At 49.1% G+C, this 115,343-nt stretch carries 98 protein-coding genes, 1 tRNA gene and 1 pseudogene (1 of these 100 running past the window's edge); 60 read left to right on the top strand and 40 right to left on the bottom strand.

The genetic code is table 11. The features are described from left to right. The 5 genes from KQY15_RS14475 to KQY15_RS19260 form a co-directional block, all read left to right on the top strand. Nucleotides 1–824 (top strand): TnsA endonuclease N-terminal domain-containing protein (locus KQY15_RS14475; protein ID WP_217670394.1); only part of this gene is annotated, 824 nt, incomplete at its 5' end. Next, complete coding sequence (locus tag KQY15_RS14480; RefSeq protein ID WP_063099980.1) at nt 808–2,895, top strand: TnsB C-terminal domain-containing protein; 2,088 nt, start codon at nt 808–810, stop codon at nt 2,893–2,895. The genes KQY15_RS14475 and KQY15_RS14480, both read left to right, overlap by 17 nt. Before the next feature lie 2 nt (nt 2,896–2,897). Next, on the top strand, nt 2,898–4,562 hold the full coding sequence (locus tag KQY15_RS14485; protein WP_063099981.1) for an AAA family ATPase: 1,665 nt from the start codon (nt 2,898–2,900) through the stop codon (nt 4,560–4,562). Between the two features lie 4 nt (nt 4,563–4,566). Further along, entirely contained in the window at nt 4,567–6,084 is a 1,518-nt protein-coding gene (locus KQY15_RS14490) for a TnsD family Tn7-like transposition protein (protein WP_063099982.1), read from the top strand. A gap of 8 nt (nt 6,085–6,092) precedes the next feature. Then, complete coding sequence (locus KQY15_RS19260; RefSeq protein ID WP_063099983.1) at nt 6,093–7,700, top strand: Tn7-like element transposition protein TnsE; 1,608 nt, start codon at nt 6,093–6,095, stop codon at nt 7,698–7,700. 574 nt (nt 7,701–8,274) lie between these two features. On the opposite strand, the gene KQY15_RS14500 is transcribed toward KQY15_RS19260, so the two are convergent. Further along, on the bottom strand, nt 8,275–8,628 hold the full coding sequence (locus KQY15_RS14500; protein WP_217670397.1) for a DUF3147 family protein: 354 nt from the start codon (nt 8,626–8,628) through the stop codon (nt 8,275–8,277). A 92-nt stretch (nt 8,629–8,720) separates the two neighbouring features. Between KQY15_RS14500 and KQY15_RS14505 the strand changes: the two genes are divergently transcribed. The 8 genes from KQY15_RS14505 to KQY15_RS14540 are packed head-to-tail and all read left to right on the top strand — an operon-like array spanning nt 8,721 to nt 17,399. Next, on the top strand, nt 8,721–9,101 hold the full coding sequence (locus KQY15_RS14505) for a BlaI/MecI/CopY family transcriptional regulator (RefSeq protein WP_217670399.1): 381 nt from the start codon (nt 8,721–8,723) through the stop codon (nt 9,099–9,101). Between the two features lie 6 nt (nt 9,102–9,107). After that, entirely contained in the window at nt 9,108–10,103 is a 996-nt protein-coding gene (locus tag KQY15_RS14510) for a M56 family metallopeptidase (protein ID WP_217670401.1), read from the top strand. Between the two features lie 13 nt (nt 10,104–10,116). Further along, a complete protein-coding gene (locus KQY15_RS14515) occupies nt 10,117–11,400 on the top strand; it encodes a TolC family protein (protein WP_217670403.1) in 1,284 nt (427 codons plus the stop codon). 8 nt (nt 11,401–11,408) lie between these two features. Beyond that, on the top strand, nt 11,409–12,656 hold the full coding sequence (locus KQY15_RS14520; RefSeq protein ID WP_217670405.1) for an efflux RND transporter periplasmic adaptor subunit: 1,248 nt from the start codon (nt 11,409–11,411) through the stop codon (nt 12,654–12,656). Between the two features lie 11 nt (nt 12,657–12,667). Continuing rightward, nucleotides 12,668–15,811, top strand: a complete 3,144-nt coding sequence (locus KQY15_RS14525) for an efflux RND transporter permease subunit (RefSeq protein ID WP_217670407.1) — start codon at nt 12,668–12,670, stop codon at nt 15,809–15,811. Continuing rightward, entirely contained in the window at nt 15,801–16,496 is a 696-nt protein-coding gene (locus tag KQY15_RS14530; RefSeq protein WP_217670409.1) for a HupE/UreJ family protein, read from the top strand. Before KQY15_RS14525 ends, KQY15_RS14530 begins: the two co-directional genes overlap by 11 nt. Nucleotides 16,497–16,521: 25 nt before the next feature. After that, nucleotides 16,522–17,049, top strand: a complete 528-nt coding sequence (locus KQY15_RS14535; protein WP_217670411.1) for a hypothetical protein — start codon at nt 16,522–16,524, stop codon at nt 17,047–17,049. A gap of 23 nt (nt 17,050–17,072) precedes the next feature. Next, nucleotides 17,073–17,399, top strand: a complete 327-nt coding sequence (locus tag KQY15_RS14540; protein WP_217670413.1) for a DUF6488 family protein — start codon at nt 17,073–17,075, stop codon at nt 17,397–17,399. A 155-nt stretch (nt 17,400–17,554) separates the two neighbouring features. Here the strand turns inward: KQY15_RS14540 and KQY15_RS19340 are convergent. Further along, nucleotides 17,555–17,692: pseudogene (locus tag KQY15_RS19340) on the bottom strand (BrxR family transcriptional regulator); the annotation flags it as partial. Between the two features lie 17 nt (nt 17,693–17,709). Here KQY15_RS19340 and KQY15_RS19305 point away from each other — a divergent pair. From KQY15_RS19305 to KQY15_RS14555, 3 genes are all read left to right on the top strand, one after another. Next, nucleotides 17,710–17,805 carry a hypothetical protein gene (locus KQY15_RS19305; RefSeq protein WP_368934217.1) on the top strand — a complete coding sequence of 32 codons (96 nt, stop codon included), beginning with the start codon at nt 17,710–17,712 and terminating at the stop codon, nt 17,803–17,805. A 442-nt stretch (nt 17,806–18,247) separates the two neighbouring features. Further along, nucleotides 18,248–20,884, top strand: a complete 2,637-nt coding sequence (locus tag KQY15_RS14550) for a glycoside hydrolase family 16 protein (protein ID WP_254795739.1) — start codon at nt 18,248–18,250, stop codon at nt 20,882–20,884. 25 nt (nt 20,885–20,909) lie between these two features. Beyond that, complete coding sequence (locus tag KQY15_RS14555; protein WP_254795740.1) at nt 20,910–23,915, top strand: TonB-dependent receptor; 3,006 nt, start codon at nt 20,910–20,912, stop codon at nt 23,913–23,915. Nucleotides 23,916–24,276: 361 nt separating this feature from the next. Here KQY15_RS14555 and KQY15_RS14560 read toward each other — a convergent pair whose 3' ends face one another. Together KQY15_RS14560 and KQY15_RS14565 are read right to left on the bottom strand one after the other, a co-directional pair. Beyond that, nucleotides 24,277–26,850: a glycoside hydrolase family 3 N-terminal domain-containing protein gene (locus tag KQY15_RS14560; protein WP_217670421.1), complete on the bottom strand. Its 2,574-nt coding sequence runs from the start codon at nt 26,848–26,850 to the stop codon at nt 24,277–24,279. Continuing rightward, nucleotides 26,847–28,136 (bottom strand): sugar MFS transporter, encoded by a 1,290-nt coding sequence (locus KQY15_RS14565; RefSeq protein ID WP_217670423.1) that lies wholly within the window; start codon nt 28,134–28,136, stop codon nt 26,847–26,849. The genes KQY15_RS14560 and KQY15_RS14565 overlap by 4 nt, the downstream gene beginning before the upstream one ends. Nucleotides 28,137–28,293: 157 nt before the next feature. On the opposite strand from KQY15_RS14565, the gene KQY15_RS14570 reads away from it, so the two are divergent. The 4 genes from KQY15_RS14570 (at nt 28,294) to KQY15_RS14585 (ending at nt 33,888) form a co-directional block, all read left to right on the top strand. Further along, nucleotides 28,294–29,652 carry a GH1 family beta-glucosidase gene (locus KQY15_RS14570; protein ID WP_217670425.1) on the top strand — a complete coding sequence of 453 codons (1,359 nt, stop codon included), beginning with the start codon at nt 28,294–28,296 and terminating at the stop codon, nt 29,650–29,652. 36 nt (nt 29,653–29,688) lie between these two features. Beyond that, a complete protein-coding gene (locus KQY15_RS14575) occupies nt 29,689–31,050 on the top strand; it encodes a glycoside-pentoside-hexuronide (GPH):cation symporter (protein WP_217670427.1) in 1,362 nt (453 codons plus the stop codon). Nucleotides 31,051–31,070: 20 nt separating this feature from the next. Continuing rightward, entirely contained in the window at nt 31,071–32,078 is a 1,008-nt protein-coding gene (locus KQY15_RS14580; RefSeq protein WP_217670429.1) for a LacI family DNA-binding transcriptional regulator, read from the top strand. A gap of 160 nt (nt 32,079–32,238) precedes the next feature. Then, the gene (locus tag KQY15_RS14585) at nt 32,239–33,888 is read left to right on the top strand and encodes a methyl-accepting chemotaxis protein (protein WP_217670430.1); all 1,650 of its coding nucleotides are present in this window, start codon (nt 32,239–32,241) and stop codon (nt 33,886–33,888) included. A gap of 1 nt (nt 33,889) precedes the next feature. Here the strand turns inward: KQY15_RS14585 and KQY15_RS14590 are convergent, their stop codons facing one another. The 3 genes from KQY15_RS14590 to KQY15_RS14600 all read right to left on the bottom strand — a co-directional run bounded on the left by KQY15_RS14590 (nt 33,890) and on the right by KQY15_RS14600 (nt 37,652). Beyond that, a complete protein-coding gene (locus KQY15_RS14590; protein ID WP_217670432.1) occupies nt 33,890–34,882 on the bottom strand; it encodes an aldo/keto reductase in 993 nt (330 codons plus the stop codon). Nucleotides 34,883–34,906: 24 nt separating this feature from the next. Then, entirely contained in the window at nt 34,907–35,458 is a 552-nt protein-coding gene (locus KQY15_RS14595; protein ID WP_217670434.1) for a DUF3617 domain-containing protein, read from the bottom strand. A gap of 85 nt (nt 35,459–35,543) precedes the next feature. Next, nucleotides 35,544–37,652, bottom strand: coding sequence for a winged helix-turn-helix domain-containing protein (locus tag KQY15_RS14600; protein WP_217670435.1), 2,109 nt, complete (start codon nt 37,650–37,652; stop codon nt 35,544–35,546). A 138-nt stretch (nt 37,653–37,790) separates the two neighbouring features. Here KQY15_RS14600 and KQY15_RS14605 point away from each other — a divergent pair, with 138 nt between their 5' ends. Continuing rightward, nucleotides 37,791–39,581: an alpha/beta hydrolase gene (locus tag KQY15_RS14605; RefSeq protein ID WP_217670437.1), complete on the top strand. Its 1,791-nt coding sequence runs from the start codon at nt 37,791–37,793 to the stop codon at nt 39,579–39,581. A gap of 23 nt (nt 39,582–39,604) precedes the next feature. Here the strand turns inward: KQY15_RS14605 and dgt are convergent, their stop codons facing one another. The 3 genes from dgt to KQY15_RS14620 all read right to left on the bottom strand — a co-directional run bounded on the left by dgt (nt 39,605) and on the right by KQY15_RS14620 (nt 43,040). Continuing rightward, a complete protein-coding gene (gene dgt / locus KQY15_RS14610) occupies nt 39,605–41,074 on the bottom strand; it encodes a dGTPase (RefSeq protein WP_217670439.1) in 1,470 nt (489 codons plus the stop codon). Nucleotides 41,075–41,355: 281 nt separating this feature from the next. Continuing rightward, nucleotides 41,356–41,952 (bottom strand): response regulator transcription factor, encoded by a 597-nt coding sequence (locus KQY15_RS14615; RefSeq protein WP_217670441.1) that lies wholly within the window; start codon nt 41,950–41,952, stop codon nt 41,356–41,358. Continuing rightward, nucleotides 41,949–43,040, bottom strand: a complete 1,092-nt coding sequence (locus KQY15_RS14620) for a sensor histidine kinase (RefSeq protein ID WP_217670443.1) — start codon at nt 43,038–43,040, stop codon at nt 41,949–41,951. Before KQY15_RS14620 ends, KQY15_RS14615 begins: the two co-directional genes overlap by 4 nt. A gap of 202 nt (nt 43,041–43,242) precedes the next feature. Between KQY15_RS14620 and KQY15_RS19190 the strand changes: the two genes are divergently transcribed. The 4 genes from KQY15_RS19190 to KQY15_RS14635 are packed head-to-tail and all read left to right on the top strand — an operon-like array spanning nt 43,243 to nt 46,834. Beyond that, nucleotides 43,243–43,374 (top strand): hypothetical protein, encoded by a 132-nt coding sequence (locus KQY15_RS19190; RefSeq protein WP_302850352.1) that lies wholly within the window; start codon nt 43,243–43,245, stop codon nt 43,372–43,374. A 3-nt stretch (nt 43,375–43,377) separates the two neighbouring features. After that, on the top strand, nt 43,378–44,313 hold the full coding sequence (locus KQY15_RS14625; protein WP_217670445.1) for an ABC transporter ATP-binding protein: 936 nt from the start codon (nt 43,378–43,380) through the stop codon (nt 44,311–44,313). Next, a complete protein-coding gene (locus tag KQY15_RS14630) occupies nt 44,310–45,053 on the top strand; it encodes an ABC transporter permease (RefSeq protein WP_217670447.1) in 744 nt (247 codons plus the stop codon). Before KQY15_RS14625 ends, KQY15_RS14630 begins: the two co-directional genes overlap by 4 nt. Next, a complete protein-coding gene (locus KQY15_RS14635; RefSeq protein WP_217670449.1) occupies nt 45,053–46,834 on the top strand; it encodes an amidohydrolase family protein in 1,782 nt (593 codons plus the stop codon). The genes KQY15_RS14630 and KQY15_RS14635 overlap by 1 nt, the downstream gene beginning before the upstream one ends. On the opposite strand, the gene KQY15_RS14640 is transcribed toward KQY15_RS14635, so the two are convergent. From KQY15_RS14640 to KQY15_RS14655, 4 genes are all read right to left on the bottom strand, one after another. Further along, nucleotides 46,826–47,389, bottom strand: coding sequence for a LemA family protein (locus KQY15_RS14640; protein ID WP_217670451.1), 564 nt, complete (start codon nt 47,387–47,389; stop codon nt 46,826–46,828). The two genes, KQY15_RS14635 and KQY15_RS14640, sit on opposite strands and share 9 nt — an antisense overlap. Before the next feature lie 40 nt (nt 47,390–47,429). After that, nucleotides 47,430–48,443 (bottom strand): DUF3137 domain-containing protein, encoded by a 1,014-nt coding sequence (locus tag KQY15_RS14645; RefSeq protein ID WP_217670453.1) that lies wholly within the window; start codon nt 48,441–48,443, stop codon nt 47,430–47,432. 87 nt (nt 48,444–48,530) lie between these two features. Continuing rightward, nucleotides 48,531–49,874, bottom strand: coding sequence for a sigma-54-dependent transcriptional regulator (locus KQY15_RS14650; protein ID WP_217670455.1), 1,344 nt, complete (start codon nt 49,872–49,874; stop codon nt 48,531–48,533). Continuing rightward, nucleotides 49,871–51,253, bottom strand: a complete 1,383-nt coding sequence (locus KQY15_RS14655; protein ID WP_217670457.1) for a sensor histidine kinase — start codon at nt 51,251–51,253, stop codon at nt 49,871–49,873. The genes KQY15_RS14650 and KQY15_RS14655 overlap by 4 nt, the downstream gene beginning before the upstream one ends. A gap of 274 nt (nt 51,254–51,527) precedes the next feature. Here KQY15_RS14655 and KQY15_RS14660 point away from each other — a divergent pair, with 274 nt between their 5' ends. Continuing rightward, nucleotides 51,528–52,058 (top strand): hypothetical protein, encoded by a 531-nt coding sequence (locus KQY15_RS14660; RefSeq protein WP_217670459.1) that lies wholly within the window; start codon nt 51,528–51,530, stop codon nt 52,056–52,058. Between the two features lie 95 nt (nt 52,059–52,153). Here the strand turns inward: KQY15_RS14660 and KQY15_RS14665 are convergent, their stop codons facing one another. The 5 genes from KQY15_RS14665 to pdxR all read right to left on the bottom strand — a co-directional run bounded on the left by KQY15_RS14665 (nt 52,154) and on the right by pdxR (nt 58,164). Beyond that, a complete protein-coding gene (locus KQY15_RS14665) occupies nt 52,154–52,816 on the bottom strand; it encodes an SDR family oxidoreductase (protein WP_217670461.1) in 663 nt (220 codons plus the stop codon). A gap of 88 nt (nt 52,817–52,904) precedes the next feature. Further along, on the bottom strand, nt 52,905–53,375 hold the full coding sequence (locus KQY15_RS14670; RefSeq protein ID WP_217670463.1) for a PA2404 family protein: 471 nt from the start codon (nt 53,373–53,375) through the stop codon (nt 52,905–52,907). Further along, nucleotides 53,362–54,513, bottom strand: a complete 1,152-nt coding sequence (locus KQY15_RS14675; protein ID WP_217670465.1) for a PepSY-associated TM helix domain-containing protein — start codon at nt 54,511–54,513, stop codon at nt 53,362–53,364. The genes KQY15_RS14670 and KQY15_RS14675 overlap by 14 nt, the downstream gene beginning before the upstream one ends. 1 nt (nt 54,514) lies before the next feature. Further along, complete coding sequence (locus tag KQY15_RS14680) at nt 54,515–56,650, bottom strand: TonB-dependent siderophore receptor (RefSeq protein WP_217670467.1); 2,136 nt, start codon at nt 56,648–56,650, stop codon at nt 54,515–54,517. An 83-nt stretch (nt 56,651–56,733) separates the two neighbouring features. Then, nucleotides 56,734–58,164 carry a MocR-like pyridoxine biosynthesis transcription factor PdxR gene (gene pdxR / locus KQY15_RS14685; RefSeq protein ID WP_217670469.1) on the bottom strand — a complete coding sequence of 477 codons (1,431 nt, stop codon included), beginning with the start codon at nt 58,162–58,164 and terminating at the stop codon, nt 56,734–56,736. Nucleotides 58,165–58,285: 121 nt separating this feature from the next. Between pdxR and KQY15_RS14690 the strand changes: the two genes are divergently transcribed. From KQY15_RS14690 to KQY15_RS14710, 5 genes are all read left to right on the top strand, one after another. Beyond that, entirely contained in the window at nt 58,286–58,684 is a 399-nt protein-coding gene (locus KQY15_RS14690) for a GNAT family N-acetyltransferase (protein ID WP_217670471.1), read from the top strand. 3 nt (nt 58,685–58,687) lie between these two features. Further along, the gene (locus KQY15_RS14695; RefSeq protein WP_217670473.1) at nt 58,688–59,302 is read left to right on the top strand and encodes an FMN-binding negative transcriptional regulator; all 615 of its coding nucleotides are present in this window, start codon (nt 58,688–58,690) and stop codon (nt 59,300–59,302) included. A 131-nt stretch (nt 59,303–59,433) separates the two neighbouring features. Continuing rightward, nucleotides 59,434–60,180 carry a hypothetical protein gene (locus KQY15_RS14700; RefSeq protein ID WP_217670475.1) on the top strand — a complete coding sequence of 249 codons (747 nt, stop codon included), beginning with the start codon at nt 59,434–59,436 and terminating at the stop codon, nt 60,178–60,180. Between the two features lie 75 nt (nt 60,181–60,255). Beyond that, a complete protein-coding gene (locus KQY15_RS14705; protein ID WP_217670477.1) occupies nt 60,256–61,293 on the top strand; it encodes a sensor histidine kinase in 1,038 nt (345 codons plus the stop codon). Next, nucleotides 61,286–62,059, top strand: coding sequence for a LytR/AlgR family response regulator transcription factor (locus tag KQY15_RS14710; protein WP_217670479.1), 774 nt, complete (start codon nt 61,286–61,288; stop codon nt 62,057–62,059). Before KQY15_RS14705 ends, KQY15_RS14710 begins: the two co-directional genes overlap by 8 nt. 8 nt (nt 62,060–62,067) lie before the next feature. Here the strand turns inward: KQY15_RS14710 and KQY15_RS14715 are convergent, their stop codons facing one another. Further along, entirely contained in the window at nt 62,068–63,375 is a 1,308-nt protein-coding gene (locus KQY15_RS14715; RefSeq protein WP_217670481.1) for a short-chain fatty acid transporter, read from the bottom strand. Nucleotides 63,376–63,414: 39 nt separating this feature from the next. On the opposite strand from KQY15_RS14715, the gene KQY15_RS14720 reads away from it, so the two are divergent. Next, the gene (locus KQY15_RS14720) at nt 63,415–64,248 is read left to right on the top strand and encodes a kinase (protein WP_217670483.1); all 834 of its coding nucleotides are present in this window, start codon (nt 63,415–63,417) and stop codon (nt 64,246–64,248) included. Here the strand turns inward: KQY15_RS14720 and KQY15_RS14725 are convergent. Continuing rightward, on the bottom strand, nt 64,213–64,626 hold the full coding sequence (locus KQY15_RS14725) for a hypothetical protein (protein WP_217670485.1): 414 nt from the start codon (nt 64,624–64,626) through the stop codon (nt 64,213–64,215). The genes KQY15_RS14720 and KQY15_RS14725 overlap by 36 nt on opposite strands. A 163-nt stretch (nt 64,627–64,789) precedes the next feature. Here KQY15_RS14725 and KQY15_RS14730 point away from each other — a divergent pair, with 163 nt between their 5' ends. Next, a complete protein-coding gene (locus KQY15_RS14730) occupies nt 64,790–65,908 on the top strand; it encodes an SLC13 family permease (RefSeq protein ID WP_254795741.1) in 1,119 nt (372 codons plus the stop codon). Between the two features lie 130 nt (nt 65,909–66,038). Here the strand turns inward: KQY15_RS14730 and KQY15_RS14735 are convergent, their stop codons facing one another. Continuing rightward, a complete protein-coding gene (locus KQY15_RS14735) occupies nt 66,039–66,632 on the bottom strand; it encodes a hypothetical protein (RefSeq protein WP_217670487.1) in 594 nt (197 codons plus the stop codon). Then, nucleotides 66,622–67,146, bottom strand: a complete 525-nt coding sequence (locus KQY15_RS14740) for an RNA polymerase sigma factor (protein ID WP_217670489.1) — start codon at nt 67,144–67,146, stop codon at nt 66,622–66,624. Before KQY15_RS14740 ends, KQY15_RS14735 begins: the two co-directional genes overlap by 11 nt. A 170-nt stretch (nt 67,147–67,316) precedes the next feature. On the opposite strand from KQY15_RS14740, the gene KQY15_RS14745 reads away from it, so the two are divergent. Together KQY15_RS14745 and KQY15_RS14750 are read left to right on the top strand one after the other, a co-directional pair. Next, on the top strand, nt 67,317–68,774 hold the full coding sequence (locus tag KQY15_RS14745; protein ID WP_217670491.1) for an amidohydrolase family protein: 1,458 nt from the start codon (nt 67,317–67,319) through the stop codon (nt 68,772–68,774). A 44-nt stretch (nt 68,775–68,818) separates the two neighbouring features. Next, a complete protein-coding gene (locus KQY15_RS14750; protein WP_217670493.1) occupies nt 68,819–69,100 on the top strand; it encodes a superinfection immunity protein in 282 nt (93 codons plus the stop codon). An 8-nt stretch (nt 69,101–69,108) separates the two neighbouring features. Here KQY15_RS14750 and KQY15_RS14755 read toward each other — a convergent pair whose 3' ends face one another. Both KQY15_RS14755 and KQY15_RS14760 read right to left on the bottom strand, forming a co-directional pair. Beyond that, nucleotides 69,109–70,179 carry an MBL fold metallo-hydrolase gene (locus tag KQY15_RS14755; RefSeq protein WP_217670495.1) on the bottom strand — a complete coding sequence of 357 codons (1,071 nt, stop codon included), beginning with the start codon at nt 70,177–70,179 and terminating at the stop codon, nt 69,109–69,111. 24 nt (nt 70,180–70,203) lie between these two features. Beyond that, nucleotides 70,204–72,060, bottom strand: coding sequence for a DNA-binding protein (locus KQY15_RS14760; protein ID WP_217670497.1), 1,857 nt, complete (start codon nt 72,058–72,060; stop codon nt 70,204–70,206). Between the two features lie 169 nt (nt 72,061–72,229). Here KQY15_RS14760 and KQY15_RS14765 point away from each other — a divergent pair, with 169 nt between their 5' ends. The 4 genes from KQY15_RS14765 (at nt 72,230) to KQY15_RS14780 (ending at nt 76,339) form a co-directional block, all read left to right on the top strand. Continuing rightward, nucleotides 72,230–74,281 (top strand): DNA topoisomerase III, encoded by a 2,052-nt coding sequence (locus KQY15_RS14765; protein ID WP_217670499.1) that lies wholly within the window; start codon nt 72,230–72,232, stop codon nt 74,279–74,281. 91 nt (nt 74,282–74,372) lie between these two features. Beyond that, complete coding sequence (locus tag KQY15_RS14770) at nt 74,373–75,137, top strand: peptidylprolyl isomerase (protein WP_217670501.1); 765 nt, start codon at nt 74,373–74,375, stop codon at nt 75,135–75,137. A 205-nt stretch (nt 75,138–75,342) separates the two neighbouring features. After that, a complete protein-coding gene (locus KQY15_RS14775; RefSeq protein ID WP_217670503.1) occupies nt 75,343–76,041 on the top strand; it encodes a nucleotide-binding protein in 699 nt (232 codons plus the stop codon). After that, nucleotides 76,028–76,339, top strand: a complete 312-nt coding sequence (locus tag KQY15_RS14780) for a globin family protein (RefSeq protein ID WP_254795742.1) — start codon at nt 76,028–76,030, stop codon at nt 76,337–76,339. The genes KQY15_RS14775 and KQY15_RS14780 overlap by 14 nt, the downstream gene beginning before the upstream one ends. 30 nt (nt 76,340–76,369) lie before the next feature. Here the strand turns inward: KQY15_RS14780 and KQY15_RS14785 are convergent, their stop codons facing one another. Together KQY15_RS14785 and KQY15_RS14790 are read right to left on the bottom strand one after the other, a co-directional pair. Continuing rightward, nucleotides 76,370–76,792: a DUF3010 family protein gene (locus KQY15_RS14785; RefSeq protein WP_217670506.1), complete on the bottom strand. Its 423-nt coding sequence runs from the start codon at nt 76,790–76,792 to the stop codon at nt 76,370–76,372. A gap of 28 nt (nt 76,793–76,820) precedes the next feature. Beyond that, nucleotides 76,821–77,186: a hypothetical protein gene (locus KQY15_RS14790; protein WP_254795743.1), complete on the bottom strand. Its 366-nt coding sequence runs from the start codon at nt 77,184–77,186 to the stop codon at nt 76,821–76,823. 148 nt (nt 77,187–77,334) lie between these two features. Between KQY15_RS14790 and ccoG the strand changes: the two genes are divergently transcribed. Genes ccoG through KQY15_RS14805 form a run of 3 tightly spaced genes read left to right on the top strand, consistent with a single transcriptional unit; the run spans nt 77,335 to nt 80,461 of the window. Further along, nucleotides 77,335–78,762 carry a cytochrome c oxidase accessory protein CcoG gene (gene ccoG / locus KQY15_RS14795; RefSeq protein WP_217670508.1) on the top strand — a complete coding sequence of 476 codons (1,428 nt, stop codon included), beginning with the start codon at nt 77,335–77,337 and terminating at the stop codon, nt 78,760–78,762. After that, nucleotides 78,749–79,768: a serine/threonine protein kinase gene (locus tag KQY15_RS14800; protein ID WP_254795744.1), complete on the top strand. Its 1,020-nt coding sequence runs from the start codon at nt 78,749–78,751 to the stop codon at nt 79,766–79,768. The genes ccoG and KQY15_RS14800 overlap by 14 nt, the downstream gene beginning before the upstream one ends. A gap of 51 nt (nt 79,769–79,819) precedes the next feature. After that, on the top strand, nt 79,820–80,461 hold the full coding sequence (locus KQY15_RS14805) for a thiol:disulfide interchange protein DsbA/DsbL (RefSeq protein WP_217670509.1): 642 nt from the start codon (nt 79,820–79,822) through the stop codon (nt 80,459–80,461). Nucleotides 80,462–80,518: 57 nt separating this feature from the next. Here KQY15_RS14805 and KQY15_RS14810 read toward each other — a convergent pair whose 3' ends face one another. Next, a complete protein-coding gene (locus tag KQY15_RS14810) occupies nt 80,519–81,382 on the bottom strand; it encodes a DUF817 domain-containing protein (RefSeq protein ID WP_217670510.1) in 864 nt (287 codons plus the stop codon). 100 nt (nt 81,383–81,482) lie between these two features. On the opposite strand from KQY15_RS14810, the gene KQY15_RS14815 reads away from it, so the two are divergent. Continuing rightward, entirely contained in the window at nt 81,483–82,022 is a 540-nt protein-coding gene (locus tag KQY15_RS14815; protein ID WP_217670511.1) for a DUF6942 family protein, read from the top strand. Beyond that, nucleotides 82,015–82,485 (top strand): DUF4269 domain-containing protein, encoded by a 471-nt coding sequence (locus KQY15_RS14820; protein ID WP_217670513.1) that lies wholly within the window; start codon nt 82,015–82,017, stop codon nt 82,483–82,485. Before KQY15_RS14815 ends, KQY15_RS14820 begins: the two co-directional genes overlap by 8 nt. On the opposite strand, the gene KQY15_RS14825 is transcribed toward KQY15_RS14820, so the two are convergent. Then, entirely contained in the window at nt 82,482–82,868 is a 387-nt protein-coding gene (locus tag KQY15_RS14825; protein WP_217670515.1) for a DUF4920 domain-containing protein, read from the bottom strand. The genes KQY15_RS14820 and KQY15_RS14825 overlap by 4 nt on opposite strands. A gap of 243 nt (nt 82,869–83,111) precedes the next feature. Here KQY15_RS14825 and KQY15_RS14830 point away from each other — a divergent pair, with 243 nt between their 5' ends. Beyond that, on the top strand, nt 83,112–83,900 hold the full coding sequence (locus KQY15_RS14830; RefSeq protein ID WP_217670517.1) for a putative porin: 789 nt from the start codon (nt 83,112–83,114) through the stop codon (nt 83,898–83,900). Between the two features lie 50 nt (nt 83,901–83,950). Here the strand turns inward: KQY15_RS14830 and KQY15_RS14835 are convergent, their stop codons facing one another. Continuing rightward, on the bottom strand, nt 83,951–84,367 hold the full coding sequence (locus tag KQY15_RS14835) for a hypothetical protein (RefSeq protein ID WP_217670519.1): 417 nt from the start codon (nt 84,365–84,367) through the stop codon (nt 83,951–83,953). A gap of 196 nt (nt 84,368–84,563) precedes the next feature. On the opposite strand from KQY15_RS14835, the gene KQY15_RS14840 reads away from it, so the two are divergent. Next, nucleotides 84,564–84,785, top strand: a complete 222-nt coding sequence (locus KQY15_RS14840; RefSeq protein ID WP_217670521.1) for a hypothetical protein — start codon at nt 84,564–84,566, stop codon at nt 84,783–84,785. 128 nt (nt 84,786–84,913) lie between these two features. After that, nucleotides 84,914–86,296 (top strand): DNA (cytosine-5-)-methyltransferase, encoded by a 1,383-nt coding sequence (dcm, locus tag KQY15_RS14845; RefSeq protein WP_217670523.1) that lies wholly within the window; start codon nt 84,914–84,916, stop codon nt 86,294–86,296. Between the two features lie 158 nt (nt 86,297–86,454). Here dcm and KQY15_RS14850 read toward each other — a convergent pair whose 3' ends face one another. Then, a complete protein-coding gene (locus KQY15_RS14850) occupies nt 86,455–87,678 on the bottom strand; it encodes a type II restriction endonuclease (RefSeq protein WP_217670525.1) in 1,224 nt (407 codons plus the stop codon). 138 nt (nt 87,679–87,816) lie between these two features. Here KQY15_RS14850 and KQY15_RS14855 point away from each other — a divergent pair, with 138 nt between their 5' ends. The 3 genes from KQY15_RS14855 to KQY15_RS14865 all read left to right on the top strand — a co-directional run bounded on the left by KQY15_RS14855 (nt 87,817) and on the right by KQY15_RS14865 (nt 90,224). Then, on the top strand, nt 87,817–88,269 hold the full coding sequence (locus tag KQY15_RS14855; protein ID WP_217670527.1) for a very short patch repair endonuclease: 453 nt from the start codon (nt 87,817–87,819) through the stop codon (nt 88,267–88,269). Between the two features lie 150 nt (nt 88,270–88,419). Next, nucleotides 88,420–89,742 carry an ATP-binding protein gene (locus KQY15_RS14860; RefSeq protein ID WP_217670529.1) on the top strand — a complete coding sequence of 441 codons (1,323 nt, stop codon included), beginning with the start codon at nt 88,420–88,422 and terminating at the stop codon, nt 89,740–89,742. Nucleotides 89,743–89,762: 20 nt separating this feature from the next. Then, a complete protein-coding gene (locus tag KQY15_RS14865; RefSeq protein ID WP_217670531.1) occupies nt 89,763–90,224 on the top strand; it encodes a methyltransferase family protein in 462 nt (153 codons plus the stop codon). A gap of 57 nt (nt 90,225–90,281) precedes the next feature. Here KQY15_RS14865 and uvrA read toward each other — a convergent pair whose 3' ends face one another. Beyond that, nucleotides 90,282–93,104 (bottom strand): excinuclease ABC subunit UvrA, encoded by a 2,823-nt coding sequence (uvrA, locus tag KQY15_RS14870; RefSeq protein ID WP_217670533.1) that lies wholly within the window; start codon nt 93,102–93,104, stop codon nt 90,282–90,284. Nucleotides 93,105–93,609: 505 nt separating this feature from the next. Here uvrA and KQY15_RS14875 point away from each other — a divergent pair. From KQY15_RS14875 to sbcC, 5 genes are all read left to right on the top strand, one after another. After that, a complete protein-coding gene (locus KQY15_RS14875) occupies nt 93,610–94,641 on the top strand; it encodes a LacI family DNA-binding transcriptional regulator (RefSeq protein WP_217670535.1) in 1,032 nt (343 codons plus the stop codon). A 249-nt stretch (nt 94,642–94,890) separates the two neighbouring features. Beyond that, the gene (locus KQY15_RS14880; RefSeq protein ID WP_217670537.1) at nt 94,891–96,255 is read left to right on the top strand and encodes an MFS transporter; all 1,365 of its coding nucleotides are present in this window, start codon (nt 94,891–94,893) and stop codon (nt 96,253–96,255) included. 19 nt (nt 96,256–96,274) lie between these two features. Then, nucleotides 96,275–96,853, top strand: coding sequence for a single-stranded DNA-binding protein (gene ssb, locus KQY15_RS14885; protein ID WP_217670539.1), 579 nt, complete (start codon nt 96,275–96,277; stop codon nt 96,851–96,853). A 70-nt stretch (nt 96,854–96,923) separates the two neighbouring features. Continuing rightward, nucleotides 96,924–98,174 carry an exonuclease subunit SbcD gene (gene sbcD / locus KQY15_RS14890; protein WP_217670541.1) on the top strand — a complete coding sequence of 417 codons (1,251 nt, stop codon included), beginning with the start codon at nt 96,924–96,926 and terminating at the stop codon, nt 98,172–98,174. After that, a complete protein-coding gene (gene sbcC / locus KQY15_RS14895; RefSeq protein WP_217670543.1) occupies nt 98,171–101,197 on the top strand; it encodes an exonuclease subunit SbcC in 3,027 nt (1,008 codons plus the stop codon). Before sbcD ends, sbcC begins: the two co-directional genes overlap by 4 nt. Before the next feature lie 4 nt (nt 101,198–101,201). Here sbcC and KQY15_RS14900 read toward each other — a convergent pair whose 3' ends face one another. The 3 genes from KQY15_RS14900 to KQY15_RS14910 form a co-directional block, all read right to left on the bottom strand. Then, nucleotides 101,202–103,508, bottom strand: a complete 2,307-nt coding sequence (locus KQY15_RS14900; protein ID WP_217670545.1) for a sensor domain-containing protein — start codon at nt 103,506–103,508, stop codon at nt 101,202–101,204. Nucleotides 103,509–103,661: 153 nt separating this feature from the next. Continuing rightward, nucleotides 103,662–104,414 carry a DUF481 domain-containing protein gene (locus KQY15_RS14905; RefSeq protein WP_217670547.1) on the bottom strand — a complete coding sequence of 251 codons (753 nt, stop codon included), beginning with the start codon at nt 104,412–104,414 and terminating at the stop codon, nt 103,662–103,664. A 2-nt stretch (nt 104,415–104,416) separates the two neighbouring features. Further along, complete coding sequence (locus tag KQY15_RS14910; RefSeq protein WP_217670549.1) at nt 104,417–105,250, bottom strand: mechanosensitive ion channel family protein; 834 nt, start codon at nt 105,248–105,250, stop codon at nt 104,417–104,419. 137 nt (nt 105,251–105,387) lie between these two features. Here KQY15_RS14910 and KQY15_RS14915 point away from each other — a divergent pair. The 3 genes from KQY15_RS14915 to KQY15_RS14925 all read left to right on the top strand — a co-directional run bounded on the left by KQY15_RS14915 (nt 105,388) and on the right by KQY15_RS14925 (nt 107,507). Further along, nucleotides 105,388–105,463 (top strand) — tRNA-His (locus KQY15_RS14915). A gap of 120 nt (nt 105,464–105,583) precedes the next feature. Continuing rightward, the gene (locus KQY15_RS14920; protein ID WP_217670551.1) at nt 105,584–106,123 is read left to right on the top strand and encodes a DUF1285 domain-containing protein; all 540 of its coding nucleotides are present in this window, start codon (nt 105,584–105,586) and stop codon (nt 106,121–106,123) included. A 100-nt stretch (nt 106,124–106,223) separates the two neighbouring features. Continuing rightward, the gene (locus KQY15_RS14925; RefSeq protein ID WP_217670553.1) at nt 106,224–107,507 is read left to right on the top strand and encodes a metal-dependent hydrolase family protein; all 1,284 of its coding nucleotides are present in this window, start codon (nt 106,224–106,226) and stop codon (nt 107,505–107,507) included. 52 nt (nt 107,508–107,559) lie between these two features. Here KQY15_RS14925 and KQY15_RS14930 read toward each other — a convergent pair whose 3' ends face one another. The 4 genes from KQY15_RS14930 to KQY15_RS14945 form a co-directional block, all read right to left on the bottom strand. After that, entirely contained in the window at nt 107,560–108,051 is a 492-nt protein-coding gene (locus KQY15_RS14930; protein ID WP_217670555.1) for a DUF2489 domain-containing protein, read from the bottom strand. Next, complete coding sequence (gene yihI / locus KQY15_RS14935) at nt 108,051–108,608, bottom strand: Der GTPase-activating protein YihI (RefSeq protein ID WP_217670557.1); 558 nt, start codon at nt 108,606–108,608, stop codon at nt 108,051–108,053. The genes KQY15_RS14930 and yihI overlap by 1 nt, the downstream gene beginning before the upstream one ends. A 31-nt stretch (nt 108,609–108,639) precedes the next feature. Continuing rightward, a complete protein-coding gene (locus tag KQY15_RS14940) occupies nt 108,640–109,302 on the bottom strand; it encodes a class I SAM-dependent methyltransferase (protein ID WP_217670559.1) in 663 nt (220 codons plus the stop codon). A 605-nt stretch (nt 109,303–109,907) separates the two neighbouring features. Then, nucleotides 109,908–110,534, bottom strand: coding sequence for a c-type cytochrome (locus tag KQY15_RS14945; RefSeq protein ID WP_217670561.1), 627 nt, complete (start codon nt 110,532–110,534; stop codon nt 109,908–109,910). Nucleotides 110,535–110,716: 182 nt separating this feature from the next. Here KQY15_RS14945 and yihA point away from each other — a divergent pair, with 182 nt between their 5' ends. Next, nucleotides 110,717–111,340: a ribosome biogenesis GTP-binding protein YihA/YsxC gene (gene yihA / locus KQY15_RS14950; protein ID WP_217670563.1), complete on the top strand. Its 624-nt coding sequence runs from the start codon at nt 110,717–110,719 to the stop codon at nt 111,338–111,340. Nucleotides 111,341–111,790: 450 nt separating this feature from the next. On the opposite strand, the gene polA is transcribed toward yihA, so the two are convergent. Further along, complete coding sequence (polA, locus tag KQY15_RS14955; protein WP_217670565.1) at nt 111,791–114,586, bottom strand: DNA polymerase I; 2,796 nt, start codon at nt 114,584–114,586, stop codon at nt 111,791–111,793. 605 nt (nt 114,587–115,191) lie between these two features. Here polA and KQY15_RS14960 point away from each other — a divergent pair. Then, a protein-coding gene (locus KQY15_RS14960) for a c-type cytochrome (RefSeq protein WP_217670567.1) crosses the window boundary here: on the top strand, nt 115,192–115,343 show its beginning. The gene runs 241 nt beyond the window's last position; only the first 152 of its 393 coding nucleotides appear in the window; the start codon lies at nt 115,192–115,194; its stop codon lies beyond the right edge, outside the window.

Below are 115,343 nucleotides of genomic sequence, written 5' to 3' on the forward strand. Positions count from 1 at the left end.
GCAGATCTCAGCAATCTCTCTCTGAACTTCAAATTGCGCGTCGAATTAAAGACGGTCGTGGCCAAGGAGTTGGTAAAAAGTACACGCCTTGGCTTTATGTACAAGATGTTCCCTCCGAAGGCCGCTCGCACCGAGTGTATTCACATAAAACCGGCAGAATTCATCATTTATTGTCAGATCTAGAACTGGCAGCGTTTTTAGTGTTTGAGTGGGCATCTCATATCGTTGATATTAGAGAGCAATTCCCGTTACGAAGAGATGAAACTCAAGCAATAGCTAAAGACAATTGTCTGAGGCATCCCAGCATACGCGCTGTAGATCAGGTGATGTCATCCGATTTCCTCGTTGATTCTCGTATTGGCCCTCACCGGCAGTTTGCTGTACAGGTGAAATCATCTGAGTCGTTCAATGATACGAATATTATTGAAAAACTTGAAATCGAGCGTCGTTATTGGCTATCGAAGCAAATCCCATGGTTTTTAGTGACGGAGCATGAAATTGACCCAGTCATCAAACAAAATATCAGTTGGTTGTACCCGACGAAATCAGATGGCTTTATTGATGTGGAGCTGATTCAACAGTTGCCTATCCTTCAAAGTGCCTTTAGTAAATCGCCCCAGTCAAAAATGATTGATGTATGTAAGCAAATGGATACCGCTTATGATTTGGAACTTGGACAAACACTTCGAGATGTAAGAACGTTAATCGCGAACGGCTATTTAAAATTTAACATGTATCAAGCTTACAGAGTGCTCACAGCCTCAGATCTAGTTTTTTGTCCATTCAGTGATATAGAGGATTTGCTGCATGTGGCAAACCAATGAGGTCGTGAAGTTTGACGGCAAACTTTACCGCATTTTACTGGTGTTACCTGGTGAAGTTGTTTGGATCTGTCTTGAATCAGAGACTGCACAGCCTGAATACGTTCATGAATTGACTTTAAACAGTTTCATCGATGATTCGCGTTTATTTCGGCATGACGATCCCTTTGAAGCAAATTATTTGGATGAGCCTGCATTCGGCTCCGTTGCTTACAAAAAACGGGAACTGGGGTTGAGTGCGATTAAACCGATTATTGTGGATACAAAATGCTTTGACCCTAAAGTTCGTGCTCAGCGAGTTGAGGTAGTTCGTCAGTCAGGGATCGCTTCAATCGCTACAATTTATAAGTTGTTACGTCGCTACTGGCAGCGCGGGCAGAATCCGAATTCATTGCTGCCAGACTACAAGAAAAGTGGAGCGCCAGGAAAAAGTAGAGCGGCGAGTGGCCAGAGAAAAATTGGGCGTGTTCGTCAATATGGTGACGGCGAGGGGATGAAAGTAACCCCCGATATTGAACGTTTATTCAGAATCGCCATTGAGAAACATTTGCTGAATAAAAATGCAGAAAAAACGACCGTTGCCTATCGTCGTTTTGCGGATTTGTTTGAGCAGTACTTTCCCAATATTTCAGTCTCGGATAGGCCAACGATTAGACAGTTTCGCTACTTTTACAATCGGGAATATAAACAGTCTGAACGCCTAATCGCCAGAACAGCCCCAGGAATTTATAAAAAAGATATCCGCCCGCTTTCAAGCACCGCAACAGCACATGCACTTGGTCCTGGCAGTCGTTATGAAATTGATGCCACCATTGCAGATATCTATCTGGTTGATGATCAAGACCGTAGCAAGATTATTGGACGTCCAACGGTTTATATTGTGATCGATGTATTTAGCCGAATGATTGCAGGCTTTTATCTTGGTTTTGACAATCCGTCTTATGTCGTTGCCATGCAGGCGATTGTGAATGCGTGCATCGACAAAACTAAGGCCTGTAGTGAACTTGGTATTGAGATCAACTTTGAAGAGTGGCCATGCGTCGGTTTGCCAGATGTCATCTTGGCAGACCGTGGGGAGATGATGAGTCATCAGGTTAATGCTTTGATTGCTGGATTTAACGTTCGTATCGAAAGTGCTCCACCGCGCCGCGGCGATGCTAAAGGCATCGTTGAAAGCTGTTTCAGGACTTTACAAGCAGAATTTAAACCTTATGCGCCTGGAGCCGTCGAAGGCAATCGGATAAAAAAGCATGGTGAACGAGATTATCGCCTTGATGCAGTGATGTCGATTACCGATTTTGCTCAAATTATCCTGCGGACCATCCTATTTCGGAACAACTACCATGTTCTTGATAAATATGACCGTGATGAAGATCTACCGGCTGACATTCCGTCAATACCCATAGAGCTATGGAAATGGGGAATGCAACATCGAATGGGCAGCTTGCGCCAGATTGAAGCTAAGCCTCTTCAAATCGCCTTATTACCGCGTGCAAAGGTTACGATTTCGCCGTTTGGTGTGAGATTGTTTGAAATGTTTTATTCCAGTTCTGAGTTACTCAAAGAAGGCTGGTTACACCGTAGCACGGAAATTTACCGGCCAGACTCACTGGAAGCGGCTTATGAACCAGGTTGCGCAGATAGGATTTATCTTTTTCCACAATCCGGCAGCCGAGTTTATTGGGAATGTTTGTTAACGGATAAAAGTCGTCAATTTCGTGGGCTGAGTTTCTGGCAAGTTTGGGAAATACAGGCGGCTGAAAAGCACCACAAAGCAAATGCAAAATTTGTTGCAGATGTGAAGCGTCGAGAATTAGACGCTTTTATCCAGGAAAAAATCTCAACAGCAACCAAGCAATCGCCAGTCACTTCTGCAAGTAATCGCGAGCGTATTCAACAGATCAGACCCAATAAAAAAGCGGCAAGGGATGCAGAGCGGCTGCAACGAGTTCGGCCTGTGATTGCAGAAAACGAAAAGCCGCTTGCCGATGTGGTGGCACTAAAACCTGTTGAAGAAGATTATAGCTTGCCAACCTTTGTACCTGGGCTATTTGAAGATAACGAAGAGAGCTAGGAATGACTGCCTCAAAAATATCCGCAATATATCGTGATACTGGTGTTGCCGCTTATGCCGGCAATCCGTTTATCGAAGCATTGCCACCGCTACAAGAATCGTTCGATAGTGCCGCGGCACTGCGCTCAAGCATGCGCTTTCAGTCAGACGATTTACAAAAAACCAGAGTTACGCGCGCCCACAATATTTGTCGGATTTCCGATGAGTTCTTTCAACCACTTGGCGGACATATGCTGTTAAGCGAAAGGGTTTCATTGATGATCCGAGGCGGTTATGTTGGCCGAAATCCAAAAACTGGCGATTTGCAGCGACATTTACAAAACGGGTATGAAAGAGTTCAGACTGGTGATTTGACAACCTTCAGATTTGAAGAGGCAAAATCTACTGCACAAAGTATGTTGTTAATTGGTTGCTCTGGCAGTGGTAAAACTACGTCATTGGAACGGATTTTACAGACCTACCCTCAGGTTATTTATCACTCGCAGCTCAACCTTGAGCAAGTGGTTTACCTGAAAGTTGACTGTTCACATAATGGCTCACTCAAAGAGATTTGCCTGAATTTTTTCCGGGCACTCGATAAGGCGCTGGGGGCAAATTACGAGAAAAGATATGGCCTTAAGCGACATGGTATCGAAACTATGTTGGCGTTAATGGCCCAAATTGCCAACACGCATGCGCTGGGATTGTTGGTGATTGATGAAATTCAGCATCTTAGCCGGTCAAAGTCAGGTGGCTCGCAAGAAATGTTGAATTTCTTTGTCACCATGGTCAATACCATAGGTGTGCCGGTCATGTTGATTGGTACGCCAAAAGCGAGAGACATTTTTGAAGCAGATTTGCGTTCTGCTCGCAGAGGTGCTGGCCTTGGTGCCATTTTTTGGGAACCAATGGCTCAAGGGCGAGCCGAGCAACTCAATCAAGAGTGGGTTGCCTTTACCAACAACCTCTGGAAGCTGCAGCTACTGCAAAATCGAGATGTGCTACTGACCGAAAACATTCGCGCGGTATGGTACGACTTGAGCCAAGGCGTGATGGATATCGTGGTAAAGCTGTTTGTATTGGCGCAACTGCGCGCACTTGCAATTGGCAAAGAACGCATCACGGAGGGATTGTTGCGTCAGGTATATGAAGATGAGCTCATACCGGTACACCCTATGCTTGCGGCGCTTCGTTCAGGCATACCGGAGAAAATCGCACAATACTCAGATTTAATGGTTCCTGAGATGGATAAGCGGCTTATCCAATTACAGCAAGATATTGCTGCTATTAAAGAGAAAACGACCGAAGAAAAGGCTCTTCAGCAGCTTGCAACTGAGGATGAAAGACGGTTGTATTTGTTGCTTAAAGATGTTTATGACTCCAACCTGTTAGTGCCCACAGTACGAAAAGCTTTTGCAGAAAATCCGCAGCTGACCATGGTTCAACTATTACCAATTGTCTCGAATTGGATGTCATCAGGCGCTAACAGCAATACTTCAATGAAGGGAAAAAGCTCAAAAAACAAAGAAAAGTCAACGGTTATCAAACCCAATAGCTGGGATGAGTTGCCATCAGACGACCTTCGTTTTATCAAGTCGCAGTGCAAGAACTCAACCGACGTCCACACAGCACTCAACAAACAGGGGATGCTGTTAGATTTAACGACCGTGCTGAATTTGGCTGGGTAATACCATGCATAATTTCCCTGTGCCATATCCGAATGAGCTGATATATAGCACAGTGGCGCGTGCCAGCATTTATCATGGTATTACAAGCCCCAAGCAGCTACTGGACGAGATTTTTAACAACCGCAAAGTGATTGCCACGTTAGATTTACCCTGCCATTTACAGTCATTATCGGAACAGTTAAAAAACACTGGACGCTTCTCGTTAGAGGAGTTGATTTATAGGCACACAATGTTTCCACTTTATGCGCCATTTGTAACAGAGCTTCACAGAGTACGCGCTATGCAATTGATGGCTGGACGTTCACAAGGCGCAGTGCACTTGTTACTTGGGGTTGCCGCATCAAGGGTTAAGACCGATAACCGTTTGCGTTACTGCTCAGAATGTTTAAAAGTTCAGTCCCAACAGTATGGCGAGACTTTCTGGCAGCGTAATTGGTTTTTCCCAGGTTTGAATCTTTGTCCTGAGCATGGAGCTCTTCATCTATTTGCAGTTGGCACAACTGAACAGCGTCATCAATTTCATGCGTTAAATGTTAAAATTCCAAATTTGATGAATGATGTGCCTATCAATTCGGATTTAATGCACTTAGCGAAATACGCCAGACAACTCATAGCGATGGAGCCAGAATATTCGCCAAGCTTTTCACAATGGACAACTTTCTACCATGATCTAGCTTTAGACCTTCGCTTGTGCAGGGGCAAGCACATTAAGCACGATGACGTTTATTCAAGAATCAGTGATGCATTCCATCATAAAACCTTTGAGCAACTGCGTCTGCAAATCAATCCCTCGAGAGATTCTTGCTGGCTAAAAAGTATTTTCCGCAAACATCGAAAGGCCTTTAGTTACTTAGAGCATGCATTAGTTTGGAGGGCATTAATTCCCGATTTATCCACAAAAGAAATTGTGGCACTGGTTTGCAAAATTAAGCCAAACAATAAATTTTTTTGCAGTACAACCGAGCAACAGAAGGTAAATAATCAGGATTTACTGCGCAAACGCCAGCTTTGGCAGCAAGCCGTACTAGAGGTGGGGGTAACCGCAGCGCGTAAATTCGGCAAAGGTAAGGCGTTATATGCTTGGCTTTATCGAAATGATAGAACTTGGCTGCTTCAATTTAATGCAGAATACCATCAGAGAAAACCCAACCCCCAGCTGAAATCTGATTGGCATAAACGTGATCTAATACTTGTGAGGCGTTTGCTTCGTTGGTTTCGGGCAAGTGAAATAGACTATTCTGTACCACGCTTGTCAGCAAACTACCTTTTATCGCAGCTGAAGAATAAAAGCACTGTTGAAAAAAACTTGAACAAACTGCCATTGGTTCATACGTTTTTGCAGCGATATTCCGAAACCATTACCGAATATCAGTTGAGGCGATTAAGTAATGCCTGTATCCAGGCTTACCGAGAAACTAGCCAACTAAAAAGTTGGGTTATTTTGCGTCAAGCAGGGCTAAGTAAGGAACGGTTAACCGCTGACAGCAAACGTGTTTTGGCTGAATTACGTTTATTTTCCTAGGAGATTGAGTGACGAGCATCAAAGGATTTGGCAAGGACGCTACTATAGTTCATATCGGGGATTTCTTTCGGTACAACAATGTGCCTGAATGGTCAATTGCCGTTTGGTGCTGGCCTACGCAAGATAAAAAACATGCCAGATTATCGAATTTACCCCTACTTAGCCGAGGGAAGCTGCCGAATAGTCAGAAAAAACAATCGCGCCGTATAGACAGAGTAATCACATTTGAACCTGGCTATAAGCTTATCGAAGCAAAATTGGCTGATTTCCCAGAGATCAGCAGCTTTAAGTCAATCCGAGATAAAGATGGAATTCAGAATGCTTTCTGCTGTTGGGGTAACAAAGACGATTGGATTGTTATACCACAGCTTGAACTTGCCAGGGCTATTTTCTTGGTCAATTCCTATCTCTGTCGGGCATGTTTGAGCAGTGCCACCTTACCCTTAGAATTTGATGTTCAACCCGTACCTGAACAAAATCATGTCAATATTCATGTGCTACAAACCAGTACTTTTCCAAAATCTGCGTTTGATCAAAGTGGCACTAAGCAACTTTTGGCATGGCTACTGACAGATCCTCAGGCATTGGCCTCTTACCAAAGCATCTTCCAACGCTATCAAGAAACGCGTGAGTTCAGAGATCGTTTGGAGAGCTGGCGTTTTAGCTTTACGCCACCTACGATGACAAACTGGAAATTACATGTTCGCGGTAGGTACAACACCGGTAAAAGCCATTATTTAGTGGAAGAAATTGTCGGGATTGATTTTGACGTCAATTTGCCAGAGAGCGTTGCGTTCATTCATCCGGATTTTGTCAACAACAAGCAAACTGACAGCAAAGCTCGCAGTGGCTCTGGCGGTACCGCCTGGCAACAAACTGACGAAGAGTTTGAAATTGATGACGAACAATCCGCTTCTGATGAAAATGAAACATTGATGCTAGAAGGAGACTTAACCTGGTGCCGCTTTACAAAGCCCAGCAGGGTTTACAAACAGGAAGTGGTTAAAGAACGCCCAAATCTGATTTTTGATGAACTTGCCGAAAAAGAGGCAGGCAGGGACGTGAGCACAGGAGAACCTCATCAAGGCGGCAGCTTGCCTGCGGCAGATGTTGGTGGCAAAGAGGACGTTACGGACCGAGAGCGACAATTTGCAAGTCGTTTCAAGAGTTTCGATCGAATGCTGCAGGTTTTAAAGTTCAAACATAAATGCCGAATTCTTCATGAAGAAACACTACCATTGCCTAAGGTCGGTCGCAGCAAACAACACCTTCTGGAGAATGGCACACAAAGGGCGATTAAGGCCGTTCGGCTTCGTTACATGCAGACTGATGTAGTGCTGTTAGAAGTTGATACCTCAGATGGTATCAAAATGCTCTCAACCAAAGTGATTTTTGGCTCAGATGCACGGGATTGGATCGAGCATTTCACTCTTATCCGCAAAGGTGTGGTCGCAAAATCAATATCTTGGCCTAACGAGTTATTGGATGGGTTGTTTGGTGAAAACTGTCACATCGGCATTAATCACCCCAAGCACCAAGGGGCAGAGGCTGGAAACATTCCGGTTGAGTCGATTGAGAGTTGGGCGCAACGCTTTACACAGTGTTTATCGCATTAATTTGATGGTTTTTTATAAGTGCATCAAATTGGCGCTCGCTTTACGAGATAAAAGGAAAATTATCTATCCAGTGGTTAACCCGGCACTCAATGGCTTCGCCAATTTCACTCGAGAACACCGGCAATGCTCCCACGTTAAATTATACCTACATTATTTTTTTTGCATCAAAAGCGATGAAACAACTTTAGCTTGACATTTAATCACACAAGTAGTGTTTTTTTAGCAGATTAATTAAATGCCCTTTTCGCAATGAGGGGCATCACATTACACCTAATCAGAAATCAAATTTGACTAAAAGTTGATCTTTCATGACTGTGAATTTTTATTCAGACTAGCTTTGTGACCTGTAGCCGGGCGCGATAGCCAGATTTTCTACACCATAGAGGGTGGGTGGTTAATTCCATTTAATACACCACCTATTTGCAAGTCGGTTGCACCACTCGTTGCAAACTGACAGCACCACCTAATTCACTAAAAGTACCACTGTATCGAATAGTGGCTTTGTGCCATAAGCGGACATTGGTAAAGAACAAAAATTGCACACAACGGTTATACAGTATGGTTAAATTAATACTCAGGGGATTAGATTGATCCCAAATGCTCTGACTATTACTGCAAATATCCCAAAACAAATGATTGTTATACAGGCGCTAATCAGCAATGCAGGCCAGAAACCAAACCGGTGTAATAACGTTGGAAATATCAGGAACATCGGCAAGGTTGGCATCACATACCAGAAAGTATACCAAGCGTGATTAGCAATTTTTTCAATTGGTTGCTTTTCGATATACAGCCAGACCATCGCCATAATAGTAACCAGCGGTAACGCGACAATTAATGCTCCGAGTTTGTCACTGCGTTTTGCTAATTCAGACGCTGCGACGATAACTGCTGCTGTGAGTAAATACTTGGTAATTAGCCAGCCCATAAAAGGTCCCCCTTAAAAACTCAATAAAAACCGATTGCGCATCGGTTTTTATTCTGCCACAATGATCTTCGGTGTGAAAAGAGAAATGTTTTATGCAATTAGGTGAATTAGAGAAACAAGTGCTGCAGTATCTGTGGAATACTCAAGAGGCTGATGTGAAACAAGTGCATGCTGTACTTGGTCTGACTCGTGGTATTTCACTAAATACGATTCAAAGCACTTTAGACCGTTTATTTAAAAAGGATTTACTTAACAGGACCAAACAAGGCCACGCGTATTTTTATTTCGCTAAAGTGGACAGAGATGCGTTGGTTGCCAAGTTAATAAGTAATGTCACCAGTGATTTTGTAGATGAGGGTGAACACAGTTTGATTGCTGCTTTTAGTTCAGCATCATCTAATCTTGATGACTCTCAGCTTGATAAGCTAGAGCAGTTGATCGAGCAGCAGCGTCAGCTTAGAAAAGGGATCTAGCACAGAATGTTATTTGGCGATGTCGCTGTAGTCCTGAACTTATTAAGCATCGGTGTTCTAACGTTCGCAGTTAGTGTTGTTTTTATCACTATTGTAACGAGTTTTATTCTTGATCGTTCTGAGCAATTTAGCTTCAAGTTACGCAAATTAGTTTTATGGGTACAGGTTAGTGCGCCTTGGTGGATTGCCTTTGGCTGCCTTACCTTATTTGTACCTGGGCAAGAGGAGAATAGCAGTACTACTTGGTTGCTTGATTTTGCCCATTGGCATCACATTGATGTGTTTAATTTTACCAGCTGGCACTCATTCACATTGTTCGCGGCTTTTGTTTATTTATTTTATCGGTTTGGGAGCACAGTTAAAGATGGTCTACAACAGTCTGTTGCTATGTCCAACTTGATTGATTTTACGAACGCGACTCCAACTGTAACGGAGAGCCTGGTGGTATATTACTCACTGCCTTTCAAAGCGCCTGCTGCTTTCACTGCGGGGTTGCTATCGCCGAAAATTTATTTAACTACGGCGTTGCTAGACCACATAAATCAACAGGAACTGGATATTATTGTCCGGCATGAATTGGCTCATGTTGAAAGCCGCGATCCTTTATATAAAGCGATATTTTCAGCCTTGGCATGCTTTTTTCCTGTTGTTACTAAGCGGAAACTAATAGAGCATTTCACTTTACTCACTGAACAGATGGCTGATTATTCAGTGACGGCAACTTACGATAATCTCGACGTTGCTCAAACTCTTGTTAATGTTGCACGCATGCAGCGAGTTGAAAGTGAGCAGATAAACAGAGTTGGCTGTCACGGCATACAAACTAGCCATTTTGGTAACGATCAAACTAGTGTACGAGTTCATCGCTTGCTTAATCCCATGTTACCGTCTTCTTGGCTTGCGTTGGGGATCTCATTCCTGATGTTGGCTTCAGTAGCATTGTTGACTTCGTCTGTCGTAGACAGTTTGCACCACATTATTGAAACCTTTTTAACCCATTAATTAAGGAGTGGGAATGAAAGAATTGCCATATAAACACACAACAAAAAAACCGATTGGCTGTCGGTTTTTAGCCCTGTTGCTGGGGCTTAGTTTTAGCCTGTCGGTATCGGCGACCAGCAGTCGACCCGCTCCGGTTATCAGCTTATCTGACGCTGTTAGCCTGACATTACAGCAGCACCCTGACTTGCAGGCGTTAATGTCGCAACAGGCAGTATGGCAGGGACGTATTCAGCAGGCAGGTATTGCTGAGCGGCCGCAAGTTGGCTTGACATTGGAAGATGCTATGGGCACGGGGCAGCAAAGCGGCCTTAAAAGTATGCAATCCACGCTGACGTTTTCTTGGGTTTTGCAACATGAGCTCTTGGGTAGCCGTGTCAGCGCTGCAAAAACTGAAGCCAGTAATTTGGCATTGGAACAGCAGATTAAGGCTTTGGATTTATCTGCTGCTGTAGCCAGGCAATTTATTAGCATTTTGGTTAAACAACAGCGACTAAAGTTAAATCAACAAGCTGCATTGCAAGCTCGTGATATGGTGGAAGCGATTACCAAACGCACTAATGCCGGCAAGAGCTCGGTTATTGAATTGCAGCTAGCCAAAGCTGAACTGACACGGCGCGAGCTGGCGGTAGAAGACATCGAACATGAGCTGACAGCCAGTCAGTATCAGCTGGCCGCGTTGTGGGGTAAACCCGGCACGGCTTATCAGTTAAGCGGCGACTTACTGCAAACCCCGGCAGTACCTTCCGTTGAGCAGCAACTTGCACTGTTAAAACAAAATCCGCTACTGCAGCAGTTTGCCAATGCCCAGCGTATTGCCCAATCGCAAATGGAGCTCGCCCGCATTGAAGCGAAACCGCAATGGCAATTTAGCACTGGTATTCGCCGTTATGAGGCCTCTGACGATTTCGGCTTAGTTGCCGGTGTGACCATTCCCTGGGGCGGTGAAAATCGCAACGCCGGTACTATTGCGGCACTGCAGGCACAGCAAAACGTACTGGCTAATCAGCAAGCCGCGCTGATGCAGGCGATGGATGCGCAGCTGTATGTGTTACTGCAGGAGATGGCGCACTCGCAGCATGTAATCGAAACAGTGCGTAATGACATTGTACCCACATTGGAGATGGCAATGATCGAAGCGTTCTCGGCTTTTGAAAAAGGCCAACTTAGTTATATCCAATACAGTAGTGTGCGTGCAGAGTTACTCAGCGCACAAAGCCAGTTATTGGAGGCATTTGAAAGCCTACATTTACAACATATTGAAATTCAGCGCCTGACCGGCACCGCTATTTCTCAGTGAGACATATTATGAAATATAACAACACTTTATTGTCATTTAGTTTGGCCATAGCGCTAAACCTTAGTTTGGTCGCTGCGGTCGTAGCACCTTTGTCAGCACATGCTGAATCGGCAGCTGCTGCGCAAGAAGAAGTAGAAAAAGGCCCACATCGTGGCCGCATGTTACGCGATGGCAATTTTGCACTGGAGCTGGCCATTTTCGAAACCGGCGTACCGCCGGAGTTTCGCGTTTGGCTAACGCAGGATGGCAAGGCACTTGACCCGAAAACCGTGGATTTGAATGTTAAGCTGACCCGTTTAGGTGATGTGGTAGATGATATTAACTTCAAGGCACAAAGCGATTTTCTGCGTGGTGATATGGAAATTTACGAGCCGCATTCCTTTGTGGTCACTATTACCGCCAAACATCAGGGCAAAAGCTATCGCTGGCAATATGACAACTTTGAGGGGCGCACCAGCATTGAACAAGCTGTCGCTGATGCGATGGACATTCAAACTGAGACCGCTGGCCCGGCTGCGCTGCATCAAACCATTCCCGCTTATGGCAGCCTTTCGCTACCCGCTGGGGCTGAACGCCATATTGCCGCCCGTTTTGACGGTGAAATTACTCGATTGCATGTGGCACTGGGCGACAAGGTAAGCAAAGGCCAGACACTGTTCACTATTGAGAGCAATGAGAGCTTAAGGTCTTATCAGATTAAAGCACCAATCGATGGCGTCGTGACAGCGCAGCTAGCCAATGGCGGTGAACAAACATCAGGCCGCACCTTACTTACCCTAACCGATTCAACTCATTATCTGGCGAAGCTCGCAGTGTATCCAGGCGACTTTGCCAAAGTGAAACTCGGTGCGCCGGTTACCTTTCAGCTGGAAGGCCATAGCCACGCATACAGTGGCAACATTGAGTTCATCGAGCCTAAGGTGCGCGATGATCAGGCCCGTATTGCCTGGGTGAACGTGAGCAACGAAAACGGCGATTTAACCGCAGGTAGTTTTGTTAATGCGCAAATTGAAATCGCCAGCTTTGAGGTGCCATTAGCCGTTAAGCGTGTTGGCTTACAAGGTTTTCGTGACTTTACCGTAGTGTTTGCCAAAGTTGGTGAGCAATATGAAGTGCGTATGCTGGAGCTGGGTCGTGAAGACAGTGAATGGGTTGAGGTGTTAGGTGGTTTGTTGCCTGGCACCGAGTACGTCACTGAAAACAGCTTCATTTTAAAAGCCGATGTTGAAAAATCTGGCGCATCACACGATCACTAGGAGCCCAAAGCATGTTGGAGTCGATTTTACACTTTTCCATAAAGCGCAAAATGCTGGTACTGCTGATGGTACTAGCGGTTGCTGCGCTGGGTGTATGGAATTTTACCAAGTTACCGATTGATGCGGTGCCTGATATTACTAATGTTCAGGTAATAATTAATACCGAAGCGGCCGGTTACACCCCGCTTGAAGTAGAACAACGGGTGACTTTTCCACTAGAAACTGCGCTGGCCGGATTACCGGGGCTGACGTATACCCGCTCGGTGTCACGTTATGGCTTATCGCAGGTGGTGGCTATTTTTAATGACGATACCGATATCTACTTTGCCCGTCAGCTGGTAAACGAACGTCTGTCAGCGGCGCGCGCCGAGCTGCCTGCCGGGCTGGAGCCTCAGCTTGGGCCAATAGCAACGGGTTTAGGTGAGATTTTTATGTTCACCGTCGATGCGCTGCCCGGTGCGACCCATGCCGATGGTACACCGATTACACCAATGGATTTACGTACCGTACACGACTGGACTATCCGGCCGCAGCTGATGCGGGTGCCAGGGGTGGTGGAAGTTAACCCGATTGGCGGCTTTGAGCGCGAAATACTGGTAGCGTTTAAGCCGGAGAAACTGCTGGCCTATGGCATTACCCAGGCCGATGTGGTGGATGCGATTGCCAATAACAATCAAAACCAGGGCGCGGGCTTTATTGAGCAAAGTGGCGCACAGTGGCTGCTGCGTATGCCAGGGCAGGCTGAAGATTTAGCTGCGATCGGCGCTATACCGCTTAAAGCCACTGACGGCTCAGCCATAACCATCAAAGATGTCGCTGACATTGAAAATGGCCATGGCCTGCGCACCGGTGCTGCCACACAGAATGGCCGTGAAGTGGTAATGAGCACGGTGTTTATGTTGATTGGTGAAAACAGCCGTACCGTCGCTTATGCCGTCGGTGAAAAACTGAAAGAAATTAATGCTACTTTACCGCAAGGAATTATTGCCACAGCAGTTTATGATCGAACCAAGCTAGTGGATAAAACGTTACAAACGGTCCAAACCAACCTGCTGGAAGGGGCGCTCCTCGTTATTGTGGTGCTGTTTGTGTTGCTGGGCAATTTTCGAGCTGCCTTTCTTACCGCACTGGTGATCCCATTTGCCATGCTGATGACGGTGACCGGTATGGTGCAAACCCGTGTCAGCGCCAACCTGATGAGCCTGGGTGCACTGGATTTTGGCTTGCTGGTTGATGGTGCCATTATTATTGTCGAAAACTGCTTACGCCGCTTAAGTCAGGCTGGCACTAATCCGCTGCCACTTAAAACACGGATGGAATTAGTATTTGAAGCCACGCGAGAAGTGATCCGGCCTGCGCTATTTGGGGTGTTTATTATCACTGCAGTTTACCTGCCGATATTTGCGCTCGAAGGCGTCGAGGGCAAAATGTTCCACCCTATGGCCATCACTGTCGTTATCGCCTTATTAAGTGCAATGTTGCTGTCGGTCACCTTTGTGCCGGCTATGGTGGCACTACTGTTTAAAAAGCCGGTGCAGGAAAAACACAACGCTATTATGCGTGGTGCATCGGCACTATATCGCCCGGCGTTAGACTGGGTGCTAAAAGGTCGCTATCTGGTGGTGTTCGCCGCGACAGTATTGGTTGTGTTGTTTGGCTATCAGGCGACCAAATTAGGCAGTGAATTCGCACCAAATCTGGATGAAGGCGATATCGCTATGCACGCACTGCGTATCCCTGGCACCTCGTTAACTCAAGCAATCGCGCTACAGGAAATGCTGGAGAATAAAATTAAACAGATGCCCGAGGTTGAACGGGTATTTGCGAAGATTGGCACCGCCGATGTCGCGACAGATGCAGTACCACCCAGTGTGGCCGATAACTTTATTATCTTAAAACCGCGTGAGCAGTGGCCTGATCCGGACAAAACTAAAGAGCAAGTCGTACAAGAGCTTGCGGCGTTGGTCGAACCTATTCCTGGCAACCGCTATGAGTTTTTGCAACCCATTCAGATGCGCTTTAACGAACTGTTAGCCGGTGTACGAGCAGAGCTGGCAATAAAAGTGTTTGGTGATGATTTCGACAGCCTCGCTGCGCTTGGCAAAGAAATAGAAGCGGCTATTACTCAGGTAGAAGGTATTGCTGATGTGCAAGTCGAGCAAACTACCGGTTTGCCGCTGTTGAACATTATTCCTAACCGGCAAAAACTGATGCAGCACGGTATCAGTCTGGTGCAGGTGCAAGCGCAGGTCGCAACTGCGATGGGTGGGACGGTGGCCGGTAAGTTTTATTCCGGCGATATACGCTCAGACATCGTGGTGCGTTTAGGCGAAGCCAGGCGGCAGGATGTGGACGCGCTGAGTTATCTGCCGATCAGCTTGCCTGATGGTCACAGTGTGCCGCTAAAAGAGTTGGTGTCACTGGAGCGGGTATCAGGAGCAAACCAGATCAACCGTGAAAATGGTAAACGCCGGGTAGTAGTTACCGCCAACGTGCGCGGCCGTGACTTAGGCAGCTTTGTCGCGGATATTCAGCAAGCCGTAAACGATAAAGTCGAGCTGCCATCTGGTTACTGGCTGGAATACGGTGGTACTTATCAGAAACTGCAATCTGCCTCGCAGCGCCTTAGCATTGTCGTGCCGGTGACACTGTTGATGATTATAGGGCTGTTGATCCTGGCACTGAGCTCATTTAAAGATGCGATGATCATCTTCACCGGTGTACCGCTGGCGTTAACCGGTGGTATCGCTGCGCTGCTGCTAAGGGACATTCCGTTTTCTATCTCGGCAGCGGTCGGCTTTATTGCGTTGTCGGGCATCGCTATCTTAAACGGTCTGGTGATGGTGTCCTTTATCCGTGAACTGCGTAAAGAAGGGATTAAGCTTAATCAAGCGATTTTCGATGGTGCGCTTACCCGTTTACGGCCAGTATTAACCACCGCGCTTGTAGCATCACTGGGCTTTATCCCAATGGCACTGAATACCGGCATCGGCTCTGAAGTACAGCGGCCACTGGCAACCGTGGTTATTGGCGGCATTATCTCATCCACCTTACTGACGCTGTTTGTTATCCCAGCGTTGTATCGCATTTTACATAAAGAAAAGGAGTCAATTTTGACCGACGTAGAAGTTCTGGAGTCAGCTGATGGCAAATAAAATTATTAGCGTCAGCCTATATCTGCTGCTTGCTGTATTAGCACTTATCAGCGTTGAGGCGATTGCCCATGGCGTAGATGACAGCACCCGCGCTTTCCTAGAGCAAAATCAGGGTGTGCAGTTTGTGCCGTTTCTATATATCGGTGCCAAGCATATGATCACCGGTTACGACCATTTGTTGTTTCTAGTTGGTGTGATTTTCTTCCTGTACCGCAGCCGTGACGTACTTTTGTACGTCACCATGTTTACTATTGGCCACAGCACTACACTGCTATTAGGTGTGCTAAGCGATATTCAGGTTAATGCCTATCTGATTGATGCCATTATCGGTTTATCGGTGATTTATAAGGGCTTTGATAACTTAGGCGGGTTTAAACGCTGTTTTAAGTGGCAGCCTAATACGCAATGGGCGGTGCTGATCTTTGGTTTGTTTCATGGCTTTGGTCTGGCGACCAAATTACAGGAGTTTCAGTTACCGGCAGAGGGGTTATTTACCAATCTAGTGGCTTTTAACATCGGCGTGGAACTGGGCCAGTTTGCAGCGTTAGCGCTGATTCTGATTGTGATAAACGCCTGGCGTAAATGGCCTTCTTTCCAACGTTTCTCCACTTTAACCAACACGGCATTAATGAGTGCCGGCGTGATGCTGATGGGCTATCAGCTGACAGGTTATTTTATTAATTAACGATATAAGTAAGAACGAGAGAATTATGCAACATACAGTAAGCACTAAAACCTTAATTAAAGCTGGCTTTGCCGCCATTGGCGTGGCAATTGTAGCATTAGTAACATTCATTCTACCTGCAGAATATAATGTAGACCCAACGGGTATTGGACAAGCGCTTGGATTAACAAGCATTGCTCAAGCGTCCCAGTCAAACGGCTCTGCGACAACTGCAGCAGGAACTGGTAGCGATGCATTTGAAACAATAACCATTCTTGTTCCAGCAGGTAAGGGGGTTGAGTATAAGTTTGCAATGACTAAACAATCCAAAATGACCTATGAATGGATGACGGATGGTGGGGAGTTATTTTATGACTTACATGGAGAACCTGAAGGCGATACCACCGGCTATTTTGAAAGCTATACCATTGCAACGAATGCTGATGTTAAGGGCAGCTTCACAGCACCCTTTAATGGCTCACATGGCTGGTACTGGAAAAATAAGACAGCCAAACCAGTAAGTATACAGTTGCTGGTTAAGGGGGAATATGAAGTGATTGGTTTGAAACAATAATAGGTGAAAAATTGGAGACTAAGATGAAAAAACTATTATCTGCGCTGATACTGTGTAGTGTGTTACTGAGCGTGAATGTTAAAGCGCACAGTGACCATGATGAAATCAGCGGCCAACAAGCAGTTAGCGTTGCGTTAAAATCGGTTAAGCAGATGACGTTTAAAGATATGGGGTTTGAAGCAGGCAAGCTTGATGAATCATGGAAAGCAGTTTCAGCCGAGCAATTTTCAGTGGTCAGTATTGAAGATGGCTACTATGTTGTCAGTGGTAAAAACGGTGATAAAACTTTGTTCTTTAAAATATCAAACAGCGGTCGAATGTTAGATGTAAAGACAAGTAACGCATTTTAATATCACTAAGGGTAAGCACTTCACTACCCGTCGTGGTGCTTACTCTTTATCAAAATAACGTTTTTTTGAATGTCCGCTTTTCGCTCATAGCAGGCAATCAAGTAACTGGATGATTGCTGAACATGGTGGTTCCGTGAAAACACAACGGGTGGTGATCAACCAGTGGTCGTGGTGGTAAATTCGGGTGCCGTTATGCAGGTGGGAGTGTTTTTAAGCCACAAATGAAACTCTGCTCCCTGTAACTCATGCTCAGGTGAGCAATCAATGTTCCAATCCCTTAAGACGTACCCGCGAGCTGATTCTCTTCAGAATGCTACGTAATGGTACTTTCGGCTGTACTCGTTTAGAGCAAGAGCGTTTACCTATCGATTTTGTTTATGAGAAACTTCGGTTGTGGGTCGGTTAAATAGTTAAACAAATAAAAGTTGATTTAAAACAGATGTTTAACCATGTCCTGATATCATTTTAGATCTATTTTGTCACTTATTGGGTGCGAGATTATGGCAAGCTTAAAATTTATTTTAGATCTATTTTGTCATTTATTTTTAAAGTAGAGCCAAAAAATATGGCTTGTAGCGTAGTTTATTTTAGGACTATTTTGTCATCCCACAAAGGGCCTTAGAGCCCTTTTTTATTGGTGCACTCTTAATATTTGAAATTTAATGAAAAAGTCATGTTGCTGTAATAATTTGCACCGCTTTGGTCCGGCTTTTTATCGCAGCGCTATTGACGGCTGAAATTTAATCATCTACCTTTTGTAAGCGCTTACATTTTTATGTTGCAGATACCTTTATTGGTGTTGGCGTTTCAGTCAGCAGGTAGCAAAGACCCAGGGGATGATTATTAAAATGAAACAGATTTCAATGTTAACCGCCGTATTGATGGCGGCAGGCCTGGCCGGTTGTGGTGGCGATACCGCTACTAATACCGACTTAACGGCTGTTAACCCAACCGAACCGGTAAGTGACTGGCAACTGGTATGGAGTGACGAGTTTGATGGTAGCCGGATTGACGAAAACAAATGGACGCATGAGATAAATTGCGCCGGCGGCGGTAATAACGAAAAGCAATGTTATACCGACAGCCCGGAAAACTCTTTTGTGTCAGACGGCACCCTGAAAATTGTTGCATTACCGGCAGAAGAAGGTGCGCCACTACCTTATACATCAGCCAGGCTGAATACCAAGTATCAGGGCGACTTTAAATATGGTCGTTTTGAAATGCGGGCGAAATTGCCTTCTGGTCAGGGGAGCTGGCCGGCATTCTGGATGCTGCCAACTGATAACGTTTACGGTGAATGGCCGAAGTCAGGTGAAATTGACATTATGGAGGCGGTTAACCTGAAAGTTGCCGGGGAAGATGGTGTGGCCGAAGCCAATGTTCACGGCACCCTGCATTACGGCCGGGCCTGGCCTAATAACGCCAGTTCAGGCAAAGCGTACTTGCTGCCAGAAGGGATGAACCCTGCAGATGATTTCCATACTTACGCCATTGAATGGAACGAAGGTGAAATTCGCTGGTATGTTGACGGTTATCTGTATCAAACGCAGATGGCGTCAAAAGTTCGCTTTAACAGTCGTGGTGAGGCTGTTGGTCTGAGCCATCGTGGCTGGTTCTCTGAGAATTTTGACATCGTTACCGGCGAGCTTAAAACCCAATGGAACAGTGCACCCTTTGATCAGCGTTTTCACTTGTTGTTGAATTTAGCGGTGGGCGGTAACTGGCCGGAAAACGTTAATAATCTGGGTATTGATGCCGAAGCCTTTGCCGATGGCCAGACTTACGAAATAGATTACGTCCGGGTATATCAGTGTGGTCAGGATTTAGACAGCGGCAGAGGTTGTGAGACGGTACGTGCTGGCTATAAAGACGAAGAAACCCTGGTTATCGGTGAAGCGCCAATTCCTTCCCCCCCTTCTACCGGCGTGGCGCAAAACCTGACTATTTTTGCTGATACACCTAACCCGAACTGGCCAGCATGGGATTGCTGTGGCGGTTCAACCCCGGCTTTAGTTGAAGTGGCTGACCGTGGCAATGTGTATGAGTTTGTTGTTAATGCTCAGCCTACCGTAAATGGCTTTATTACCCGCTCGGCTTTTATTACTGATCCGGCAGGTGTGCCCAGCCCGTTTGACGCTTCACCATTAATTGAAAACGGTAGTATCAGCTTTGATATGCAAGTGGTGTCTGCACCGTCAAACCCGGATTCAACCTGGATTTTTAAGGTTGAAAGTAACGAAAACTCCAGCTTTGCTGAATTACCGATTACTGCCAGCAGTGAAGGCAATACGCCGGTAACCGGCGAATGGCAAAGTTACACCTTCCCGCTGCAAATGCTGGCTGATGCCGGTCTGGATTTGTCGGCGATCGACGCCATTATGATTTTTCCGGCCTGGGGAACAGGTGAAGGTGCCGTATACCGGGTTGATAACGTCAAAATTGCCCAGCCGGATGCGGCGTCACCAGAGCTGGTTATTTTTACCGACAGTGAAAACCCGGCCTGGCCCATGTGGGACTGCTGTGGTGGTAGCACACCGGTTGAGGCAATGGATGATGCAGAGCACGGTCTGACAGCAGAGTTCAGCATTGGCGCGACACCTACAGTTATGGGCTTTATTAACCGTGCCCCGGATGGGTCAGGTGAACCTTTTGATGCGACAGCGCTGTTAAGTGAAGGCGTGGTGCAGTTCGAAATGAAGGTGGTTACTGCTCCGTCGAATCCTGACTCCACCTGGTTATTTAAAATTGAAGCTGACAACGCAACTTCTGCGGTAGAAGTGCCGCTAAGTAATGGCAGTGCTGGTATTGAGCCGGTCACCGGTCAGTGGGCAACTTATACGTTCAGTATTCAGAGCCTGTCAGATGCCGGCCTGGATATCAGTGCAATTGATGTGCTGATGATCTTCCCGGCATGGGGTACTGGTGAAGGTGCGGTGTACCGGGTGGATAATGTCCGGATCTATAACCCTAATGCCCAGAGTAGTGGCATGTTAACGCTGTTCCGTGACGCAGTGAATCCGGATTGGAGCTTGTGGGATTGCTGTGCTGGTTCAACTCCGCAGGTAGTCGATGCCGGTGCTCCTTATGGCAACGTGGCGCAATTTTCAGTGTTGGGTTCACCAGAAACCGTCCAGGGTATTTTAGCTAACGAAGGCGTGTCTTTTGATGCCACGGCATTACTGGCCAGTGGCAGTGTCAGTTTTGATATGCGGGTCGTGGATGCGCCGGCCAACCCGGATTCCACCTGGTTATTTAAAATTGAGTCGACCGGTGCTGCCAGTGCGGTTGAACTGCCATTGGCTGCAGGCAATAGCGACCAGGCCCCGGTTACCGGTGAATGGCAACGTTACAGCTTCCCGTTACAAAGCTTGTTTGACGCTGGCTTAGATATCAGCGACATCAACGTGATAATGGTATTCCCGGCCTGGGGTACTGGTACCGGTGCGGTTTATCAGATTGATAACGTTGAAATTTCTAATAACTAATCAGTGCGACGAGAGTAAAACGATTATGAAACCAATATTATTTAATAAAAGCAGGGTTGCCATTGCCGTATCTGTTGTACTGACAGCTGGTTTGCTAATGCCGGTACAGGCGCAGGAAGCGGAGCAAGAGCAGGCGCAGGACGTCAATGTTGAGATTATTCAGGTTAAGGGTATTCGCGGTAGTTTAGCGCGTTCAATGGACGTGAAACGCGAAGCGTCGGGTGTAGTGGATGCCATTTCAGCAGAGGAAATGGGTAAATTCCCCGACACCAACCTGGCGGAATCGTTGCAGCGGATTACCGGGGTATCGGTAAGCCGGGCAAATGGTGAAGGCAGCCAGATCACCGTAAGGGGCTTTGGTCCTGAATTCAACCTGGTTACGCTGAATGGTCGTCAGATGGCCGGAACAGGTTTTACCCGGTCTTTTAACTTCGAAAATTTATCTTCCGAAGGCGTCAGTGCGTTAGAGGTATACAAAACTGCCCGGGCAGAAGTGCCAACAGGCGGTCTTGGCGCAACGGTTAATATTGTTACCGCTAAACCTTTCCAGAACCCGGGCGAGCGTTACTCGATTATGGCAAAGGGCCTGCATGACTCCTCGAATAAAGCCGGTGACGACGTAACGCCTGAATTAGCGGGTATTTACAGCAACACCTTTATGGATGACCGTTTCGGTGTCACCGCGAACTTCTCTTTCCATCGCAGAGACTTCCAGCGGCAGTCGGCCAATGTTCGCTCCTGGCAGTTAAACCCTTCCTTGTCGGTGGATGCGTCGGATATTGTGGATGGCCGGCCGGTTGATGCCAACGGCGAGGTTATTCCCCGGTTCTGGGCACCTGATGCCAATGGCGATTTACAACCTGTTACGGCAGCCTTCTTTCCGCAGGAAATCAGTTTCGCCCGCGATGATATTCAGCGTGAGCGAACCAATGGCCAGGTGACCTTTCAGTTTGCAGCAACGGACGATGTGATCCTGACGCTGGACCACACCATCTCTAATGCTGTTACGGGTAACAACTCGCTGTCCTGGGGGGTGTGGAACGGTTCCTTTGGTGGCAACGCTAATGCTTATGAATTAGATGAAAACGGTACAGCTATTTATTACAACTCATCTGGCGATGACGGCTCTTTTACCGGGTTCAGGGAAACCACCGAGGTAGATTCAAAAGCTACTGGTTTTAATGTGGCCTGGGAGTTTTCTGATGCATTAAATTTCAGCTTTGATGCTCATACGTCTAAAACCACCACCGACAATGGCAAGGACAAGGGCTTAGGAGCGCAGGCGCGGGTTATTCTGGGCTCTGCTGCGCTGTCATCCAAGGAATATTTCTTCCGCGAGGGAGAGATCCCTGGTTACAACATCAGGTGGCTAAATGGCAGCAATGAACTCAGCCCGAGTGAAATCGGTTCGAACTTCAGTATCTTCACCCGTACTCCGGGTGAATCAGAAGTTACCCAATATCAGTTTGACGGCAATTGGCTACCTGAACTCGGTTACGGCCTGAGGGGGGTTTCTTTCGGTGCGGCCTATACTGAGCAATCTTTAAGTGGGTCTGGCGGCTCTAACAACGCCAATGCGCCGGGATTCAACAACGGCACCTTTGCCGAAATCTTCCCGGACAGCATGTTTACCCGGGTTGATCTGAGTAACTTCCTGGATGAATTTTCATTCGGACCAGAAGGTGTATCGCCCGGGTACGCCTATACCTATGATATTGATGAAGCCATCATCCGCCAAATGGCTTTCCTGACTGAAGATGTGCTGGGCGCTGATGCATATGTGATTGGCTCATTCGGGCCGGACATGTTCCCGGTGAATCGCATAGAGGAAGAAACGATTAGCCTCTATGTTTCAACGGAATGGGAATTTGAAGTAAAAGGTTACTATGTCGATGTAAATCTCGGTTTGCGCTATGAAGAAACCGATATTGTCAGCCCGGCCAAGAGCCGTGTACCAGAATATGTCTACTGGGCCGGCGGATCAGAGTGGCTGACGCAGTTCGCCGGTGGCGGTGATTTGGTGGAGGTGGAATTCACCGGTAACTATGACTTGCTGTTGCCGATGTTTGACGTCAAAGTGGATATTACCGATGACTGGGTTGGCCGCTTCTCTGCAGGCAAAACCATTACCCGGCCTACCTTAGGGCAGATGCTTGGCAACCTTAGCCTTACGCCTTCACCCAAGATAGGCGCCAGAAGTGGCAGCCGGGGCAACCCCAACCTGAAGCCATTTGAGTCAACTAACCTGGATCTGTCGCTGGAATATTATTATGGCGATGCGAGCTATGCGGCCATAGGCCTGTTCTGGAAAGACGTTGACGATTGGATTGATAACTCGCAAGTTACTACCACCTTCGAAGGCTTACATGACGTTTATCAGGGCCAGCGTTGGAATAATGCGGTTGCTGCCATCCAGGCTCGTGGCGAGCAGGCCACTGATGCTGCCATTTATAATGAGATTGTTGCCAACGGTGTGGGTATAGGTGAAAACAACCGTGTGTTACCTGACCCGGCTACCGATCCGCTGATTGAGTGGACCATCAACTCGCCTGAAAACGTCGGTGCCAGGAAGGTAAACGGCCTGGAGTTCGCGGTACAGCACGTGTTTGGCGACAGTGGCTTCGGTACGGGAATAAACGGCACACTGGTTGACGGTGATGTTGAGTACGATAATTTCGTGCTGGCGGCACAGGCGATTCTGCCGGGTCTGAGTAACTCTGCCAACTGGCAGGTGTTCTACGAGAAAGAAGGCTTGTCGGTCCGGTTAACGGCCGCATGGCGGGATGAGTATCTGGCGGGACAGGGCCAGCCAGATACAACCGATGCGCCGCCTAATTATGTTGAAGAATACTTACAGTGGGATTTAAGCGTTAACTACGATATTAATGAAAACCTGACGGTATTCTTTGAAGGCATTAACCTGACCAATGAAACCGAACGAAGCTATGGCCGGTTCGAAAGGCAGTTCTTAAGTGCTGCGCAATATGGCCCGCGGTATGCCATTGGGGTCAGATACACCATGGGCAATTGATTATACTTTAGTACCCTCCCTGTTGTAACTCCGGTTTAGTGCCCGCTTGCGGGCACTTTTTTTATGTTTATTTTAACCTAGACACCTATCTGGAAGGGCTGGGTGGCTGGAGTGCTTACGTAACAGCGGCATGGATGCCGCGGAGCCTGAAAGGGCACAGGGATGTGATCCTTGAAGGCGGTGAAGTAGGTATCTCCAGCCACCCTGCCTCTGCTCAAATATTAGTGGCTACACCAGCCACTGTGCCTCTCTACGTTAGTATCAGTCTTAGTAGCTCAGTACAGAGGATATAATGATAGTTGAGAGGATTTAAAAAAGGGCGCCCGCGAGCGCCCTTAAGTTTTACTTTAACAGCTGGTCATTATTTGCAAGCCACCACTGTGTGTTGTTGGTTGGCTACAGGGCTTATTCTGGCATCAGCCAGGTTCAGGGTTAACTTGCCGCTGCTTTGCACTGACAACACCTGAAACACCTGGCCCAGATTCATGCCCTGCTGTTGCAGGCAGCTTAAATTTACCGCCAGCGGTTGCCATTGGTCATCCGGCATGGCAGCCAGTGCTTCGCTGATATTAACCCTGCCGCCGCAATCCTCACCACAGGCCATGCCCAGCATAACCGTTGCTGGCACTTCACCCTGGCGCTTTACCAGCACTGTTAACTGACTGTCTGCTTCAGCATAGGCTCTTAAATCGCGCGGAAAGGGGCTGATGAAGCTAAAAGCAGCGCTGGCACTGCCATCAAACTCAAAGCGGCGGGCGTCTTCCTGAACTTCTTTGTCAAAGGTGCGGCTGTTAACAGCCCCCAATTGCTGAATACTGCTGCCAACCATTTCGCTCTGGTTACCACTTTGCAGCTGTAATTGCCACGGCGAGCGGGGTGAGCGCTCAAAAATAGCCATTTCAGTTAACTGGGTGTTCTGCTCTATCTGCTCTGACAGCTCGCCGGTCAATACGTCTTTATCGCCATAACGCAGACCAAAACCATAAGGCAGCAACGGCTGATAATCCGCATCGCCATAATTTACCGCAGTTTGCTGCGGGCTGGCTGGCCAGGAGAACGATAGTTTGCCGTGAAAATCGTACTGCACAGTGCCATCGGCATTGGCCAGAATTACATCGGCAACACCCTCGCCTTCACTGCCCGGCAACCATACAGCGACAAAGGCATCAGATGCATTAAGCTCAGGGTTAACCCACAATGGCCGGCCGCTGATAAACAGCGATACCACGGGGATGCCTTCTGCTTTTAACTTTTTAAGTAAAGCTAAATCTGTCTTGTTACCGCGCTGATATTCCAGATTATCCAGATCGCCATTGCCCTCAGCGTAAGGCTCTTCACCAAATACCACAATAGCCACATCAGGTTTCTGCTGATAGCTGCCATCGGCTGAAAGCTCAACGCTGCCGCCTGCTGCCTTTACCTGGCGCGCTATACCGTCATAAATGGAACTGCCACCCGGAAAATCTGCGTTAGTGTTACCGGTACCCTGCCAGCTAATGGTCCAGCCACCGGCTTGCTGGCCAATATTGTCTGCACCACCACCGGTAACCAGCAGCCGCTGTGTTGGATTTAACGGTAATAACTGGTTGTGGTTTTTCAGCAATACCAACGATTGGCGCACCGCGTCGCGGGCAATGGCACGGTGTTGTTCGGCGCCAATTAATTCGGTTTTACCAGCAAGTGGCCGCTTGGCCGGGCTGGCTTTATCGAACAAACCGGCGCGCATTTTAACCCGCAAAATACGCCGTACTGCGTCGTCTACCCGTTGCATACTGATGTCACCGGCTTCAACCTGTGCAATCAGATTATGGTAAAGCGGCTTCCAGGCAGCGGTGGGTACCATGTAGATATCAAGGCCGGCATTGGCTGCCTGCGGACAATTCTCGTTGCTACAGCCAGGGATCTGGCCATGGCCATTCCAGTCGCCAACAACAAAGCCATCAAAACCCATCCGGTCTTTCAGCACGTCAGTGAGTAAGTACTTGTCACCATGAATTTTGCTGCCATTCCAGCTGTTAAATGAGGCCATTACTGACTGAGCACCAGCCTGCAGCCCACCTACGTAGCCCTGGGCGTGAATATCAAATAATTGCTGCTCGGTAACTTCGGTATTACCCTGATCAATACCGCCGGTGGTGCCACCATCGCCCACAAAGTGTTTAACGGTGCTGATCACTTTATCATCACCCAGAAAGTCGCCGTCTGCGGCACCCTGCAGCCCTTTAACAATAGCTGCAGCGTAGTCATGGACAATTTGCGGATGCTCTGAATAACCCTCATAAGTGCGGCCCCAGCGATCATCACGTACTACCGCTACGGTGGGCGCAAAAACCCAGTCAATACCGGTTACCATTACTTCGCGAGCCGTGACTTTGGCTATTTGTTCTATTAATGCCGGGTTGTTAGCTGCGCCCAGGCCAATATTATGTGGAAATATCGTTGCGCCAATAACATTGTTATGGCCGTGCACCGCATCGGTGCCCCACATTGTTGGAATACTGCTGCCATCCAGGCTGCTATCAACCGAGGCCTGATACATGGCTTCTGCCAGTGCTATCCAGTCGGCCGGGGTGGCATATTTGTCGTCATTCGGAAAAGCGCCACCGCCATTTAAGTAGGAGCCAAAACCATATTGGCGCATATCGTCGACGGTAATATCGCGAATTTCCGGCTGGATCATCTGCGCGACTTTCTGTGGCAGGGTCATGCCAGCCATTAAGTCAGTGATGGCTTGTTCAATGGCAGGATCCTTCACCACCGGCAAGTTAAGCTGCGGCCAGAGGTTTACATTTGTCGCCGGCTGCTGGCTGTCAACGGTTAGGGGTTCGTCTGCCACGACAGGCGGTGCCGGCTTGCTGCAGGCTGCCAGCAGCAAGCTGCTGCTTAGCGCTACAAGTACCGGTTTAAAATTAAATGAGCGTTTTTGTAAAATCATAACGGTTCCTTAACTGCGAAATCAGGCGATACCACGGTACGAGGTTTGCAGCCGTTTAAGCCGTAAAAGGCAATGTAGATATAACAAAGCAACGGTAGAATAAAGGCCAGCTGCACTCCCATACTGTCAGCAAGTAAGCCTTGCACTAGCGGCAAAATGGCACCGCCAACAATGGCCAGACATAAAATGCCAGAACCCTGACTGGTGTATTGTTTTAGCCCGGCAATGGCTAAACTGAAAATGGTCGGGAACATAATAGAATTACACAGGCCGACCAGCAGTAACGACCACATGGCCAGTTTGCCGGACGATAAAATAGTTAATGCCAGCAATAGCACTGCACAAATAGCATTAAACGCCAGTACTTTACCTGCGTTCACTTTCTGCATTACCACAGCGCCGATAAAGCGACCTACCATAGCACCGCCAAAATACCAGGCAATATAGTGTGAGGCGGCACCTTTTGACATGCCGCCAATTTCCGGCATCGATAAATAACTGACCAGAAAGCTGCCTATGCCAACTTCTGCGCCGACGTACACAAAGATACCCAGCGCACCTAGCATTAAATGGCGTTGTTTCCAGGCTTCACCGCCCAACGGCAACGCTTCGGCAGGATCTTTTTTACCCATTGCCGGCAGTTTTAACCAGGCAAATATGATGGCCAGCAGCACCAGGCTGGCGGCAAGTATCAGGTATGGAAGCTGCACGGTCGATTCAGTAACAGTACCGGGAACTGGTTCTGGCGCGTCCAGACCACCAAAAATTAACCAGGCACCAAAAAACGGCGCTACTGTTGTACCCAGCGAGTTAAATGCCTGGGTCATGGTTAACCGGCTGGAAGCTGTTTCCGGTTGACCCAGCACGCTGACATAGGGGTTGGCCGCCACCTGCAAAATAGTGATACCCGAGGCCAGCACAAACAGCGCCAGCAAAAACATGGCATACACGTGCATTGCTGCAGCCGGCACAAACAGTAAACAACCGGCACCAGCGATCAGCAAACCAGTAACGATCCCGGATTTATAACCAATTTTACTGACCAGCATACCGGCCGGCACCGAGACAATAAAATAGGCGCCAAAAAAGCAGAACTGGATCAGCATAGCCTGGGTGTAACTTAAGTCGAACAGCATTTTTAAGTAGGGGATCAAAATATCGTTCAGACAGGTAATAAAGCCCCACATAAAAAATAGCGAGGTCAGGGCGGTAAGCGCAAAGCGGTAATTGCCTTGGCTACCACCGGCGCTAAGCCCGGCCGCTACTGGAATTGGTGTTGTTGCCATCTTGTCCCCCTCGGGTGCATAGTGTTTTTTATTGACGTGCTGGCGAGAGCCGTCTAGTATGATGTAAGCGCTTTCATTTATAGCATATATCACGCTGTTGGCAAATTTTTTGTCGTCCAGCTGCCAGTAACTTTACGTTCGGAAGATAGCCAAATTGATGAAAATCTCCTTAGCTGCCAATTCAGCCTTACTTAAGCCCGACTTTACCTTTGGTGTGGCGACGGCCTCGTTTCAGATTGAAGGCGCTGCCGACAGTCGCTTGCCCTGTATCTGGGATACATTTTGTGCTGAGGCGGGCCGGATTAAAGACGGCTCTGATGGCCTGACTGCCTGTGATCATGTCAATCGCTGGCGTGAAGATGTTGAGCTTATTGCTTCACTAGGCGTTGATGCTTACCGTTTTTCTATTGCCTGGGGCCGGGTAATAAACACCGACGGTAGTGTTAACACAGAAGGGTTGGCGTTCTATCAGCAATTGCTGGACGCATTGAATGAGCGCAACATCAAGCCGTTTGTCACGCTGTATCACTGGGATTTACCGCAGTACCTGCAAGACGAAGGTGGTTGGTTAAACCGGGCAACCGCTTATAAATTTGCAGAATACGCTGACGTAATCAGCAAGGCTTTTGCTGAAAAAGTGTATTCCTATGCCACCTTAAATGAGCCATTTTGCAGTGCCTATTTAAGTTATGAGGCGGGTATTCATGCGCCGGGTGTGCAAAACCGCAAGCAGGGCCGGCAGGTCGCCCATCATCTATTACTGGCACATGGACTGGCAATACAGGTGTTACGCCGTAACGCCCCGCAGGCACTGAATGGCATTGTGCTGAATTTCAGCCCCTGCCATCCTGCCAGCAGCAGCGAAACCGATATCCGGGCAGCCCGGATGGCCGATCAGTATCATAATCAGTGGTACATTCAGCCATTAATAGAGGGGCGTTACCCGGAATTACTCAGCCAGCTGCCGGTAACAGAGCAACCGGAAATTGCGGCTGGCGATATGGCAATTATTGCCCAGCCACTCGACTTTCTGGGAGTTAATTACTATACCCGCACGGTATATCGCGACAATGGTAAAGGTTGGTTCAGCGACGTACCGCCGACTGCGCCACCACTTACTGATATGGGTTGGGAAATTTATCCGGCGGGGCTGACAGAGATATTGCTGGATATTAATAAACGTTATACGTTGCCGCCGGTGTATATCACCGAAAATGGCGCGGCTATGCCCGATACCCTGCAGCATGGCCAGATACAGGACACTGAGCGGGTTGCCTATTTTCAGCAGCATCTGCAGGCAGTAGATAATGCAATAACTGCCGGCATGCGCATCGATGGTTACTTTGCCTGGAGCCTGATGGATAATTTTGAATGGGCCGAAGGCTATGCCAAACGGTTTGGTATAGTCTATGTTGATTATGCGACTCAGCAGCGCACCTTAAAAGCCAGTGCGTTGGCGTTGCGCGACTGTTTTGCCAGCCGCATGGCTACCGACAATAAGATTGCTAACAAATAACAATAAATAAAATTAACGCGCCATCATGGGGTTAGCATGCTGACAAAAAAAGAAAAAGTGGCCTATGGCCTTGGCGATACCGCCAGCAATATCGTGTTTCAGACGGTCATGTTGTTTTTAACTTTTTTTTATACCGATATATTTGGTATTTCTCCGGCAGTGGTTGGCAGTATGTTTCTGCTGGTTCGGATTATTGATGCGGTGACCGATCCGCTGATGGGTGCGTTGGCTGATAAAACCAAAAGCAGGCATGGCAAATACCGGCCCTATTTGTTGTGGCTGGCATTGCCGTTTGCGTTATGCAGTGTGTTAGCGTTTACCACGCCTGATTTATCTGCCAATGGTAAAGTGATATATGCCTTTACCACCTATACTCTGCTAATGCTGGCGTATACCGCCATTAATATTCCTTACTCGGCACTGGGTGGCGTGCTAACTGCTGATCCATCTGAGCGGGTGTCAGTGCAATCATATCGTTTTGTGTTCGGCATGCTGGGCGGCCTGCTGGTCACAGCCTGTACCTTGCCGCTGGTAAACTACTTTGGCAATGGTGATAATGCCAGGGGCTATCAGCTAACCATCGCCGCTATGAGTGTGCTGGGTTTAATCTTGTTTTTGCTGTGTTTTTACGGTACCCGCGAGCGGGTGCATGCCCCGGCTAATCAGCAGTTAACCCTGCGTAACAGCTTCAGTTCTTTGTGGCAGAACGATCAGTGGCGCATTTTATCTGTGGCCGCATTTTTTCTGCTTACCGGCATGGTGCTGCGTACCACCCTGGCTATTTACTATGTGAAATATTTTCTCGGCCGGGAAGATTTAATTACCGCCTTTATTACCCTTGGCATGCTTGGCAATATTGCTGGCTGCGCTGTAGCCCAGTGGCTTAGCCGTTATATTGATAAAGTAAAAGCTTACATTGGCTTACAGTTTATCTCGGCTGCTATTTGTGTTGTCAGCTTTTTTATTGGCCCGCAACAACTGGTTCTGGCCTTCGCGTTGTATTTTTTATGGGGCTTCTTTTTACAAATGGCCACGCCGCTACTATGGGCTAAAATGGCCGATACCGTTGATTACGGCCATTATAAAACCGGGGTTCGGATCACTGGTCTGGTATATTCTTCAATCGTGTTTTTTATCAAGCTGGGGTTGGCTTTAGGTGGCGCCCTGGCTGGCTGGCTGCTGGCCGGCTTTGGCTATCAGGCTGATACTGTGCAAAGTACTGAGGCACAGCAGGGTATTTTGCTCAGTTTTACCCTGTTACCAGCCATTGGCTCGATACTGGTGGCACTGGTGATGACCCGGTACCGGCTTAGTAGCGGGCGGGTATTGGATATTCACCGGCAACTGGCACAGCAATCTGGTGATAGCGCGCCAGAGCATGTTAAAGTAAATGCCTAATTTAAGAGTACAGGCAAACCATGGCGACCATTTACCAAGTCTCTGAATTAGCTGGTGTATCGCTGGCTACTGTTTCCCGGGTCATGAACAACAACGTGCGGGTAAGTGAAGCTACCCGCAATAAAGTGTTGCAGGCCATGGAACAATTGGGTTACCGGCCTAATTCTATCGCGCAGTCGCTGGCCTCTAGCCGTTCTAACAGCATTGGTATTCTGGTTTCTGAATTACACGGTCCTTTTTATGGCGAAATGCTGACAGGTATAGAAGCGGAATTCCGGGCGGCAGGCAAGCATGTAATTATTGCTGCCGGGCACAGTGAGCGGGCTACTGAAGAGGACGGTATCGATTTTTTGCGTAGCCGTAATTGTGATGCGCTTATTTTGCATGTTGAGGCAGTAAGCGACCAGTTTTTAATCGATTTAAGTAAAAAAGAAACGCCTTTTGTATTGCTAAACCGCCAGGTGCCGGCGCTGGCCGACCGTTGTATCAGTCTGGACAATGAGCTGGGTGGTTATCTGGCGGCCCGCCATTTGCTGCAACAAGGTCACCGTCATATTGGTTATATTGCCGGGCCAATGTGGAAAGCCGACGCCCGCGATCGCTTTCATGGCCACCAACGGGCACTGGCTGAATATCAGTTAACCGCTGACGAGGCGTTGTTTTTTGAAGGTGACTTCCGGGAAACCGGCGGTAGTAAAGGATTACAGGCGCTACTGGCAAGTGGCCGGCCATTCAGTGCAATAGTGTGCGCTAATGATGAAATGGCATCAGGTGCGCTGACCGCGGCCCGTGAGTTGGGTTACGAAGTGCCGGCTGATTTCTCAGTAATGGGTTTCGATAACGTTAATTTTGCTTATTACACCTATCCGAAACTATCCACTATCGACTATCCGGTCAGCGCCATGGGCCATATGGCCGCCCGCTGGGTGCTGAAAAAGGTATACCAGCAAAGCAATATTGACGTGCAGCAGGTATTTAATCCTCACCTTATACCACGCGACTCCGTGGCAGAAGCAGCCAATACCTAAGCCATCGTCAGCTGCAGAATGACATAGCGCACAATTGCTGCTGATTTAATCGATTACTTCGTTCAATCTTTATAGTTAAATTCATTAGTTTTGATTAAAGCAACAACGTATAGTGTGTGGTTTAACGTGCATGTTGCGCGTTTGCAGTAGAGGAACAGTTATGCAGAATGCGCAGGCAATGACCGTCGCAATGCGGTTGGCTCTGGGATTTGGAGTGGTCCTGTTGTTAATGGTGGCTCTGACCTTATTTGGCGTGCAGCGGGTAAGTCAGATAAATAAGACGCTGACTGAAATAACTGAAGTCAATTCAGTCAAGCAGCGCTATGCCATTAACTTTCGCGGTAGCGTACACGACAGAGCCATTGCTCTGCGCGATATTACCCTGGTGCCAAACCCGGCGGATCTGCCGGCCATTCTTAATGACATTGAGCGGTTACAAACCTTTTACCAGCAATCTCGCCAGCCAATGGACCAGTTGTTTCAGGCCAGTGTTGACATCAGTGCGGCTGAACGTCGCTTACTGGATACTATTCATACGGTTGAGCAGCGGGCACAACCATTAGCTGCAGAGGTGGTCCGGTTACGCCAGCAAGGCCAGCAGGCTGCGGCACAGCAACTGCTATTGCAGCAGATGAGTCCTGCTTTTGTGGATTGGCTTGCCAGTATCAATGCATTTATTGATTTTCAGGAGCAGAAAAACCAGCAGGCTACTGCCTATGCCCGCGATGTGGCAGAAACCTTTGCGCTGTCGATGGTGATGCTGACTTTATTTGCTATTGTCATTGGAGGAGTAACTGCCTGGTATATCAGTCGCTATTTGCGCAATTCACTGGGCGGTGAGCCTGCACTGACAGCAGAAATAGTCAGCCAGATAGCAGGTGGCGATCTGACAACGCAAATTAAAGACAGTCAGCCAAACAGTATGTTGGCGGCTGTTGCCAGAATGCAGCAGCAATTGCGCCAAACTTTAAAAGAGGTTATCGGTGCAGCCAATACGGTATCGGTGCAAGCAGGTGAGCTGGATTTAGCGTCAAAAGAAGCGTTGCAGGCATCCGAGTTACAAGCTTCTTCATCAACAGCGTCGGCGGCGAGTATTGAAGAGATGACAGTTAGTCTTAATGAGGTAGCCAATACCGTGCGGCTGACTGAACAAAATTCAGAAAAAACCGCTGAACTGTCGGCGCAGGGCGCAAAACTGGTAAAAGAAGCGGCAACAGAAATCGGTGTGGTTGCTGAAACCGTTCAGCAATCTGCCAGCCAGATTGGCAGTTTGCAGCAGCGCTCAAAAGATATTGCCGGCATTGCCGGGGTTATCCGTAGTATTGCAGAGCAAACTAATCTTCTGGCATTAAATGCTGCAATAGAAGCTGCCCGGGCCGGCGAGTCTGGCCGTGGTTTTGCAGTGGTAGCAGATGAAGTGAGACAGCTGGCTGAGCGCACCAGCAAGGCTACTACCGAAATTGCCGGTATGATTCAGTTAGTTCAGGATGAAACCCAGCAAGCAGTCGTGGGGATGGAAACCTCGGCGCCACGGGTTGCGCAGGGGCTGGCGTTGGCAAATCAGGCGGCAACGATGCTGGAGCAAATTCGCGTACAGGCAGAAGACTCGCTGCATAATGTCCGGGATGTATCCCGCTCAACCAACGAACAATCTGCTGCAGTATCTGAGCTTGCCCGGCATATTGAGCAAATTGCGACGATGTCGCGTGAAACCACGCTGACGCTGAAGCAAAACCGCGGCGCGGTGGCCGCACTGCAGCAGGTAGCAACCGGGCTAAATGGCCAGGTCAGCCGGTTTAAAACCGATTAATTCACGGCAGGGCACTGCCGCGGGCGCTAAGGTACAGTGCGTACCAGTGTTCGCGGCTTAACCGCACATCCGGCGCCTGACCGCAGGCTTTAATCCGATTGATACTGGTGGTGCCGATTACCGGTTGAATATTGGCAGGGTGGCGCATTAGCCAGCCCAGCACTATTGCTTCACTGGATACCTGATACTCGGCTGCCAGCTGCTGCACCAGCTTTGCCGTTACCTGCACATGAGATGGTTGCTGGCTGATATCTTTGCCACTGAATAAGCCCTGGCTTAAACTGCCCCAGGCTTGCAGTTGAATGTTATGGCGACGGCAGTATTCGATGGTGCCGCTGCTGAAATTAGCCGGCGGCTGGCCGCTGCAGCCTGCTGTTGTGCCCTCATCCAGCCAGGCCAGATGACTTAAGCTTAATTCCAGTTGATTAACGATGAAAGGTTCGAGCACCGAATCTTGCAGCAGCGCCATCTGATGTTGCTGCATATTCGAGACGCCAAAATGTTTTACTTTGCCGCTGGCCGTCAGCTTTGCAAAAGCAGACGCAACCTCTGCGGGCTCCATCAGCGGGTCCGGCCGATGTAACAGTAGGATATCCAGCTGTTCGGTTTGTAGCCGGCGTAAAATATTATTAACCGACTCTATTATCCACTGCTCAGAAAAATCATAACGCTGTGGGTTCATATCGTCGGCAAAGCGGATGCCACATTTTGACTGCAAAGACATATGCTGACGCAATTCCGGCCGCTGTGCCAATACTTTACCAAACACCTGTTCGGCTTTGCCGAAAGTATAAATGTCGGCGTGATCAAAAATCCGGATCCCTGCGTCAAGGGCGGCGTCAATGATTTGATTCGCTTCACTGATGTCGGCGGCTGACAGCGGATTTTTGTTCCAGCCGCCGCCTAAATTCATACAGCCAAATACCAAAGGGCTGTGCTGGCGCAATTGATTGGCCAGCGGATAACTGTTCTGGGTTGTGTTGGTACCGGGCATAGCTGTTCCTGTAAAACATCAAAATCAGCCGCAATCAGCTTTTAGCCACTTACCACTTTGTTGCATGGTCATCTGTTCGGCTTTGCCATTTACTTCAGTAGTAAAACTGGCATTGCCACTATAGGCTTTGCGGCTGCTAAAGGTCATTTCACCTTCACCACTGGTCGGTGGGTTAGTATCGCAACTGAAGGAAAAACGATAACTGTTGTCGCCAGTCTGGTTAATTTGCTGCTGACAACCATCCTGCTGTGGCAGCTGGCCCTGATCAATTTGCTGCTGGGTCAGGCAAACCTGCACTGAACTGCCTTTTAAATCGAAAGACATGCCCTGACTGGCCATCATTTTTTCCATCATTTGCCGCTGGGCTGCCGGCATGCTTGCCAGCTGCTGTTCAAGCTGCTGCATGGCGCGTTCCAGTTCACCACTGGCGGTTTTAATACTGAAGCTATGTTGCCATAAGCCGGGTTCAACATCCAGGATCAGGGTTTCGGCATTGCCGGGCAGGCTTATGCCCGTGAGAGCAGCACAGAAAAAAGTGGTCAGAATGGGTTGGCGCTGTTTTTTACAATCTTGCATGATAATCCTCCATGACGGTTAAACAAGACTACTGAAACAAACTGCAAGCATAGAAGCTAACAGCGAAAACCGCAAAGTCTCCAGCTTAGGGTAGCGGTAACCGATAAATGTCACCCTGCGGGGGCTGGCGTTTCACAAAATATATTGCCCGGCTGCTAACGCTGTAGTGATGAACCAGCTCCGGGCTATCTGCCAGCAGTAGTTCAGGTTTGGCATCAGCGGCCAGCGGTTTACGAAAAATGCCAGCGCCCGGCTGATAATAAATAATGCTCTCACCCTGCAATTGCCAGTTCAGCCAGTTAACTTTGTCAAAATCGGCCAGTAGCAGCTGCTCTTCACCACTGGCCAGGTCCAGCTGCCATAAACCATCCTGATGAAACTTGCTGTAATAAAGCATATCGCCAAGCTGATATCCACTGTAACCGCCCTGCGTTGTTAGCTGCTGGTGTTCTGCGCCTTGCAACTGATAGCGCCACAGTTGCCAGTCACCACTTTTATTACTGCTGTAAATCAGGCTGTTATTATCATTGCCATGGTTAACCACATAGGCCTGATGTTCAGCAGAAAATACCTGGCTTAACTGGCCGCCATGGCCATCGGCCAGTTCCAGTTGATACACCGCCCCTTGCTGACTGAAAAAAATACTGCGTTGATCATTGGACCAGCCAAATCTGATAAAACCCGCCGGTGCCGGGATCGCGGCCAGCATATGTTCCGGGCCATTGTAAGGTTTGCGCCAAAGCTGATGAATGCCCTGGCGGGTAGACAGAAACAGCAGCTCGGTATCCTGCTGGTTAACCCGGGGTAAAAGGTCCAGCCGTGAGCTGTAAATATGCGCTGTGGCAGACTCGTCGCCGCCGTCATCAGCCAGCGGTTTGCGCCAAATATCGGCTTGCTGCTGCTGGCTGGCAAAAAACAGCTGCTGTCCGGTACTGGTTATCGAATTAACTTGCTGCTGCGAATAGAAATAGTGGCTGAGACTGAAATCAGCCGCCAGGGTAAATAGTTGGTTGCTGGCAGCGAGGATCAGTGACTGGCCGGCCGGCCAGCTTAAATCCACTACGTTAATATCCAGATCAGTAGTGTGGTGCAGTTGCGGCGGCTTGCTATCGGCCAACTGATACAAACTTAGCCGGCTGCGCTGTGCTGTCAGGTAACTGGCTATTGCCAGTTGCCCACCATCGGCAGCAACGGCCAAAGCGATAGCGCCGTTAAAACTGGCCGGGTCGGCCAGGGTGAGTTGTTGCTGATTGGCGGTGGCAAGCTGATAACGATATACCAGATAAGGCCGGGTTTTGTTCTGGCGTAGCCGGTAAAAAAAGTATTCGCTGTCCGGGCTCCAGGCGGCTTCAAATACACTGTCTGATGCACAATCAAACAACTGGCGCTCTGGCGCGACCGGGCGCAATGGTAATAGCATTATCTGACATTGCCCGTTATCCAATCTGCGGTACACCAGCTTGTTTCCATCCGGGCTGATACTGCCATTAAGCGCCTGGACCGCTGCCGCAATAAGCGGTTTGTCCTGCTGCTCACTGCGCAGCCAAAACTGAATTTTCCCGTTCGCATCCCGCCGGTGGAACAACAGCTGGCCGTCGTCACTGCTGCTGATATCAAATTCAGCACCGTCAAAGCTGGTTACCGGTTCGGGGATCAGCACCTTATCCGCTACAGTGCTGACAGCAGGCACTGTTTTAAGCCAGGCCAAGCTTAATGCTATTACTGCAAGCAGAAGCGCACTAATCAGCCAGGATACTCTGCTGCCAGCAGGGCCTGCTGGCCGGGCTGTGGTGCTGTCGGTGGCAAAAGGCTGCGGGGTCTTATCTGGCTGAGCCGGCAGTTCATTTAGCTTGGAAGCGGTATCCGTTACTGGCTGTATTAAGCTGGCCGCAGGTACCAGGCAATAGCCCAGTTTAGGAATGGTAGCAATATAGTCGGTTTCCGGGTCCAGGCTGGCACAGGCTTTTCGCAATAAGCTCACCGCACGGTTTATGGCGCTCTCGCTTACCACCCGGCCATCCCAGATTTCATTTATAAGTTGCTCGCGACTGACCGGCTCGCCGGCGTGCCGGGCCAGAAACAACAGCAGCTCTGCCTGTCGTGGTTCCAGGGTGCAGTGTTGGCTATTCAGCTGCAGGGTACGCCGTTGCGGATCAAATATCAGCTGGCCCAGCTGCCATTGCTGTTTATTCATGTTGTAGTGCAACCCCTTGTATTTATTGCAGAAAAATGCAGTAAGCTTTTCATCACAAATTCATCAGCTGCCCCTTATCGCCAATGGTGTCAGGGGCACTTAGCTTAACTGGCGACTTTATGTTAACAGGAAAGTAATATGAAATTACAACTAAGATTTTTGTTGTTGCTGTCAGCGCTATTGTTAGCGGTGCAACTGACAGGCTGTGGCGGCAGCGATAGTGAGCCAGCAGACAGCAATGTGATAAAACTGGCTGATCGTCAGTACACCCTGGTGTTGCCAGCCGGCTACCGGCCAGAGCAGGATTATAAGTTATTGCTGGCGTTTCATGGTTCAGGTGGTTCCAGTGCAGACATGCAGCGTACCGCAGGCTTTAGCAGTTACAGCAACGACTATATTGTCGCTTATCCGCAAGCCGGTACCATAGAGTGGAACGAGGGGTGTAATTGCAATATTGCCAACCGGCTGGGTATTGACGATTTGGGCTTTGTTGATCAGGTTATTGCCGATATCAGCGCGAAGCACCGGGTTAACCAGGATGAAATTTATGCCGCTGGTTTCTCGCAGGGCGGTTTGTTTACCCAGAATCTGGCCTGTAATCGCAGCAGCCGTTTTAAAGCATTTGCGGTAGTGGCGGCGCCAATGTCAGGTCAGTTGTGGCAAAGCTGTGCGCCAGCGGAACCCGTGTCGATCATGATGGTAATGGGCAAAAACGATTCCGTGTTGCCCTACAATGGCTACACCCACTCCAACTTCGGTCTGGTGTCTGCGCCGCAGGCAATTGCCCGCTTTGCCAGTCTGAATAACAGTTTACCGCTGGCCCAGCGCCAAACGCTGGCGGCAGATCAGGTTGAGTTGCTCAGTTACAGCAATGGCGCACAAAAAGCTGAGTTATTCAGCATTAAGCAAGGTCAGCATCAATGGACGTTTAGCCCGTTCGATACCTCTGCTGAAATTCTGACATTTTTTCAGCAGCTGGATACGCCGCGCTTGCCGGAAGCATCCGAGGTCGTGCAAGTTGACGACAAGCGTTTTCATGTAAGGTTGATGGGTGAGCAACATGCGGGCCCAGCGGTCGTGCTGCTGGCCGGGCCCAATGAGAACTATCATAGTGACAGCGCCTGGTTCAGCCTGTTGCAACCCGTGCTGGCTGACAAATACCGGGTGTACAGTATAGACAGGCTGGGCAATGGCTTTAGTGATGCTGCCGACGACGTGTCGTACCGGCGATTTGCAGACGATTTAGCCGCGGTTCTGCAAACGGTAAATGAACAGCAGGTTGTGATAGTCGCGATGGCCAGTGCCAGTATCAGCGCGCGTTTGTTCTATGAAAACCATCATCAGGCTATCGATATTAAAGCCATGCTATACATTGATCCGGATGTGCCATTAGCCAACTCACTAAGTATTTATCAGGGCTATCCGGCCGATTGGTATCTGGCCAACCTGGAGGCGCTGATTCCGCATCTGGCAAGCGGCGCCTGGACAGAGCGCACAGCTGATAAACTTCAGGCTGAGCGCAGCCATATTAAAAGCCTGGTGGGCGACAACCCGCTGATGGACTGGCAATATTTTGATTTAATCAGTCAGCAGCGCCTGTTGATTCGTCACCAGCAAAGCCGGGCCAGGGAAATTGCGGCCTACACCGCCGATTTAAATGCCTATGCAGCCCTTCCTATGTTAACTGCAATACCGGTATCGGTTATCGATACCGATTTTGAGCAGGCGCAAATTGATGCCAACCCGGAAAACGCTGAACAGTTGCTCTTATGGCAGCAGGAAAGTAACAGCTGGAATCAGCAGCAGGCGGAGCTGGCAAACGGCCAGTATATTGTACTAAGCAACAGTGACCACCTGGTGGCGCTGGAGCAACCGGAAAAAATTAAAGCAGCACTGGACTGGTTATTCGCCCAGTTACAATTGCCTTGAGTGCTTAACAGCATAGCGGCTAATTAGTTAGCGCATTGCACCAGCGTTTGATACTCATCAAAAGCGAAGTGATCGGTCATACCGCTGATAAAATCCTGCAATAGCCGGCAGCGGTAGTAAAGCTCAAGCGCGCTATTGTCGCTGCAGTTGGCATTGTCGTCGATAGCCGCAACTGCCAGTTGATAAGCTGCAACATGTTTATTTGGCAGGCGGTGCGCCAGCCGCTGTTCACGGCCAAACTGGTAGCCCTGGTTCGCCAGCACGGCGGTAAAGTCTGTAGCCGCTAACAGCAGTAACGGCTGGTAACTTTGCAGCAGGCCGGCAATAATGCGCTGGCCCTGCAGTTCCAGGGTTTCCACCTCGGGTTGGTTGAAAACAAACTGGCGGGCTACCTGCTTAAACGTGCTGGTAATTGCATGATACTGGCTGCCATCTTCCAGTAACGCCCGGTTTAAGCTGCCATGATAAACTGCATCGATATTGGCAATAAATTGCTCTGCCGCATGGCGTACCAACGGGTGGATCATGCCAACCCTAAGCTTAATAAAAAATTCAGAGCTTTTGTTAATGGGTTCGGCAGCAGCTTTATCCAGCGCGGCTTTTACCAACGCCGAAAAACTTTCACTGGCACCACTGTGCGTGGCAATCAGCCGGCCCTCTGGCTCCAGTTTATTAAACGCCAGATTGAGTTGCTGCGCCAGCTCGGGCAGGCTGAATAAACCCTTTTCTACCGCGTCTTCCAAGTCCGCCAGGCAGTAAGAAATGTCATCAGCGGCTTCCATAATATAAGTAAGCGGGTGGCGGTTGCCGGGCGTCGTCTCCAGCGCTTGCCACAGGTTTTCGATAAAACTCTGTTCAGCAAAATAATAGCCGGGTTTTTTCTGCAAATAGCTTTGTGGGTGGCTGCTCTCTGGTTTGCGGGCGCTGGCGAGCCGGGTATATTTTAAAATGCATGCGGTTTGCGAAAAGGTCAGGTTCATCCGCTGCAGGCTATGAACCAGCCGGATAGCCTGGGCATTGCCTTCAAACTGGGTAAGCTCACAGCATAAGGTTTGCCATAACGTGTTGTCTGCCAGCTGATGGCAGCGGTTTAGCTCCGGTATTGTCTGGCTGAACCAATGATTAATTGCGCTTTCACCGTTATGGCCAAATGGTGGGTTACCAACATCGTGCAGCAGGCAGGCCATTTCTACCAGCGATTCAATGGGCCGTTCTAAGCCGGTTAAGCCATATTGCGTTTGCTGTTCATCACTTAACTGCTTATAGATAGTTTGCACAATAAAGCGACCGGTTTGCTGCACTTCCAGCGAATGGGTTAGCCGGCTGCGCACGGCGGCATTGCGCTCCAGTGGAAATACCTGAGTTTTTTGCTGCAGCCGCCGCACGGCTGCAGAATTAATAATCCGGCCCCGGTCGCTTTCCAGCGCGCTTTGCAAGTGGCCACTGCGGCTTTGAAGTGGTCTGTCGGCTTTGATTTTAGTGCGAAAATCCATGAAAAAGCCTGCTTTGCTAGCAAATGACAGCAGTGTGGCGTAAAACGCGTCTTGCTGTAAAGCTTTTGCTTAGTCAGGCGGGTGACGTCGCAACCGGTTAACCCACGCCAACACGCCGTAAACCCATCCCTGGGGTCTCGTTTATAAACTTCATCCATGAAGTTTACCCTTCGGGCCAGCAAGGCTGTTTAAATTCGTTCCTGACGAATTTATCCGCCCGTCCAGGGCTTCAACGGTTGGCTTAGGGTTAACCGGTTGCTTTTAATCTAACCTGTTTTTAATCACAACCAGCCTTTCTGCCGGGCAATCCTTGCGGCGTCGATTCGATTGGCGGCGTGCAGTTTGCTGATTGCCTCAGATAAGTAATTGCGGGCAGTGCCCTCGGCAATATAAAGCTCTGCGGCAATTTCGCTGGTGCTTTTGCCTTCGCTTGCCAGGCGCAGCGCCTGACGCTCTTTCTCACTTAGCGGGTCTTGCTCACCCAGCGAGTTTAACAGCAGCTCGCTGTCGACCACTTTTTTACCGGCCATAACCTGCTGGATGGCCTGCACCAGCTGTTCTACCGGTGCATCTTTTAATAAAAAACCGCCAACGCCGGCGTCCATCGCCCGTTTAACATAACCAGCCCGGCCAAAGGTAGTAATGATCACTACTTTAGTTGGCAGTTGCTGTTGCTGCACATGCTGCGCCAGCTCAATGCCGCTGCAGCCGGGCATTTCAATATCACTTAGCAGCAAATCAAAGCCCTGATTTTTTAATAACGCTAATGCTGCCGTACCGTCAGCGGCTTCAGTAACCTCAAAGCCCGCTTCAAGTCGCAACAGGCTGGCCAAGGCAGTACGGACCATGGCCTGATCTTCAGCCAGTAAAATGTTCATTCGGTTGCTTCCTGTAACATGATAGGTTGCCGGGGCAGCTTAATCGTGGCGGTCAGCCCCTGTTGATGCTGCAAAGTAAGGGTTGCATTAATCGCCGCTAAACGTTCACGCAGGCCGCGAATACCATTGCCCTCTTTTACGTCGGCTTGCTGACCATTGTCGCTTAAATAAATATGCAAGGTATCAGCTTGTTCGGTAAAGCGCAGCTGGCAGTGGTCTCCCTGGCTATGGCGCATCACATTGGTCACCAGTTCAGTAAGTGCCAGCACTACTGCCGTTTCCCGGCGGTTATCCAATTCTGGGATTTCTCCACTTAACTCTGCCGCAAAGCCGGCATCGCGCAGCCTGCTAAGTAGTTTAGCCACCTCCGCAGTCAGCCCCTGGTGCTTGTAGCCCGATACACTTTGCCGCACCTGGCTCAGGGCGTCGCGGGCAATCTCACTTAATTCGGTTAACTGTTGTTGTGCTGCTTCAGTTTGCTGCCTTGCCAGCAGCTTTTCTGCCAAATCTGCCTTTAAAATAATGCTGGATAAGGTATGGCCAAGAATGTCGTGTAAATCACGACCAATCCGTTCCCGTTCAACCATGGTAGCCAGCTGTTTAACTTCATCTTCACTTTGCTGTTCGGCCAGACGATGGCGTAGTTTCGCCTGCTCTGCCCGACCCAGAAAGCTCACCGCCAGCACAATCGGAATGCCCATCACTAAAAACAGGTTCCAGTGAATAGTCAGAAAAACCTTTAGCAGAATCAGTAAGGTAATTAACAGTGACATTAGTAGCAGATAACGACGTAACGAATAAGCAAAGCCGATAAAAAAGCCGGCATAGGCAAACATGGCAATGGAGCCCGGGTTCACCGGAGTAATTAAGGCGGCAACCAGCACAATGCCAGCAATGGGCCAGTGTATGGTGTGGCGGTTACAACGATAAGCCCAGAAATAGCAACCCAGAAACAACAGCAATGCCATGACCATACTAAGGTACTGCCACGGCGCAAAACTCACTGTAAATAGCGGAATAATATAGAAAATAAGGTTTATCAGATAAACCCAGCTCAGTTTACTTTCCAGTTTGTCGAATGACGTCATCTACTTCTCCCGACCTGTTCTGATTGCCAGTGTAATAAGCAACAGGGGGTTATGCCAGTGACAAAGGTCACAGTGTCGTATGACAGTTGTCATCCGCAATTGGTGACAATCATTACCTGCACCTGAACGCCTCCACATTTATCCTGACAACCTCATTATTAAACATTCACAAACACTTAGAGCACTAACGGGGTAGTCAAAAATGAAAGCAGCAAATTTGAAGATTTTAACACTGGCCGTGTTGCAGAGCACTGTCAACGTATTTATGGCAGATGCGCCAGAGTGGCTGAATCAGCAAACTAGCCAGTTTTTAGCACAAACCGGGCAGGAGTAAGCAATGAGCGCGTTGCAAACACAATTAAAGGTAACCGGACTGGTGAAACGTTTTGCCGGTAAAACGGTACTGGCCGGCGTTGACTTGATCCTGGACGCGGGCGAAGTGCTGTGTATTCTTGGCCCTAATGGTGCAGGCAAAACTACGCTTATTTCGGCTATTTTAGGGCTTATCGGCACCGATAGCGGTGAAATACAGCTGCTGGGACAGCCTCAAAAAGGCACTAACCGTAGTATGGCATTGCGCCAGCAATGCGGGGTGATGATGCAAATTGGCAGCCTCAGCGCCAATTTAACGGTAGCCGAGCAGTGTGATTTGTTCAGCAGCTATTACGATAACGGTTATAGCGCGGCAGAGCTGGTAAAACTGGCCGGTTTGCAGGCACAGGCCAAAGTGCGGTTTGGCCGGTTGTCAGGAGGCCAGAAACAACGCTTGCTGTTTGCTCTGGCTTTGGCCGGCAAACCGAAGCTGGTATTTCTGGATGAGCCTACCCTGGGTATGGATGTGGAAGCCAGGCGCAATTTATGGCAGCAAATCCGCCAGCTAAAACAACAAGGGGTGGCTGTGGTGTTGACCACTCATTATCTGGAAGAGGCAGAGCAGCTGGCCGACCGGATTATGGTGCTGCATCAGGGCCGGTTTATTGCCAATGGTAGCCCACAGCAACTGAAAGAGTTAACCCGGTACAAAGTGGTGCAATGTTGCAGTAGCTTAACTGATGCTGAGTTACTGGCACTGCCTGGCGCATTGCAGCTTAGCAGACAGCAGGGGGTAATAACGCTGCACAGCAGCCATGCCGAACAAACAGTCAAAGCATTACTTGACAAGGATGGCGCTGTCAGCCAGCTGGAAGTACGGCCAGTGGCATTAGAGCAGGCGTTTTTACAACTAACCGCACAATCTGCTGAGCGCAGCGCAAATAAGGAGCAAGCCGCATGAGTAGCGTAGCGATATATCAAAAAGAAGCCTGGTACGATTTGGTCAGTGCCTGGCGCACGCCGGGCTTTGTGTTGCCGGCACTGGCTTTTCCAGTGGTGTTTTATCTGTTTTTCGGGGTGTTGTTCAGCCCGGCTGGCAGCAGCCATGCTGCCTATATGCTGGTGACTTACAGTTGTTTTGGCATTATGGGGCCGGCGATGTTTAATTTTGCTATGAATATTGCCAGCGATCGCGCCCAGGGCTGGTTAACCTTAAAGCGTCTGTCACCAATGCCGGTCAGTGCTTATCTGCTGGCAAAAATGGCCACCAGTCTGGTGTTTGCCATGCTAATTATTGTGTTGTTATTCAGTGTTGCTGCTGTTTTTGGCGACGTTCGACTGGAGCAAGGCCAGTGGCTGGGGTTAGCGCTGTTGTTGCTGGCAGGTACCGTGCCTTTCGCCCTGATTGGCTTACTACTGGGTTTAACCCTCAGTGACAAAGCAGCCCCCGGGGTGGTTAACCTGTTGTACCTGCCAATGGCTTTTTTATCTGGTTTATGGTTGCCAATACACCTGTTACCCCAGTTTTTACAACAACTTGCCTGGGTATGGCCAAGTTATCATCTGTCACAACTGGGTTTGAAATTGCTGGCAATGGATCAGGGCCAGCCGCTGCTGCATCTGGTTATACTGGGGTTGACCACCGCGGTGCTGATGGGATTATGTGTGCTTGTCTTTCGTCGCTATACAGGAGCTAAATAATGAAAAAGCTGGTAGTTATGATAATTGCGGCTTTGCTGGTAATGTTTTTTCTGCTGCTACCAGAGCCCGAGTCAGAGGCGGCACCAGAGCTGACTGCAGCCTCCCCGGCAGAGCTAACAGACAACAGCTTTATTCTCGGGCCGGTAAAGCTGTTTGATGGCGAAAAGTGGCGCGATGAGCGCTTTGCCGAAATAACAAACGGCCGGGTGCAGCAACTGTACCTGAATAAACCAGACAGTGCGTTGCCCTGGGTGGACGGTAACAACCAGTGGCTGATACCGGGGCTGATTGATGCACACGTTCATGTCTGGGGCGATGCACTTGAGCAGACACTGAATTTCGGCGTCACTACGGTGTTGGATATGTTTGGCGACCATCAGTTTCTGGCAGCGCAGAAGGCCACCAGAGCCAGCACGGCTCAAACAAACAAGGCAGATATTTACGGTGCAGGCACCCTGGTTACAGCAGCCAAAGGCCATGGTACCCAGTACGGTAGAGCCATTCCGGTTATCGAAAATGCCGGCCAGGCCAGTGAGTTTGTGGCAGCGCGACTTAAAGAGGGCTCTGATTTTATCAAAATTGTCTATACCTCTGATAAAGCGTTGCGGCGTTTCAGGCCTTCGATTGACCTGGCGACCCTTACCGCAGTAATTGCCGAGGCCAAAGCGCAGGGCGTATTGGCTGTAGTGCATATTGCAGATTTACCGTCGGCCGAAGAGGCCATCGCGGCGGGGGCTGATGGCCTGGTGCATAGCTTTTTCAGTGAGCCGGTAAGCAACGAATTACTACAGCTGACGGCCTCGGAGCAGCGCTTTATTATCCCGACTATGGCGGTAATGGAGGGTATGCTTGCCGGTAAAATAAATGAGGAATTGTTGTTGAATGCCCCGCCAGCTGCGCTTACGCCTGCCGCGATAAGCAGCTTAACCGAGCGGTTCAGCCATTCGCCAATCCCGGCAGACCGATACCAGTTATTAGCAAATAATACTAAACAGATGGCAGATGCCGGAATATTGTTGCTGGCCGGCTCTGATGCACCCAATCCTAATACCGCTCACGGCGTCAGTTTAATCGTTGAAATGGTGCTACTGCAGCGTGCCGGCGTGCCGGTGTTAAAAGTATTACAGAGCGCCAGCTCGGCTCCTGCCAAGGCATTTGGCCTGTCACAGGTAGGGTATCTGCGGCCTGGCTATAAAGCAGATATGGTGTTGCTGGCTAAAGATCCGATGGCCGATCTCACCACGTTGCTGGCACCGCAAGCCATCTGGAAAAATGGTTGGTTACATCAGCCGGAGCTGCCCGCAGAAACTGCAAAAATGGCGGGCGGACTGATAGCTGATTTTAATACGGACTTAAGTGCTCACAGCGGTGGTTTCGCTGCCAGCAGCGACAGCATGATGCAGGGTAATTCGTCTGCAGAGATCGTTGTGCAGCAAGGTGTGTTAGCGGTAGAGGGTGTTATCCGGCCTGGCTTTGCTTACCCCTGGGCCGGGGTGGCCTGGCAAACAGGCAACAATATGGAAAATGGCAGTGATTTCAGCGATATCAGTGCTATCCGCTTTAAGATCCGCGGCACGCCGGGCCAGTATCGGCTGGATGCGTTTTCAGCCGGCAGCTTTATGCCCGTTAGTCACCACTTTACGGTCAGTGCTGACTGGCAAACTATCGAGGTGCCATTGTCGGCATTTAGTGGCCTTAATACCGACGCGGTCAGTATGCTGTTATGGAACGGCCCGCAGGGCGAGTTCAGCTTCGAGCTGGATGAGATAACGCTACTTTAACTTATATTCAAAGCCGGCTTCTGCCTCACTGTCATGGAAGGGCGTAACCCGGCTTTTTTTATTCAGGCTGGCATTAACCAGTGAGTTTGGGAATACTTCAATACCGTTGTTAAAGTCTTCCACGTTCTGGTTAAAAATCCGGATGGCAGCGCCGATGTTTTCCTGCTGCTCAGCAATTTCGCGCATCAGGTTATTAAATACCTCTGAGGCTTTTAATTCCGGGTAGGCTTCTACCGCGATATTTAAACCCTGCATCAGATCTTTGGTTTTGCTTTCTACCTGCTCTAACTGGCTGGCGTCAATGTTATCGCTGTGCAATTTAGCGATGCCGCTGCGTAGCTCGGCAATCTGGGTTTGTAAACCGGCTTCATGCACCTGAAACTGCGCCACTACCTGCTCCAGATGCGGGATCATTTTATTTTTCTGCCGTTCCTGGGTTATCACATTAGCCCAGCCACGCTCAACAGCGTTCATCCGGGTAATAATGCCGTTGTAAATCACCACCACAAACACTGCCAGTAAGATAATTACGCCGATAATGATGCCAGTTGTCATCTGTTGCTCCTGCTGCGCTAAATAAGTAAATGTTTTATCGTTAAAAGTTTGAGTCTGAGTGTCGCATTAACTGATGAACGGCCGCCAGTGTTTGTTGCAATTTTGGCAGGGCTGTTGCTTGCTCAATGCTTTGCCGGAACCGGCTTAACTGATCCAGGCCACAGGGTGGCTGGGCATCCAGCAGATCAGCATTGGCGAAACTAATGCAGAGCGTGCCATCAGCACTGAACTCCAGGTTAAGCTGGCGCAACTGGCCGGCTAAGTCTTCCAGTGCTACGACTGCCGCCGGCTTTAAAAAGCGCGCCGCCTGCATTTGCTCGCTGGCACGCACTTTAAATATTTTATTAAAACGGCCCGAATCACTCTGGTATTTTTCGCCATTTATACCGCTTGGCGCAAAGGCGCAGATAAACAGGTTTTGCACATAACGAAAGGGCAGCATTAAGCCATAGCGGTCGTAATGAGTATACTCGGTGCGGGTTCGAACCTGGCCTTTACTGTTAGTACTGGTTACCGTGCGTCGGTCAACGTAGTGAAAATGCCAGTAATGATAGTCAAACTGGTGCTCTTCACCGACATAATGCCCGGCGATAATTTGCTTAAACTCGCGCTTGTGGTTGCCACGGTCAAACTCGGCAAACTGCTGTTGCCAGCTGCGGCTGTCTGGCCACTGTCCCGGGCGCAGTAATTGCAGCTGGTTGTCCAAAAGTGCATTGTGCCAGTAAAGCTGCCGGCCCAGTTTTTTCAGGCCGGCATAGCGCCAGCCGATAATTATCAGCGGCAGCAGGCTAAGACCAAGCAAGGTCCAGCCGATGGCCGGCAGCCAGGTAAGTTCAACCAGGTAATGATAAAGCCACATGCAGCCGAGAGCACCGGCAACTAAGCCTGCACTGCAAAGCCATAGCGGCAGATGATGATAACGTATTGGTTGTGGTAATACGGCCAGTTTATCAAGCAATTTCAGTAATTCTGCTTTGCTGTGCAGAGTCTGACTTTGCCGTTTTACCTGCGCCAGCGCGGCGGCTAAGGTTTTATTATGTTGAAAAGCTGACATTTGCCCTCCGTGGAGCTGGCAACATAATCAAAAGCGGCGAAATTTGCAAAGTATACCTGCATTGCTGCGCCGGCCGCTTACGTTATTTCAACCTGCCAGCTGGTATTTTTCCAGGCGGTACAACAAAGTTTTATAAGGCAGTTGCAACAATTTAGCTGCCTGGGCTTTGTTACCACCGGCACGGTTAAGGGCCTGTTGCAGACAGTCGCGTTCATGTTGCTGCCAGTTCAGTCCCTCTGCCGGCAATACAAACTGGCCGGTACCCACTGTACTGCTGGTTAATCCCGCCAGCAACTCCTGCTCATCGCCCAGTAATACGAAGCGTTCAATCCGGTTAGCCAGTTCCCGCACATTACCCGGCCAGGGGTAATCCATTAGTTGTTTCATAGTGGTTTTGGTTAACGCCGGTGCCGACAGCTGATAGCGCTGCTGACTTATTTGCAGAAAATGCTGAATTAACTGCGGAATATCCTCGGTACGCTGACGCAGAGCCGGCATATGCAGGGGCACCACATTTAACCGGTAGTATAAATCTTCCCGAAAGCGCCCGTCCTGCACAGCCTGGGAAAGATCCTGATGGCTGGCGGCGATTAACCGCACATCCAGGGTGATCTCCTGATGGCTGCCCAGCCGGGTAACTTTGCCTTCCTGCAACAGACGCAACAGTTTCGCCTGCAGGCTTAACGGCAACTCGGCCACTTCATCCAGAAATAAGGTGCCGCCGGCTGCCGCTTCAAACTTACCGGCTTTCGCCTGATGGGCACCGGTGTAGGCGCCTTTTTCCGCGCCAAACAACTCTGCTTCAGCCAGTTGCTCGGGGATGGCGCCACAGTTAATGGCAATAAACGGCCCTTTGCAGCGCGACGACAGCTGATGCAGCGCCCGGGCTGCCAACTCTTTGCCGGTGCCGCTTTCGCCACTGATCAGCACCGTAGCATCGCTGTTCGATACCCGGTTAATCCGCTGAAACAACTGCTGCATGCAGGGCGCTTTACCAATTAAATCGACCAGCTGGCGTTGCTCGCTTAGCTGCTGGCTTAACTGGCGGTTCTGGCTGCGCAGCCGCTTGGCGGTTAAGCCCTTGCTAACGGCCAGCAGCAGTTCCTGGCGTTTAAAAGGCTTGGTTAAGTAGTCATCGGCCCCGGCCTGGATAGCCTCGACCGCATGGCTGACCGAGCCATAGGCCGTCGCCACCACAAAGCCCAGTTCCGGCAGGTTGCTACGTACATAATTTAAAATCGTTAAGCCGGTGTAATTACCCAGTTTCCAGTCGCTGAATACCAGCTCAATTTGTGGCTGCTGTTTTAGCAGCACCAGCGCATCTTCCACGGTTGCGGCGCTGAATACCTGATACTGCTCACCCTGCAATAGCTTGCCAAGCAGCTGGCGCTGTTCGTTATCATCTTCTACCAGCAGGATAGTCGCTGTCATTGCATTGCTCCGGTAGTGGCTCCGCCAGATGCCTCGCTAAGAGTGACAATAGCGCAGCAACCGCCCTGCGGCCGGTTTTTCAGTTCAATCGACCCCTGATAATACAGCTTCAGCAAACGGCTGCTGATGTACAGCCCCATGCCGGCACCATCTGCCTTACTGGAGCAATGCGGGCTAAATAGTCGCGGCACAATATCGGCACTAAGCCCTGGGCCGTCATCGCAAATCGTTACCTGCACCTGCTGCGCTGTGGTTTGCACATCGATGCTAATCTGGCCTTTGCCACCAGAGGCTTCAACCGCATTGGCCAGCAGTGTATGAAAAATACTGCGTAATTCGGCTTCGGCGCCGGCCACCCGGGCCTGGCTATCGCCGCTGAGGCTGAATTGCAACTGGCCGTTACTGAATTCCAGCAGCAAATCATCCAGCACATTTTGCAGCAATACCGGTTGGCTGCGATCAATATCGGCACAGCTTAACGTTAGCATTGCCGTCAGGTTGCGGTTGATATGCTGCATTTTCTGCTCGGCCTGTTCACTTAAACGCTGGCGCAAAGCCGGATCGTCACTGCTGGCAACCTGTTCCAGCAGTAAACTTAAGGTGTGAATAGGGTTGCGCAGCGCATGCACCATACCACGGCTTATTTCACCTAACTCTGCCAGATGCTGTTGCTGCTGATGCTGCTCTGCCTGGGCCGCTAATGCGGCCAGCTGGCTGCTCATCTTGTTAAACTGCTCACTGACATAGCGGTATTCTGCTAAACCTGTTGTGGTCACCTGCTGGCCAAGCTGCCCCTGTTGTAACTGTTTAAAACCTGCTACCAACCGCTGCAGTGGCTGGATAAGCCGGTGGCCCAGCCAGAGCGCAATTAACATGGCCAGTGCGGTGCTGGCGGCAATCAGCAGCATGGTGTATTGGGTAAATTCAGCAATAAGTGGCTCTGCCTGATTATAACGGCCGCTGCGGTGTAACTGTTCAGCGCGGTCCTGCAGTTTTTCAGCGGCAATTTGCTGTAGTAAATGCTCCACCGCATGCTGCTCCTGCTGCCAGTTAATGTCAGTCAGTGCTTCAATGTTCAGCTGCCGGCCATTTTTTTCAATCTCAATAATTTTTACCTTGTGCTCGCGCGGTGCGGCCTGCCCGCCAGGTGTCTCACCTCTGGCCGGTAATGGCGGTGCAGGTGGTGGTGGTGGTCTTCGGATTATGGTTTCCAGCTGATCCGCGGTTTGTGCCAGCACTACCCGGGTTATTTCTGAACTACTACTGCTGATTTGCTGCTCAATCTGGCCCTGAAAAAGCCGTACCAGCCAAATCTGGCTGGCTGCCATCGCCAATAACAGAAAAATTATGCCTAAACTCAATGCCCAGCGAATTGACATACTGCCGCTCTCAATAATGCTAATAGTGCTTAGCTTACAACCCCTGTGCCAGTTTGCCAAAGCCAATGACTGCAAGAGCCCGGCTGCTAATGGTCGGCAACGGCAGGTGATTAGCGGACGAATTATCCCGATATCGGGATGTATAGCAGCTGATATCGGGATGTATTGGTTGGCAGTTGTTGCAAGTTCTTGATTTAAAACATTAAAAATAGTGGCATTAAACTTTCATTGATAAAGTGCATTTTGCGAATGATGGATTCAAAGGAGCAACACGATGAAAATGATAATGGTCAATGCCGCTTTAATTGCGTTTTTAACGGGCTGTGCTTTACCTCAGGCTCAGGCAGAACAGCCCGCGCCAGAGAAAGCGCATGAAACCCGGATTGTGGTAATGCAGGACGGTGAGAAAAAAGAGTGGCGTTTTAGTGGCGAAAACTGGCGTGACAGTGACGAGTGGCAACAGTTCATCGCCACGCTGGAGCCTGAGCAGCAACATAAACTGGAAAAATTATTGGCTTCGGCACCGCCTGTACCGCCAATGCCGCCACATCCACCAAAAGTCAGCTGGCAGGACCATGATGGGATCCAGCATATTGTTATCCGCAAGCAGGGTGAGGCTGTCGAGGAGCAGCAACTGATTGAAATTCACCGTCAGGCTGGTGAACATGCGAAGTTAATGCACATTGAAATTCAGCGGGAAGCGGGTGAACACAGCTTCAGCGCTATTAAGCATTTGCTGGAAAACGCCGAGCTTACTAAAGAGCAGTTGCAACAATTGCAGGCGTTGCTGGATTCAAAGCATTAACCGTAACGGTGTATTGGAAAACCCTGGTTACCGGCTTTGATCTCCCAACCACTGCCGTGTTGCCGGCCCGCTAATCCGGGCCGGCTTTTTAACGCTTACCAGGGTAACTCGCTGCCATTGCTGTGGTAAAACTTGCCGCTGTTAGCCGGGCTTAGTTCGCTTATCAGGCCGCTTAAACGGCGGGCGGCTTCATCAGGGCTGATATCGCCGCCGTAGCCAACCATCTCAGTCTGCACATAACCGGGGTGGTAAATGCCAACACTGATGTTGCGTGGCGCCAGATCTTTGGCCAGCGACATACTGCCGGCATTTAATGCCGCTTTGGCCATCCGGTAGCCATAATAACTGCCGGAGCTGTTATCGCTGATAGAGCCCATCCGGCTGGTGATCATCGCTATTTTGCCACCGTCTTTAAGTGCGCCCAGCAGCTGCTGGCTGAGCAGCAAAGGGGCAATACTGTTTACCTGAAACTGCTTTAAAATGGTTTCGTCGTTAAAATTATCCAGAGTTTCATTGCAGAAAATGCCAGCGTTGTTAATCAGTATATCGATGCTGTTATCGGCGAATTTAGCCGCAATTTCTTTTATTTTCTCCGGCTCACTCAGTTCAACACCACTGTAGAGGGTCAGATCCAAATCGGCCAGCTCGGCTGAGGGCTGGCGGCAAAGCACCGATACCTTATCGCCATTTGCCAGGTACTGCTTCACCAGCGCCAGACCAATTCCTTTATTACCGCCGGTAATCACAATATGTTGCATAGTGCTGCTCCTGTTATTTTACTCAAACGATAAACAGGATATCCGGTCACTGCCACGACAATTCAAGGTTGTGGTTAACGGCTGCAGCTTATTCTGCTGCCAGTAATTGTGCAGGCAACGGCCAGCTGGTCGTCAGCACCTCGCCCTGCCAGGTTTGCAGGGTCAGCCAGACTTTATCGGTGACTGCCAGTTGCGGGGGGGCGATGGCATGCACATGCTGGCCATGGCGGCTGCCATGTAAAATTCCCTCTTCATGCTGTTGCAGTTCTGCCAATGGCAGCGGCGCAGGGCCGATATTCAGATAACCCTGGCGGATGCTGGCAATGTCGCCATGGTTAAACATCAGTAAAAAGTCTTTTACGTACTGGTCGTGGTGGGCGTATGGCGGTTTTAAATCTAGCGGCATCGGCGCAATTTCAAACTGCCCCAGCTGCTGGGCCGGCCAGGCCGGTGGAAATTCCGGGGTCAGTGATTCGTACAAAAACCAGATTGGCAGCAGTAACACCAGACCATTTAACTTAAACTTATGTCGTTGCCAGAAAGTATTACTGCGCGCCATCAGGAATCTCCTGCATATGTGCTGCCATGCGGCTTTCACGCACAGCTTTCACTGTGCGGTTGCCCCAGATCATAAAGCCGGTGATCGACATGCCCGATAATAATAAACCAAATAAAAACCAGATGGCTTTGGTCCAGATCCCGCCAAGGGTGCCGTAGTGTAATGGGTCGGCAATATGCATTACTGTTTGCAGCGCGGTCATCGTTGCTGGCGATTTTTCATGGGCAATCTCACCGGTCCAGGGGTTAATGCTCAGGTTGTAAGAGTACTGATCATAAAAAATATGGTCTCCGCCGCCCATCAGGGTATACATGCCGCGGTTATGCTCCGGCAACATTAAAAAGCTCGGTTGAAAATCGGGAAAACGTTGCTGTGCTATCTGCATTGCGTCAGCAAAACTGACCATGGGTGCTTGTGGAGTTGCTGGTAGTTGCTCAGAAGCTACCAGCGGGGCATGCGGCTCGATATCAATATCGGCATGCCACATGACCGCCTGCACTAAATACCACAGGCCGGTGGCACTCATCACCATTAAAAACCAGAGTGACCAGACACCTGCTAAGCGGTGCAAATCAGCCAGCACGGTTTTTTTGCCCTGATTTAAACGAATTCTTGGCTGGGTAAAGCTGCGCCAGAAATTTTTGTAAATAATCAGGCCGGTGATTAAGGCGCCCAGCATCACGATCGCCATTGCCGATACCAGGTAATAACCCACGCTGTAGCCGCTTTGCCAGGGAAACAACAACCAGCCATGTAAACTGCGCATAAAGTTAATAAAGGTCATGCCTTCATTAATCTGCTGAATTTCGCCGCTGAACTGGTTTACGTAGGCAATGGCAAACGGCTTGTCGTGGTCGGTAAACATAACGGCATTGACCAGATAGGGTTCAAACAGCATCACACTGCCAACATCGGCCGTCGGATAAGCCTGTTGCACGGTAGCAACCAACTCGGCTACCGGTTTGGCCGGCAGGTTATCCGGGTTGCTGGCGCGGGCCGCCGGATTGGTTAACCAGGTTAACTCATGGCTGAACACCGCTATTGTGCCGGTTAAGCAGACAAAGCAGAAAATCAGCCAGATCGGCAGCGAAAACCAGCCATGTAATTGAAACCAGAAACGATTGCTGAGTTTTGCCATGTTAGAACGACCAGGTTACGCCAAGGCTGAAGTTACGTGGTGCACCATAGTTATACTGTTGGGTTAAACCGTTGTAATAGGTTTCATCAAACAGGTTTTGCACGTTCAGCTGTACCGAGAATTGCGGATTAATCTGATAACGCGCCATCAGGTTAGCCAGCACAAAGCTGTCCTGGGTTACCTGATAGGTTCGCTCGCTTAACAGCAGCGGCAGGGGATCACTGTACGACTCGCTCTCCCAGCTTAAACCGCCGCCAACCGTCAGCCCCGCCAGCGCGTTAGTAAATTCATAGGTCGTAAACAGATTGAGCTTTTTGCGCGGATGGTTAACATTAATGTCTGCGCCATCACGGTCTTCAGCAGTAAACTGCGAATAGCCGGCGCTGATATTCCAGCTTTGGTTAACCTGGCCTATCAGTTCAAGTTCAAAACCTTTACTTTCTGCACCGCGGGCAGCAAACGACGGGAAGAAGTTATTCGCCGGATCATTGTAGTCATTGTCTGCCTGTGCCAGGTTATCCTGTTCAATCCGAAACACGGCAACAGCGGTTTGCAGTGCGCCGTCGAGGAAGCTGCTTTTGGCGCCGATTTCCTGATTGCTGCCAACAACGGCATCCAGGAAGTTGCCGTTGCGATCATAGGCATTTTGCGGGGTAAAAATCTCGGTATGGCTGGCATACAAAATATGGTTGCCGGCAACCTGCCAGGTTAAGCCAACATAGGGCACAAACTTATCATCGCCAAAATTCAGGGCAGCACCGTAGTTGATACCGGCACGTTGCCACTCGGTGTAACGGCCACCGGCAATCAGCTTAAGTTGCTTAGTGATAGCAAAGCGGGTTGCAGCATAAAAACCAGCCTGATCGGTATCCAGATTAACTGCCTGTTCCGGTGTAGTGGCCCAATCCGGCTCGGCTACACTGCCATCCCACTGATAAAAGTTACCGGTGCCAGGCCATACCAGCGCGGCATAGGTCTGCACTTCAGATTGTTGCCGGCTGTCTAACGCACCGACAACAAATTCATGCTCACGGCCAAGCAAGTTGTAACTGCCCTGCAACTGAATATCGACGCTGGTTTGTTTACTGAAACCAGCGCTATTGTACGGCCAGGCCAGCAACCCGGTGCCGCTGTCTTTGTCAGCTGCGCCATAAATATAGAGCAGGCGGGTATCGGCGGTATTTTTATTGTGGTTCAGGTTAACTTTCAGCTGCCAGCCGTTATTAAATTGCTGGATTAAACTGACAAAGTGGTTTTTGCTGGTCGAATCCCAGCGGGTCCAGTCGGCAGCGGTGGTAGTGGCTCTGTCCCAGTTAGTTGGGGTGTCGTCAGTAAACAGCGGGGGCAGTGCACCCCAGGTGGAAGCGGTGGGATCATTGTCCTGATAGCTGCTACCAAGGCTTAACGTCATGCTGTTGCTTAAATCGGCATCCAGCACCCCGTACAATACGGTTTTGTCGTCTTTTGCCAAATCACGAAAGCTGTCGCTAAGCTCTTTTTTAGCAACGATGCGGGCGCGTACATTACCATCGGCTGTCAGCGGTGTGCTGACATCGGTAGTCAGAAAACGCTTATTCCAACTGCCAATACCGCCATTAACGCTACCCGTAAGCTCACGGGCATTGGCATGTTTGCGCACCAGGTTAATAGAGGCTGAGGGCTCACCAACGCCGGTCAGCAGACCGGTGGCGCCGCGCACCACTTCTATCCGCTCATAAATGGCGACATCGGTTATGGTTTCACCGGAGTCACCGGCCAGGCTCCAGGCCATAGGTACGCCGTCCAGCTGAAATTTATCGATGTCAAAACCACGGGCACTGAAAGTATTACGGGTGCTGTCAAAGGATTTTGATGTCAGCCCCGGCGTTTGCGTTACCGCATCGGCAATTGAACTGATATCTAAATCTTTAATCCGCTGCGCTGTCATCACACTGACGGATTGCGGGGTTTCCAGCAGGGTTAACCCCAGGCCGGTGGCGGTATCAATGGTTTCATTTACCGTGTACTGACCACGCACGGTAATAGTTTCAATGGTTTTTTCATTATTTTTTGCCACATCTGCCGCTAAGGCTGCTGCTGGCAGACAGGCCAGTTGTACGGCCAATGCCAGTTTTAATTTATTCATAGTTAACTGCATACTCACCTCCGGAATTGGCGATGATCATACAGAAATGATAACGATTATCAATACTATTAATATCTGTGGTATTAAATATTATTTCAGGAACAAGGCAGCAGCTGCGCTTTCAGCAGGCCGATTAATTGGATTAGCCGGGCTTCATCCGCATCGGCAATTCCAATCACCAGGCCCCGCTGCGGCTCGTTTAAAAAACAGTAACGGCTGAAGGGCTGCACTTTAAAGCCATGCTGGTTCAGGTACTGACACAATGCAACATCATCAGTCAGGCCCGGCAACAGCAGGGTCAGATGCAGCCCGGCATCCTGCGCCAGTAAAGTAGCTGCCGGAAAATGCTGTTGCAGCAATTGCATTGCCAGTTGCTTTTGCTGCTGATAGACGCGGCGCATTTTGCGCAGATGACGGTTAAAGTGCCCCTCACTGATAAAATCGGCCAGTACAGCCTGCGGCAGCAACGGTACATCGCCCTGCAGTGCCTGCAAAATGGCACTGGCGCGGCCGGCAAGTTCAGCGGGCACCACCAGATACCCCAGCCTAAGTGCCGGGAACAGGGTTTTACTGAAGGAGCCGGCAAACAGTACACCCTGGCCGTTAGCCAGCCCCTGTAAACTGGCGATCGGCCGGTGCCGGTACTGAAACTCGCTGTCATAGTCATCTTCCACCAGCCAGCAGTGCTCAGCGCGGGCCCAGCTCAGTAACGCCAGCCGCTGGCTTAGCGGCATAATTCCGCCACAAGGGTATTGATGAGATGGGGTTAAAAACAATGCTTTGGTATTAGCATTGTCAGGTAGTTGAGTAGGATCCAGACCGGTCGCACCGGCTGCCGGCACAAAGCCAATATTCAGTTCTGCCAGTTGCAATGCCTGTTTCAGTCTGGGATAGCCCGGCGATTCCATCAAGACCGCTTGCTGACTGGCGGCAACCAGTTTGGCGGCGATAAATAATGCCTGCTGGGCGCCGGCCGTGATCAGTATCGTGTTCTCGTCACAGACCAGTTGCCGCGACTGGCGCAGATACTGTACCAGCGCTTGTCGCAGCAGCGGGTAACCTGATGGATCAGCCATACCACATAACACCGTGCGGTTAGCATGACGTTGCAGCAATTGCTGCCACAGCCTGAACGGGAAGTGCTGCACATTGGCTACGCCGGGTTGCAAATGGCCGCTGTAGCCTGGTGTTTTGGCGGTTAAGCCATAATCTTGCGCGGCTAAGCCAATGCTGGCTGCTACTGCAGTGGCGCTGGCGCTAAAGAAACCATCCGGCAATGCCTCGACAATCTGATAGCCCCGACCCTGTTGTGCTTCAATGTAACCCTCTGCGACCAGTTGCTGCAGAGCCTGTTGTACCGTACTGCGGCTAAGCGCCAAATCGGCAGCCAGTTGCCGTTCTGACGGCAGCAAAGCGCCGGCTGGCCAGCGGCCACTCAGCAACAATTGGCGCATACTCAGATACAGCTGCTGATAAAGCCCGCCGCAACCAGTTAACTGTATTGCATCGGTATTCAGGCGTGGCATAAACATCCCTCTTTGGTCAACTGGACTGCTCTATTTGTCAAAACTGGTTATTTATAGCAAGCCAGTTTAACGGTGCAATAGCGCCGGAGACAATAGCAATAAGCACAACAGGAGAAATGCAATGTCAGTAGCTTTTTCGGTGGTCACTGAAGTTCAGCTGGACGAGGCGATTGCCTTGTATGTTGCATCAGGCATTAACCGGCCGACTCATCAACCTGAGCGGATGCAGGGTATGTTGAAGCACGCTAATTTAATTATTACGGCGCGCCAGGATAACCAACTGGTAGGGCTGGCCCGCTGCTTAACCGATTATAACTTTGTGGTGTATATCGCCGATTTGCTGGTGGATAAAGCCTGTCAGCAACAGGGCATCGGCGCCAGGCTGCTGGCTGAGGTACAGCGGGTTACCGGGCCACAGGTTCAGCAATTACTGCTTAGCGCGCCATCGGCGATGGAATATTACCCGAAGGTCGGTTTCAGCCCACTGAATAATGCCTTTGCGATAGCCCGCAAGGAGTAAGCGATGCTGTATTGCCCGCCGCAAATGGTCTTTGCCGATAAAAATGCGCTGCATGATTTTATTGAACAACACAGTTTTGGCACTCTTATAAGTACGCCTTTTTTCTGCAGCCATTTGCCCTGGCTACTTCAGCGGGATGAAGGTGAGCATGGCGTGCTTTATGGCCATATTGCCCGGCAAAACCCGCACTGGCGACAGTTAGAGAAGCAACAGGTGCTGATAACATTTACCGGCCCGCAAGCTTATATTTCGCCGCGCTGGTATTACAGCGAACTAGCGGTGCCCACCTGGAACTATGCCGTTGCCCAGGTCCAGGGCCAGGCCGAATTACTGGCTGAAGCGGCAACTATCGCGAACCTCGCACAGCAGGTGGCTAAGTACGAGCCCGATGTGGCCGCTGCGATGGTTAAAATGCCGAACGTTTATCAGCAAAAACTGGCTGCAGGCATTGTCGGGGTAAAAGTCAACATTACCGAATTTAGTGGCAAGCTTAAGCTGGGCCAGCACAGAAGTGTTGCTGATCAACAGGGAGTATTTGCCGCGTTAAGTGCAAACCCGGAGCCTGAAGCGCAAGCGCTGGCTGCACTGATGCAGCAGTTGCAGTTGGGAGCGGGTTAGGATATTGGGCAGGTTATGGGCATATTTTCCTTAGTTTAGCAGTGGTTTTCCTTAGTTGGTCAGACAGCTTTTGCGTTACTTTCGCTTAACTTTAATACTGGTTGCATCTTAAACAAAAAAGAGATGTAACTATGAAAATTCAAAATGAAATCAGAGTATTACGCGGTGCCGTTGTGGCGTGTCTGGCGTTGTCTGCTGTTATCTTAACCACAGGAATGAAAGCCGAAAACCACGGGCATTTTGAAACCTTATCGGTTGAGCGGCTAAATATAATTGAAGCCGATGGTACCGTAAAAATGTTGCTGACCAATACCGCGCGTTTTCCTGTTACTGAAGAGGTTAATGGCAAGGTGTTGAATGAAGACAGGAAAAAGCGCAGTGGCATGTTGTTTTTTAATGAAGAAGGTACCGAAGCTGGTGGCTTTATTTACGATGGCAGTAAAAATGAGCAGGGCCATAGTGCGGGTATGTCACTGACATTTGACAAATATAACGGTGATCAGGTGATGCAGCTGTTAACGGTGGATGAAAAGCGCGGAGACAGGCGCATAGTTAGATCAGGTTTAACATTTAACGACCGCCCGGAGTTTGAAACACAAGACCGCACCCGTGAAATTATGCGCGAGCTGGCAACAATAAGTAACCGTGCAGAGCGACAGGCAAAAATCGCTGAATATGAGCAACAGGGTTTAATTGGTGGTGCACCACGTATTTTGCTTGGCAAAACAGCGTCACAAAACAATGGCCTGTTCTTGTTTGCTAAAGATGGCTCGCCGCGCGCTATGTTTTATGTAGACGAGAACGATGAAGTGCAGTTACAGTTTATCAATAGTAAAGGTGAGGTTACCCATACCTGGTCTGGCAACGACGCTAAGTAACAACCCTTGGGTCAATCAACACTAACAGCAAGGCGCTATTGGCGCCTTGTCGCTTTTAAGGATAATGCAAACCCTATGCTGCAACGATATTTCAATTATCTGCAGGTCGACCGCACGTTTTTACTGCTGGTGTTTATATTCAGCTACTTTCTGGTGATCAGTAACCGGGTACGCGCCGGTATGTTGTCCTGGTATACCTTTACCCCGGAAGGCCCGCTGGCCAATTTTCTGGCCGCGCTGGTTATTTTCAGTTTGGTACGGTTCTGGCTAAACCGCTTGCAAACTAAACCACAGTCCTCTGCTGGCTGGCCACAATACCTGAGTATTGCTGCTATTACGCTGCTGTGTTACCTGTTGTTTACCAATGGTGTTGGCCTGCTGATAGCCAGCCTGTTTGGTAATGTGGCCCGTAACTTTAATACTGAGACTTTGTTACACAGTAATGTAAACCATCTGGTAGATAGTGTGCTGTATGCCGGAATTTATCTGGCTTACTATCATTATCAGCAGGCACAGCGGTACCGCCAGCAAGTAGCCGATTACAACGAGCAGCTGGCCCAGTTAAAAATTCAGCAGTTAAAAGCCCAGCTCAATCCGCATTTTGTATTTAATTCGTTAAACACCTTAGATGAGCTGATAGCAGTTGATGGCAGACAAGCCAGTGACTATTTAAATGCTTTTGCGCAGCTTTATCGTTTGTCGTTGCAACATGCAGAGCTGCAACTGGTGCCATTGTCGCAGGAACTGGAGTTTGCCCGGCAATATTTCAGGTTAATGCAGCAACGGCTGGGTGAAGGTTACCAGCTAACGATAACTAATGAGCCTTTGGCACCGGGCTATTTGTTGCCACCTTTTAGTTTGCAACTGTTGTTAGAAAACGCATTACTACACAATAGCGGTTCGCTGGAGGTTAGTATTACGTTGCAACATGACTATTTGCAGGTGAGTAACCCGCTGCAGCCAAAACCGCACAAAGCCTTGGGTAATGGCGTTGGTTTAGCCAATCTGAGCAAACAATGGTTGTTTCTTACCGGTAAAAATATCGATATAAACCAGGATGGACAGCAATTTACGGTCCGTCTGCCGCTGATCAGGGAGCAATCGCATGTTTAAGGTGCTGATAATTGAAGATGAGCCGCTGGCACGTAATAAACTAAAACGATTGCTGCAAGAGCTACCCGACCCGCTAACCGTGGTTGCCGAGCTTAGTTCTGTGGCACAAACCGATAACTGGCTACAAAGTGCCGGCCAGGCTGATCTGATTTTTTCAGACATTGAACTGACAGATGGTAACGTATTTCAAAGCTATCAGCGGTGTCCACCAACCTGTCCGATAATTTTTATTACCGCTTACCATGACTATATGCTGCCCGCTTTTGATACATATGGCATTGCGTACTTACTTAAACCATACAATACAGACCAACTGCAGCAAGCCTGGCGCAAATTCCGCCAGCTAACCGCCGCAGCACAACCGGCTGAGCAAGGCACCTTAACGCAACTACAGGCACTGCTTGCTAGCCTGGCCGGCAGCCAAACTACTTTTGTCAGTCGTATTCCCATCCGCCAACAGCAACAGATTTACTTTCTCGATGTTAACGATATTGTCTATATTCAGGCCGATGGTAGCCTGATTATGGCTTTTGACAGTAAAGGTAAGCGGCATTATTTGCCTTATAGTTCGCTGCAAGCCGCTGAAGCCGCGCTGGACCCGGCCCGTTTCTTCCGGCTAAACCGCAGCGAACTGGTGCAGTCTAAGTACATCGAGCGGTTAGAGCGTTATTGTAAAAATACTTTGTCGGTTTTTTTAAGCTCTGGCGTGCAACTTAAAACCAGCCAAAGCCGCACCAGCGAATTTAACCGATGGCTGGGTTTGTAGGTTTTTCGTCAGACAAAACTGAGTACCAGGCTGATAATCACCCCGCTAATAGCCAGCTGCAGCAGGCAAAAGCCCATAATGTCTTTGGCTTTTAAGCCGGCGATTGCCAGCACTGGCAGTGCCCAGAACGGCTGAATTAAATTGGTCCAGGCATCGCCCCAGGCCACTGCCATCGCAATCCGGTTTACGTCAGCACCCAGTTCCAGCGCAGCGGGTAACATAATAGGGGCCTGCACTGCCCACTGGCCACCGCCGGAGGGCACAAAAATATTGACGATACCGGCGCTGATAAAGCTCCAGAACGCCAGCGTTTCGGCACTGGCAAAGCTGACAAACCACTGCGACATACTCTGTGCCAGGCCCGACTGCACCATAATCGCCATAATGCCGGCATAAAACGGAAACTGAATCACAATACCGGCACCACCCTGTATTGCCTGTTGCAGGCTGTGCAATAAGCGCTTGGGTGTGCCGTGCAATACGATAGCCAGAAATAAAAACAGGAAATTAACGATATTCAGATTTAAGCCGCCGCCGCTGCTAAAATACTGCAGCAGATAGGCAAGGCCGGCAAAGCCCACCAGCCAGGCCAGCAGCAAGCTGTTTTCCAGTTTATCGGCCGGGCGGTCATTGCTGCTCTGTGGCAATACCTCGTCCTGTAATTTAGCTGGATCAACATACACACTGTCACCGGCTTTGGGTTGCATCAGGTAATTGACCAACGGTATGGCGATAAACAGCAGGGCGACCAGCAGCAGGTTAAAACCGGAAAAAATGGTGGCGCTGGTTGGAATAATACCAATTTGTGCCTCGCTGAAATGGCCAGGTGTGGCAATGGTGAGGGGGACTGAGCCGGCTAAGCCGCCATGCCAGACAATAAAACCGGAATAGGCGCTTGCTACCAGCAAGCGGTAGTCTACCTTGACCTGGCGGGCCAGTGCTTTGGCAAATAAAGCACCAACCACTAAACCAAAGCCCCAGTTAAGCCAGCTGGCCATTAAGGACACCACTGTTACCAGAATAATGGCCCGGCCGGCCGTTTTAGCCAGCGTTGCCAGGCGGTTCAGCAGGCCGGTAACCAGTGGCGTACTGGCCAGCATAAAACCGGTAACCAGCACCAGCAACATTTGCATCGAAAAACTCAGCAGGCCCCAGAAGCCATTGCCCCAATGTTGCAGTACCTGCAATGGCGATTGTTGCTCAAATAGCACAGCGGCAGTAAACACCACTATGCTAAGCAGTAACACAAAAATATATGGGTCGGGCAGGTAACGGTCGACCAGTTTAACTAAGGGTTTGGCTGCGGTATTTAGCATAGTAAACTCATTGTTATTATCGTTATCCGGAGGTTTCAGATGGCTGACTTTCGCGCCAGCACAGATTATCAGACAACCTTAGCCCAGTTAGTGCAGAAACTGCAATCTAAGCTCTGTTTTGCATATAAGGGGCCGGCAGTTATCGGCATCAGCGGCGCTCAGGGCAGCGGTAAAAGCACTCTGGCGGCGATGCTGGTGCAACAATTTTCAGCGCTGGGTATTAAGGCTGCCACTGTGTCGCTGGACGATTATTACCTGAATAAAGCTCAGCGCCGACAACTGGCACTACAGGTTCATCCAATGCTGCACCAACGGGGCGTGCCGGGTACGCACGATATTCAGCAGGCGATAGCTGATGCTGAGACGGTGCTGGCGGGCAGGCCGGTAGTGTTGCCGCAGTTTGATAAAGCGCTGGACGAGCCCGGTGCGAGCTTGCCGGCGCAGCAGCTGGATTTACTGATTGTCGAGGGATGGTGCTTAGGTGTGCGTCCACAAACAGAGGCTGAGCTGGCGCCGCCGTTAAATCAACTGGAAGCTACGGCAGATGCTGATGGCCGCTGGCGCAGTTATGTTAATGCCCGGCTGGCTGCGGATTACGCGGATTACTGGCGTTTACTGAAACCGCTAATCTGGCTTAATGCGCCCGACTGGGAATGCATCTGCCGCTGGCGGGCCAAACAGGAGCAACAACTGTGGCAGCAGCGAGGCAGCGGTATGACAGACACTGAGCTGGCCCGCTTTATGTTGCCATTTCAGCGCTTAACTCAGGCCAGCTGGCAGCAGCTGCCTGGCGTCGCCGATGTTATTGTGCAGCTGGACACTGATCATCAGCCAACGCTACTGGCTACTGATAAGCTGCAACACCGGTTGTAAGGTGCGGCCAAAGTGTATTTGCAAGGTGGTTTGCTGACGCGGCGCCAGCCGTATTTCAAACTCCTGTGGAAATAGCCGGGCACAGTCAGCCATAACCGCCAATATATGATCCTGGTTAAATATCCGCTGGCCACCGGCCGTGTTTGTCAGGGTAACAATGGCCACCCGTTCGCCATTATCGGCAGCCAGTAAGGCGTAATTATCCAGCTGCAGTTCGCTGCGTTTAGGCACAATGTGTTTGTCGCGCTCACAACTTAGTTGGACATTTTGAAAAGGTGACGACTCAAAGCGTAACACTTGCTCTGGATCAGGCTCATAACTAAAAGCAGGCATACTTAGTACAGGAAATAGTACAGCAAACAGCGACCAGAACTTCATTGCTTATCCTTGTTATTTACAAAGACGTTACATTAGCGGTTTTATTTCTGCATGCCTAGTTCCCTGGACAGAAAACCTAAATTTTTTGGTGGGAACCGGCTTACAGTTTAATCTGCGATACAGTCCGGCACTTAAGCGCTAGAATAGCGCCAGAACGCAGTCAATGAGTCTTGTCAGTATGCCGCTTATCCGCCGGGTATTGTCCCGTCTTACCGAAGACTATTTATTGCTGGCGCTACTGTTACTGCTGCCGTTGTTGTTGTGGTCTCAGCCAACGCGGCCACTTGGTTTAGTCACCCTGGTTGATTGGCAAACCGTCACTGCGCTGGCCGGCTTAATGATGCTCAGCCGGGCATTAGAAGACAGTGGTTATCTGGCGCGGTTTGCCGCCTGGTTGTTGCCTCGCTGCCATTCTGAACGGATGTTAGTATTGTTAATGCTACTATTCGCAGCGCTGCTGTCTGCCATCGTTACCAATGATGTGGCGTTATTTATTTTGCTGCCTGTTACCTTAACTATTGGTCGACTGACCGGGGTGGCTATGGGCCGGCTGATTATCTTTCTGGCGCTGGCGGTCAATGCCGGCTCTGCGTTAACCCCAATCGGTAACCCGCAAAACTTATTGTTATGGCAGGCATCCGGTTACAACTTCTGGCAGTTTACCCTGATGATGGCACCGTTAGCGCTAAGTTTATTGCTGCTGATTTTGTTATTGAGCGGCGTAGCTTTTGGCTCACACAAGCTCAGTATTGCGGTGCCGCATAGTAACAGCGACGATAACCGGCGATTATTTGGCTGGTCACTGGCCGGCTATCCGCTGTTTATTCTGGCAATGGAGTATCAGCTGGCACCCGAGGCAGCGCTCGTGGTGCTGCTGGCATATGCATTATTTAAGCGCCGTGTCGTAATGGAGATCGACTGGTTATTGCTGTTAGCATTTATGCTGATGTTTATCGACCTTGGCCTGTTAGCGCAGTTACCGTTTTTGCAGCGATTGGGGGCGCAGCTAATGGCGTTGCCCGATGCTAGCTATACAGGTGCAGCGTTACTATCACAACTTATTTCCAATGTACCGGCGGCGATATTCCTGCAGCATTTTACCGATGACTGGCGAGGCCTGAGCTGGGGTGTCAGCGTTGGTGGCTTTGGTCTGGCTATTGGTTCGCTGGCCAACTTAATTGCGCTTAGGCTAAGCAGACAGCCCGGCCTTTGGCGCGAGTTTCATTACTGGTCACTGCCGGTGTTTTTGCTTAGCCTGTTGTTGGGATGGCTATTGCTTTAAGCCGCTTAGAATCAGATCGGTTGCAACTCCCGTTACGCTCGTCACAGCAATTACACTGGTCAATCCTGCCTAACGCCTCTGGCTGTGCTATCGGGAATTCCAACCTTACTTATGTTTAATCCGGCCAGGGTTATTCGCTCTTTTCAAAATCCTCGGTCAGTGCCTTCAAGTGCGTCAGCTCAGCGGTTTTTTGCCGCACTTTTTGTTGCAACCGGTATATGGCAAATACGCATAGTGGCGAGACAATCAGGCTGTAGAACATCAACAAGTCAACAGAGGCTGTAGCCGGTTGCCACCAACGCAACAGCCAAAGGGCCGCAGTAAACAGCAGTAAGGCCAGGCAGCTTAGCTGGGTGTAGCGATAGTAGCGTAAGCTTAGCTGACAGGCGCGACGACGAAATTGCAGTAAGCCGCTGCTGCTCCAGTTGTCATAGGCCAGAATTGGCCGGTGTACCTGCCAGCTGATATACATGGTGCTGACCGCGCCCAGCGCCAGAAATACTGCTGCCAGATACCCCAGCGCATCCGGCATCGTTACGACTAACCAGCAGGCGGCTGCAGCCATAACTACTGCCCCCAGCCATTCACCAAGCATCAACAACTTCTGCTCGCGCTGGCGCTGGCGGGCCCGGGCTAAATCTGCCTCATCTGGCATGTTTTCAGCGGGAGTGACTTGTTGTTGCCAGCTTTTTGCCAGGGCGGAAAAGTCAAAATTATCGGCCATTTTGCATTAACTCCATCAATTCTGTTTTGGCGCGGTTAAGCCTCACCCTTACCGCACCGTGGCTGATCTGCAGGATCTCTGCGATTTCTGGTGCATCCAAATCTTCCATCGCCAGCAATATCACCTGACGGTTGGCAGGCGACAAACGCCGGACAGCCTGCATCAGCTGCTGGCTTTGCTGTTGTTCACCCAGCTGCTCCGAAGGGCAATCATCCAGCAAATGTTGTTGTATCTCGTCATCTAAAGGTTGCCATTTATGGCGCGTTGCCCGGGCAATATGATCAACTGTTACGTTATGCACAATCCGGAACAGATAGGCGCGTGGCAGTTCGGCAGCCTGCAGCCTTGCCGCCGACTGATGCAGCGCCAGAAAAATGTCCTGCTTTAAATCCTGCCGTGCCGCCGGGTCTGCTTCAGACGCCATCAGGGTGCGGCTGATCGCGCCATGATTTTGTTGCCATAGCTGCAGTAAAAACTGCTCCGGTGTGGCTGTGCCTGAATTGGATAGAGTCAAAAAAGCCCCACTGTTCAATGTCTTATTTAGGGTAAACGTTATCACTAAGCCACTGGTAAGTCTGCCGGAGTTGGCAAAGTGTTACATAAAAAAAATAAAAATTTTTTGTAACAGCTGCCAGAAAGACCACGACTTAGATTGCAACAACTCAATAAAGTCGGAGCAAAATCATGAATAAAATTTTTTCGTTATCTGTTATCGCTACCCTGTTAAGCCTATCGGCCGGTGCAGCAGTGGCAAATTCAAGTCAGCACACTGTGTTGTATCACAATGCCACCTTATTAAACCCCGCCACTGAACAACAACTGACAGATGGTTGGTTGCTGGTAAAAGATGGCCGCATAGTGCAAATGGGCCAGCAGCAGGCTGACGGCAGCTTACCAGCGGCAACAAAGCAAATTAATTTGCAGGACCAGTACGTAATGCCTGGCCTGATTGATGTCCATTTGCACCTGACCGCCGGCCCGGCCAGGGTTGAAATGCTGGAAGGAAAGCCGGTTTTGACAATGAAAGGTCACAGTGAGCTTACCCGTTATCATGCGATCAGTACCTTAGCTACCGGTGTTACCACAGCATTCAGCCCGGCAGGTGAGCCTGAAGCCAATGCAGAATATGTGCACCAGCAGCAACAGGGGAACTGGATTGGCCCAAATCTGAGCTATGCCGGCTTTATCTTTGAGCCTACACCGATTCTGGGGGGATCTGTTCATCCGAAAGATGAGGCCAGCTGGCGGGCAGAAATAGCCAGACAGAAAGCGTTAGGGGTAGATTACATTAAGTTGTATACGGGGCTTAATAAAAATGAAGTTGCTATGGGGGTGCGTCTGGCGAGCGAGGCGGGCCTGAAAACGGTGGCGCATCTGGACAGTGTCAGCTGGCAGTTCGCGGCTGATCTGGGAATTAATATATTAACCCATGCGCTGCCCACCAGTGCCGAGCTGCTAACCGGCGAAGCCAGAGCTGCCTATTTATCAGAGCGTAAAAACCCAATGAATCAGCGGTTTATTTATAGTTGGTTCCAACATGTTGACTATGACAGTGAGCCGATACAGAAGTTGATCCGCACCCTGGCAGAACAGCAAACCCGGATCGATCTTACCCTGGTAGTAAACGAATTGTTTTATTTCGCCCGTGAGCTGGAAGCATTATATCCCGAGCCGGAGTTATGGGTTTTTCACCCGCAAACAAGAAAGGGTTGGCGCGCGTTGATGGGGGCTCCCAGCTATGACTGGACAGCGGCAGACTTCGCCAGTGCACAGCAGCAATTACCCAAAGTACAGCAATTATTTAAACGGCTGTATGACGCCGGTGTGCCGCTGGCCATTGGTACCGACAGCGTTGCCAGCGGGCCCTTTTATCTGCGCGAACTGCAACTTAGTCAGGGAGCAGGCCTGACAAACTGGCAGGTATTGCAACTGGCGACCGTAGGCGGTGCCCGTCACCTGGGTTTAACCGATACCGGACAATTGGCAGAGGGCTTTGTCGCCGACTTTATTGTGCTGGATTCCAATCCGTTAACTGATCTTAGCGCACTCAGTACTGTGCAAACTGTGGTGCAGCAAGGCAAAGCCTGGCAGGTGGAAGAACTGAAAGCGCAACTGGCGTCACTATCTGGTACTGAACTTTAATCACAATAATGTAAAAACTAACTTACTGAAAAAGAGGACTAAAAATGGAAACTTTACAAAATTATCTGGCAGTATTTACCGGCGCCTGGCAACAAGCAGATTGGGCTTTTCTGGTGTTGTTTGGCCTGTTTTTTCTGGCCGTGTGGTTTCTACCCAGTTTGCTGGCACTGCTACTGAACCGCCGGCATGCTGGTAAAATTGCGCTGCTAAATGTACCGGCGGGCTTTTCTGTCATCGCCTGGGTGGCGCTGTGTGTGTGGGCGGTTACCGGAAAACTGGGCGATAAACTGGCTGCCAGGGCAAAGTTGGCGCCAGTGGCGGAATAAGCGCTGGCTTATAACGCCACTTTGTCTCCTTCATTTAAAATCAGCAGCGGCACCTGACTATTCAGTTGCTGCTGCATATTCAGCAAACGCAATACCGGAGAATGAGAGCTGTGATCACCCATTTGCCAACTGGCATTACCATAACCCCAGGGGATCATTACTTTACAGCCCAACTCGCTGGCAACCATCAACGCATCTTCCGGGGTCATATGCACCGCGCGATAATTGGGGCCATGGTATGAGGCAATGGGTAACAGGCAGATATCTATTTCACCAAATTTTTGCCTGATATCGTTAAAATGCTGCGAATAGCCGGTATCGCCGGCAAAAAACAACTTTCTGTTGCCGTGTTCTATCAGCCAGCCAGCCCAGAGTGCGCGGTTTTCGTCATTCAGGGTACGGCTGTTGAAATGGCGGGCTGGCAGGGCATGAATAGTCAGTTTGCCCTGCTCTGCACTGCTGTACCAGGCCATTTCTGTGGCGTTGTAGCCGCCTGCCGGCAGATATGAAGCCATGCCATAAGGCAAGTAGTAATGTGCGTCGGTACCAATCTGTTTTATGTCGCGGATACTGAAATGATCATAATGCAGGTGTGAATACAGTACAGCGTCGGTGCGGCGCAACTGTTCAGCACTGAATTCTGGGGTGGTACTTCGTTGTCTGATCCCCGTTAAGTGCGCAGCCCAGCTTACCGGCCAGTCAAACTGCCCGGTTACCGGGTCCAGCAGCACATGCTGACCATCAGGTGTTTCAATGCTAAAGCTGGCATGGCCGAGCCAGTGCACTGTAAAACCACTTTTCAATTCAGGGATCAGTTGCGGACCAGTGTAACGGCATTGTTCAGCCGGTGCCTCACATGCCAGTAGCGGATGAGGCTGGTAACAATCCTGCTCGCAATTCGCCGGATAAGGAATATTACCGTAATACATATTACGAAAAGGTTGGTTGGTTTTCAGCAGCTCTGCTGCATTATCAGGGTGGCCGGCAAGCTGGGTAACGGTATTGCGGCTACTGCAGCCGCCAATACTTAGTGTCAGCAATGTGAGTACAGTAACTAACCAGGCATCACCAATTCTCATCGGCAAAAATTCGGAAAATTATGTTCAATGCGCTTTTGCAGAGTCTTTCTGGGTGTCACGCAATTTCTGCTCGAGCTTCTCGATTTTTTCCTGCGCCTGTTCCCGGTAGCGGGTTAAACGTTCAATGGTGGCTGTCGCATTGCTTTTAACAAAGCTGACTTGCTCTTCCAGTTGTTGCTTTTGTTTATTCCAGCTGTTTTTATCAACCAGCATTTCCTGCATCTGATCACGTTGCTGTTGTAACTCATCCCGCAGTTGCTTAATAGTTTCCCGTTGTTCGGCCTGATGATTGGCCGTTATTGAGCTTTGCTCTTTCATCATATTATTGCTGGCACGCAGCTGATCAACCAGTTGCTGTAAATCGGGCTGGTTACTGCCTTGTTCACTTTGTACCTGCTGCATGTGATCAATTTGCTGCTGTAATTCAGCAACAAGATTACGTTGCGTATCGGCTTCCTGCTGGGCCGCTTCCCGTTCGGCTTTCAGGCTTTCCATTGCTGTTTTGTGATCCGCGACCAGTTGTTGCTGCGCCGCCAGAGCGGCTTCAAGCTCAGCGTTATTATCGGGTTGCTGCTTACTTTGCAATTTTGCCAATTGCTTCTGCTCAATAGCAACCTGATCTAACGCTGCATCACGTTCTTCAGTCAGACTGGCTTGCAATGCCTGCAGTTCGGTAATTTGTTGTAACGCTGCATCACGTTCAGCTTCAAGCGCTGCTATCTGAGCGCTGTCTGCAGTGCTGTCACCAGCAGTATGGCCACCGTCTTGTTGCGCCTGTTGCAATTGGTCGAGTTGCAGTTGTAAGCGGCGGCTTTGCGCTACCGCCTGCATTTCGGTTTTAGTGGCCAGTTGCAGTTTGTTTTCAAACTCGCTGAGCATGGTTTGCAGCTCAACAATTTCATTGCTGCTCTGTTGCTGCTCTGCTGCATACTTTTTGGCTGCACCTTGCAACTTTTCTAATTCTTGCAGTTGTTGCTGATTAAGCTGCTGTTGATCCTGTAGCTTTTGTTCCAGCTCCAGCGCACTGGTCAGTTTATCCTGCAGCGCCTGCTGTTCTTTGCTTGCTTCGGCAAGTTGGTTTTGCAAACCAGCCAACTGCTGACTGTGTTGCTCGCTTTGCTGTTGCAACTCTTGCTGTAGCTGTTCGTTTGTTTGTTGCAGTGTCTGAAGCTCTTCAGCTGCTTTGGCAGCCGCCTGTTCACTGGCAGCCAGCTTGGTATTTACGTCAGTAAGCTGTTGCTGCAGCTGCTGCAGTTGTTGCTGGCCTTTTTGCAAATCAGCAGCGGCTTTTTCCAGCTCTTTTTGTAATTGCTGTTCACTTTGCTGCCGTTCAGTAGCCGCAATTTCCAGTTCTTTATGCAGCTGATCGAGCTGCATCTGGTGCTGTTCCTGAATTTGTTTTGACTCTGCCAACTCTTGCTGCTGACTTTTTGCATGCTGCAAAGCCTGATCGCGCTCATCGCGCACGGCACTGTATTTTTCTGCCTGCACAGCCAGTTGCTGTTGCTGGTGAGCCAGACTCACCTCAAGCTCTGAACGCTTTTGCTGTAACTGTTCCAGATCTTTCTGTATTTGCTGGTTGTGCTCTGCGGCCTGGACTTCAGCCTGAATAGCCTGGGCTAACTGTTCGTTTAACTGTTCAAGTTGCTTGCTGGCATGTTGCTGCGCTTCGCGCTGAAATGCGGTGACAAAATCTTCGCTAAAGGATGTTTCGGCGACGGTAGGCGTACGGGTAGCCTGTTCGTTACGCCACTTCTGATAGTGCACAACCAGGCTGGCCTGGGCACCAGATACTTTCGCCAACAGATAATCGAGCGACACCGGTTTACCAGCTTGCTGCAATTCGTCACAGATCTTTTTGACTTCACTATATTGGGTCATAGTTATACATCCGATTCACTACTTTGATTTTGCAGAACAACTTTAAACAGCACAAGAAGCATACTGTAGTCTTTTTTGGCGTAAAACTAAATTTTTATCACATTATTTTTGCATTTTTCTGTCATAACAACTAAATTAACTGTTAATTTATACAGTATTGGTGGCTGCTATGATCCTTTACATCGCTGAAAAACCCAGCATGGCGCGGGCCATTGCGGCTGCGCTGCCCAAACCACAACAGAAAGATACCGGTTGTATCCGCCTTGCCAATGGTGATGTTATCAGCTGGTGTGTCGGCCACTTACTGGAGCAGGCCGAACCACAAGACTACAACCCTGATTATAAACGCTGGCAGGCCGATCATCTACCGATAATTCCTGATAAATGGCAGTTAAAGGCGCGGCAATCGGCGCAGCAACAGCTTACTATTTTGCAAAAGTTAATTAAGCAGGCAGATCAATTAATACATGCCGGCGATCCTGATCGGGAAGGCCAGCTTCTGGTAGATGAAGTGATAGCCTGGTGCAAGGTACCAGCAGCGAAGCGGCATAATGTTAAACGTTTATTAATCAATGATCTGAATGCAGCAGCTATTCGTCAGGCCTTAAAGCAGCTGCAGCCCAATAAGCACTTTGTGCCGTTGTCTACCTCTGCCCTGGCCCGCAGCCGGGCCGACTGGCTATATGGTTTGAATATGACCCGGGCCTATACCCTGCGGGGTAAGCTGGCAGGCTATCAGGGGGTGTTATCAGTTGGTCGGGTACAAACGCCGTTACTGGGGCTGGTGGTGCGCCGGGATGCAGAAATAGCTGATTTTAAAAGCGTGAATTACTATCAGGTACAGGCAGAACTGGTTAATGATGAAGGTGCAGGTTTAACTGCAGTGTGGCAGCCCAGTGCGGCCTGCGAGCCCTATCAGGACTCTGAAGGCAGGGTTATACTGCGGGCGTTAGCCGCTAAAGTACAGCAGGCAATAAAAGGGCAGCCAGCTGAAGTTACTGCATTGCAGCAGCAGGATAAAAAGCACTATGCACCCTTACCCTACAGTTTGTCGGCATTGCAGATTGACGCGGCAAGGGCGCACGGGCTCAGTGCACAGCAGGTGCTCGATAGTTGTCAGCAGCTGTATGAGCGGCACAAGTTAATTACCTATCCGCGTTCAGACAATCGCTATTTACCGACCGCCCATTTTGCCGAAGCTGACAAAGTAGGCCGCGCTGTTGCCGCAAATATGCCGTCGCTGCAAGCTGCATTCGATGGAGCAAACCTGCAGCTGAAGAGCAAAGCGTGGGATGACAGTAAGGTAGAAGCGCACCATGCGATTATTCCAACGGCTAAAATATTGTCAGCAGAAAGACTGACGGCGACAGAGCAAAAGCTTTATGGTTTGATTGCCCGTCAGTATTTTATGCAGTTTTACCCCGCTTGCTGTTTTACTGACACTAAAGCGGAGTTTCGCCTTGCCGGTGGTTGCTTTGTCGCAAAAGCCCGGCAGCAAACTGAGGCGGGTTGGAAAGCGTTGCTGCCTGCCAAAATTAATTCCGGCAATCAGGGGCAGCACCCTGTTAATGATAATGAACCGCCGTTACAGCATAGTTTACCGGCACTTGTGGTAGGGCAGCAGCTACGCTGCAGCGATAGCCAGCTGCTGGAGAAACAAACACAGCCTCCGGCGCCCTTTACCGATGCCACCCTGCTAAGCGCGATGACAGGTATTGCCAGGTATGTAACAGACCCGCAGATTAAGCGGGTACTAAAAGATACCGATGGCCTGGGAACTGAAGCTACCCGCTCCGGCATAATCGAGTTGCTGTTTAAGCGTAATTTTTTAAAGCGGGAAGGCAAAAATATTCGGGCTACCATTGCCGGCAAGGCGCTGATAGCCGCATTACCGCCGGAGGCATCTTTGCCGGATATGACGGCGCGCTGGGAGGCCGCATTAAATGATATTTGTCAGCGCCAACTGAGTTATCAGGCGTTTATGCAACCATTAACTGATAACCTTCATCGGTTAATTGTTCAGGCTGGCGCAGCAAATCCTCAGGGTTTAGGCGCCGGTAAGCCGGTAAAATGGCCTGCAAAATCAACTAAACAACGGCAGTCAGCAAAGGGCACTGCTGGCAGGCCGGCAGTGAAGAAAAAAGCCTATCGCCGCAGTCCGGCTGCACAAAAGGTTAGCAAGGCCAATATTGCAACGGCAAATACCCAGACATCTGTGTGAATTAGTTAATAAGTGTAATAGCACTGGTAAGCCCGGCTGGAGCTGATTATCCTCACTGCACTTAATTTAACTGTTTGTGCAGGAGAAAACCTTGAGTAAGCCAACTTTTGTATCAACGGTGGTTGCCGCCACTATGTTGCTGGTTAGCCAGCAGGCCATTGCTACTATTGTTCAGGTAAAAACCAGTCTGGGTGATTTTGAAGTAAATTTGTTTGATGAAACCACACCGGTTACAGTACAGAATTTTCTAAATTACGTTAATAGCGGTCGTTATAATGAAACCGTTATTCATCGTTCAGTGCCTGGTTTTATTATTCAGGGTGGTGGCTTTCGCTTTCCCGGGCAACTTCCGCTAGCCCCTATTCAGACAAACGCCGCTATCGTCAATGAGCCTAAGCTTTCCAATGTGAGGGCTACCATAGCGATGGCAAAGTTTCCGGGTAATCCGAATAGTGCAACCAGCCAGTGGTTTATTAATCTGGCTGATAACAGTGCCGGCAACCCGAAACTGGATATTGTGGAAGGCGCCTACGCTGTATTTGGTCAGATCAATGCGGCTGATATGGAAGTGGTAATGGCCATTGCCAACTTGCCTACTTATAACTTTAACGGTATTCAGGAGCTGCCACTGAGAAACTATACGGCAAATGACCGTGCTGATAATGTGCCACTGACCAATGCCAATATGGTTACAGTGGAAAGCATTACTGTAGTGGATGCCAGGCCCAATACTGCTGCTGGCCTGAATCCTGTTCCTAATACATTACTGCCAGAGCCGGAAAGCAGCAGTGGCAGCAGTGGCCTGGCTTTATTGTTTCTTGCTCCGTTATTATGGTGGCGGCGTCGTCAGCAATAATGGGCATCGTTTGACGCGTAGCGGGAAGCGCAGTATTAACACTGCGCTTACTTGTTTCTCTAGTAACTAATATTTATTAAAAACAGATGTTTATATCAATTAGTTCTGTCTGATACCGCTGAAACTTTTTTAACCTCGCCTACACTTATTATTGTGCTTACTGCAGAGCAACCGCATGTTGTTGCTTTTTAAGAAGGTGACGTGAATGATAGTGTTAGTAGGTGGTGAAAAAGGCGGTAGTGGTAAAAGCTGCCTGGCGCAGAATATAGCCGTATATTTTTCCCGTGAAAAAAAAGCCAATGTAATGCTGGTTGATTGTGATCCGCAACGGACAACATCCGACTGGGTGCAGGAACGGCATATGGATGCCAGTCTGCCATGGATTAACTGTGTGCAGATGTACGGTAAAATCCGCTTTGAATTAAAAAGTCTGGAAATGCATTACGATGTGGTTGTAGTTGACTGCGGCGGACAAGACAGCGTGGCATTGCGCTCTGCTATGGTAGTTGCCAGCCATGTTCTGTTTCCACTTCGGCCAAAACGGCGTGACTTAAAAACCCTGGAACATCTGGAAGACCTGGTCAGTGCCTGCAATATTGTTAACCCGGACATGATAGTCGGTTGTGTGATGACTCAGTGTCCGTCGTTGCCAAATCAGGCACCGCGAATTATCGAAGCGAAGGAAGTGTGCAGGTCTTTTAATATCCGGGTACTGGACAATATTACCTATAGCCGGAATATTTACGACGACAGTGAAGAGAAAGGTTTGTCGGTGATGGATGTTGATGGTGATGGCAAAGCCGCCAGCGAAATCCGGGCAATTATTGAAGAACTTCTGGCAATGAAGGCGATACAAGAAGATGGCGCTGAGCGACCTGAAGAAAAAGTGTTTGCAGTCAAATAAACCCGCTTTTACCGCTGACGAGTTTATTGAAGATGCCAATAATTATGCGCTGGGGTTGCCGCGCATCGTTAGTTTGCGCAAACAATTACCTGAAGAGGATGACAGCACCCGCCTGCCAATGCGCCATGCCACATTTACCCTGAGCGAAGAAGCGATCGCTGCGTTAAATGATTTAAGTGAATTAACCGGGGAAGCGAAGTCAAAACTAATCCGGCGGCTGATTTTACGTGCTACCCAGGTGGTACAACTTGAACTGAGCCACTTACCGGGCAGCAAAAATAAAACCGGCTCTGACTAAGCCGGTTTTATTGAGCAGGGCGTGCCCGGATTATTTTGCTAAGAAGGCGTAGGCGGTAATAAATGCCGTTTCCTGAAACCCTTTTAAACCGGTATCTTTAAAATCGACCGGCAGCGGATGTTGTTTCAGTTTTTCTTTAATGGTGTTGGCAGATAAGATCTGGCTACGGCAATTAGTAATAAGCTGAATAGCGGCTTCAATTTTAAAACCTACTGCGCCACCGGCAAATTTACCTTTTTGTGGCCGCTCTTTAATAACAACCTGTTCAACTTTGTAGTCTTCGAACAGCTTCGCCAGATTAAACTGAAACTTCTGGACACTTTCTGCGTCTTTGTCATTACTTAACGCCAGGCGGGTTTGGCGGCACTCCGGTAAATCGAATAAGCCGTCTTTAAATGCCATAAGACATAAGATTGCTTCACTGCCTTTAATTTCAATTCCACATACACGCATAATAAGTCTCAATAGTTTTGTGGCCGGGTTAAGGGCTGGTTAGTGCTTCCATCTTGCTGTCAATAATGATGCAGCTCTGGCGAAGGGGCTCACCAAATAAAATAGGGTTGAAGTCGCCATTTACACAATAACGCTGATGAAATACCAACAGGCTGTCTTTCGACGCTGCTGCTTTGCTTAGCTGCTGCTGCTGACCTTGACCCCAGTTTGCACTAAGTTGGCTGAATTGCTTCTGGATTTGTCGCATTGCCTGCTCATCAGACATTTTGCCTGAGCTTGGCGCATTATCCAGGATCAGACCATATAGCTGATCACGATAAGGTCTGAGCAACTCATGATCAGAGAAAGTCAGCAGTAATAATACAATAACAGCCAGCCAAAAAAACTTTTTCATCAGATAGCGCACCTCAAAAATCGCAGCCGCTATTGTAAAGTATTTTTGGCAAAGGCGCATCTGCTGCGCTGTGGCTTATTTTATATCAAATATTCTGCGCTCAGGACTGTTATACTAGCGTCAGCACAGCAGCTGGAAAGAGGTAGTAGTGGATAAAAACCGCATCGACATAAAGAATATTCCGGTAAAAGTGGAAACCTACACACCGGAGCAGCCAAACCACGCAAAATATGCGTCGCGGGACCGTATTTATGTCCGCTCGGTAAAAGGATTGCACCAAAGCTTGCGCCGTAATATGGGCTTTGTATTTATGGCGCTGTTTATGCTACTGCCATGGATCCAATACAATGGCAGCCAGGCGATTTTGCTGAACATTGGTGAGCAAAAATTCAATATCTTCGCCCTGACACTGTGGCCGCAGGACTTTACTATTCTGGCCTGGATTTTTGTCATCGCCGCCTATGCGTTATTTTTTATTACCGCATTTTATGGCCGGGTATGGTGTGGTTATCTGTGTCCGCAATCAGTCTGGACCTTTATTTTTATGTGGTTTGAAGAAAAGATCCAGGGCAGCCGCAATCAGCGGATGACCCTGGACCAGGCTCCATGGTCTGTATCTAAATTTGCCAAAAAGGCCTTAACGCATTTTTGCTGGCTGGCGTTTGCGTTGTTAACGTCACTTATTTTTGTTGGTTACTTTACCCCGGTGGGGCCACTTTTCTTAGACTTCTTTACCTTTCAGGCCGGCTTCTGGGCAGTGATATCGGTGCTGTTTTTTACTGCGTGTACCTATGGTAACGCCGGTTGGATGCGGGAAATAATGTGTACCCATATTTGTCCTTATGCCCGATTCCAGTCAGCCATGTTTGATAAAGACACCTTTACCGTAACCTATGACGAAAAGCGCGGTGAGCAGCGCGGGCCCCGGAGCCGCAAAGACAAAGACTATAAAGAAAAAGGCCTGGGCGACTGCATTGACTGCAATCTATGTGTACATGTTTGTCCCACCGGCATTGATATTCGCAATGGCCTGCAGTATGAATGTATTAATTGCGGCGCCTGCATCGACGCCTGTGATGATACGATGGCAAAAATGGGCTATCCGCCAGGCCTTATCAGCTACACCACTGAGCATAGTTTAAATGGCAAACCTACCCGAATATTGCGACCTAAACTGGTCGGCTATTTTGTTATTTTATTGGTTGTTTGCGCCGCATTTGCCACCAACCTGTATTTGCGTAAGCCATTAGAACTGGACATTATCCGGGACCGTGGTGCCCTGTACCGAGAAACGCCGGAGGGGTTGATAGAGAATACCTATACGCTAAGCATTATTAATAAATCACAACATGCTAACAGCTATCAGCTAGCCGTTTCCGGCGTAAAGGATTTAACCTGGATTGGTCCGACCGAAGTTACAATTGCCGGAGGCGAGAGCCTGAATGTGCCGGTGAGCCTGGCGTTGGACCCTTATAGTGCCTCCAAGCCGGTAATGGATATTGAATTCAGCGTAACTGAGCTTTCTGATAAAGGATATAGCGTAACTCAGGGGAATAAATTCTTTGCCGGCCGTTAATCGGGACATTATCAGCCGGTTCGACTTTGCTACATTGGGGCCCGAGCTGATTTTAGATGCGTTGTTGCAGCTTGGGCTGGATGTCAGCAGTGGCTTGCTGGCATTAAATAGTTACGAGAATCGGGTGTATCAGTTTACTGCTTACCCTGATCACAGTGAGCAGGCGCAAAAGTATGTGGTGAAGTTTTACCGGCCAGAGCGCTGGAGCCCACAGCAAATTCAGGAAGAGCATGATTTTGCGTTTGAACTGGCAGACGCTGATATCCCAATGGTGGCGCCACTGCGCTTTAACGGCGACAGTTTACTGCAGTATCAGGGCTACTATTTTGCGGTTTTCCCCAGCCGTGGCGGCCGTACTCTGGAAGTGGATAATGACGAACAACTGGCTATGCTGGGGCGTTTTCTGGGCCGGATGCATCAGGTTGGCGCTAAAAAAACCTTTAGTTACCGGCCCACGTTCAGTGTTGACAGTCATTTGCTGCAAAGTCAGCAGGTTCTGGCAAAGCTGGAGCTTATTCCGGAATATATGCGGCCTGCTTTTGATACCGTGCTGCAGCAGGTAATCGCAGAGGCCAGTCGTCAGTATCAGCCAGCACGGCAAATCCGCCTGCATGGTGATTGTCACGCCGGCAACCTGTTTTACGTTGACCAGGGGCCGTTTTTTGTTGATTTAGATGATTGCCGAACCGGCCCTGCTATTCAGGATATCTGGATGATGCTGTCGGGCGATCAGCAAGAGCAGCGAATGACGCTGGAGCTGATGTTGGAAGAGTATGAACAATATTGTGAGTTTGATCCTGCGGAACTAAAATTGATCGAGCCACTCAGAGCAATGCGTATAGTGCATTACATGGCCTGGTTGGCGCGACGCTGGCAGGATCAGGCCTTTGTTCAGAGTTTTCCCTGGTTTGCCACCGATAAATACTGGGAGCAACAATGTCTGGTGTTAAAAGAGCAGCTGGCATTATTACAGCAACCGCCGTTATCACTGGTGCCAGGCTACTGACAATTTGCTAAGCTACAGGCCTAACCGGCCTGATTGAGGATAGAGATTAAAATGAAAAAGTTGTTATCACTGTGTTTTGTTGCGCTGTTATTGCCACTGGCGGTAAGTGCTAATTCAAAGTTTGTCGAAGGTAAGCACTATGAGGTTATTGCTGAGCAAGCATCAGCTAAACCGGTCGTTAAAGAATATTTTTCATTCTTTTGCGGCGGCTGTTATGGGTTCGAGCCGGTAGCCCAGAGCCTGGCCAAAAAACTGCCTGACGACACCGAATTCAAAAAAGTGCATGTCGATTTTATTCGTGCGGCGTCCCCTGAAATTCAGAATATGCTGGCCCGCGCTTATCTGGTAGGTAAAAATATGGGTAAAGGTGACCAGATTGCTTCGGCCATTTTTAACCAGATCCATCGTAGCCGGGTGCCATTTACCAGCGAGGATGATGTGCGCAGCCTGATGCTGATTAACGACATTGAAGCAGAAGAATATGAAAAAGCGATGCGCAGTTTTTCAGTGCGTGGTGCGGCCAGTCAGATGAAAAAAGAGCAAACTGAATTGTCAGAAAGCCGGGTATTGAGCTCAGTGCCAATGCTGGTAGTCAATGACAAATATAAAATTCTGAATGAATCACTGAATCAGCGTAATCTGGAAAATGAGTTGCAGGAGCTGATCAGCTATCTGCTGCAAAAAGACGCTTAACACAGACTAACGTATTGGTTTTAACAAAAGGGCTGAAATTTCAGCCCTTTTTTGTATCTAACGCGGTACGTCTATCCGTTGTTTTACATATTTCAGCTGTGCCACTATGGTAAAGGTCATAATAACCAGTAGTGACCAGGAGCTCCACTTACCTATATGTACTGCCGACCAGGCCCCCAACTGGTTTGGATAACTCCACAGCCCCATAAAGGTACTGATATTCTCAGCCAGCCAGATAAAAAAGCCGACCAGAATAAACCCCAGCAATAGTGGCATACTGCGTTCGCGATCCAGCGGCGTAAAATAGACAATAGTGCGGGCATACAGCCCCAGGGTTGCGGCCGCGATATACCAGCGATAATCGCCGATAAAATGATGAGTAAAAAAATTGGCATAAATTAGCAAAGCCACCAGCACCGCCATCCAGTAAGGCGGATGATGCACCACCCGTTGCTGCAGTAAACGCCAGCTTTGAATAATATAACTGCCTACCGCGGCATACATAAAACCGGCAAAAAGCGGTACACCAAATACTTTACTGTAGGCAAAATCGGGGTAACTCCAGGATTGGATGGCACCAGAGGTTTTAAACACCTCCAGCGCAAACCCCACCAGATGAAACAAGCAAATGGCTTTTAACTCGTCAACGGTTTCCAGCTTGCTCCATACCATCCAGTACTGAATCAGCAATGCCAGGATCAGTAACATATCGTAGCGGGGAACCCCAAATAAGCCGGTTCGCGGCACCAGTAATACCGAAGCGAAAAATAGACCAACAAACAGGCAGGCCCGGGCTTGTTTCAGGCCAAAAAACCAGAACTCCCAGCAGAAACGTTTCAGACCGGCAGTATGCGGTGGTGGGGTAACCTGCATTAACCAGTTGTCCAGCCGGTTAACGCCGTTTGTGGTAAAAGATGACATAAAAAGTCCAAAGTAAGACAATGATTTAAGCTAACCTGTCGCTACGTTGCAGGCAAGGGTCATGTTAAAGTAGCAAGCTGAATTAATACTGAGCAAACTTATGAAAACCTTACCAATAGTGGCCGCAGGTTTTGGTGATGCCGCTGCTGCCTTCCGGGTTTATATTGCCAGGCGGCCACCAATGGCAGAGTATGCCGGGTTAAGTGAGGTAAAACCGCTACTGACAGATGAGATAAACCTGATCAACAGCGCTTGTGGTAACGGCTGGCGCAAGGTATTTAACGTGTATAGCAAACTTTTGTTTGAGCTGGATACAAAACAGTTTGCGTATAGCCGGCAAGCTGGCAGTTGGCAGCAGTACCGGGACCAGCATTTACTGCAGGTAGGGAGTGATACCGCATTACTGTTTAGCATTCCCGGGTTAAATCCTGAAACGAGTGACATTCATATTATTGCCGGGCGAAGCCACGCCAGAATGCTGCTGGACAGCGGTTTAAAGGCGCAACTTAACTGGCTGAATCAGGAATTTGCAATAGATAAGTTTAACCGGCTGCTGGTATGCCCGTATTTTGACTATCGCCAGCTTAATAATGAAAAGCTGGCTTATTTAGCTCAGCTAATAAAGGATTTAGATGAATAATAGTAAGCTACTGGCACAGTTGCAGCAGCTATGTGAATTATTACGCCCATTGCAGTTTGGCGTGGGAGGTAGTTGCTTGCTGTGGCAGCTGGGGCTGGAAACGTCTCCCAATGATATAGATATTGTGTGCAGCGAGGATGACTTCGCTGCTATTTGCAATAAGTTAGCAGCAGAGTTTCAATTGCAGGAAAGGCCTGCACACAGTGAATATTGCAGCAGCCATTTTGCCCGCTTTAGCAGGCAAGGCTGGCCAGATATTGAGCTGATGGCCGGCATAGCTGTGAAGCAGGGCGACAGCATTAGCCGCTGGCAATTTAATCCGCAACGTTGCCACTGGCAAAACAGCGTATGCTGGATGCCACCTGCTGACTGGTTACAGCTTTATCAGTTATTTAACCGGCCACAACGAGTGGTGCAGTTACGACATTATTTAGTGCAATTGCGGCTGGGTACGATCAGCTAGTCGGCAATTTCCACAGCGGTTGGTATCAGCTGATAGCCGTCGGCTTTATCTTCGCCTTGTTCCCATACCTTTAACAGGCCTGTCGCATAAGCGGTTTTGCCCTTGGCGCTTAACGGAAACACCATATCGCCATCGCGCACTTTTATTCTGAACGGCACATTTTCATTGCTGGCAGTAAATTTCATCCAGCAGCCCTGTTTGCTGCATACCGAGTCAACCGTGCCTGAAATTGTTACCACTTGCTGTAAGTGCATTTTCGGCTCAGCTAACAACTGCGATACCGGCATCGCCGCTTGTTTATCAACAACTTCACCAAAAACGGTGGCAGCCTGAACGCTGAAAAGTGTTGTGGAAAATGCCAGTGCTAAAAGTGTTTTATACATAGTTATGCTCCCGAAGCGGATAGCCTATTCTGGCGCATTAGCTGAGAAAGGCAAGCGTTTGCAATATCGGATCTAGAGCGCTGTGGTTAGTTTCTATCCTTTGTTGGTTGGTAAATAAACTAAGGTAGCTTACAAAGTAAACGAAAAGGCTTTAATGTAAAATAAATATGAACTTTTGTTTTACTTTGCTGTTTTCCGGCTGTAGTATGCGCGCCGCAATCAACAACATAGGGAAATAAAACAATGACATTGAAGTACATCCTGCCAGCCATCGCGCTTACCGCTACTGCTGTTTCTGCCGAAGAGTATCAGCTGTTTACTGAGCTGCAGGCTGAGCATTTGCGGGTCAGTGGTGATAATGAAACCACCTGGTCACTTAATGGCAGCTATTTTTTTGACAAAATACAAACTCTGGGGCCATTGGACCAGTTTAAGTACATTCTGAATGTAAGTAATGTTTCAGCCTCGTTTGCCCGTGCTTTTGATGAAAATAGCTATGGCATTGGCGGTGAGTATTTTGCTGAGAACGGCCTGGTATTTTCAGCTGGCCACTATCGCTATGATGATTATGATGTCAGTTCAGTTGGTTTGGGTTACTTAATTTCAGAAAACTTTATCGTTCGCGCAGTTGCCGTAAAACCTGAAGGCGACGATACCAACTTCCAGTTTTTAGCCAGCTATAATCATCAGCTGCAGGGTAACGACTACCTTGGCTTTACCGCCACTGTTGATGATGAATTCGATTTCTTTACCATCAGCAGCAAATATTTTGCCAGCCTGGGTGGCGATCGGTTTATTACCATCGGTGCAACTATCGCTGACAACGACGGCGATACCAGCTGGGGTGCATCAGCAGACTATTACTTCTCTAAGCTGACTTCTGTTGGTGTGTCTTACGATAAAGAAGATAGCTACCGCTTAGATGCCAAGCATTTCTTTAATCAGAATTGGGCGTTGGAAGCCGGCTTTGCCAGCAATGCTGATAACTCAGATCTTAAGGTCTACAGCCTGAGCATAATTGGTCAGTTCTAAATTTCTCTGGTAGTTCCACTGGTGTTTTGGGCAACTTCGGTTGCCCTTTTTTATGCCTGTGCCCATTTCGCTTTTACTTTATATAACTGATAAATGAAAAGAGGATAAAGCAGTAATCCAAGGTCAACCTTTCCCTTGGTCAACAGGCTCAAACAGGCGTCGGCAAGGCCCAGATAACTTAGAATAAGACAGGCTATTAACCCCCAGTAACGACCGGTAATCAAGCCATAAAAGCTGGCGGCAGCAGCAATAAAAAACAGCCAGATCATTCCAAATGCCATGCCAGCGCTTTCAGTAGTAATGGTGATAAAAGCAGGCAGTTGCTGCTGATAGAGAAAGCCGGTGATATACAACAGAAAAAGAAAATGAGCGCCCAGCAGGCAAACACCCAGAAACTTTAACCAGACAGGTACGCTGAGGCTGCGCTTATTTTGCAGGGTGTAATCCCGGGAAAACGTTGTTTGCATGACATATCCTTAGTTAGCAAACCTATTACTCAGCCGAGTGTTGCATGATTGTAAACTTGAGGCAATTGATTAATAAGCAGTCAGGTTCAGCTGATGTAGGCCTGGCACAAAAATTCTCTCAATGTGACTTATTGTCCGTGGTACATAGCCCGTCGCCGTTTAATACTCTGGTTAATTAAGCAACCGGAGTAACAGCATGTTAAGCGTCGCCAGAAGCAATGATATCAAGGTGCCATATGAGGAAGAGATAAACGGCTTCACGATTTATATAGAAGATAATCCTGACCGCTGGTGTGGTGGTTATATCTGGTCGGTAAGCAAGAATGAATCTGAAGTGGAATCGGGTCTGGAGTTCAGTGCTGTAGAGGCATTTAAACAGGTTCACACATACGTATTGACACTAATAACAGTCCCTTGAACTTGCGATTGCTGTATTTATGATCATACTGTTTAAGTACTGTATAAAAGAACAGATATATCAATTGACAAAAAGGGAGGAACAAGTGATGATTCGTCACACGTTTTTCCCTTTCGAGGGAGGCAATCATGGAGCAACTGTCCTTGGATATGCAGTCCACAGAAGATCGAAGCGGCAAAGATCTTATAGAAAAATTGTTGGAAATATACGACCAGAAATTCATCGGTGAATGTCTTAATAAATTTTCGCCGGGACACTGGTGTCGTGAAACAATTAACCGCTGGTTAAAAGGCAAAGCCACTCCGGTTCTCAGTATGGCGGAGTTCGAACATTTGCAAAGCCTGTTACCAACAGAAAAGGTAAAACCTGAAACAGCTGATTTTCGTTTTATAGATTTATTTGCGGGTATTGGTGGTATTCGCAAAGGGTTTGAAGAGCAAAATGGTTTGTGTGTTTTTACCAGCGAATGGAATAAATACGCAGTTCGCACATACAAAGCAAATTATGCATGCAATGAAAAGTACCATACCTTCAACGAAGATATCCGTGATGTCACGCTAAGCCATATTGACGGAATTAGCGAAGAAGAAGCGTACAGCCACATTAGGAATGTAATACCTGATCATGATGTACTGCTGGCAGGCTTCCCCTGCCAACCATTTTCTATTGCCGGTGTGTCAAAGAAAAATGCGTTAGGCCGGGCTCATGGTTTTGAGTGTAAAACACAGGGCACCCTGTTTTTTGATGTGGCAAGGATTATTGCAGCCAAACAACCGGCAGCCTTTGTGCTTGAGAACGTAAAAAACCTTAAAAGCCATGACAAAGGACGGACATTCAAAGTAATTATGGAGACCCTGGACGAGCTGGGGTATTGGGTCGCAGATAGTGATGTTACTGGTTCAGGTGATCCGAAAGTTATTGATGGTAAACATTGGCTGCCACAACACCGGGAACGAATCGTCCTTGTTGGTTTCCGTAAAGACCTGAACGTTCATAATGGTTTTACATTGAAAGATATCGCTAAAATGGCACCAGCTACTAAGCCGCTACTTGGTGAAATACTTGATAAAGAGGTTCCGGACAAATATATATTGACTCCGAATCTCTGGCAGTATCTTTATGATTACGCAGCTAAGCATAAAGCAGCTGGAAATGGTTTCGGTTTTGGCTTGGTGAACGAAGACAGCCATAGTACCAGAACACTTTCCGCTCGTTACTATAAAGATGGTTCAGAAATTCTTATTGACCGGGGCTGGGATTTCAATAAAGACTTTGCCGATGATGAAAATCTCAAAAACAGGCCACGAAGGCTCACTCCTCTTGAGTGTTCAAGACTAATGGGTTTTTGTAGAACCGGTGAAAGTAGTTTTAAGATTCCAGTCTCTGATACTCAGGCATATAAGCAGTTCGGTAATTCGGTAGTGGTACCGGTATTTCAGGCCGTAGCCCAATTGATGAAAGACCGGGTAATGCAGGCTGTAAATAAGCAGAATCGTAAAGCAGTCGCCTGAAGGTTTGGTCAATTTACAACTGATCCTATATACCTACGTTAGGTAATTGAAATCACTTAACGTAGGTAGTCAAGAATGCTTCCAAGCTACTCAAATAAATAAAGCGACATTATTCTTAATAGTTTAAGAGTATGCTGATTATTGTAAAAAGTTCTGGTTTACGTTTTTAGTGAACGGATTTCAGCTATGAAGTCACCAAAACTCATTAGCCAAGATGCCTGCGCTGTTGTGTATGTTTCATGCAAAGCCTTCGGTACTACGAGCTGTAAGTTCAAACTTTGCATTTGATCAGTTTGTGCCTCGCTAATAGCATGCTCAAGAGTGATAAGGTGTTTTTTCTCGATTCTACTGCCTTCGGCTAGAACTTGCCTCCAACGGTCCTTGCAAGTGGTTTTTGCTCCGAGTATACGAAGGCGATCCGCAGGAAAAGTAAGATCTTGATACTTACCAGAACTTGGAAAAAGAAAATCAGGTTTTTGTTTTCCTTCTGTCAGCGCGCCGCGTTGAAAGATGAGCTTGTTCTCTTTTAGAATATGTTCGATATGGTTTTCAAAAGCATGCCCACTTCTGGATTTTCTTCGGTTCTGAACACTGAGTGAAAAACTGACAAAAGCATCTACATCATCGCCGTTTTCGCCAAATCCACTCTTGAGTTTTTCTTTGACAATATGCCTTTCCAACTGCCTAAACGCAGACTCTTCCGTTTCCATCCATTGAATGAGAGCATTGTCAGGGGTTTCAATAGGGCATACTTCAGGGGAATATCTTCTCGCAAACTCTGAGAAATTCCTTGTTTTAGGAAAAGCATTACCAAACTCTTCTAATATTAAGTCCAGATAGTCGCCATAAGTGTGGCCAATTTCAAGCCCATAACGAGCAAACATTAGCCTAATAGGTGTGGCAATACTGCTCTGAATTTCTACTTTCTTAAGTCCCTTTTCGTTTGCATTTAGACTTTGAGCGCCAAATATTGCTCGGACCTGGTTTTCGTGTTCACTTTGCGGTGGACAGAAAATCATCAGAAGTTGTCTTTCATGCGTGAGGGCTATCAAAAAGAAATCACCGGTCTGAAAGCGCTCAGTGACATCATTCGATTTGTAGTACAGACGCCATTCTGGAGAACGATCTGGATCCTTAAAGCGACAGTCGTACCAAGTTACAATATCTTCATTTAATATTGTGAAGCCATCATCTTCTAAATAAACTAGTGTTGCCGGTATCTTCGTTTGCTTACCATCATTATGCATGCCAAGGTACTCGCCAATACCCGCGAGAGGAAGGCCACCGATTTCATGCTGGTTGGATGTTTTTGGATCAGCGTCAACGGCACTGAGATACTTAAATGCAGCGGCTTTAAATACGTCATTTAGCTGCTCGAACATTTGTTCAACTCCCGATTGCTATTTCTAGATAGTAGTTTGAGTGCTTTGATAATTGATACTACCACTGATAATTGCTACTGAATATTAATCGTCAAAGTCTGATTATTAACATATAGCGTTTGTGAGAAAGGACAACTGATGTCAGACGTACATACAAAAGAAGTCAGAAGCAAAAACATGGCTGCCATCAAAGGTAGAAATACCAGGCCCGAAATGTTGGTACGCAGAGCATTGCACAAAGCCGGGTTCCGCTACCGGTTGCATGTTGCCAACTTACCGGGTAAACCAGATCTGGTATTTTCCAAATACAAAGCCGTGATCTTTGTCCAGGGCTGCTTCTGGCATCAGCACCAGTGCGCTATGTTTCACTGGCCGAAAACCCGCACTGACTGGTGGAAGCAAAAAATCAGCGCCAACCGGGCGCACGACGAAGCGGTGCAGGACAAACTGCGCGAAATGGGCTGGCGGGTGTTTCTGGTTTGGGAGTGTGCGTTAAAAGGAAAACATAAGCTGCCGCTTACTCAGGTTACTTCAGAGATTTCAGATTGGCTATGCAGCGGCACCAGCTTTGCTGAGCTGCCTGCAGCCTGACTTAATATCCATTCTTATAGTAGTTCTACACTTTTATGCGCAGAAAAATGTAATTATCTACACTTTTATGCGCATAAAAATGTGGGGGTGTTTGTTTTTATGCGCAGAAAAGTGTAATGTTGGCCCAGATTGGCTATGTAAAGGTGTGTTATGGAACGCGGGTTATTGACTGAACTGCTTAGCTGGAAGGCGAAACCTGAGCGTAAACCCCTGCTGATTGATGGCGCCAGGCAAACCGGCAAAACCTATTTACTGCAAGTGTTGTTGGGCCAGCAGTTTTCGCAGGTACTGCGGATTGATTTTCTTGAGTCGCCGCAAATGCAGGACGCTTTTGCCGGCTCGTTAAGCCCCGGCGATGTGCTGAGCAATATCGAGCTGCTAACAGGCCAGCGTTTTAATATCGCAACTGACTTACTGATCCTCGATGAAATTGGTGAATGCCCCCGTGCGGTGACGGCGTTAAAGTACTTTGCTGAGCAAACCCCGCAGGCTTTTATTGCCGCCAGCGGTTCTAACATCGGCTTGTTAAATACCTTCCCAGTTGGCAAGGTTGAGCAATACAATTTACGGCCGCTAACCTTCCGCGAGTTTTTACAGGCCTCTGGCGAGGCAATACTGTTAAAAGCTTACGATGCCGGGCAAAACTCTGCAGCGGCGCACACTAAGTTGTTTGATAAGCTGACAGATTATTACTTTACCGGCGGTATGCCTGAGGCTGTCAGCCTGTGGTTTAAGCTGGCTGAACAAAGCATTCTTGAGCGGGTAAAAGCGGTATCACAGGTACATGCCGATTTGTTGGCCGGTTATGTGCGGGATTTTGGAAAATATTCCGGTAAGGTTGATGCCGGTTTGATCGAATCTGTATTTATGGCGGTACCTGCTCAGCTTGCTTCAGTAATGGACGAGTCGGTTAAACGCTTTAAGTTTAAACAGGTACATGAACGCAAATCCCGCTATCAGGAGTTGGAAAGCGGAATCCTCTGGCTGGAGAAATGCCGGCTAATTTTGAAAAACTATCCGGTCGAAGGCACGCCGCGCAGCCCATTGGCCGCCTATAAAAAAGATAATATGGTTAAGTTGTTTTTGTTTGATGTAGGTTTGCTAAATCATATGCTGGATGTCAGCTACCTTGAGATTAAACAGCAGAACTATGACTACAAAGGCTATATTGCAGAAAATTTTGTCCAGCAAGAGTTAGCAGCACTGGGCGTTGCCCCCAGTTTTTCCTGGAGCGATGCCAGGGCTGAAATCGAATTTATTCTGGCTGATGGCGCCGGCAACGTCATACCGTTGGAAGTAAAAAGCGGTAAGCGCACCAAAGCCAGGTCGTTGCAGTCTTATATTGAAAAATGTAACCCGGTTAAAACCATTAAACTAACCGGTACTCAGGGCTCGCCGCCGCTGGAGCAACAGCATCTGGTTTATCCGTTGTACTACACAGCGCGTGCGGTGAGTAAGCACCTGCTGTCGTAAGCATAAAAAAGGAAGAGTTTATGCAAGAATTAGAACTTAAAATACCGCCGGTTGTTTTGGTAATGATTTTTGCCTTTACAATGTGGTTACTGGCACAACTGGTGCCGCCTTTGGCGTGGCCTGTGATTTGGGGTTGGATTTTAGCGGCTGCTTTTACTGTTGCTGGTATAGTGATTGCGCTTTCAGGCGTGCTGGCATTTCGCCGCGCCAATACCACTGTAGACCCGCGCGTACCGCAGCAAACCTCCAGTCTGGTCATTCGGGGTATTTACCGTTATAGCCGTAACCCTATGTACCTGGGGTTTTTACTGCTGTTAACAGCATGGGCGTGTTACTTAATGAGCTTAGCCGCGTTTGCCTTGCTGCCGCTGTTTATGCTGTATATGAACCGGTTTCAGATAGCTTCGGAAGAGCGCTTTCTGCTGCAGAAATTTGGTGAAGATTATCAGGCGTATGCTAAACAAGTAAGGCGCTGGTTGTAATACCAGCGCCTTGCCTATCATATTAATCTGCGACGTTAACCCAAGCTCAGCGCAGCATTACCCCAGCAGCGGCTTTAAATACTGGCCGGTGTAGGATGTTTTGCACTTCGCTACCTGCTCCGGGGTGCCCGCTACCAGGATTTCGCCGCCGCCATTACCGCCTTCCGGGCCTAAATCGACGATCCAGTCGGCGGTTTTAATTACATCCAGGTTATGCTCAATCACCACTATGGTATTGCCATGGTCGCGCAACCGGTGCAGTACGTTCAGCAATTGCTGAATATCGTAAAAATGCAGGCCGGTAGTTGGCTCGTCCAGAATGTACAGAGTTTTACCGGTGTCGCGTTTACTCAGCTCGCGTGCCAGTTTTACCCGTTGGGCTTCACCGCCTGATAAGGTGGTAGCCGACTGGCCCAGCTTAATATAGGTTAAGCCAACGTCCTGCAGGGTTTGCAGTTTGCGCTTCACTGCCGGTATTGCTTCAAAAAAGGCCAGCGCGTCTTCCACCGTCATATCCAGCACTTCGTGAATATTTTTGCCTTTGTATTTAATTTCCAGCGTTTCGCGGTTGTAACGTTTACTTTTACAAACATCGCACGGTACGTACACATCCGGTAAAAAGTGCATTTCCACTTTAATCAGGCCATCACCCTGACAAGCCTCACAGCGCCCGCCCTTTACATTAAAGCTGAAGCGGCCTACCTGATAACCGCGTGAACGGGCTTCCTGCGTGCCGGCAAACAATTCGCGTACCGCGGTAAAAATACCAGTGTAAGTGGCAGCATTTGAGCGCGGCGTGCGGCCTATCGGGCTCTGGTCGATATCGATAACTTTATCAAAATGCTCCAGGCCTTTAATTTCTTTATGCGCTGCCGGATCGGCACCCTCGCCTTTGTTCAGAACCCTGTGCGCTACCCGGAATAAGGTGTCGTTGATCAGGGTAGACTTGCCCGAGCCTGATACCCCGGTAATACAGGTCATTACGCCAAAGGGAATGGCTAAATCGACATTTTTCAGGTTATTGCCGCTGGCGCCCAGTACTTCCAGCCACTTATCAGTAAGCTTTGTCCGCTTTTCCGGCACCGCAATTTTGCGGGTACCGGCCATATACTGGCCGGTTAACGATTTGGGCTCGGCCATAATCTGCTCAATGGTGCCCTGGGCAACAACATTTCCGCCATGAACGCCGGCGCCGGGGCCGATATCGATAATATGGTCGGCGAGGCGAACCGCATCTTCATCATGCTCTACCACAATAACGGTGTTGCCTAAATCACGCAGGTGAGTCAGGGTGCCAAGTAAGCGTTCGTTGTCGCGCTGATGCAGACCAATAGAGGGCTCATCCAGCACATACATTACTCCAACCAGGCCGGCGCCAATCTGGCTGGCCAGCCTGATCCGTTGCGCTTCACCGCCCGACAGGGTTTCGGCACTGCGCGATAAATTCAGATAGTTCAGGCCCACGTTAACCAGAAAGCTCAGCCGGTCCTGAATTTCTTTTAGTACTTTTTCAGCAATCTTTGCCTTTTGGCCCTGCAGGCTTAATTTTTGGAAAAAGATCAGACAATCGCCAATCGACAGCTCGACAACTTCGGGCAGGTTGGTTTTACCAATAAACACATGTCGGGCCTCAGTGCGAAGCCGGGTGCCATGGCAGCTGGGACAAGCCTGGCTGGCCAGGTATTTGCTTAGCTCTTCGCGAACAGAATTCGATTCTGTTTCGCGGTAGCGCCGCTCCATATTCGGCACAATGCCCTCAAACGGATGGCTGCGCAGCACTACATCGCCACGGTCATTCAGGTACTTAAAGTCCACTACCGTTTTGCCACTGCCGTACAGGATCGCATCCTGTTGTTTTTTGTTCAGGCTGCTAAAGGGTACATCCAGTTTAAAGCCGTAGTGCTCTGATAGTGCTTTAAGCATCTGAAAATAATAGAAATTACGCTTGTCCCAGCCCCGAATAGCGCCGCCGGCCAGGCTCAGCTCACTGCTGACAATGACTTTATTCGGGTCGAAAAACTGCTTAACGCCCAGGCCGTCACAGCTGGGGCAGGCACCGGCCGGGTTGTTAAACGAAAACAATCGCGGCTCCAGCTCGGTCATGGAATAACCACAGGTGGGGCAGGCAAAATTAGCTGAAAACACCAGTTCGGCCGCGTCGGGTTCATCCATAAAGGCTACTTTGGCGACGCCGCCGGATAGCGCCAGCGCGGTTTCAAACGACTCAGCTAAGCGTAGCTTAATGTCGTCGCGTACTTTTATCCGGTCAATCACTACTTCAATAGTGTGTTTTTTATGTAAGTCGAGGGTTGGCGGGTCAGATAAGTCACACACTTCGCCATCTATCCGGGCCCGGATGTAGCCCTGGGCAGCCAGATTTTCCAGGGTTTTAACATGTTCGCCTTTGCGCTCCTGCACCACCGGTGCCAGTACCATTAGCTTGGTGCCTTCCGGAAACTCAGTCACTTTATCCACCATCTCGCTGATGGTTTGCGCGGCTAAGGGCTGGTCGTGCACCGGGCAACGCGGCTCACCAACCCGGGCAAACAACAGCCGCAGATAGTCGTATATTTCAGTAATGGTGCCAACGGTGGAACGCGGGTTATGCGAGGTAGACTTTTGTTCAATGGAAATAGCCGGCGACAAGCCCTCAATATGGTCAACGTCGGGCTTTTCCATCATGCTTAAAAACTGCCGGGCGTAAGCCGATAACGACTCGACATAACGGCGCTGCCCTTCGGCATACAGGGTGTCAAAAGCCAGTGACGATTTACCGGAGCCGGATAAGCCGGTGATCACAATCAGTTTATCGCGCGGAATTTGCAGCGAAATGTTTTTCAGGTTGTGGGTACGGGCACCCCGAATATCAATTTTATCCATTGTGGTTTCCGGTTGTAGGCGTTGAAGGCACGAAAGCTGTACAAATATACACTACATGGCGTCAATAAAAAACCAGCTAACTTAGTCTAGCTGGCTTTAGTTGGTTACATGGAGTAGTTGGCGATGCTGCTTTGGGTGGGGCTACGAATTACAACACCCGCCCCGGCTCGCCACAGCAACTCGCCCTTTTCAGGGCTCAGACACTCTGTGGCGACCGAAACGGGGTTCTAATCCTCGCTAATTTAATCACCGGGTAACCCGAAGCGTTATGCATCCTGATACGACGCCGGCATTAGATTGGCTCTGTTTGCCAATAAAAAAGCCCCCGCGTGAAGCGGAGGCAATACGGGTGAAACCAGGGAGTATTGGTAGAAAATTTAAAGGTAGATCCAACATTCCGCTAACGTTGCTCCGGTGCGGTGCTTAGGGCATTATGGGTGTTAAAACGGCACAGCTTAGTGGCCAGCCAAAACAACGGAACCCTGTTCTTTAACGGAAGTATGCAATGAAACAAGCGGCAAAAGTCATGACCCTGGCCGATATCGCCAGAATGGCCGGGGTGTCAGAGTCTACCGCGTCGCGCGCTTTGCGTGACAACCCGGTAATTAACGCGCAAACCCGGCAAAAGGTGCAGCAAATTGCCGCTGATCATCAGTTTAAGGTGAATGCGACAGCCCGCAGTTTGCGTACCCAGAAAAGCCATACCATTGCTGTGATTATTTTATTTGATGCCAAAACCCAACAGGCGATCAGTGATCCGTTTTTACTGGACATTCTGGGGGTGATTGCCGATGAGTTAACTGCCAAAGGCTACGATATGCTGCTTAGCACCAGCAAAACTACTGATAAAGACTGGCGTAGTTATTATTTTGACTCAAAACGCGCTGATGGCCTTATTGTGATTGGCCAGGGTGAACATGATGCACGGGTTGACCAGCTGGCTGCGGCCGGGGTGCCTTTTGTGGTGTGGGGCGCTGCCACCGGCAGTGAACAGTTCCCGATTATTGGCAGTGATAACCGTCAGGGCGCACAACTGGCCGTGGCACACTTAATTAAACAGGGCTGTAAGCGGGTGGCTTTTTTAGGCGATATTCGCCATACCGAGATTGAAATGCGTTACCTTGGTTATCAGGATGCGCTACGCGCAGCCGGCATTAAACCTGAACCCGCTCTGCAACTAAACACTGACTTTACCGCCCAGGCCGGTTATCTGCAGACCCAGCAAGCATTATTTGACCAGCTTGACAGCCTGGATGGCATTTTTGCGGCCAGTGATGCTATTGCCATGGGGGCCATGAAAGCCTTGCTGGAGCATGGTATTAAGGTGCCGCAGCAGGTGGCGATAGTGGGTTTTGATGACATTGCGATGTCGGCCTACTGCACGCCGTCGCTGACGACGGTAGAGCAAGATACTCACGCCGGTGGCCAGTTGCTGGTGGCACAATTATTAAACCGGATTGACGGCGGTCAAGCAGCATCACAGCTGCTGCCGGTTAAACTGGTAGAAAGACAATCCAGTTTGCGAGCTAACAAGTAAAGTATTTTTCAGAATCTGATAACGCAAGACTGGAATAACTGTTGGGGCGGGCGTCCCGTCAGCAAAACTAACCGCTAACGCATCTTCCACGCAGATAAAGTATTCAGGCGTTACTCCCCGCCCTTTTGCTGCAGTCGGTTGCCTTATTACGCCGGCAAAGTTTAACGACAACTGCGGCTAAATACGCTTAAAGCGCGCCGGTAATATGCTACACTTGCGCGCTTATTTCTGCTGTTAATCAAAAAATTAATGGATCAACTGAACGCTATTGAAAAACGCGCAGCGTTGGCACTGGCACTGGTATTCGCTACCCGCATGCTCGGCCTGTTTATGCTGTTACCGGTATTTGCATTGTATGGCAGCGAACTGGTCGGCTATTCACCGTTGTGGATTGGCCTGGCGATTGGTGCCTATGGTCTGACCCAGGCTATTTTGCAAATTCCATTTGGCTGGCTTTCTGACAAAATTGGCCGGCATAAAGTGATGTTACTGGGCCTGGCGTTGTTTGCTGCAGGCTCAGTGGTCGCCGCATTGGCCGATTCAGTTTATATGGTTACTTTTGGTCGCATTTTGCAGGGCGCCGGTGCTATTGCCGGGGCGGTACTGGCGCTGGCGGCAGATTTAACCCGCGATGAGCAACGGCCCAAGGTGATGGCGATTATCGGCGCCAGTATCGGCTTATCTTTTGCGTTGGCGATGATCCTGGGGCCATTGCTGGCAAAATGGGCTGGCCTGAGCGGCGTGTTCTGGTTTACCGCAGTTTTGGCTTGCTGTGCTATGTTAATTGTGGCGTTGCTGGTGCCAAAAAGCGTAAGTAAAGCGCCGGTAGCAGAAACCCTGGCGGTGCCTGCCACTTTGCTGAATATGTTAAAACACCGCCAATTGCTGCAGCTCGACATTGGTGTGTTACTGCTGCATTTAATGCTAACCGCGATGTTTGTTGCCCTGCCGCTGTTGCTTAGTCAGTACCAGCTGGCGGCAGAACAGCATTGGCAGGTGTATTTGCCGGTGCTGGTTGCTTCCTTTGTGCTGATGGTACCCATGATGATTATTGCCATGCGCCGGCAGCAGGAAAAAGGTTATTTTCTGGTGGCGATCAGCCTGCTGATTATTGCTATGTTGCTGGCTTATATTGCCACTGACCTATGGTGGTTAATTGCCGCTTTATTGTTATTTTTTACCGGCTTCAACTTTTTAGAAGCCAGCTTGCCGGCAATGGTCTCAAGGGTAGCACCCGCCGGACAGCGTGGCAGTGCGATGGGCATTTACTCCAGCAGTCAGTTTTTTGGTGCCTTTGCTGGTGGCATAATCGGCGGATTGGTGGCAGAGCAATTTAGTTTCCTAATGGTATTTGCCGTGCTGGCCGGTATTGGTTTAATATGGCTGCTTATTGCCCGAACCATGTTGGTACCCGCCCGGGCCCAGCGCCTGTCGCTGGCGGTGCAGGTAACATCAGAGCAGGATGCCAGCGCACTGGCCGGCCAGTTGGCGGCACTTAGCGGTGTGCAGGAAGTCACTATATTATTGGCCGAACAACGCTGTTACTTAAAAGTCAGTTCACAGCAATTTGATCTGGCACAGGCCAGATCATTGGTTGGCACAGGCCAACCTTAATTTTTTCAGGAGAAATCGCATGGCGCGTGGAATTAACAAAGTTATTTTAATCGGCAATCTGGGCGCCGACCCGGAAGTGCGTTATATGCCACAGGGCGGTGCCGTTGCCAATATGACCCTGGCAACCTCAGAAAGCTGGACCGACAAAAACACCAACGAGAAAAAAGAGCAAACCGAGTGGCACCGGGTAGTGATTTATCAGCGCCTGGCTGAAATTGCCGGCGAATACCTGCGTAAAGGCAGCAAAGTTTACATTGAAGGTAAGCTGAAAACCCGCAAGTGGACTGATAAAGACGGCGTTGAGCGCTACACTACTGAAATTGTCGCCAACGAGCTGCAAATGCTGGATGGCCGCGGTGACGGTCAGCAGCAGGGGGGCGGGATGAGTGGCGGCCAGCAGGGCGGTTACCAGCGTCCGGCGCAACAACCTGCCCAGCATGGCGGCTATCAGCAGCCACAGCAAGGTGGTGGCTACCAGCAACCTGCTCAAAACGCACCACAGCAGGGTGGCTATCAAAAGCCGGCGCAACAACCGTCACAGCAGCAACGGCCACCGATGGAGCCGCCAATCGATTTTGATGACGATATCCCGTTCTGACCACCGAAAAAGCCTGCTTAGTCAGGCTTTTTTGTTTAGCCTGACGGTTCTCTGAGCAGGTGGCGCGACATTGCGAATTCTCCACACGTCCGACTGGCATTTAGGCCAGCATTTTATTGGTAAAAGCCGCGCGGCCGAGCATGCGGCTTTTTTGCGCTGGCTGGTGGCGCAGGCAGATGAGCTGAGTATTGATGCCATTGTGGTTGCCGGTGATGTGTTTGACACGGCTACCCCGCCCAGTTATGCCCGCGAGTTATATAACCAATTTATTGTTGATTTGCAGCCAACGGGCTGCCAGCTGGTTATCTTGGGCGGTAACCATGATTCGCCGGCCGTGCTGGCAGAAAGTAAACGGTTACTGGCCAGGCTGAAGACTGCGGTGATACCCGCAACTGCGGCCGACTTAGCTGAGCAATTGCTGGTACTGACTGATCAGCAGAGTGAACCTGCCTGCTTGCTGGCAGCGGTACCGTTTATAAGGCCACGCGATGTATTGCAAAGCCAGGCTGGTCAGAGTGGCCAGCAAAAGCAACAGGATCTGCAACAGGCTATCGCCAGCCACTATCAACAGTTATTTGCTCTGGCCCAGTCGTATAATCAGCAGCATAAGCTACAGTTGCCAATAGTGATGACCGGCCATTTAACCACTGTTGGGGTTAGCCAGTCAGAATCGGTGCGGGATATTTATATTGGCACGTTAGAGGCGTTTTCGGCCAGCCAGTTTCCCCCAGCCGACTATATTGCGCTTGGCCATATTCATCAGGCGCAGCAGTTAAACAGTACAACTGATATCCGCTACAGCGGCTCGCCGATACCACTCAGTTTTGATGAAGCACGCCAGCAAAAACAAGCCTGGTTAGTCGAATTCAGCGCCGGGCAAAAAAAGGTCAGCAGTATTGCTATTCCATGCTTTCAGCCTTTAGCCAGTATAAAAACCGATTTAGCCAGTTTGCCAGCCATGCTTAAACCGCTGCTGGCCAGCTTAGGCGGCGATAAACGGCTATGGCTGGAAGTGGTGATCGGCCAAAGCGATGGCTATTTAACCGATTTGCAGCCCAGAGTTGAGCAGTTGCTAAGCGATTTGCCGGTTGAGCTGCTGAGACTACGCCGCGAACGCAGCAGCGTTACTAATTTACAGCAACTAAAGCAAACCAGCCTGGCTGAACTGTCGCCATCTGATGTCTGGCAGGCCCGGCTGGCTGATGAAGTTTTATCAGCAGAGTTGCAGCAACAACTTACCGCTTTATACCAGCAGGTACTGGCAAAAGTACTGGACGACGACCAGCACAGCGACTTAATGGCTAACGGTGATAGTACATGAAAATTTTGGCTGTGCGGCTGCAGAACCTGAATTCTTTGCGGGGCGAATGGACTATCGATTTTCGCCAGCCTCCCTTCGACAGTGCCAGTTTATTTGCGATTGTCGGCCCTACCGGCGCCGGTAAAACCACTATTCTCGATGCCATTTGTCTGGCGTTGTATCACCAGACACCCCGGTTAAAAACCTCGCCAACCAGTAACGAGCTGATGAGCCGGCACAGCAGCGAGTGTCTGGCAGAAGTGGAGTTTGAAATAGCCGGTCAGGGCTATAGGGCATTCTGGAGCCAACGCCGCGCCCGCGGCCAGAGCGACGGCAATTTGCAACCGGCAAAGGTGGAGCTGGCGCGGCTGGATGGCACTATTCTGGCCGAAAAAACCAATGAAAAACTGAAACTGATTACTGAGTTGACCGGCCTGGATTTTGGCCGTTTTACCAAGTCAATGCTGCTGGCTCAGGGCAGTTTTGCGGCTTTTTTAAATGCTGATGCCAACGAAAGAGCCGAATTACTTGAAGAGCTGACCGGCACCGACATATACGGCCGTATTTCCGAACAGGTATTCAGTGACGCGCGCGAGCACAAAGTATCACTTGAGTTGTTACAGGCCAAAGCTTCGGCAACCGACTTGCTCTCTGCCGGGCAGCAACAAGCACTGACGGCCGAACTGACCCGGATAAAAGCGCAACTGAGTGAGCACCAGCAGGTGGTGAGCAAACAACGCGAAGTGCTGCAGTGGCGCCAGCAGGTTACTCAGGCAGAGCAAGCTCTGAATCAAAGCAAGCAGGAAACAACAGCGCTAAGTGCTGAGCTGGCACGACAGCAGCCAAGGCTTGACCGGCTGAAAAATCACCAGCCAGCCAGTAAACTGGCACCGCTTTATCAGGCCCTGCAGCAATTACAGCAGCGCTGGCAGGCGCTGCAAACAAGCCTGCAACAGCTTGAGCAAAATATAGCGGCCAAGCGCACCGAGCAAGGCAGCTTGTTATGGCAGGGGTGGCAATGTTTACTGGTTGAACAGCAACAAGCTGAGCAGCAGTTGCAGCAACTCAGCCAGCAACAGCAAAAATTGCAGCAACAACAGGCGCAGCTGGCCACGACATTACAGCAGCAAACTCAGGCGCATACCACTTTGCAGCAGCAACTGACAAAGCTGGCTGGCGGCGCTGATACTGCGACATTACGTCGGCAGCAGCAGCTACAGCGCGAACGGCTGTATCAGGTGCAACAGGCAGCGCAATTGCTGGAGCAGCAGCGTAAAAAGCAGCAGCGACTGGCTGATCTACAGCAGCAGTGCGCCGAAAAACAGCAGCAATTAGAGCCGCTGGCCGCGGAACTGGGCTCACTGCGCCAGCGTTTCAAAAGTCTAAGCGAGCAAATTGCAGATAAAAAACAATTACTAGCGCAACAGCGGCTGATTATGCAGCTATCGGAACACCGGACAAATTTGCAGCCGCAACAACCTTGTCCGCTCTGCGGCAGCACAGAGCATCCGGCGGTCAGTGAATATCAGCAGCTGGATGACTCAGCTACCGCAAAACAACTTGCTGCAAAAGAAGCGGAGCTAATTAAGGTGCAACAAGCCGGCGAAGCGGCGCGCACCCGGCAGGCGGCGCTGACAACTGCCATAGCTCAGCTGCAGCAGCAAGCCGGACAACAACAAGCTGAACTGGATGACGTCCGCAGCCAGTTACGGCCGCTGTTGCAGGCAGAAAGCATCACAAACTCTGCAGCCGATGCTGAAACGCTGGCTGTATTACACCAAACCAGCAAGCAACTTCAGCAGCAACTGCTGGCCAGCGAGCAGCAGCTAAGCCAGCTGGAACAGCTGCAACAGCAGTTACAGCAACTGGCTGATGAGCAGCAGCAAACCGGGCGCCGGCAAACGGATGTCAGTCATCAACTGGCTTTGCTGGCACGCCAGCAACAAAACCTGGTTGAACAACAGCAAGCCCGCAGCAGCGAGCTGGAAAAATGGCAACAACGATGGCAGGCATTGCAGCAAACTGAGCCAAAACAAACTGTAACGCAGCTTAATCTGGCCGAACTGACCAGCCGTTTACAACAGCTGCAGCAACAGGTGCAGCACTTCGAGGGGCAAGCGCAGGAGTTGCAACGGCAGCTGGAGCAAGCCGCAACAGAGCAACAACACGCCGCTCAGCACTGGCAGCAAGCGCTGGTATCCAGCGAATTCAGCAATGAAGCCGCCTTTCAGGCTGCCTTGCTAAGCGATGCTGAACTAAATGAACTGAGTGCCCTGCAACAGCAACTGGAACAGGCAATGGTGGCCGGCAACCGCTTACTTGCTGACCGGCAGCAACGGGTTGACGAGCTATTAAAGCAGCAACTGAGCAGCGAAAATGAATCACAGTTACAGCAGCAACTTCATCAGCTTGAGCAACAGGCGCAGCAACTTACTGAGCAGCAAGGCCAGCTGCAACATCAGCTGGCAAGCGATCAGCAGCGCCGCATGGCTCGCCAGAGTGTTTTAGCAGAAATCGCCGCCGCAGAGCAGCAGCTTACATTGTGGCAACGACTCAACAGTCTGATTGGCTCGGCCGATGGTGCTAAATACCGGCGTTTTGCCCAGGGCCTGACATTGCAACAGCTGATAGTACTGGCCAATCGTCAGCTGCAGTTGTTGCACAATCGGTATCAGCTGGCACGCCATCCAACTGCTGAATTAGAGCTACAGGTGCTGGACACCTGGCAGGCTGATACCGCGCGGGATACCAAAACCTTGTCCGGCGGCGAGAGCTTTCTGGTCAGTCTGGCACTGGCGTTAGCTTTGTCAGATTTAGTCAGTAATAAAACCAGTATTGATTCACTATTTCTGGATGAAGGCTTTGGCACCCTGGATGCTGATACCCTGGAAAGTGCGCTGGCGGTGCTGGATCAACTTAATGCCAGCGGAAAGATGATCGGTATTATCAGCCACGTAGAAGCGCTTAAACAGCGGGTGCCCGTGCAGATCAGGCTGGAAAAACAGCATGGGCTGGGCTACAGTCAGATCCAGATCAGCCGCTAAGGTTTCAGGCTGAAGTACGTTGCTTTTTAAGCAAGGCTGCAAATTCAGCGGCCGGCACCGCTTTACTGAAATAATACCCCTGATAATAGTCACAACGTTGCTGGCGTAAAAAAGCCAGCTGTTCTGATGTTTCTACGCCCTCGGCCAGTACCTTAAACCGCAGATTGTGTGCCAGATCAATAATGGCTTTTGCAATACTCTGGTCATCCTCAGCTCGTGGCAGGTTTTCAACAAAGCGTCGATCGATTTTTAGTACGTCCAACGGCAGCCGTTTTAAGTAAGCTAAAGAAGAATAGCCAGTGCCAAAATCATCAATAGCAAGCTTAATACCCAACGCTCGCAAGGCCAGCATGGTTTTGATCACAACATCTTCGTCACCCATTAAAGCATTTTCCGTCACTTCCAACTCCAGACAAGCCGGATCAAATCCTGTTTCCTGCAATATGGCGTTTATTTTTTGTTCTAAGTCGCCTTTATTAAATTGCTGGGCTGAAACGTTGATAGCTAAGTTAATATTTGCCAGGCCCTCCAACTGCCAGGCCTTACCCTGCCGACAGGCCTGTTGCAACACTAAATTACCAATCGGGTGAATAAGGCCGCTGGCTTCTGCAAGCGGAATAAAGGTATCCGGGCTTATTATTCCTTCGCTTGGGTCTATCCAGCGTAATAGTACTTCAGCACCAATAATCCGGCCGCTGTTAATATCCAGTTGTGGCTGGTAATAGCAGGTCAGGTGGTTCTGCTTCATTGCATTACGTAAGCGCTGCTCCAGTACCAGTCGTTCCCGTGCCTGTAATGTCAGGCTATCTGAATAAAAGCTGTAAGTATTACGACCATCAGCTTTGGCCCGGTACAATGCCGCGTCAGCACCCTGTAACAAGGCTTCAGCGCTGTCGGCGTGTATTGGATAAATACAGATGCCGACTGAGGCGGCCACATTAACATCTGTCTGCTGGCCCAGGGTAAAGGGCGCATTCAGCTGTTTCAGAATTTTGTCAGCCACTCTGGCGGCATCTTCCGGTTGCGCCAGTTGCTCTACCAGAAACACGAATTCGTCGCCGCCCAGCCGGGCCAGGGTATCGGTTTCCCGGCAACACAAATTCAGCCGCTCCGTAACCTGCAGTAACAAACTGTCGCCGGTATGATGACCGAAACTGTCGTTAATATCTTTAAAGTGATCTAAATCCAGGATCATCACTGCCAGAAATTGCTGATTACGTTTGGCCAGTTTAACGGCACTGGTTAACCGGTTGCTAAAATGCTGCCGGTTGGGTAACTGAGTTAACGGGTCGAACTCGGCCAGGAAGGCCAGCTCTTTGGCCTGACGTTTACGTTCGGTCAAATCAATATCAATACAGAAAATTTGTGGTGGTTTGTCAGGCAGCTTTACCACGGCATGGTTAGAAAATACTGAAATCAGTGAGCCATCTTTACGTTTTAGTGTCAATTCTTCTGCTGGAATAGGTTCGGCATTTTCAGCCATGTAGGTGATGGCCTGACGAACTTCAGGGTGCGCCTCCTCCGGAATAATTAATTCCAGCAAGCTGCGACCAAGTGCCTCTTCTTTTGTATAACCATAAATCAGCTCACTGGCGCGGTTCCAGTAAATGGTGGTACCCGACTCATCATAGCCCTGCACTGAAATTTGCGGCGCGTTATCCAGCAGGGTTCGAAAACGCAGCTCACTTTCCAGTAGTTGTTGCTCGGCTATTTTCTGGGCTGAAATATCCTGCACCACGGCAATAAAATAGGGCGATTCGTCACGTATATCATGCGCTTTGGAAACCGCCATCTTTACCCAAATGCTGTGGCCCGCTTTATTGAAGTAGCGTTTTTCCATGGTATAGCTGCTGGTGATGTTCCGGGATAACTGATTAAACTGATGCTGGTCCTGATCTAAATCTTCCGGGTGAGTTATCTGCTGGAATGACATCCCCAGCATTTCAGTGGGGCTGTAGCCCAGCATGGCAGCAAAATGCTGATTTACTCTTAACAACTGGCCGTCCGTCCCAGCGTGGGCAATGCCAGCCGCTGCCTGTTCAAACGTCTGGCTGAATGCTTGTTCACTTGCCTGTAATGAGGCAGTTAACCGCTGATGCTGGCGTAACAACAGCCAGGCTAGCAAACCGGTTAAGCCGACATAAAACAATCCTTTATAAGTCTGATAGCGGGCAAACTGCTCAGCGTTGTCTGTCAGGATTAACAATAACTGGTCGCTGAATAAAATCCACATAACGCCAAGCAGAAGATACATCAGTACACCCATAATCGGGTACAAGCGTAGCATTCTGGCAGAGCGGTTTTGTTTCATTGTTTACATCTCTGGCACAAATGGCGTGGTGCCGTTAACAGGAAGTCAGGAAATTAAGCATAGTTTAAAAAAAGAAATTAAAAAACTTATTTAGAGGGATTCTTATTAAATAAGAATGCCTTAGCCGATAAAGCCGGCTAAGGCATAAGTCAGTTAAAAAGAGTAGACCAGCGTAAGAGAGGTTTGAGTGTCGGTGTTTTCTTTATCTGGTTGAACGTCAGAATCGTTCTGGACCAAAAAAGCGGCTTTCATCTGCATGGCGCCATTAATTTTTGCTGTCAGGGCCGTTTCAGCAATGGTACGGGTATTATCCTCACCGTATTCAACGCTCAATGTCTGACTAAACGCCGCTGACTCACTTATTTGCCAGTTATATGAGGCTGCGCCACGGACAATAAAACCGCTTTCAGATTCACCGGTTGCCCGGGTGCCGCTGAAATAACCCGGACCAATTTCAGCGTCCAGATGCTGTGTTTCAGCGTCATAAAGCCGGGTACCATAACCTACTGCCACAGTATTATATTTTTCAAATGCACCAAATTTATCGCTGGTATGGGAGCCGATAATAAATAAATTATCGTGTTCGGTATCCAGTTTATATGCACCTTTTGCGGAAATAAGATAGCGCTCAGCAGACCGTTCCGTTACGGTGTTGCCATCGGCATCGGTTTTTTCATCTTCTTTAAAAAAAGCGCTGACAATATACTGATTACTCCATGACTCCAGTTCCTGGCGGGCATCAATTTTGCCTGTTACAGATGTGCCTACGGTATTGCCAGAGGTCGTGATCGCACCCAGCTCAGCTGAGGTTTGCCATACCTTTGTCTCGTCAGCGCCGGTTTCCTGCGCACTGAGGGCGCTGCTGACAGCAAGGCTGCCCAACGCCATAACAGTGAAAAGCTTCATGCTTACTCCTTAGTATCAGTTTGTTCTTTAAATAAATGCACATCCATTTGCGGGAACGGTATACCAATGCCTTTCTCATCAAAGGTCAGTTTAACTTTTTCCAGCGTATCCCAGTAAACACCCCAGTAGTCGGCTGAGTTTACCCAGGGCCGCACATTCAGATTGACTGATGAATCAGCCAGCGCGCCAACCTTAATACTGAATGCCGGGTCGGCCAGTACCCGCTCATCGTTGCTTAGTATTTCTTCCAGCAATTGCTTTGCAAGAAGCAAGTCAGAGTCGTAACTGATACCTATGACTAAATCAACACGCCGTATGGGCTCTGCAGAGTAGTTGGTGATGGGATTGCTGGTGATCTGGGCATTTGGCACAATAACCCGCTTGTTATCGGGTGTTTTCATCTGAGTCTGGAAAATTTCAATTTTTTCAACCGTGCCGCTGACACCACCGCCATCAATAAAGTCGCCGGCTTTAAATGGCCGGAACAAAATAATCAGAATGCCGGAAGCAAAGTTTGCCAACGACCCCTGTAACGCCAGACCAATGGCCAGACCGGCCGCACCCAGAATAGCAACGAAGGCGGTGGTTTGTACTCCAAGTTGCGATAACGCCATCAGAATAGTGGCAATAAGAATCATGGCATAAACAATACTAACCAGAAACGCAACCACCGCTTTATCAACTGAGCGGGCAAGCAGACCGCGCTCCAGTAGACGGGAGAGTCCTTTGGCGACAATCCGGCCAACATAGAAAATAACAATAGCAGCAACCAGTTGCAGCAGGTAGGTCAGCATAAGTTCATGATTTTCATTGTAAAACGTCGTTATCTCTTCCATTGCCCATTCCTTTTTAAAACGTAATATCGATGCCAGTTTAGCAATTTTGGGCCGGTGATGGTATGTCGGGCCGGCAAAAAGCTAAAAAAACTTGGTTGCACAGCTAAATTTGGCTAAAATAAGCAACCTGTACTGCGGTGACTGTAGCTCAGTTGGTAGAGCCCCGGATTGTGATTCCGGTTGTCGTGGGTTCGAGCCCCATCAGTCACCCCACTCTTTAATTCTGATACTACCGACAAATTCCCTCGATTCGGCTACAGCGGCCAGATGCTTGACCCTTATAAGTCCGCCCTCTATTGTTAAGATCATTTTCAACTTATATTTGTACCAAATATGGATCTAACTTCCCTGCAACAGCAACTACAATGTCCAGACCTTGCTCCGGTAGAAACTTGGCAGCCGAAGTTTTGTGGTGACTTACCGCTGTTAATTACCGCCGACGGTTGCTGGCTGTACCAGGGCAGCGAAATACGCCGGCCCGCCATGGTAAAACTGTTTGCTTCAGTGCTTATTTGCCAGCAACAACAATATTATCTGCAAACACCAGCAGAGAAAGTGCGGATCCAGGTAGAAGACGCACCTTTTCTGGTGGTTGATAGTCAGTGGCAAGACACCGCAAACGGCCCCCTGCTTACTCTTACTACTAATATTGGCGATGCAGTGAGTGTCACGCCCAGCTATCCGCTGCGCTTAAAGTCGTTTGCACAACAACGCTTACCTTATTTGCAATTATGGCGGGGCTTGTCAGCGCGGTTAAATCGCAATACCTATTATCAGCTGATTGAGCAGTGCACCGAAGTTTACTGTGCTGGCGAGCGTCATTATCAGCTGAAAAGTGCAGGCTATCCTTTTACCCTTGGCGTGCTGAGCTGACTTTGCATTTTAACTGACAAAACAGGGGCTGTACCGCAGAGGCATTGCTAAGCTGCTGTCGGCGAGGGCACATTGAATCATTCTCACTAGGAAATCTATTATGCGCATAGCATTATTAACCATAAGCGTGGCATGTTGTTTAGGCAGTACGGCGCTGAGTGCCGCAACCCTGGTTCATGCCGGCAAGCTGATCAATGTAGAAAGCGGAAAAGTATTAACTGAGCAAACCATTATTATCGACGGTGATAAAATTACTGCTGTTGAGGCGGGTTATCGCCAGCCGGCAGTGGACGATACCCTGATTGATCTGACACAACATACTGTGCTGCCGGGCTTAATGGACATGCATACTCACTTTTACACTCAGTTCAGCCCTACAGTTTACAGTGAAGGGCAACGGCTAAATGAAGCTGACTTCGCACTTCGTGGAGCAGTATTTGCTGAAAAAACCTTAATGGCGGGTTTTACCACTGTGCGTGAACTGGGTGACAGCTACCATATCAGTGTGGCGTTGCGAAAAGCTATCGGCCAGGGCTATGTTGATGGACCGAGAATATATGCTGCAGGTAAGTCTATTGCCACTACCGGTGGTCATGCCGATCCGACCAATGGTGTGGCTTTTAATCAAATGGGTGACCCTGGCCCGAAAGAGGGGGTCATTAATGGCCCTGACGATGCCCGCAAAGCAGTGCGTCAGCGATACAAAGAAGGGGCGGATCTGATTAAACTTACCGGTACCGGCGGCGTGCTAAGCGTTGCCAAAAGCGGAACAAATCCGCAGTTTACTGATGCTGAGTTTGCAGCGATAGTCGAAACAGCAAAAGATTATGAGATGAAAGTTGCGGTACATGCTCATGGCAAGGAAGGCATGGAGAGAGCCATCAAGGCTGGGGTTCATTCCATTGAGCATGGCACCTTTATGGATAAAGAGACCTTTGCCCTGATGCGTAAATATGGCACTTACTATGTGCCGACCATTAGTGCAGGTAAGTGGGCCGCGGAAAAAGCAGCGGTCAATGGGTTTTTCCCGGAGCTGGTGCGGCCCAAAGCAGCCAGTATTGGTAAGCTAATTCAGCAAACTTTCGGCGAAGCCTACAAAGCCGGAGTAAAAATTGCCTTTGGCACTGATGCCGGCGTATTTCCTCATGGTGAGAACTGGCGGGAATTTGTATATATGACCGAAGCGGGTATGCCGGCGATGGCTGCCATTCAGTCGGCAACTATCGAGGGCGCTAAATTACTGGGTCTGGAAACAGAGCTTGGTAGCATAAGTGCGGGCAAATTTGCTGACATTATTGCGATACCAGGCGACCCGATACAGGATATAAAGCTGATGGGAGACGTTAGCTTTGTTATGAAAGCCGGTAAAGTGTACAAGCAGTAATACCGGCAAAACTTCGCTATACAGGCGCAGGAACCGGGGTAAGTCAGCTGACTTATGCAGTTGGTGCAGCTGGCTTAAAGCGTTGAATCAGCTTGCTTGTGTCGGCCAGTATCTGCGCTGATAAGGCTTGTTCAGTTTGCAGGCGTTGTTTATCCTGTGCTGCTGTTTCCTGCTTACTTTGCTGCTTTCTGGCCTGATGGGTTGGCATGTCTTTCACCACCTGATACATCTGAAATATCCCCGGGTAATCTGTAGCCAGCGGCCCCTGCTGCTGTTCCGGTAACCGGTTTAGTAACACCCAAACCCGCAGCGCGCCTTCAGACAATTCACACTGACCTGCATCCACTGCCTTACAGATGGTATAAATACTCTGCTCAACATAATATTGGTTTTGTAATTGCTGATGCTGCTGTTTTTGCGCCAGCTCTGCTTGTTGCCTGTTCTGTTGCTGCACTAACCATAACAGTTTACCGGCGTAGAATGCCAGGCCAGCAATAATTATCAGAGCTAATACAACCAGAGCTGTTAACCAAACGCTTTGCATTAATCTTCATCACCTAAAATAGACTTACGCCAGTCAGTACGCTCGAACTGGGCTAGCGGATCGTCATCTTCGGCAGAATCAGCTTGTCCGGCCAGGCCAAGTTGTTCCAATAATTGCTCAAGCCTGGCGGTTTTGGTGTTGAAATATTTCGCCTCTTTACCGGTCAGCACTTCGTTATTTTCAACCCGCTCCAGCAATTGTTGTAACTGGGCGTCGTTTTCAATCATGGCTAGTTCTTCAGCGGCAGATAACCCTGGTACCGTCGCTTTCGTTAATCTGGCTTTAGGTAGCAGATCCGGTTTAATCTGTGGTGCTACCGGCGGCTCAGCGACCAGCGCTATTGGCTTTTTGCTGCCAGTGCGGGGATCTTTCGGACCGCTATGTCCCGCTTGCTGTTCAGCCTTATGCTCAACAATAGCGTTGCGGCTACCGGATTTTTTGCCCGCGCCTTTTTTCTTGGTTTCTTCTTTGGGCTGGCGTAGTTTGCGAGCTTCTGTTGCGGGCATATGGCGTTGTCCATTGTTGCCGGCACTACGACTTTTCTTTTGACGCGTCATAACAGGATACCTGTAAAAAAGGGCGCATATTTTAACCAGTTTTCTGCAGGATCACCACATCATTCGTCACAAAGTCGACAGACATTTTGTACTGAGCTGCCAGCCAGCGGAACGTTTCCTGATGAAAAAAACTGACATGGGTCGGATCGTTTTTGTAATGCCAGTGGCTAAAGGCGGTTAAGTCAGTATAACGTTTGGTCATAATTGCCAGTAAACCTGCTGGTCTTAGCAACCTTAGCCAGAGTTGCCATTCATACTGTGGATTAACAAAATGCTCAATGGCTTCACTGCAACAGATAAAGTCATATTGTTGCTGCAATGCCGCAGGATTATCAGCAAAGTACGGATCCCATATCTGCATGTGCTGGCCTGCTTCGGTCAGCATTTTCGCCAGTAACGGGCCAGGTCCGCAACCAAAGTCGAGACCGCTATGGCCAGTAGAGGTACCCGCGCTGGTTAAGCGGGTAAGTAATGGCTCGCTCAGTCGGCTAAGGAATTGGCGGTAACCGTCATCTTGCAAATCATTATTATGCAGCAGGTACTGGTTGTATTCGGCCTGACTGCTTAGCAGTTTAGTGCGATCGGCAAATACCAGAGCGCAAGCATGACATCTGAAGTAACAACGCTGTTTATCCTGATGATAAAGCGCCGGAGCAGCTTCCCGGCAAAGCGGGCAGTGAGTATTGGCAGGCATTGCTTTAATTAACCTCAATAAAACAGCCGGTCTTGGAAACACGATATTGTAAGAACAGGTTGTAAAAAACAAAAGGGCGATAAGATAGCCTTATCGCCCCGTATACTTGTGTCTAGGTGGACACTTCTCTCAATTTCGCTAAATCATCCTGATGCGTTTACAACGACCCTGTTAGTACAAGTTCCTTATATTGTTACTTATCTTCCATGTATAAAATTTTCTTCTTCACGACCATCCTGGTGCTTTATTACTCATCCGTGGGCGTTTTGCAACGCTATGCACCTTCCTGATGCCAAATATAATGTACCGATACCGGCACTTACTTCCTTGCCGCTTGCGCAGTTCCCTGTTGTTATATGTTACTAAACGTAACTGGCTTTAATTTACTCTGATCTGAGCAGATGACAAGTCTCTGCTGAAAAAAAATGCAATTTTATTAACTGTCTATTCAGTAAGTTGTTATAAATCAGCTAGTTAGTTTTTATGGGGGAATTAAGAAAAGTTCAATTTTTTTTAGAAATGGTCAGATTGCTTACAGCGTTGTCAGAAATGTCTTACAAAAGGGAATGGCTGACGGGGCCTGAACCCCATCAGCAGATGTAAATTTAGTGCAAGCCGCCTAAATACTGGGATAGCACTTCGATGTCTTCATCGGTTAATTTTCTGGCGATGTCACCCATCATGCCGTTCATATCGTTGGCACGGGTACCGGACCGGAACTCAAGCAAGGTTGCTTTCAGATAAGAGGCATGCTGGCTGGATATTTTAGGAAAACCCGCCAGACTGGTACCAACACCGCGTGGACCATGGCAGGCAATACATGCTGCTATACCGCGGGCTTCATCACCACCACGATATAACTGCTGACCACGGGCAATCACATCTTCCGGTGTCGTGCCGCTTTTCATCGTTTGAGAGGCAAAATAGGCGGCTAAATCTTTCATGTCCTGATCACTCAGGCTGGCAACCATGCCAAACATTATTGGGTTGTTTCGCCCTTCTTTACCGCCTGTTGTCATACCCAGCTTATAGTCAGTCAACTGTTTGTACAGGTACTCTGCATGCTGGCCGGCGATTTTAGGATAAATATCTACCATGCTGTTGCCGTCAGTACCGTGACAGGCTACACAGGTGGTCGATTTCGCTTTGCCTGCTTCAGCATCACCATCGATGGCATGAGCTGTACCGATTAAACTGATTAACAGCGTCAGTGGAAGTACGAGTTTTTTCATTTTATATCCGTCTCTGTCCGCATAAAACCGCCAGCAAACTGGCAACCAAGTGTGTTTATAAGAAATAGTGCTGCCATTTTGACACGAAACTGACCAAAGTAAAATCCCATCTGCGATGCAAAAGCTTCTTCCGATCAGCCAGATCCGTTACAATAGCCCAAATTTAACCGCCGGAGCAGGCAGTGTACAAAGCAAAATTCAATTATCAACAAGCTACTTTTTTAACCAGCGCACCGGATATTAAGGCGCTGCCGGCCGATACCGGTATTGAAGTTGCTTTTGCCGGCCGGTCTAATGCCGGTAAATCCAGTGCTTTAAATACGCTGACCCGGCAAAATAGTTTAGCCCGTACCAGTAAAACACCAGGTCGTACTCAGCTTATTAACACTTTTGTTTTCGCCGAAGACAAAAGACTGATTGATTTGCCCGGTTATGGCTTTGCTAAAGTGCCACTGGCAGTAAAAGAGAAATGGCAGAAATCGTTGTCGCAATATCTTGAGCAACGTCAGAGTTTGCAGGGACTGGTGGTGCTGATGGATATCCGTCATCCGCTGAAAGATTTAGATCAGCAGTTGGTGCACTGGGCAGTTCAGAGTGAGTTATCGGTTCTGATTCTGCTGACCAAAGCCGACAAGCTTGGCCCTGGTGCCCGCAAAAAAATATTGCTGGAAGTACGCGAGGCTGCCCTGGCATTTATGGGGGATGTGACGGTACATATGTTCAGTTCATTAACAAAAATAGGCATGACTGAATTTGAACAAACATTGGATAATTGGTTCAGCGGCAATCCGGCAGAGCAGGGGTAAATTAAACGACGGTAAAAAAAAACCGACACTGCAAAGTGTCGGTTATAGCAATCGGGGAGAAGCTAATAATTTAAATCAACAGGGTGTCTTATCGCTAAGACAGCGTCATTATACAACAAATCTCACCTGTTTGAAGTATTTACTCTAAAAAATATTGCTTAATTTCATTTTTAACAAGAAAAGATGTGGTGTGCTGGCAGCTACAGATAAAAAAACGCCCCGCTGCAATGCAGCGGGGCGGCTAAATAAGCCTACTTTCTATTGCCTGCCTGATTGGCGTGGCGCTGAAAGATAGAACATCTTACCTCTGTACCCTACCCGACAAATTTTAACCAGTTAGCTTACAATTGCAAGTTTTTTATGTAATAAAACTACAAAAAAAATCAAAAAACTCTTTTGAAAGTGAATTAATGTAATTTAATTACCATGCTAGCTGGCCGGTTAAACCCGTTAGTGTGCCTGATCCCAGTTATCGCCGCTGCCTGCTTCAGCCAGCAGCGGCACCGCTAATTTAGCAGCGTTTTCCATAATGCTGACCAACTTAGTTTGCACTGCAGTTAACTCAGCGGTGGGAAGTTCAAAAACCAGTTCATCGTGTACTTGCATGATCATTTTAACGTCATCGTTTTGCTGACTGCTCAGCCAGTCGTCTACTTTGATCATCGCCATTTTGATAATGTCTGCCGCAGTTCCCTGCATCGGCGCGTTAATTGCTGCACGTTCAGCGGCTTTTTGCCGGCCCATATTACGGGCGTTAATATCCGGCAAATACAACCGGCGACCGAACAGGGTTTCGACATAGCCCAGTTCATGAGCCTGTTTGCGGGTATCTTCCATATAACGCAGCACGCCTGGAAAGCGCTCAAAGTAACGGTTAACGTAACTTTGGGCATCGCTGCGGCTGATGCCCAGTTGTTTGGCAAGGCCAAAGGCTGACATGCCATAAATCAGACCAAAATTCACTGCTTTCGCCTGGCGCCGTTGCTCGCTGCTGACGTCACTGAGATCAACGCCAAACACTTCAGCGGCCGTGGCTTTGTGCACATCTAAACCTTTGGCAAAAGCATCGAGTAGCGCTTTATCACCGGATAAATGCGCCATTATCCTTAATTCAATTTGTGAATAGTCGATGGCCAGAATTTTTTTGCCTTCAGGCGCGATAAAAGCCTGGCGAATGCGCCGGCCTTCCTCACTGCGAATCGGTATATTTTGCAGATTTGGCTCAGTTGAGCTGAGTCGGCCGGTTGCAGCAATCGCCTGATGATAAGAGGTATGTACCCGGCCGGTAACCGGGTTAATTACTTTCGGTAGTTTATCGGTATAGGTCGATTTTAATTTGCTTAAACCGCGATGCTCAGTAATAAGTTTCGGGAAGTCGTACTCCAGTGCCAGTTCGGCCAGCACTTCTTCAGCTGTAGATGGGGTGCCGCCTGGCGTTTTCTTCAGAACGGGCAGGCCCATCTGGTTAAACAGAATCTCCTGTAACTGCTTGGGTGAAGCCATATTAAACGTCTGGCCTGCCTGCTGATAAGCCTGTTCAGCCAGTTCATCAATCCGCTTTGCCAGCCGCTGACTCTGCTGCCCAAGTATATTGCTGTCGATTAGTACCCCATTTCGTTCAATTTTGCTTAATACCGAAAGCAACGGCACTTCAATCTCGTGAAGTACTCTGGCCAGCCCGGGCTCAGCCGCTATTTTTGGCCATAGTGTCTGGTGCAGCTGGAAAGTAACATCGGCATCTTCCGCCGCATACGGCGCAGCCTGCTCCAGCGCTATCTGATTAAAGCTGAGTTGTTTGGCACCTTTACCGGCGATTTCTTCAAAACTGATGTTGTTGTGGCCCAGATATTTCAGGGCCAGGCTGTCCATATCATGGCGGCTGGCAACAGAATTAAAGACATAGGATTCCAGCATAGTGTCGAATTGGATGCCTTGCAGTTTTATGTCGTAGCGGGCCAGAACGCTGCTGTCGTATTTCAGATTCTGGCCAACTTTCGCTTTGCTGCTGTCCTGCAACCAGGGTTTCAGCGTTGCCAGCACTTTATCACGGTTCAATTGCTCTGGCGCACCAACATAATCGTGGGCTAACGGTAAATACCAGGCTTTGCCCGGCGCGACTGCGAATGACATACCAACCAGTTCTGCCTGCATATAATCCAGACTGGTTGTTTCGGTATCAAATGCCGTTAAGCTGGCACTGTTTATCGCATTCAGTAAGCTTTCGAATTCCTGCTGGCTCAGAATGGTCTGATACTGGCTGCGATCCAAAGTCGGTGGCACAGTGACAGCACCCGCTGATTCAGAGGCTGCGCTTTGAACCGCTGTCTGAGATGGACTGTCAGAGTTCTGTTGCTCTGGTGCTTTATCCTGCAGAATCTCTGCCAGCCAGCGTTTGAACTCACAGTGACGGTATAACTCAGCCAGTTGCTGGCGGTCTGCTGGCTTTATCGCCAGCTCATCGAGCTGACAGTCCAGTTCTACATCGGTTTTAATGGTTGCCAGCTGATATGACAAATCCAGTTGTGCTTTATGTTCAGTGAGTTTAGCTGCCATGGTTTTGGCACCGCGAAAACTGAGCTCAGCCACTTTATCCAGATTCTGATAAATGTTTTCAATTGAGCCCAGCCCCTGTAGCAGGGCTGCAGCCGTTTTATCGCCCACCCCAGGCAAGCCCGGAATATTGTCGACTTTATCACCCATCAGTGCCAGATAATCAATGATTGCCGCTGGCCCTACCCCGAATTTAGCCACCACCGATTCGGGATCAAGCAGGGTATTGGTCATGGTGTTTATCAGGGTAACGTGGTCATCAACCAGCTGGGCCATATCTTTATCGCCGGTCGAAATCAGGGTATGCCGTCCGGCATTACTGGCCTGTCGGGCCAGGGTGCCAATGACATCATCGGCTTCCACTCCTGTTATACATAGCAGTGGCAAACCCATTGCCCGCACTATCTGATGAATAGGTTCAATCTGGCTACGTAAATCATCCGGCATCGGCGGACGGTGTGCTTTATATTCGGCGTACATGTCGTTGCGAAAGGTCGGCCCCTTGGCATCAAATACCACTGCCATGTGGCTGGGGTTGTACTGACGTAACAGGCTTTTCAGCATGTTGATTACCCCGTAAATCGCACCGGTGGCTTCTCCCCGTGAGTTGGTTAAATGTGGTGGCGAATGATAAGCACGAAATAGGTAAGAAGAACCATCTACTAATATCAAAGGGTTTTTAGGGATATAGACCATGGCTAAGCTGTCCTGCAGGAATTTGCTATAGCATGCCACAGCCGTCGGATGACAGCCACAATTGCAACACGGCTAAAGTGTAGCTGTGAAACGGATAAGCTGTGGATAACTTTGTGTAAAACTAATAGTTAACTACCACGCATTTAAAGAAATGATGGGTGGGCCACTTAGCTAACTTCATGATTTTTAATGTAAACGAGGGGAAATCGTGAACGCCCTTGTTATTATTATTTTTACATCCGTTTTGTGGAAAAACTTTCTACAGGGTCTGGGAATGTTGCGATACCTGATCATTCCCTGACTGAGTAGGTCGATTAGACTACCACAAACCGGACTGAAGCATAGTAGTTGTTTTAAATAATTTTGCTATTAAAAGTGGCTTGTTAAAGAAGCTAAAAGCATAAAGCAGTCAAGGTAAGGCTTGGCAGCTGGTTAAGTATAAAACTTGCTATTGTTCGCGCTGAATTTTGTGACCGTACAATACCGCTAACAGAGTTGGTGAATAAAACAGCAGTTCAGTTTGGTATTACAGTCTTTTAATTGCGTCAGCTTGCAGGCTATAATGCCAGCAATGTCATATTGCCTATAGCTACGGGAAACTTTTGATGAAAAAACTAACTTTTGCGCTGGCGTCGTTACTGCTTGCGGTTGGCGCTACAGCCAGTACAGACAACAACGAAGAATTAGCTAAGCGCATAGCGCCGGTAGGGCAGATATACATTGCTGGCCAGCAAGCTGAGGTTGCTGCCGAGGCGTC

Origin of the sequence: Arsukibacterium indicum, from assembly GCF_019100565.1 — a bacterium.
Classification (GTDB): Bacteria; Pseudomonadota; Gammaproteobacteria; order Enterobacterales; family Alteromonadaceae; genus Alishewanella; species Alishewanella indicum.

What these genes read in the sequence shown, in the direction of transcription:
- KQY15_RS14480 (WP_063099980.1), top strand. Translation starts at nt 808, where the DNA reads ATGTGGCAAACCAATGAGGTCGTGAAGTTTGACGGCAAACTTTACCGC.
- KQY15_RS14485 (WP_063099981.1), top strand. Translation starts at nt 2,898, where the DNA reads ATGACTGCCTCAAAAATATCCGCAATATATCGTGATACTGGTGTTGCC.
- KQY15_RS14490 (WP_063099982.1), top strand. Translation starts at nt 4,567, where the DNA reads ATGCATAATTTCCCTGTGCCATATCCGAATGAGCTGATATATAGCACA.
- KQY15_RS14500 (WP_217670397.1), bottom strand. Translation starts at nt 8,628, where the DNA reads ATGGGCTGGCTAATTACCAAGTATTTACTCACAGCAGCAGTTATCGTC.
- KQY15_RS14505 (WP_217670399.1), top strand. Translation starts at nt 8,721, where the DNA reads ATGCAATTAGGTGAATTAGAGAAACAAGTGCTGCAGTATCTGTGGAAT.
- KQY15_RS14510 (WP_217670401.1), top strand. Translation starts at nt 9,108, where the DNA reads ATGTTATTTGGCGATGTCGCTGTAGTCCTGAACTTATTAAGCATCGGT.
- KQY15_RS14515 (WP_217670403.1), top strand. Translation starts at nt 10,117, where the DNA reads ATGAAAGAATTGCCATATAAACACACAACAAAAAAACCGATTGGCTGT.
- KQY15_RS14520 (WP_217670405.1), top strand. Translation starts at nt 11,409, where the DNA reads ATGAAATATAACAACACTTTATTGTCATTTAGTTTGGCCATAGCGCTA.
- KQY15_RS14525 (WP_217670407.1), top strand. Translation starts at nt 12,668, where the DNA reads ATGTTGGAGTCGATTTTACACTTTTCCATAAAGCGCAAAATGCTGGTA.
- KQY15_RS14530 (WP_217670409.1), top strand. Translation starts at nt 15,801, where the DNA reads ATGGCAAATAAAATTATTAGCGTCAGCCTATATCTGCTGCTTGCTGTA.
- KQY15_RS14535 (WP_217670411.1), top strand. Translation starts at nt 16,522, where the DNA reads ATGCAACATACAGTAAGCACTAAAACCTTAATTAAAGCTGGCTTTGCC.
- KQY15_RS14540 (WP_217670413.1), top strand. Translation starts at nt 17,073, where the DNA reads ATGAAAAAACTATTATCTGCGCTGATACTGTGTAGTGTGTTACTGAGC.
- KQY15_RS19305 (WP_368934217.1), top strand. Translation starts at nt 17,710, where the DNA reads ATGCTACGTAATGGTACTTTCGGCTGTACTCGTTTAGAGCAAGAGCGT.
- KQY15_RS14550 (WP_254795739.1), top strand. Translation starts at nt 18,248, where the DNA reads ATGAAACAGATTTCAATGTTAACCGCCGTATTGATGGCGGCAGGCCTG.
- KQY15_RS14555 (WP_254795740.1), top strand. Translation starts at nt 20,910, where the DNA reads ATGAAACCAATATTATTTAATAAAAGCAGGGTTGCCATTGCCGTATCT.
- KQY15_RS14560 (WP_217670421.1), bottom strand. Translation starts at nt 26,850, where the DNA reads ATGATTTTACAAAAACGCTCATTTAATTTTAAACCGGTACTTGTAGCG.
- KQY15_RS14565 (WP_217670423.1), bottom strand. Translation starts at nt 28,136, where the DNA reads ATGGCAACAACACCAATTCCAGTAGCGGCCGGGCTTAGCGCCGGTGGT.
- KQY15_RS14570 (WP_217670425.1), top strand. Translation starts at nt 28,294, where the DNA reads ATGAAAATCTCCTTAGCTGCCAATTCAGCCTTACTTAAGCCCGACTTT.
- KQY15_RS14575 (WP_217670427.1), top strand. Translation starts at nt 29,689, where the DNA reads ATGCTGACAAAAAAAGAAAAAGTGGCCTATGGCCTTGGCGATACCGCC.
- KQY15_RS14580 (WP_217670429.1), top strand. Translation starts at nt 31,071, where the DNA reads ATGGCGACCATTTACCAAGTCTCTGAATTAGCTGGTGTATCGCTGGCT.
- KQY15_RS14585 (WP_217670430.1), top strand. Translation starts at nt 32,239, where the DNA reads ATGCAGAATGCGCAGGCAATGACCGTCGCAATGCGGTTGGCTCTGGGA.
- KQY15_RS14590 (WP_217670432.1), bottom strand. Translation starts at nt 34,882, where the DNA reads ATGCCCGGTACCAACACAACCCAGAACAGTTATCCGCTGGCCAATCAA.
- KQY15_RS14595 (WP_217670434.1), bottom strand. Translation starts at nt 35,458, where the DNA reads ATGCAAGATTGTAAAAAACAGCGCCAACCCATTCTGACCACTTTTTTC.
- KQY15_RS14600 (WP_217670435.1), bottom strand. Translation starts at nt 37,652, where the DNA reads ATGAATAAACAGCAATGGCAGCTGGGCCAGCTGATATTTGATCCGCAA.
- KQY15_RS14605 (WP_217670437.1), top strand. Translation starts at nt 37,791, where the DNA reads ATGAAATTACAACTAAGATTTTTGTTGTTGCTGTCAGCGCTATTGTTA.
- dgt (WP_217670439.1), bottom strand. Translation starts at nt 41,074, where the DNA reads ATGGATTTTCGCACTAAAATCAAAGCCGACAGACCACTTCAAAGCCGC.
- KQY15_RS14615 (WP_217670441.1), bottom strand. Translation starts at nt 41,952, where the DNA reads ATGAACATTTTACTGGCTGAAGATCAGGCCATGGTCCGTACTGCCTTG.
- KQY15_RS14620 (WP_217670443.1), bottom strand. Translation starts at nt 43,040, where the DNA reads ATGACGTCATTCGACAAACTGGAAAGTAAACTGAGCTGGGTTTATCTG.
- KQY15_RS19190 (WP_302850352.1), top strand. Translation starts at nt 43,243, where the DNA reads ATGAAAGCAGCAAATTTGAAGATTTTAACACTGGCCGTGTTGCAGAGC.
- KQY15_RS14625 (WP_217670445.1), top strand. Translation starts at nt 43,378, where the DNA reads ATGAGCGCGTTGCAAACACAATTAAAGGTAACCGGACTGGTGAAACGT.
- KQY15_RS14630 (WP_217670447.1), top strand. Translation starts at nt 44,310, where the DNA reads ATGAGTAGCGTAGCGATATATCAAAAAGAAGCCTGGTACGATTTGGTC.
- KQY15_RS14635 (WP_217670449.1), top strand. Translation starts at nt 45,053, where the DNA reads ATGAAAAAGCTGGTAGTTATGATAATTGCGGCTTTGCTGGTAATGTTT.
- KQY15_RS14640 (WP_217670451.1), bottom strand. Translation starts at nt 47,389, where the DNA reads ATGACAACTGGCATCATTATCGGCGTAATTATCTTACTGGCAGTGTTT.
- KQY15_RS14645 (WP_217670453.1), bottom strand. Translation starts at nt 48,443, where the DNA reads ATGTCAGCTTTTCAACATAATAAAACCTTAGCCGCCGCGCTGGCGCAG.
- KQY15_RS14650 (WP_217670455.1), bottom strand. Translation starts at nt 49,874, where the DNA reads ATGACAGCGACTATCCTGCTGGTAGAAGATGATAACGAACAGCGCCAG.
- KQY15_RS14655 (WP_217670457.1), bottom strand. Translation starts at nt 51,253, where the DNA reads ATGTCAATTCGCTGGGCATTGAGTTTAGGCATAATTTTTCTGTTATTG.
- KQY15_RS14660 (WP_217670459.1), top strand. Translation starts at nt 51,528, where the DNA reads ATGAAAATGATAATGGTCAATGCCGCTTTAATTGCGTTTTTAACGGGC.
- KQY15_RS14665 (WP_217670461.1), bottom strand. Translation starts at nt 52,816, where the DNA reads ATGCAACATATTGTGATTACCGGCGGTAATAAAGGAATTGGTCTGGCG.
- KQY15_RS14670 (WP_217670463.1), bottom strand. Translation starts at nt 53,375, where the DNA reads ATGGCGCGCAGTAATACTTTCTGGCAACGACATAAGTTTAAGTTAAAT.
- KQY15_RS14675 (WP_217670465.1), bottom strand. Translation starts at nt 54,513, where the DNA reads ATGGCAAAACTCAGCAATCGTTTCTGGTTTCAATTACATGGCTGGTTT.
- KQY15_RS14680 (WP_217670467.1), bottom strand. Translation starts at nt 56,650, where the DNA reads ATGCAGTTAACTATGAATAAATTAAAACTGGCATTGGCCGTACAACTG.
- pdxR (WP_217670469.1), bottom strand. Translation starts at nt 58,164, where the DNA reads ATGCCACGCCTGAATACCGATGCAATACAGTTAACTGGTTGCGGCGGG.
- KQY15_RS14690 (WP_217670471.1), top strand. Translation starts at nt 58,286, where the DNA reads ATGTCAGTAGCTTTTTCGGTGGTCACTGAAGTTCAGCTGGACGAGGCG.
- KQY15_RS14695 (WP_217670473.1), top strand. Translation starts at nt 58,688, where the DNA reads ATGCTGTATTGCCCGCCGCAAATGGTCTTTGCCGATAAAAATGCGCTG.
- KQY15_RS14700 (WP_217670475.1), top strand. Translation starts at nt 59,434, where the DNA reads ATGAAAATTCAAAATGAAATCAGAGTATTACGCGGTGCCGTTGTGGCG.
- KQY15_RS14705 (WP_217670477.1), top strand. Translation starts at nt 60,256, where the DNA reads ATGCTGCAACGATATTTCAATTATCTGCAGGTCGACCGCACGTTTTTA.
- KQY15_RS14710 (WP_217670479.1), top strand. Translation starts at nt 61,286, where the DNA reads ATGTTTAAGGTGCTGATAATTGAAGATGAGCCGCTGGCACGTAATAAA.
- KQY15_RS14715 (WP_217670481.1), bottom strand. Translation starts at nt 63,375, where the DNA reads ATGCTAAATACCGCAGCCAAACCCTTAGTTAAACTGGTCGACCGTTAC.
- KQY15_RS14720 (WP_217670483.1), top strand. Translation starts at nt 63,415, where the DNA reads ATGGCTGACTTTCGCGCCAGCACAGATTATCAGACAACCTTAGCCCAG.
- KQY15_RS14725 (WP_217670485.1), bottom strand. Translation starts at nt 64,626, where the DNA reads ATGAAGTTCTGGTCGCTGTTTGCTGTACTATTTCCTGTACTAAGTATG.
- KQY15_RS14730 (WP_254795741.1), top strand. Translation starts at nt 64,790, where the DNA reads ATGAGTCTTGTCAGTATGCCGCTTATCCGCCGGGTATTGTCCCGTCTT.
- KQY15_RS14735 (WP_217670487.1), bottom strand. Translation starts at nt 66,632, where the DNA reads ATGGCCGATAATTTTGACTTTTCCGCCCTGGCAAAAAGCTGGCAACAA.
- KQY15_RS14745 (WP_217670491.1), top strand. Translation starts at nt 67,317, where the DNA reads ATGAATAAAATTTTTTCGTTATCTGTTATCGCTACCCTGTTAAGCCTA.
- KQY15_RS14750 (WP_217670493.1), top strand. Translation starts at nt 68,819, where the DNA reads ATGGAAACTTTACAAAATTATCTGGCAGTATTTACCGGCGCCTGGCAA.
- KQY15_RS14755 (WP_217670495.1), bottom strand. Translation starts at nt 70,179, where the DNA reads ATGAGAATTGGTGATGCCTGGTTAGTTACTGTACTCACATTGCTGACA.
- KQY15_RS14760 (WP_217670497.1), bottom strand. Translation starts at nt 72,060, where the DNA reads ATGACCCAATATAGTGAAGTCAAAAAGATCTGTGACGAATTGCAGCAA.
- KQY15_RS14765 (WP_217670499.1), top strand. Translation starts at nt 72,230, where the DNA reads ATGATCCTTTACATCGCTGAAAAACCCAGCATGGCGCGGGCCATTGCG.
- KQY15_RS14775 (WP_217670503.1), top strand. Translation starts at nt 75,343, where the DNA reads ATGATAGTGTTAGTAGGTGGTGAAAAAGGCGGTAGTGGTAAAAGCTGC.
- KQY15_RS14785 (WP_217670506.1), bottom strand. Translation starts at nt 76,792, where the DNA reads ATGCGTGTATGTGGAATTGAAATTAAAGGCAGTGAAGCAATCTTATGT.
- KQY15_RS14790 (WP_254795743.1), bottom strand. Translation starts at nt 77,186, where the DNA reads ATGAAAAAGTTTTTTTGGCTGGCTGTTATTGTATTATTACTGCTGACT.
- KQY15_RS14805 (WP_217670509.1), top strand. Translation starts at nt 79,820, where the DNA reads ATGAAAAAGTTGTTATCACTGTGTTTTGTTGCGCTGTTATTGCCACTG.
- KQY15_RS14810 (WP_217670510.1), bottom strand. Translation starts at nt 81,382, where the DNA reads ATGTCATCTTTTACCACAAACGGCGTTAACCGGCTGGACAACTGGTTA.
- KQY15_RS14815 (WP_217670511.1), top strand. Translation starts at nt 81,483, where the DNA reads ATGAAAACCTTACCAATAGTGGCCGCAGGTTTTGGTGATGCCGCTGCT.
- KQY15_RS14820 (WP_217670513.1), top strand. Translation starts at nt 82,015, where the DNA reads ATGAATAATAGTAAGCTACTGGCACAGTTGCAGCAGCTATGTGAATTA.
- KQY15_RS14825 (WP_217670515.1), bottom strand. Translation starts at nt 82,868, where the DNA reads ATGTATAAAACACTTTTAGCACTGGCATTTTCCACAACACTTTTCAGC.
- KQY15_RS14830 (WP_217670517.1), top strand. Translation starts at nt 83,112, where the DNA reads ATGACATTGAAGTACATCCTGCCAGCCATCGCGCTTACCGCTACTGCT.
- KQY15_RS14835 (WP_217670519.1), bottom strand. Translation starts at nt 84,367, where the DNA reads ATGCAAACAACGTTTTCCCGGGATTACACCCTGCAAAATAAGCGCAGC.
- KQY15_RS14840 (WP_217670521.1), top strand. Translation starts at nt 84,564, where the DNA reads ATGTTAAGCGTCGCCAGAAGCAATGATATCAAGGTGCCATATGAGGAA.
- dcm (WP_217670523.1), top strand. Translation starts at nt 84,914, where the DNA reads ATGGAGCAACTGTCCTTGGATATGCAGTCCACAGAAGATCGAAGCGGC.
- KQY15_RS14850 (WP_217670525.1), bottom strand. Translation starts at nt 87,678, where the DNA reads ATGTTCGAGCAGCTAAATGACGTATTTAAAGCCGCTGCATTTAAGTAT.
- KQY15_RS14855 (WP_217670527.1), top strand. Translation starts at nt 87,817, where the DNA reads ATGTCAGACGTACATACAAAAGAAGTCAGAAGCAAAAACATGGCTGCC.
- KQY15_RS14860 (WP_217670529.1), top strand. Translation starts at nt 88,420, where the DNA reads ATGGAACGCGGGTTATTGACTGAACTGCTTAGCTGGAAGGCGAAACCT.
- KQY15_RS14865 (WP_217670531.1), top strand. Translation starts at nt 89,763, where the DNA reads ATGCAAGAATTAGAACTTAAAATACCGCCGGTTGTTTTGGTAATGATT.
- uvrA (WP_217670533.1), bottom strand. Translation starts at nt 93,104, where the DNA reads ATGGATAAAATTGATATTCGGGGTGCCCGTACCCACAACCTGAAAAAC.
- KQY15_RS14875 (WP_217670535.1), top strand. Translation starts at nt 93,610, where the DNA reads ATGAAACAAGCGGCAAAAGTCATGACCCTGGCCGATATCGCCAGAATG.
- KQY15_RS14880 (WP_217670537.1), top strand. Translation starts at nt 94,891, where the DNA reads ATGGATCAACTGAACGCTATTGAAAAACGCGCAGCGTTGGCACTGGCA.
- ssb (WP_217670539.1), top strand. Translation starts at nt 96,275, where the DNA reads ATGGCGCGTGGAATTAACAAAGTTATTTTAATCGGCAATCTGGGCGCC.
- sbcC (WP_217670543.1), top strand. Translation starts at nt 98,171, where the DNA reads ATGAAAATTTTGGCTGTGCGGCTGCAGAACCTGAATTCTTTGCGGGGC.
- KQY15_RS14900 (WP_217670545.1), bottom strand. Translation starts at nt 103,508, where the DNA reads ATGAAACAAAACCGCTCTGCCAGAATGCTACGCTTGTACCCGATTATG.
- KQY15_RS14905 (WP_217670547.1), bottom strand. Translation starts at nt 104,414, where the DNA reads ATGAAGCTTTTCACTGTTATGGCGTTGGGCAGCCTTGCTGTCAGCAGC.
- KQY15_RS14910 (WP_217670549.1), bottom strand. Translation starts at nt 105,250, where the DNA reads ATGGAAGAGATAACGACGTTTTACAATGAAAATCATGAACTTATGCTG.
- KQY15_RS14920 (WP_217670551.1), top strand. Translation starts at nt 105,584, where the DNA reads ATGGATCTAACTTCCCTGCAACAGCAACTACAATGTCCAGACCTTGCT.
- KQY15_RS14925 (WP_217670553.1), top strand. Translation starts at nt 106,224, where the DNA reads ATGCGCATAGCATTATTAACCATAAGCGTGGCATGTTGTTTAGGCAGT.
- KQY15_RS14930 (WP_217670555.1), bottom strand. Translation starts at nt 108,051, where the DNA reads ATGCAAAGCGTTTGGTTAACAGCTCTGGTTGTATTAGCTCTGATAATT.
- yihI (WP_217670557.1), bottom strand. Translation starts at nt 108,608, where the DNA reads ATGACGCGTCAAAAGAAAAGTCGTAGTGCCGGCAACAATGGACAACGC.
- KQY15_RS14940 (WP_217670559.1), bottom strand. Translation starts at nt 109,302, where the DNA reads ATGCCTGCCAATACTCACTGCCCGCTTTGCCGGGAAGCTGCTCCGGCG.
- KQY15_RS14945 (WP_217670561.1), bottom strand. Translation starts at nt 110,534, where the DNA reads ATGAAAAAACTCGTACTTCCACTGACGCTGTTAATCAGTTTAATCGGT.
- polA (WP_217670565.1), bottom strand. Translation starts at nt 114,586, where the DNA reads ATGGTCTATATCCCTAAAAACCCTTTGATATTAGTAGATGGTTCTTCT.